At 52.3% G+C, this 107,874-nt stretch carries 79 protein-coding genes (1 of these 79 only partly in view); 58 read left to right on the top strand and 21 right to left on the bottom strand.

What is annotated here, in order from left to right; genetic code table 11:
- The 19 genes from F7231_RS18265 to F7231_RS18175 form a co-directional block, all read left to right on the top strand.
- A partial coding sequence (locus F7231_RS18265) for a response regulator (RefSeq protein ID WP_166692972.1) occupies positions 1–645 on the top strand: 645 nt, incomplete at its 5' end.
- Positions 646–845: 200 nt separating this feature from the next.
- A complete protein-coding gene (locus F7231_RS18260; protein WP_166692971.1) occupies positions 846–1,805 on the top strand; it encodes a hypothetical protein in 960 nt (319 codons plus the stop codon).
- A 396-nt stretch (positions 1,806–2,201) separates the two neighbouring features.
- Positions 2,202–2,657 (top strand): hypothetical protein, encoded by a 456-nt coding sequence (locus F7231_RS18255; protein ID WP_166692970.1) that lies wholly within the window; start codon positions 2,202–2,204, stop codon positions 2,655–2,657.
- Between the two features lie 41 nt (positions 2,658–2,698).
- Positions 2,699–4,069, top strand: a complete 1,371-nt coding sequence (locus tag F7231_RS18250) for a type VI secretion system contractile sheath protein TssC (RefSeq protein WP_166692969.1) — start codon at positions 2,699–2,701, stop codon at positions 4,067–4,069.
- A 45-nt stretch (positions 4,070–4,114) separates the two neighbouring features.
- Complete coding sequence (gene tssD / locus F7231_RS18245; RefSeq protein ID WP_166692968.1) at positions 4,115–4,528, top strand: type VI secretion system tube protein TssD; 414 nt, start codon at positions 4,115–4,117, stop codon at positions 4,526–4,528.
- A 78-nt stretch (positions 4,529–4,606) separates the two neighbouring features.
- The gene (locus F7231_RS18240) at positions 4,607–6,466 is read left to right on the top strand and encodes a type VI secretion system Vgr family protein (protein ID WP_166692967.1); all 1,860 of its coding nucleotides are present in this window, start codon (positions 4,607–4,609) and stop codon (positions 6,464–6,466) included.
- A 6-nt stretch (positions 6,467–6,472) separates the two neighbouring features.
- Positions 6,473–6,889, top strand: coding sequence for a GPW/gp25 family protein (locus F7231_RS18235; protein WP_166692966.1), 417 nt, complete (start codon positions 6,473–6,475; stop codon positions 6,887–6,889).
- A gap of 172 nt (positions 6,890–7,061) precedes the next feature.
- Complete coding sequence (locus F7231_RS18230) at positions 7,062–8,864, top strand: type VI secretion system baseplate subunit TssF (protein ID WP_166692965.1); 1,803 nt, start codon at positions 7,062–7,064, stop codon at positions 8,862–8,864.
- A gap of 7 nt (positions 8,865–8,871) precedes the next feature.
- On the top strand, positions 8,872–9,849 hold the full coding sequence (locus tag F7231_RS18225) for a type VI secretion system baseplate subunit TssG (RefSeq protein WP_166692964.1): 978 nt from the start codon (positions 8,872–8,874) through the stop codon (positions 9,847–9,849).
- A gap of 45 nt (positions 9,850–9,894) precedes the next feature.
- On the top strand, positions 9,895–10,740 hold the full coding sequence (locus tag F7231_RS18220; protein WP_166692963.1) for a TssN family type VI secretion system protein: 846 nt from the start codon (positions 9,895–9,897) through the stop codon (positions 10,738–10,740).
- A gap of 29 nt (positions 10,741–10,769) precedes the next feature.
- Positions 10,770–11,933, top strand: coding sequence for a hypothetical protein (locus tag F7231_RS18215; protein ID WP_166692962.1), 1,164 nt, complete (start codon positions 10,770–10,772; stop codon positions 11,931–11,933).
- Between the two features lie 39 nt (positions 11,934–11,972).
- Complete coding sequence (locus F7231_RS18210; RefSeq protein WP_166692961.1) at positions 11,973–12,275, top strand: PAAR domain-containing contractile injection system baseplate protein; 303 nt, start codon at positions 11,973–11,975, stop codon at positions 12,273–12,275.
- 52 nt (positions 12,276–12,327) lie between these two features.
- A complete protein-coding gene (locus tag F7231_RS18205; RefSeq protein ID WP_166692960.1) occupies positions 12,328–12,828 on the top strand; it encodes a hypothetical protein in 501 nt (166 codons plus the stop codon).
- Positions 12,829–12,842: 14 nt separating this feature from the next.
- Positions 12,843–13,805: a hypothetical protein gene (locus F7231_RS18200; protein ID WP_166692959.1), complete on the top strand. Its 963-nt coding sequence runs from the start codon at positions 12,843–12,845 to the stop codon at positions 13,803–13,805.
- 70 nt (positions 13,806–13,875) lie between these two features.
- On the top strand, positions 13,876–15,369 hold the full coding sequence (locus F7231_RS18195; RefSeq protein ID WP_166692958.1) for a C1 family peptidase: 1,494 nt from the start codon (positions 13,876–13,878) through the stop codon (positions 15,367–15,369).
- Positions 15,370–16,486: 1,117 nt separating this feature from the next.
- Positions 16,487–17,083, top strand: a complete 597-nt coding sequence (locus tag F7231_RS18190) for an RNA polymerase sigma factor (RefSeq protein WP_166692957.1) — start codon at positions 16,487–16,489, stop codon at positions 17,081–17,083.
- Between the two features lie 59 nt (positions 17,084–17,142).
- Entirely contained in the window at positions 17,143–18,219 is a 1,077-nt protein-coding gene (locus F7231_RS18185) for a FecR family protein (RefSeq protein WP_166692956.1), read from the top strand.
- Positions 18,220–18,445: 226 nt separating this feature from the next.
- Positions 18,446–21,847, top strand: coding sequence for a TonB-dependent receptor (locus F7231_RS18180; protein ID WP_166692955.1), 3,402 nt, complete (start codon positions 18,446–18,448; stop codon positions 21,845–21,847).
- Between the two features lie 6 nt (positions 21,848–21,853).
- On the top strand, positions 21,854–23,665 hold the full coding sequence (locus F7231_RS18175) for a RagB/SusD family nutrient uptake outer membrane protein (protein WP_166692954.1): 1,812 nt from the start codon (positions 21,854–21,856) through the stop codon (positions 23,663–23,665).
- A gap of 152 nt (positions 23,666–23,817) precedes the next feature.
- Here F7231_RS18175 and F7231_RS18170 read toward each other — a convergent pair whose 3' ends face one another.
- The 5 genes from F7231_RS18170 to F7231_RS18150 all read right to left on the bottom strand — a co-directional run bounded on the left by F7231_RS18170 (position 23,818) and on the right by F7231_RS18150 (position 34,446).
- Positions 23,818–27,348, bottom strand: coding sequence for a VCBS repeat-containing protein (locus F7231_RS18170; RefSeq protein ID WP_166692953.1), 3,531 nt, complete (start codon positions 27,346–27,348; stop codon positions 23,818–23,820).
- Positions 27,349–27,436: 88 nt separating this feature from the next.
- Positions 27,437–28,960, bottom strand: coding sequence for a RagB/SusD family nutrient uptake outer membrane protein (locus F7231_RS18165; RefSeq protein ID WP_166692952.1), 1,524 nt, complete (start codon positions 28,958–28,960; stop codon positions 27,437–27,439).
- A 42-nt stretch (positions 28,961–29,002) separates the two neighbouring features.
- Positions 29,003–32,467, bottom strand: a complete 3,465-nt coding sequence (locus tag F7231_RS18160; RefSeq protein ID WP_166692951.1) for a TonB-dependent receptor — start codon at positions 32,465–32,467, stop codon at positions 29,003–29,005.
- A 226-nt stretch (positions 32,468–32,693) separates the two neighbouring features.
- Positions 32,694–33,746 (bottom strand): FecR family protein, encoded by a 1,053-nt coding sequence (locus tag F7231_RS18155; protein ID WP_166692950.1) that lies wholly within the window; start codon positions 33,744–33,746, stop codon positions 32,694–32,696.
- A 79-nt stretch (positions 33,747–33,825) separates the two neighbouring features.
- Entirely contained in the window at positions 33,826–34,446 is a 621-nt protein-coding gene (locus tag F7231_RS18150) for an RNA polymerase sigma factor (RefSeq protein ID WP_166692949.1), read from the bottom strand.
- A 946-nt stretch (positions 34,447–35,392) separates the two neighbouring features.
- Here F7231_RS18150 and F7231_RS18145 point away from each other — a divergent pair.
- The 25 genes from F7231_RS18145 to F7231_RS18025 all read left to right on the top strand — a co-directional run bounded on the left by F7231_RS18145 (position 35,393) and on the right by F7231_RS18025 (position 77,079).
- A complete protein-coding gene (locus tag F7231_RS18145; protein ID WP_208295637.1) occupies positions 35,393–38,554 on the top strand; it encodes a SusC/RagA family TonB-linked outer membrane protein in 3,162 nt (1,053 codons plus the stop codon).
- 14 nt (positions 38,555–38,568) lie between these two features.
- Positions 38,569–40,422, top strand: a complete 1,854-nt coding sequence (locus F7231_RS18140) for a RagB/SusD family nutrient uptake outer membrane protein (protein ID WP_166692948.1) — start codon at positions 38,569–38,571, stop codon at positions 40,420–40,422.
- Positions 40,423–40,594: 172 nt separating this feature from the next.
- Positions 40,595–43,624, top strand: coding sequence for a SusC/RagA family TonB-linked outer membrane protein (locus tag F7231_RS18135; RefSeq protein ID WP_166692947.1), 3,030 nt, complete (start codon positions 40,595–40,597; stop codon positions 43,622–43,624).
- A gap of 33 nt (positions 43,625–43,657) precedes the next feature.
- Positions 43,658–45,403 (top strand): RagB/SusD family nutrient uptake outer membrane protein, encoded by a 1,746-nt coding sequence (locus F7231_RS18130; protein WP_166692946.1) that lies wholly within the window; start codon positions 43,658–43,660, stop codon positions 45,401–45,403.
- Between the two features lie 24 nt (positions 45,404–45,427).
- Complete coding sequence (locus F7231_RS18125; protein ID WP_229370066.1) at positions 45,428–46,465, top strand: DUF5627 domain-containing protein; 1,038 nt, start codon at positions 45,428–45,430, stop codon at positions 46,463–46,465.
- Between the two features lie 25 nt (positions 46,466–46,490).
- Positions 46,491–48,170, top strand: coding sequence for an endo-1,4-beta-xylanase (locus F7231_RS18120; protein WP_166692945.1), 1,680 nt, complete (start codon positions 46,491–46,493; stop codon positions 48,168–48,170).
- Positions 48,171–48,368: 198 nt separating this feature from the next.
- Positions 48,369–52,418 carry a two-component regulator propeller domain-containing protein gene (locus tag F7231_RS18115; RefSeq protein ID WP_166692944.1) on the top strand — a complete coding sequence of 1,350 codons (4,050 nt, stop codon included), beginning with the start codon at positions 48,369–48,371 and terminating at the stop codon, positions 52,416–52,418.
- Positions 52,419–52,568: 150 nt separating this feature from the next.
- On the top strand, positions 52,569–55,064 hold the full coding sequence (locus tag F7231_RS18110) for a glycoside hydrolase family 95 protein (protein WP_166692943.1): 2,496 nt from the start codon (positions 52,569–52,571) through the stop codon (positions 55,062–55,064).
- A gap of 47 nt (positions 55,065–55,111) precedes the next feature.
- Positions 55,112–56,785 carry a glycoside hydrolase family 43 protein gene (locus F7231_RS18105; RefSeq protein ID WP_166692942.1) on the top strand — a complete coding sequence of 558 codons (1,674 nt, stop codon included), beginning with the start codon at positions 55,112–55,114 and terminating at the stop codon, positions 56,783–56,785.
- Positions 56,786–56,896: 111 nt separating this feature from the next.
- Positions 56,897–57,418 (top strand): VOC family protein, encoded by a 522-nt coding sequence (locus F7231_RS18100; RefSeq protein ID WP_166692941.1) that lies wholly within the window; start codon positions 56,897–56,899, stop codon positions 57,416–57,418.
- A gap of 24 nt (positions 57,419–57,442) precedes the next feature.
- Complete coding sequence (locus F7231_RS18095; protein WP_166692940.1) at positions 57,443–59,014, top strand: glycoside hydrolase family 43 protein; 1,572 nt, start codon at positions 57,443–57,445, stop codon at positions 59,012–59,014.
- 13 nt (positions 59,015–59,027) lie between these two features.
- The gene (locus tag F7231_RS18090) at positions 59,028–60,986 is read left to right on the top strand and encodes a glycoside hydrolase family 97 protein (protein ID WP_229370063.1); all 1,959 of its coding nucleotides are present in this window, start codon (positions 59,028–59,030) and stop codon (positions 60,984–60,986) included.
- 105 nt (positions 60,987–61,091) lie between these two features.
- Positions 61,092–62,366 (top strand): glycoside hydrolase, encoded by a 1,275-nt coding sequence (locus tag F7231_RS18085; RefSeq protein WP_166692939.1) that lies wholly within the window; start codon positions 61,092–61,094, stop codon positions 62,364–62,366.
- A gap of 37 nt (positions 62,367–62,403) precedes the next feature.
- Positions 62,404–64,371, top strand: a complete 1,968-nt coding sequence (locus F7231_RS18080) for a family 43 glycosylhydrolase (protein ID WP_166692938.1) — start codon at positions 62,404–62,406, stop codon at positions 64,369–64,371.
- Between the two features lie 56 nt (positions 64,372–64,427).
- Positions 64,428–65,282, top strand: a complete 855-nt coding sequence (locus F7231_RS18075) for a sialate O-acetylesterase (RefSeq protein ID WP_166692937.1) — start codon at positions 64,428–64,430, stop codon at positions 65,280–65,282.
- Positions 65,283–65,404: 122 nt separating this feature from the next.
- Positions 65,405–66,295, top strand: coding sequence for an alpha/beta hydrolase (locus tag F7231_RS18070; RefSeq protein WP_166692936.1), 891 nt, complete (start codon positions 65,405–65,407; stop codon positions 66,293–66,295).
- 44 nt (positions 66,296–66,339) lie between these two features.
- Positions 66,340–67,467 carry an esterase gene (locus tag F7231_RS18065; protein ID WP_166692935.1) on the top strand — a complete coding sequence of 376 codons (1,128 nt, stop codon included), beginning with the start codon at positions 66,340–66,342 and terminating at the stop codon, positions 67,465–67,467.
- 66 nt (positions 67,468–67,533) lie between these two features.
- Complete coding sequence (locus tag F7231_RS18060) at positions 67,534–68,697, top strand: alpha/beta hydrolase (RefSeq protein ID WP_166692934.1); 1,164 nt, start codon at positions 67,534–67,536, stop codon at positions 68,695–68,697.
- A gap of 13 nt (positions 68,698–68,710) precedes the next feature.
- Positions 68,711–69,787 carry an esterase gene (locus F7231_RS18055; protein WP_166692933.1) on the top strand — a complete coding sequence of 359 codons (1,077 nt, stop codon included), beginning with the start codon at positions 68,711–68,713 and terminating at the stop codon, positions 69,785–69,787.
- Between the two features lie 31 nt (positions 69,788–69,818).
- Positions 69,819–70,937 carry an alpha/beta hydrolase-fold protein gene (locus tag F7231_RS18050; RefSeq protein WP_166692932.1) on the top strand — a complete coding sequence of 373 codons (1,119 nt, stop codon included), beginning with the start codon at positions 69,819–69,821 and terminating at the stop codon, positions 70,935–70,937.
- A gap of 117 nt (positions 70,938–71,054) precedes the next feature.
- Complete coding sequence (locus tag F7231_RS18045) at positions 71,055–72,314, top strand: family 8 glycosyl hydrolase (protein ID WP_166692931.1); 1,260 nt, start codon at positions 71,055–71,057, stop codon at positions 72,312–72,314.
- A 30-nt stretch (positions 72,315–72,344) separates the two neighbouring features.
- On the top strand, positions 72,345–73,484 hold the full coding sequence (locus F7231_RS18040) for an alpha/beta hydrolase-fold protein (RefSeq protein ID WP_166692930.1): 1,140 nt from the start codon (positions 72,345–72,347) through the stop codon (positions 73,482–73,484).
- A 46-nt stretch (positions 73,485–73,530) separates the two neighbouring features.
- Positions 73,531–75,453, top strand: coding sequence for an alpha/beta hydrolase-fold protein (locus F7231_RS18035; RefSeq protein ID WP_166692929.1), 1,923 nt, complete (start codon positions 73,531–73,533; stop codon positions 75,451–75,453).
- Positions 75,454–75,481: 28 nt separating this feature from the next.
- Positions 75,482–75,817, top strand: coding sequence for a hypothetical protein (locus tag F7231_RS18030; RefSeq protein WP_085411915.1), 336 nt, complete (start codon positions 75,482–75,484; stop codon positions 75,815–75,817).
- Positions 75,818–75,978: 161 nt separating this feature from the next.
- The gene (locus tag F7231_RS18025; protein WP_166692928.1) at positions 75,979–77,079 is read left to right on the top strand and encodes an endo-1,4-beta-xylanase; all 1,101 of its coding nucleotides are present in this window, start codon (positions 75,979–75,981) and stop codon (positions 77,077–77,079) included.
- A gap of 155 nt (positions 77,080–77,234) precedes the next feature.
- On the opposite strand, the gene F7231_RS18020 is transcribed toward F7231_RS18025, so the two are convergent.
- The 5 genes from F7231_RS18020 to F7231_RS18000 form a co-directional block, all read right to left on the bottom strand.
- Entirely contained in the window at positions 77,235–78,560 is a 1,326-nt protein-coding gene (locus F7231_RS18020) for a putative porin (RefSeq protein WP_229370061.1), read from the bottom strand.
- 101 nt (positions 78,561–78,661) lie between these two features.
- Positions 78,662–80,092 (bottom strand): inorganic phosphate transporter, encoded by a 1,431-nt coding sequence (locus F7231_RS18015; protein ID WP_166692927.1) that lies wholly within the window; start codon positions 80,090–80,092, stop codon positions 78,662–78,664.
- Positions 80,093–80,289: 197 nt separating this feature from the next.
- Positions 80,290–81,720, bottom strand: a complete 1,431-nt coding sequence (locus F7231_RS18010) for an inorganic phosphate transporter (RefSeq protein ID WP_166692926.1) — start codon at positions 81,718–81,720, stop codon at positions 80,290–80,292.
- A 344-nt stretch (positions 81,721–82,064) separates the two neighbouring features.
- Complete coding sequence (locus F7231_RS18005) at positions 82,065–82,400, bottom strand: hypothetical protein (protein WP_085411911.1); 336 nt, start codon at positions 82,398–82,400, stop codon at positions 82,065–82,067.
- A 13-nt stretch (positions 82,401–82,413) separates the two neighbouring features.
- Positions 82,414–84,633, bottom strand: coding sequence for an FG-GAP-like repeat-containing protein (locus tag F7231_RS18000; RefSeq protein WP_166692925.1), 2,220 nt, complete (start codon positions 84,631–84,633; stop codon positions 82,414–82,416).
- Positions 84,634–84,663: 30 nt separating this feature from the next.
- On the opposite strand from F7231_RS18000, the gene F7231_RS17995 reads away from it, so the two are divergent.
- The 6 genes from F7231_RS17995 to F7231_RS17970 all read left to right on the top strand — a co-directional run bounded on the left by F7231_RS17995 (position 84,664) and on the right by F7231_RS17970 (position 89,089).
- Positions 84,664–85,968, top strand: coding sequence for a UDP-N-acetylmuramoyl-tripeptide--D-alanyl-D-alanine ligase (locus F7231_RS17995; RefSeq protein ID WP_166692924.1), 1,305 nt, complete (start codon positions 84,664–84,666; stop codon positions 85,966–85,968).
- 91 nt (positions 85,969–86,059) lie between these two features.
- Complete coding sequence (locus F7231_RS17990) at positions 86,060–86,713, top strand: SGNH/GDSL hydrolase family protein (protein ID WP_085411908.1); 654 nt, start codon at positions 86,060–86,062, stop codon at positions 86,711–86,713.
- A gap of 92 nt (positions 86,714–86,805) precedes the next feature.
- Entirely contained in the window at positions 86,806–87,249 is a 444-nt protein-coding gene (locus F7231_RS17985) for a 3-oxoacyl-ACP synthase (protein ID WP_085411907.1), read from the top strand.
- Between the two features lie 71 nt (positions 87,250–87,320).
- Entirely contained in the window at positions 87,321–87,680 is a 360-nt protein-coding gene (locus F7231_RS17980) for a PadR family transcriptional regulator (RefSeq protein WP_085411906.1), read from the top strand.
- Between the two features lie 2 nt (positions 87,681–87,682).
- On the top strand, positions 87,683–88,369 hold the full coding sequence (locus F7231_RS17975; RefSeq protein WP_166692923.1) for a hypothetical protein: 687 nt from the start codon (positions 87,683–87,685) through the stop codon (positions 88,367–88,369).
- A 45-nt stretch (positions 88,370–88,414) separates the two neighbouring features.
- A complete protein-coding gene (locus F7231_RS17970) occupies positions 88,415–89,089 on the top strand; it encodes a hypothetical protein (protein WP_166692922.1) in 675 nt (224 codons plus the stop codon).
- A gap of 67 nt (positions 89,090–89,156) precedes the next feature.
- Here F7231_RS17970 and aspS read toward each other — a convergent pair whose 3' ends face one another.
- From aspS to F7231_RS17930, 8 genes are all read right to left on the bottom strand, one after another.
- On the bottom strand, positions 89,157–90,908 hold the full coding sequence (gene aspS, locus F7231_RS17965; protein WP_166692921.1) for an aspartate--tRNA ligase: 1,752 nt from the start codon (positions 90,906–90,908) through the stop codon (positions 89,157–89,159).
- Positions 90,909–91,014: 106 nt separating this feature from the next.
- Entirely contained in the window at positions 91,015–92,463 is a 1,449-nt protein-coding gene (locus F7231_RS17960; protein WP_208295636.1) for a DUF5723 family protein, read from the bottom strand.
- Between the two features lie 218 nt (positions 92,464–92,681).
- Positions 92,682–93,284, bottom strand: a complete 603-nt coding sequence (locus F7231_RS17955; RefSeq protein WP_085411901.1) for a NifU family protein — start codon at positions 93,282–93,284, stop codon at positions 92,682–92,684.
- A 120-nt stretch (positions 93,285–93,404) separates the two neighbouring features.
- Positions 93,405–93,908, bottom strand: a complete 504-nt coding sequence (locus tag F7231_RS17950) for a peptide deformylase (RefSeq protein ID WP_166692920.1) — start codon at positions 93,906–93,908, stop codon at positions 93,405–93,407.
- 13 nt (positions 93,909–93,921) lie between these two features.
- Positions 93,922–94,344, bottom strand: a complete 423-nt coding sequence (locus tag F7231_RS17945; RefSeq protein ID WP_166692919.1) for an arsenate reductase ArsC — start codon at positions 94,342–94,344, stop codon at positions 93,922–93,924.
- Positions 94,345–94,389: 45 nt separating this feature from the next.
- Complete coding sequence (gene arsN2 / locus F7231_RS17940; protein ID WP_166692918.1) at positions 94,390–94,839, bottom strand: arsenic resistance N-acetyltransferase ArsN2; 450 nt, start codon at positions 94,837–94,839, stop codon at positions 94,390–94,392.
- Positions 94,840–94,850: 11 nt separating this feature from the next.
- On the bottom strand, positions 94,851–95,762 hold the full coding sequence (locus tag F7231_RS17935) for an arsenite methyltransferase (RefSeq protein ID WP_166692917.1): 912 nt from the start codon (positions 95,760–95,762) through the stop codon (positions 94,851–94,853).
- A gap of 44 nt (positions 95,763–95,806) precedes the next feature.
- On the bottom strand, positions 95,807–96,133 hold the full coding sequence (locus F7231_RS17930; protein ID WP_085411897.1) for an ArsR/SmtB family transcription factor: 327 nt from the start codon (positions 96,131–96,133) through the stop codon (positions 95,807–95,809).
- Between the two features lie 155 nt (positions 96,134–96,288).
- On the opposite strand from F7231_RS17930, the gene F7231_RS17925 reads away from it, so the two are divergent.
- Positions 96,289–97,281 (top strand): glycoside hydrolase family 16 protein, encoded by a 993-nt coding sequence (locus F7231_RS17925; RefSeq protein WP_085411896.1) that lies wholly within the window; start codon positions 96,289–96,291, stop codon positions 97,279–97,281.
- 151 nt (positions 97,282–97,432) lie between these two features.
- Here the strand turns inward: F7231_RS17925 and secA are convergent, their stop codons facing one another.
- Both secA and F7231_RS17915 read right to left on the bottom strand, forming a co-directional pair.
- A complete protein-coding gene (secA, locus tag F7231_RS17920; protein WP_085411895.1) occupies positions 97,433–100,840 on the bottom strand; it encodes a preprotein translocase subunit SecA in 3,408 nt (1,135 codons plus the stop codon).
- Between the two features lie 299 nt (positions 100,841–101,139).
- Entirely contained in the window at positions 101,140–101,358 is a 219-nt protein-coding gene (locus F7231_RS17915) for a hypothetical protein (protein ID WP_085411894.1), read from the bottom strand.
- 114 nt (positions 101,359–101,472) lie between these two features.
- Here F7231_RS17915 and F7231_RS17910 point away from each other — a divergent pair, with 114 nt between their 5' ends.
- From F7231_RS17910 to F7231_RS17890, 5 genes are all read left to right on the top strand, one after another.
- Positions 101,473–102,966: a BatD family protein gene (locus F7231_RS17910; RefSeq protein ID WP_166692916.1), complete on the top strand. Its 1,494-nt coding sequence runs from the start codon at positions 101,473–101,475 to the stop codon at positions 102,964–102,966.
- Between the two features lie 98 nt (positions 102,967–103,064).
- Positions 103,065–104,144 carry a chorismate synthase gene (aroC, locus tag F7231_RS17905; RefSeq protein ID WP_166692915.1) on the top strand — a complete coding sequence of 360 codons (1,080 nt, stop codon included), beginning with the start codon at positions 103,065–103,067 and terminating at the stop codon, positions 104,142–104,144.
- Positions 104,145–104,302: 158 nt separating this feature from the next.
- Positions 104,303–104,923: a bacteriocin fulvocin C-related protein gene (locus F7231_RS17900; protein WP_166692914.1), complete on the top strand. Its 621-nt coding sequence runs from the start codon at positions 104,303–104,305 to the stop codon at positions 104,921–104,923.
- A gap of 31 nt (positions 104,924–104,954) precedes the next feature.
- Complete coding sequence (locus F7231_RS17895; RefSeq protein WP_166692913.1) at positions 104,955–105,350, top strand: DUF1573 domain-containing protein; 396 nt, start codon at positions 104,955–104,957, stop codon at positions 105,348–105,350.
- Positions 105,351–105,372: 22 nt separating this feature from the next.
- Positions 105,373–106,224 carry a TlpA family protein disulfide reductase gene (locus F7231_RS17890; RefSeq protein ID WP_085411889.1) on the top strand — a complete coding sequence of 284 codons (852 nt, stop codon included), beginning with the start codon at positions 105,373–105,375 and terminating at the stop codon, positions 106,222–106,224.
- A 93-nt stretch (positions 106,225–106,317) separates the two neighbouring features.
- Here the strand turns inward: F7231_RS17890 and F7231_RS17885 are convergent, their stop codons facing one another.
- On the bottom strand, positions 106,318–107,022 hold the full coding sequence (locus tag F7231_RS17885) for a 3-keto-disaccharide hydrolase (RefSeq protein ID WP_166692912.1): 705 nt from the start codon (positions 107,020–107,022) through the stop codon (positions 106,318–106,320).
- Between the two features lie 143 nt (positions 107,023–107,165).
- Between F7231_RS17885 and F7231_RS17880 the strand changes: the two genes are divergently transcribed.
- Positions 107,166–107,693, top strand: coding sequence for a hypothetical protein (locus F7231_RS17880; protein WP_166692911.1), 528 nt, complete (start codon positions 107,166–107,168; stop codon positions 107,691–107,693).
- Positions 107,690–107,874, top strand: the 5' portion of a protein-coding gene (locus tag F7231_RS17875; RefSeq protein WP_166692910.1) for a hypothetical protein. It continues 502 nt past the right edge of the window; only the first 185 of its 687 coding nucleotides appear in the window; its start codon is at positions 107,690–107,692; the stop codon falls past the right edge of the window. The genes F7231_RS17880 and F7231_RS17875 overlap by 4 nt, the downstream gene beginning before the upstream one ends.

Genomic DNA, 107,874 nt, shown 5'->3' with positions numbered 1-107,874 from the left:
TTGCTCATCGAGGGGGCACCGGGTTTCTCCGTAGCGGGATCGTACCCCGACGGGCAGACCATCGTGAAGCAGATTGTTCTGGACCGGCCCGACGTGGTACTAATGGACGTGGACATGCCCGGTGCCGATGGCATCGAGTGTGTACGCCGGGTGAAGGAAGTGAATACGAACGTGCGGGTGCTGATGCACACGATGTTTGACGATGACGAGCGGCTGTTTGCCTGCCTGAGCAACGGGGCCGACGGCTACCTGCTCAAGCGCGACTCGGCAACGTACCTGCTGCAATCCTTAAAGGAGATCAGCGAAGGGGGCGGGCCCATGTCGCCCAGCATTGCCCAGCGGGTGCTAACCACCTTCCGGGCACCACCTAACCCAAAGCGGGAAGAGTACGGAATAACGCCCCGCGAGCGGGAGATTCTGGAGATGCTAACGCGGGGTTATCCCTACCGGCGCATTGGCATCGAGTGCGGCATCTCGATTGAGACCGTGCGGCGGCATCTGAAGAACATCTATCAAAAGCTCCACGTACAGTGCAGCGCCGAAGCGGTGGCTAAAGCAGTGCGCGAGCAGCTGGTAAAGGGTAAGTTAGGTTTTGAACTAAACGACAAACTCCAACCCTTTCAACGGGATCTTTTAGAGCCGTGATGTTGAATTATATGGTATTAACACAATTGTTAACTTTTTTAATATAATCACTGTAGCCCAACGCAAGCAAAGGTAATTTTAAAGTGCTTACATAAGGGCTCCGTAAAACGGAGCCCTTACGTAAGAAGGGAATATGTATGCAAAATTTTCAGTATAGCGATTTAACTACAGCAATTCAGAAACCCAAACCAAACAAACACATGCCGAAAGTTACAAAGCCAAGAACGCACACTAACCGCAACCTAGTAGCATCCCGAGTACAGCAAAAAAGAGAAGCAAAATCTAAGTATACTGACGGTACAGCTTCGTACTACGAAGAGGGCGACTCGAGAGGCTTTGCGGCAACAATACACAAAAATGTACAAATCGCGTCCCATCCATACAGCGCTGGTACGAAGCATTGGGGAACAATCTCCCGAAAAATTCTCAAATTATACAAAAGAAAAGGCATGCCTGAAGCAGTAACAATTGCCTCAATAGCTAACCCAAGAACTTTAGGCGCCTCACCGACTTTTTACAATGATATAGCGGATTCGTTGATGAACGACGGAGAGAGTATATTTGACAACGGAATTACAAGGAATCATATTCTATCCGACAGCAACATCTCATATATAATGGTATCTATTTATAATACAGTATATGAGCGTAATAAAGAAACTTTTCAAGGAATGATGAATAATGGCCAAAGAATGGCACTAGAAGAATTCTTTTCCGCGTTGGTGGACAACAAAACAAAGACGCAACTTTTAGTCTATTTAGACCGACTAACCTATCCTGCTCAAATAGAACATGCCCCAACTATTCTAGCAGTAATTAGTGATCTATCAATAGGACAACATAATGTGCGTTTAGGCTCACGTACAATTAACGGCCATGTGCTTACATCTTTCGACCCAAACTTTTGGACACGAGCGTCAGCTGCCAGTGCACTAGCCCCTGCACTGGCAGCAATTGCTCCTTCACGGCCCCAGTTAAAACGTCAAATGACGGGTGGGTCCAACAACATATATTTAAGTGTATTGACACTCGCTAGTGTGGGCCTCATAGACGACCAAGTAGCCAAGAACGCAACACAAATTGCGATTGTAAAAAGTACAGGAGCAGAGCTTACGTCGACAGATCAAAGCATGGAAGGTAATTATGAATTAGATTCATAATTCTATGTTTACTTGGATTTGTTACACGGCTTCAAACAAATCGACTTTATCCAATCTCCACTATCGATTACGACATGCATATCTACTTCAAAGGAGTGATCAATAATATGCTTGAACAGCACTAGATATGCTGGCATGAATAACCCTTTTGCCACATAAAGAGCGTCTACACCTGACAATCACGAATATAGAAGAGGCTTTCCACTTCAGCATTAAAACTGGTATAACCGTAATTATTGTATTACAGTGCACAGAAGTCAGTAAAGCCACATCAATTGAGTTTAGGTTAATGTTTGGTTAACTCTGACCTGCTTAAGTTACTGACGCTAATCTGCTTTTAAGATTGCTTTGTATAGTTCAACGCTTACTTCATTTTTCAACTTTATCTTTTAGCTGATGGCAGTCAATAAACCTCAGATCGGGGGTGTCATAATCCCCGAAGAAACCAGCGAGGCCATTTCGTTCCTCCAGGAAAACAAGACGGCCATGGTCGGTAAATTCACCGCCGATTCCATGAGTCAGGCCCCCATCGAGGGTGTGCAGAAATTGCAGGAAGCCTTCGATACGTTTCAGCCGCAGGTTGATGTGACCCACGAAACCGAAGATGGCGAAGAGGTGAACGAAACGCTGTTTTTTCAGAACCTGACGGCCTTCAGCAAGCAGGGCATCATTGACCAGAGCGCGTTTTTGCAGGCCCTTCAGGTCGACGAAAACAACTACCAGAGCCTGATAAAACGGCTGATGTCGAACAAGGCCTTCCAGAAACTTCTGGCCGATCCGCAGGCGAAGCAGGCCTTCATCGACGCCCTAAACGTGATGGCCACCGAACTGGACGAGGCCGACGCCAAGTAAGCAACTCGTTCCACACCCACAATCCCAACCCCAGCATACGAATGGCACAGGAAGAACAGAATTTGGCGGGCGCCCCGCTCGTGAAAGAGCGCGTGCTGGAGCAGAAACAGCCCACCCGCACGCTGGCCGAGAGCGTCCAGCAACTGACGAAATTTGGTGGCTTTGAGTTTATCAAAACCATCGTAGACGGCACCGAAAACATGGACCCGTCCAAGAAGGCCCGCAAGAGCATTTTCCTGACCGAAGAAGACAACAAAGCGGACCGGAAAAAACTCAAAAAGCGGTTACAGGATTTTGCGGCGCTATTGGCCGCCCATGCCAACGTACCTGATATGGTTGCCGATGCCGAAGAGAAAGTAGCCGTCGCTAGTCAGTCGCTCAAAAAGAACCTGGCCGCTGCCATTTCGCAAACCCAGGAACTGGAATCGTCGTACCGCTCGCTGTCTCTGTTCTTTGAGAACACCGAAGCCGACAAGGTCAAAAACCTGGTGTTGTTCGATGCCGACAACGATATGACCACCGATGCGGACGGGTTCAGCAACCCGACCGGCATTTTTGAGCGCGTCGCCAATGAGTTGCGGGATGGATACGACAAAATGGACCTCTCGAAAAACTACTCGCTGCTGGTGTTGCCGGGCTGGCTCAAGAAAAACACCATTGTCGACAAATGGGCCACGTTGGCGCATCAGAACAAAGTCATGCTGATCACCGACTACCGGCACCTCGATGATCCCGACAGCGTGGAAGCCATGTTCGAGCGCGACAATCTCACCAGCGCCGACCCGCAAAAGGCCAACGTGATGATGCCCTGCAACTGGATTGTCGGTCGCGAAGCCTACACCGAACTGGGGCAGGAAGAACACCTCTACATATCGCCTGCCATGGCGCTGGCCGGCATGCTCTGGGGTGGTCACATTGCGCAACCATCGGCCGGGGTGAAGCACGGTAAGCTGAAAATGGCGAGTGGTGTCCGGTTCAGCATGCGCAAGGGCGAGATCGCCCAGCTCGAAGACAAGGGCCTGATTCCGATGGTATACGAATACGGCCGGGTAATTCCCTTCTCGGCCAAAACGCTCTTCAACGGTGATAACGTGGGCTTGCAAACCTACAGCGTAGTGCGGGTATTCGACTGGATCGGCAAGGTGTTCCAGGACTTCCTGAACCGCCGGACTTTCGAGAACATCGACACCTTCATGCTGGAGGAGATCAAAGGTCAGATCTATGGCTTTTTGGACAAGATTCGTGGTTCAGGTCTGATTATAGAGGATTATAGCGGCCTGGTCGTTGAACGGCATCCTACCAATCCTACCCACGTGGTTGTGAACGTCAAGCTAAAGCCTTTCTTCCCGGCGAAAGTATTTGAAATCAACTTGACGGGAACAAAAGGCAACTGGGACTCAGACCTTAAATAAAAATTAAACAAACCAAATTTTTCAATATTTAAATCAACTAAAACAATGGCAGATATTGATATTACCAAAGACATGGGATCATGGATTAAAGTTGATAAGGGCGAATATACTGTCTTGTCGCTTTCGTACGGCTTTAGTAAGCAGATTGGCATGGACGGGAAAACAGCATCTCGTGTGATGGGTGGTGACATTAACGTCTCCATTCAAACCCTGAAAGCCGATAAAGTTCTCCTTGAACTGGTATTAGCGCAAAACAAAAATGATATTAAAGGAGAGATCTACATAAACGGTTCAGAAGGACAGGTCCGTAAAATCGAATTCTCGCATGCTTCCATTAGTAGCTTCAACGAGTCATTTAGCGGAGGGCAGGGCATGCAAAACTTCACCATTACCGCTGGCATTCTAAAAGCGCAGGAAGTAGAGTTCAACCTTGTACCAAAGCAAGGTCAGCGTGCCTAAGTTGTGAATAGTCAGGTTGTATCCTGCGCAGGCCATTTCTGTGCAGGATACAATTAATTTAGTTTAACGCTCTCCGCTATGTCTGCATCAACCCACGAACTTATTGCCTTTCCTGAGATAAAAGTCAACGGCATGACGTTTACGCAGGTCAGCACGCTTACCATCAGGCAACCGTTCGATGCGCATCAACCGTTCGAGTTCAGCCTGTTGCCGGGCATGTTACCCGACAAGCCCAGTACGGTCAGCATCAGAACGTATGCAGACAAGCTGGTCGGTGAAGAAATTAACATCAAGCTGAAGCTGACCGACAATGGCGTAGAAAGTCAATCGCTCTTATTTAAGGGCATTGTCACCGGCGTTAAACTGGCGAAAAGCCCTACGGCGGCCAATGTCATTCATGTGTCGGGAGTTAGCCCTACGCTGTTGCTCGGGGCCAACCGCACCACCCGCTCTTTTACGCAGCAATCGCTACGCGACATTGTCAGCAGGATTACCTCGTCGGTAAACCTGAGCAGCAAGGTTTCGCCGAGCAATAACCCGACGATTCCGTACGTCACCCAATACGAAGAAACGAATTACCACTTCCTGCAACGGCTGGCCAAAAGCTATGGCGAGTGGATGTACTACGATGGGCAGTCGTTCATTTTTGGCAAAGGGGGGCGTTCATCGGCAGAGGCCATCGCGCTGCAATACGGCATCAACGTCTTCGATCTGGACTACAGCCTGCGCGTTGGGCCGGTCAACCAGAAAGCCCAGTATTACGATTACCAGACGCACAAGCCCCTTGAAGCGCCCTCGTCCGGCGCATCGGTAGATGGCCTGCAGGAGTTCGCCCAGCTCATGCACAAAAAGTCAGAGAAGCTGTTCAAAGACGAGTTGGTGGAACTGGGGTACCAGAATCACCAGTCTGACGGCAGTTTGAAAAGCGCCGTCAAATTGGGGAAAAGCGAGCGGTCGAACAGCTTCGCCATTCTTCAGGGCACAACCCCCGAAATGAAACTCAAGATCGGCGGCCTTATCAAGGTGAAGGATGATCATTACACAGACGGCCAGACCATTGACTACGGCTCGTTTCTGATCACGCAACTCACCCACTACCTCGACGGCAACGGGGATTATCAGGCCAGTTTCGAGGCCATTCCGCAGGACGTGGCGTTTCCACCGGTTGCCTACGCGGTTACGTCGCCCATTGCGCAATCGCAGCCCGCCGTGGTGAAGAAAGTGGATGACGAAAAGGGCCTGGGCCGGGTAAAAGTGCAGTTTGCCTGGCAGAAGGCTACGAACGAAATGACCCCCTGGATACGTGTCTCCAGCCTGATGGGCAGCAAGGAACAGGGCGTTTATTTCATTCCTGAGAAGGAAGAAGTCGTCTTCGTCGATTTTGAGTTTGGCAACCCCGACCTGCCGTTTGTGCGGGGGAGCATGTACCATACCGACGCCAAACCGGGGCCGCTGTTCAACAAGGAAAACAACATTAAGGGCATCATTACCCGTGGTGGCAACCACATCCTGATCAACGATGAATCGGGCAAGGAGACCATCAAGATCTATAACAAAGACACGAAGAACCAGATTGTGCTGTCGCTGGATGGCGATGCCAGTATTACCATCAAAAGCGAGGGCAGCATCAAGCTGGAGGCCAAGGACAAAATCAGTATGAAGGCCAAAACCATTGAGTTTGCTGCCGATCAGGAATGGAAAGTAAAGGCCGGCAAAACCGAGATCAGCAACGATCAGGGCATGAAGATCAGTGCCGGGTCTGATGTTGGCCTTGAAGGCGCGAACGTCAAGTTGGCGGGTAAAGCAGGCGTGAAGATCGAAGGGGCCACCGTCGCTATAGAGGCACAGGCGCAGGCCACGATCAAAGCCAATGCCCAACTGGCCCTCGAAAGCAGCGGCCCCGCTTCGCTGAAAGGCGCTATTGTCATGATCAACTAACGGCTGATGGACTACTACGCCCTACCGCCCTCGTTTGGTGCCTTGATGAAACGGCAGTCGCTGGATAAACTGCCCCTTGCCGAGTCGGTGGTGCAGAACATTGCGCTCTACCTAGCCACGCGGCCCAACGAGTACCAGTATGACCCGCAGTATGGCTGTATTCTGCATAACTACCAGTTTCACGAACTGAACGACACACCCACTAAAGACCAGATCAAACGCTCCATCGAAACGTACCTGCGCAAATTCGATCAGCGCATCGAGCCGGAGCAGGTGGATGTTGACGTAACTGATATTGAAGAAAAGGTGGATGGCCGCAACCCGCGTATCTGCCGTTACGTGCAGATCGTCATTCAATGCCGATTGACCCAGACCCGCGAATTACTACCCGACATGAAATTCCGGGTTGTCCGCTATTCTTAAACCCATGACTACTCTTAAGCAATGAACAGCATGCAATTTGCTTCGCGCTCTAAGCCCTTCGACAGGCTCAGGGTGACAATCCTACTCAAGTTAGTCATTCACATCTTTTAGTGTCCTGTCACCCTGAGCTTGTCGAAGGGCCTAGAGCGCGAAGCAACTTTAATAAGAAACCATGACACCGCAACGCCAACGATCCCGCGAAGCTATTCGCAGCGAGATGATCCGGGAAGTAGCCCGGCTCTGGAACTACGACGAGGCCGACATGGCCGTCGAAGGGTTCGATCCGCTCGTTGGGCTGTTACTGGGCGCATTCGCCACCGGCCTGGAAGGGCTGCACCATGAACTGGAAAATTCGCGCACCCGCGTCGTACAGCGGCTGGCGCAATTACTCGCGCCCGACGTGATGACCGGCCCGCAACCGGCCCACGCGGTCATGCGGACGCACATCATCGACCCCTCATTTACCGTGCTGCCTACCCACCCGTTTACGTGCAGCATGGGCGGGCAGGAGGTGCATTTCTCGGCGGCGGGTTCGTTCCCGCTAATCAATGCGCGGATCAAAACGGTTATCATTCAGAACAAAATCAGAGTCTACAGCCCGGCCCTGAACGAGTCATTCATGAACCAGATGCTTCCGGGCAACCAATGCTGGCTGGGGCTGGCTATCGACCCGGAGCTGGATGCATTCGAGAACCTGCTGCTGTTCTTCGACTGGCGCAATGATCCGCTGCGGTCAGCCCATCTGGAGCAGATCGCCGACACGCGCCTGTATATGAACGATACAGAGATCGAGTCGGCCCCGGGCCTGCCGGAACAGTACGAGTTCGGCGATGATTCGCTGGCGAACCGACTGCACGATCAGGTACGTCGGTACTACGGTCGGCATTTTCTGTCGGTCAGCAGCCTGGCAAAAAAAACCGGCCAATCCATTTCATTAACTGCCTGCCGCCAGAAATGCCCGGCCGAACTGCGCCAGGGCCTGTCGACCGAAGAAGCTGACAAGTTTTTCACGACCGACTTAGTGTGGATCAAGATCCAGTTTCCCGAAAGCCTGTCGGCCGATGTGGCCCACCGTACCCAGATCGACATCAACGCGTTTCCGGTGCTGAACCGCAAACTGTGTGTTGATTCGCACGAGTTGAAGCCGCTGTTCAATGTTTTTCCGGTCAAGGTCGAGCCGCAGGAGTCGTTTATGGCGATGGTAGCCGTGGAAACGGGCACAGGCCTAACCCTCAACGGAGCCCAGCAAATTACCCGCGACGGGCAGAATCAGTACGTGCTGCAGCAGGGAGGTATTGCCCGCTTCGATGAGCGTGATGCCCACGACATGGTGACGTACCTGATCACGCTACTACGCGATGAAAGCGCCCAGTTTATGGCGCTGGGGCGTAGTGAGCTGGAAAGTGAGATCGAAGAGATCAGAAAGCGGCTCGAAAAAATCAACACCGCCATTGGCGACGGCAACGAGCAAAGCGCGTACCTGACGGTGAAAACAACCGCCAAAACCGGACGCCTGACGGTAGCATTCTGGAGCACGAAAGCCGATCTGGCCAACAAGATTCCGTTTGGCACCAAACTGAGCAAAGACCGCAGCCAGGTTGTTTTTTCGGATGACGAACTGCTTCTGCTCACCACCACGACCGGTGGCAAACAACGGCTCAGACCCGACGAAAACCTGCCCGCGTTCCGGCAAGCCCTGCTCACCCGAGGGCGCGTGGTTACGGCCGAGGACATCAAAGCCGTTTGCTTTGCCGAACTGGGCGATAAGCTTAAGGGCGTCAGCATTGGCAAAGGGCTATCGGCGGGCGCGATGAAAACCCAAGGACTGGTACGGACCATCGACGTGCTGCTCACGCCCGATCCAACCAAACTCGTCCCCGCCGATCAATGGGAGGAGCATTGCCACCGGATTAAACACCTGATCGAACAACAGTCATTTGCCGCCATGCCATACCGGGTGATGCTAAAAAACTAACCCGGATATGCTACAACCCACCGACATAGAATTACTGCTCAATCAGGCCCCTACCCGGCGGCTCCGGTTCGAGCACATAGTCAACGAACTGGTAGATGTCGGCCTGTTGACCTACGATCAACTAGTGATCAGTCCCGAACGAACGACGGCCTACAATTTCGAGCGTGATGTTCGGGAGATTCGGGAACGGACGAATGATCAGCACCAATCGTACTGGCAGTTTGGCATTCCACGCGACAGTTTCTACGACACCTTGCCGGAGCGACTGTTTCATAAAGCCAAAAAACGGACAAAAGGCGACGATGAGTGGGCCGAGATACGGCGGCAGGAAGAAACGCAGGAAAAGGAGTCCCGGCTTTTTTTTCTACCGTTCGATAACCAGTTCAACCGGCAGCGAGCGGCCATTGCCCGGTTTGAAAGCCAAACGCTGGCGGGCAATGACGAACAGTTGGTAGCCGAACTGCTCAGGCTCGTAGCACCAGAGGCCGAAACTAGCTCGCTGACGCCGATGCAACGGGCAACCCTATTTCTGCTGATTACGCAGGCACACAGCCTGGTGGGTAACTGGCCGCAGACGGCGCTCTACATGAGCCACTTCCTGGGCGTGCCGGTTCACATTCGGTACGGTCAACAGGCTGCTGGTCAATCACCCAAACAGGTTGATGAGGCTACTCCCTGGCAACCGAACCGCCTGGGCGACGGAAAGCTAGGCCTGGACTGGGTATTACCCCAACCAGCCATAGTCGACGACGGCGGATTGATTCAACTGACCATCAGACCTTTAACCGCTGATCAATTGCCCGGTTTTTTGCCAGATGGTCCCGGTCAGCGGCAGCTTCAGTTATTGGCGGGCTACCTATTTCCGGTCGATGCTGACTGGCAATTGGACCTGCAGACCGATACCAGAACTCTTGACGACGGTTTTCAACTGTCGGACCTACATACAGCCGGGCGGCTGGGACTAACCACCACCTTAGCTGCCTGACGATTTTCCCTCTATCCCTTACCAGTTTAACCATACCCCTTGCCTATGAAAACCGACGTTCTTCTCACTGTTTTGCTATACGTCGTGCTGGCTATTGTATGCCTGATCGGACTCAGCTTCCGGTACTCGGCAAAAGCCGTTTTCACCAAAAAGCTGTTGCTCTACGCACTCATTGCGGTGGTTATCGGTGCTGTTATGGGCGCTGCTTTCGCCCGTGTAGAGTCGCTTGTACTCGTATTCTGGTGTCTTGAAGGGCTCGCACTACTGCTGGGGATAGTGCATGTTCTGATATCGCGCCGACAATTTACGTACCTGACCGAGGTGACTTTCTGGTTCGAGTGTCTGCTGGCGGGGGCCGTACTTTTCCTGCTGGCGGGGGCTTTCACAGGCCTGTTCCAGTGGTTACAACGGTCTGACCGGTTCCTGATCGCGCTTATTCTGGGGTTGCTACCGTTCATGCTACCGCTGGTGTTTATGTATGCCTATACCGCCTGGCAGGCTATTCCTTCGAAAGTATATCGCAAGTGGTTCTATCCCGTCGACCGGGCTGTGCCGCTCATTGAACTGACGGATACCGTGCGGCTAAGCTTCCAGGTAGCAAAAACCCCCGACGCTACCGAACTGGCCACATACACCGTTAAAGCCCCCATCGACCGGACGCTGCAGGATCTATTTCACTACATGATCTATTCGCATAACGCGGAGGAAAACCCGGAGCAACCGATCCAGTACCATGAGCATAACCAGGAAGGTAGTCTGCTGGGCTGGATATTCTACAAACAATCGCTGGGCGGTCTGTCGAAACAATTCATAGACCCTGCTCTCACGCTGACCCGGAGCGGTATAAAATCCAATGACGTCATCATCGCCCGAAGTTTCGCCAATGACTGATCGTATTCGTCCAGGTACGTTCCGATTAGATGAATTATCATCCCTTTTACAAGATGCTCCCCGACTTGACATACTGGCCCGTTAACTGGGCCGACGGCATGAAAATTACCCGGTCACATTTGCTGGGAAACGACAACGCCTTCCGCGATGCCACGCGTGACGTAGGGGGAATGCTGCTCAGTCCGCTAAACTACGGCTTGCTTCCCCCCGCCCCTGGCAAAGACAGTCCGCTCGCGCTCACCTGCGACGGACAGGAGCTGATTCTGAGCCTGTGCCGGGCCGTTACGCCCGGTGGTGTGCGCATCGAACTCGATGCGGCCCACTCGCCGCTTCGGCTGGCCCTGAGCACAGCCCGCGATGAGTGGATGCGTCTGGGCCAGTCAGTAGGCTACGCGGTAGTTGACGTGAACCCGTTTGAGCCGCAACCCTGGGGCCAGCCTAATCCTGATGAAGTACCGCTGCGCTATCCTTTCACCACGCCTAGCTACCGGCTGGGGGCCGTGCCGCAATCTGTGCTGAGTAGTTCCGTGTCAGCGGCCTTTCACCTGCCGGTAGGTCGGCTGACGCTGGCCAATGGTCTTTTCAGTCTGGCTCCCGATTATCTGCCCCCCTGCCGGATGGTAGGCGTTTTCCCAACCATGCAGCAGCAATACCTGACCATTGGCAGCCGCATGGGTGAGATTGCGGGTCTGGCTACGGCCATTATTGTGCGCGTACGAACCAACGCCCGTTCCGGTCAGGCCAATTTACTGGCCAACACCATCGGTTACCTGGCCGAAGCAACGGTGCGCACCCTTGCCGACAATTTGGATGCGTATCAGCTACGCGGTGGCTGCGAGTCGCCGGTGTTCATTGCCGAGTTCGGTATGCGCTTCGCCCGTGCGCTGACGCTTATGATACGCAGCACCCCCGACCGCGAGAAGGAAGCCATGTTCAACTACGTCAAAAACTGGTGTGGTGTTAGCCCGGTACAGTTCGAGTCGGCCCTACAGGAAGTGCTCGATGCCGATTACGCCCATGCCGATTGTCAGCCCATGTTCGCCTCCATTATCAGGCTGAGCGACGTTGTCATTGCGCTCTATGGCAAGCTGAGTCAACTGAATTATGTCGAGAAAGATAAGGATGAATTCTTCGTCGATCGGCAGGAAGCACCGGCAGCTAAAACGGGCAGCAAGGGACGATTCTGGGGGTAATAACACGTTTTATTGACTTGCTGATAAACAACTGAAACAATGGGAAAACCAGCTGCACGGGTAGGCGATATGCACGTATGCCCAATGGTTACGCCGGGCCTTGTCCCGATACCGCACGTGGGCGGACCAATTATGCCGCCCGGTGGCATAGCCGTGTTGATTGGGGGGGTACCCGCCGCCTGTGTGGGCGATATGTGCACCTGCGTAGGCCCACCCGACAGCATCATACTCGGGTCAATGACAGTACTGATTGGCGGAAAGCCCGCCGCCCGAATGGGCGACACAACGGCCCATGGCGGCAGTATTATCCTTGGCCTGCCAACGGTCCTGATCGGGGGCTGATGACCGTAACGAAAAAAGTCGTACCACTTACCCTATTTACCTCTCTTCCGAAATGAGTGTACCCTTTATAAAATTTCTGGTCATTACACTTGCTGTTAGCGGCGGTATCGGCGCGTTGATTTATACCTTCTGCAGCGGGAATACGTCGGCGGGGACAGGTACGTCGGCAGAGCAGGAACTGCTGTTTTTGAGTGATGTACAGCAGGCCGACAGCCTGCATATCAAGTTCAAAAAAACAGACCCTATTGATCAGGCCAGTGCGTTTTCAGATCTCCGATTTAAACAGGAAGCCGCCATTGGCCGAATGGAAACCGGCTACAAAGCTGATACCGTATTCAAAGCGCTGGCTCAAACTACCGGACGTAATTACAGCAAACTACTTGGGACCATTTCGCTCCAGGCCAGCGATCGGGAAACCAAAGCCGAAACCAAGGTGCAGCTTATCGACCAGATCAGCACCCTCAAAACCGAAGTGCAAAGCCTGGAAACGCAACTGATGCTCAAACAGTCGAGCCTGGAAAGTATGCGGGCAATCAAAGCCGCCCAGCAATAGTAATCCTACCTGCCATGAAACCTATTAATCAAACCGAACGAACCAGTCGATGGAGCCAGTTTCTGGGTCTGTATGCTGCCTTTTTTGCGCTAACGGCGCTCTGCTGGTGGCTCTCACTGGCCCTGATTCCCCGGCTTACCAATGTGCAACAGAATCAGACGCTACAGGAAATGATCGCCTACAAACGGCTGTTGAGCGAACCCGACGCGATGCTGGCGACCGTAGAACAGGGCGCTCCTCTGACCGATGACTGGCTACGAAATTTCTACGCATCGACGAGTGCGCTGGATCAGCAATTTCCGAAACCACTCTTCATGGCTACGACCAATAGCTACCGGCAGTTAGCAGGTGAGTATGAAAATGCCCGCCGGGCCGGTGATACGGGTCTACAACTAATGAACTCACAGAAAATTCAACTCGACGCCAGAAAAGCACAGCTAATAGCAGCACTGGCTTCGGCTGGTACCGAGCTGAAAACCGTAGCCGCTGCCCCAGCACCTAAACCAGCCGGTGGTGACAAGCCTGCTGAAGCCGCTAAGCCAGGCATTAAAACGGCCTTGTTTGGCCCTTTCAAGCCCTTACTAATCTCAGGTAACGGTGAGTTTGGGGCTAACAATCCTGAGGCTACCATATCGGCGCAGTTCATCATCCTTCGAGAGCGGCAGGTGGTACTAGGTGTATACTTCGAAACTGGCGGAACTGACACGGGTACCCTGGCTAAAGTAAGCGAGCGACGAGAGTTGTACACGGCGCCACCCGGTTATAAAATTGTGGGCTTATCGGTTCCGGAGCGTACACCTTGGCGTATCAATTACATCGACAAGACGATGCGGCTGGATAAGTTCGACGTGGGTGATGGACTACTAACGTACCTCATACAAAGCAACACGGCTGGCCTCGATATTGGCGCTACGGGTGGTAGCACGCTGTCCATTCAGTTGAATAAGCAGATTACCGTAGAGCTGGAGAAGGAGTGAACGAATCAATAGCATCCTCATAAGACGGGCGGATTAACCGTATCGTACGCTTCTAAGCACACCTTTTTATATGAAACCGAGCACACTCACTACTCGCTTGTTAGCTATAGCCATACTAACGACCAGGCTCCCGCTTGTTCAAGCGCAGGAAAAACCCATCGTTCGCAAATACGCCGGTGGTCTTAACATGACCCAGACGCGTTCGCTGACAGTTATGACCAAGGCCCGGTTAACAACCCGAAGCCTTAACAACTTACCCGAACAGGTTTCGTACGAGCAGTTTTGTCCCAGTGTTGGTGATCAGGGAAAGCAGGAAACATCAGTAGCCTTTGCGACGGCCTATTACCTCCGCACCATCATGGAAGGAAAAGAGCTGAACGTAACGCAACAGGCAAAGCTCGATCAGGCGCGTTTTTCGCCAACCTTCATCTATGATAAAATTCGAGACCCGAAAGACAAGAATTGCCAGGGGGGCGGCACCATCGAAGAAGCGTTGGATGTGCTCAAAACGGCTGGCGTACCCCGTTTGAAAACCCTTGCCTATCCCTTGTGTAGCCCCTCAATTCCAGCTGCCGCAGCAAAAGAAGCCAGTCAGTTCCGCATTGGCGACTACCAGCAGTTGTTTGCTGAACCGACCGATCCCGACCAGAAAGTACTGGCCGTAAAAAAAGCGCTGGCTGAAGGAAATCCGGTAGTAGTGGGCATTGGTGCTCCGTTGTCATTTGAAGAAGCCCGTGCTGTGTGGGAGCCGGCACCCAATGAACAAGTAGACGACATTCTCTATAACCAGGCGATCTGCGTAGTGGGCTACAATGACAAACTACATGGTGGGGCCTTTCGTATTGTTAATAGCTGGACCAGCAAGTGGGGCGAGAAAGGTTTCTGCTGGATTCCGTATGCACATTTTGGCCGGTTTACGCACAATGCCTTTCAGGTTTACGGAGGAGTAAAAACTAGCGTAGCTGTAACGGGAGGCAAGGCTATTCAGGATGGCAACCGGCGTGGTTCAGCAGAACTCAAGCTGAACGATGGCACGACGATGCCAATAATCAAGCAGCAAGCAACGCGTAAACTCAAGGTGGTTTCAGACGAGTCTGCGCCGAACGACATAACCCTGTATCAGTTGGCACAAAATTACCCGACCAACACACGGTTTAAATTTTACCTGAACAACTCCGAGAATGCGTACGTCTATGCCTTGACTACCGATGAGGCGGGCGATTTTATCAAGCTATTTCCCTTCGACGAGTTAACCAGTCCATTGTTAGGACCCAACACGACCGTTGCCTACCCAGATGAAACCCATTCGATCGTTATGGAAAAACGTAAAAGCAATGACTATCTGCTTATTCTTTTCTCGAAACGGCCGTTGATTATAGATGCCCTGATTAAAAGCTTAGAACGTAAACGTGGTTCGCTGGATAAACGTCTGGCAGATATACTGGGCGATCAACTTGTACGACAGGATCAGGTTAAGTACCAAACTGATCAGGCAGCATTTGAAGTGAAGTCTGGTGCTCCAGGAAATATTGTGCCTCTGCTTATCGAATTTCAGTACAAATAATGATGGAGTAATCCGCGATTAGCTTCAACCCTACCTTAACAACTGATAGCTACACCAATGACCGCCCACAAAACATAGCGGTTCCAGCTTGATAAAATCATTACGATCATTTGGAATGCCGGTAGCCTTCAAATTAATAGACCTTCCGTAATCTGTCCCCTATTCCGTCCCCTGGCCTATTAACCCAATATAACTGACTGACTATCAATTGTAATTCAAGTCCCTTCGGGAGCACATTTTCCGCATCAACGGAACATACAAACGCTAACTTTCAACGAGTTAGCGTTTTTTGTTATCAGGCTTTTAGTCAATTGCTGACCACACCGGTGGCAAATACTCACTCCTCTTGCCAGCAAATACTATTGTCTCTGGCCGAAGAGGGCGGGCTGATTAATTGAGATAAATCAGTGCAGAATAAATCTATTAGTAGCCCGTACACTGACTAAATAGATGGGTTTGGGTTAATATCCCACACTATCTTGGTAATTTCATAGTTAATAATGATTTATAAATAGTTGTACTTTGTATTCCGCTACAGCGTGTGTATCTGCCTAGGTATATAAGAAATCTTGCTACTTGAAAGTGGATAGGGTGAGCCGACAGACAAAAAGCTAAATCTTACTGATCAGCTTGTCTGTGTTTTGCTCTTCTTACCGCTATTCGCAACTCGTGTTACAGACCTATGGCGTATGCACTTTCGCCATTAAGCGAAGTGATTCCAAGGCTAGCTCACTAAGCCTGACCAAGCCGTTTTCGCGTTCGTGTTAAGCTTGTTATGTCTTATGACAGCTATGCTTCACTCACTTAAGTATTTAAGTGATCACCGTCTCGAATTTAATTTATTAGTGCAATTTAAAGAATCAACCTAAACTCTTATATAACCGAAAATTCACTTTCAAATTATGATCAATAATAAGCACAAGCGAGCTGCTATTTAGCTAATGACTTGCTTAAGCAGGTGATCGTAATTTTAATTAATAAATGCATTCATCCGTTCACTGCTATTTTTTATTCATAACTGAAATTTGGTTTCAGTTATTCAGTAACTAAGCAGACTAGTGCTACAATCTGACGATCTGTTTTTGCTTATTGTTCTTCCCCATTTGCTCTTTAAGATATGGCTGCTCAACTAACTGATCACACTTTATGGATATCCTATCGTCAGGGAGATAAACAAGCCTTGGGCAAACTAGCCGAACGCTACTATCGTGTACTGAGACACTACGGGCTAAAGTTTATGGTAGATGGAGCAATAGTCGAAGATTGTATTCAAGAATTATTCTTACAACTGTGGCAAAACCGGTCTCGCATCAATGATACAGATTCGGTCAAGCATTATCTTTTAAAATCACTTAGACATCACATTTTACAAAACCTACGCGCCCAAAAAAAGCAGCCGGTTCAGGACATAGATTGGACTGGATTTTTGGCTGAAGATATCAGTGCAGAAACATTACTGATCCAGCAGGAATCATTGAATAGTTTGACTGCGACAATTAAGGCCCAACTGGCTACGCTACCGGCTCGCGAACGGGAAGCGCTCTATCTGCGCTACTATGAGAACTTATCTATTCCTGAGATCGCCGAAGTCATGAACGTGAACCGCCAGTCAGTTTCTAACTCACTGCAGAAAGCACTAAACAAGTTACGTACCAAGTGGCTATCACCAGTCTTTGTGTCTGCCTATGTTTTTTTCGGTATTATTTTAGCGTAAGAAGGGTATAACCAGCTTAGGACTTCATACTATCACTAAAAATAGTAGAAAAGTACTAAATGGACTATGTGCCCGACACCTTCTCCACTGTGGAGGATTTCCTGGAAAGCGCCGCTTTTCGGACCTGGGTCCGGGAAAGACGCCGGGAAGATCAAGTGTACTGGCAACAATGGTTAGCTCAGTATCCAGAAAAAAGAGAGCTTTATGAGCAGGCGGTATCTACACTTTTAGCCATTCAAGGTACAGAGCAGACCCTATCAGACCAGCAGGTACGTGATAAAGTCGCTCTGATGCTGAGCGAGATTCCCCAGCCATTTTCTATCCAAAACACGGTTTCAGACTGGCCCTGGGTACGTTGGGCCGTGGCTGCTACCCTACTGGTTAGCCTATTCTTTCTAAAGCAACTGCAGCAGCCTATCATCGACGTCTTCAGGCAATTGGGCGGAAAGCGTGAACAACTGGCGGATAAAGCCAACTGGAAGACAGTCAAGAATAGCACAGGCCAGCCGTTGGTTATTCTCTTGCCCGACAATTCGTCTGTACTATTGTCGACGGGTAGCCAGCTTCGATTTCATACAACTACCAAGTATCCGCTTCGCGAGGTATTTCTTAAGGGTGAGGGCTTCTTTGAAGTAGCCAAAGATCCTACCAAGCCATTCATTGTTTACACGGCAGACCTGACAGCAAAAGTAGTAGGCACGAGCTTTAAGATACGTGCTTTTGAAGCCGACTCGTCAACGCAGGTACGTGTAAAAACAGGCAAGGTTACAGTCGCTTCTGCTCAGGTCCCTGCTAAAACAATTTTACTCACTGTTAACGAAGAACTTCGGCTCGGCTCGAAAAAGACCGAACTCGTAAAGGCTACACGTTTTTCAACGAAAGACGATCCATCCATACTTATTGCTCAGCAATTTACATTCAGCTACACACCCGTTTCAGCCATTTTAGATAAACTGGAAGACTGCTATTTTATGCCAATACAGTACGATCGCGATGTCCTAAGCCAGTGTACGTTCACGGGTGAACTTAACGATATGCCTTTCCTGGAAAAAATACGACTTATCTGTTTAACCATTGAGTCGTCCTTTGAGATCGTTGACAATCAGATCATCATCCACAGTAAAGGGTGTAAATAACCATAAACTTAACGCTGACTCAAGTATGATGTACTAGCTGCCTCTCCCAATTAGTAAGCAGGCAAAAGACTGCAGAAAGTAAGCCTACAAGACAATTAATCTGTGCTTATTCAATAGATTAATTGTCAAAAAAACACCCAATTAATTACAACTACAATTCAAAAACAACTACGCACACTAACATATGCACTGCATTTTATTTAACCGAAATGTTTGGGCCAGGATTATGAAAATTTCAAGCGTGCAAATTTTGCTTGCGCTTATCCTGACCAATATTAACTTCGCCTTCGATGGCAGAGCCCAGGAGATACTAGATCGGCGTATCAGTATCTCAGTACAAGGTCAAGATGTTGAGACGATTATGAAACGAATCGAGAAACAGTCTGACGTACGCTTTCTATTCAGCCGCGAGATTACTCAGTCGCAGCGCAAGATCAGTTACGAGGCCAAGAACGAACCGCTTTCTTCGGTGCTGAGTCAGATTCTGACCCCGCTTAACCTAAGCTACGAGATCGTTGGAAAGCAGGTGGTGATCAAGCGTATTTTGGCGCCATCAACTTCATCTCAGCAAAGCAACATCACGGAAGTAAAAGACACACAAGTGACTGGTCGCGTTGTGGGCGACAATGGCGAAGGGCTACCCGGCGTAAACGTTCAGATCAAATCAACGACGCGTGGTACAAGCACGGACGTGAATGGCAATTTCAAATTGACTGTGCCTGACAATGCCGTTCTGGTTTTCTCTTACATTGGGTACGTCTCTCAGGAGATTACCGTAGGGGGTAAGTCGGTGATCAATATTACTCTTGCCGCCGATGACAAAACGCTCAACGAAGTGATTGTTGTGGGTTACGGCACCCAGCGCAAGCGGGACGTAACGGGGGCGGTGACGACCGTGACTGAGGCTACTTTGAAAGAAGTACCGGCCCCTAACCTGCTCAACCAACTCAAAGGCCGTGCAGCCGGGGTATCGATCGTCAGTAATGGCTCTACACCCGGCAGCCAGGCGTCTATTCGTATCCGGGGTAACCGTTCGTTGACAACGGGCAATGGTGATGGTCTCGACGGCCCGCTTGTGGTGGTTGATGGTATTCCGTTTGGGGGGTTGAATGATATCAACCCAGACGACATTGCGAACCTCGAAATCTTGAAAGACGCTTCGGCAACGGCCATCTATGGGTCAAGAGGGGCAGGTGGTGTCATTCTGATTACAACGAAGCGTGGTAAAGTTGGCAAGCCGATTCTGTCGTATGACGGCTACCATGGTGTGACAAGCATCATGGGCAAGTACAACGTTATGAACGGCGCGCAGTACGCCAAGTTTAAAGAGCAATCGGCCGCTTTGAATACGCAGGGCGCTGGCACAACGGCTTACCCCCTGACAGAAGAAGAACGGGCAAACCTCGCCGCAGGTGTCTCTACGGACTGGCAGGACTTACTGTATAAGCAAGGCTTCAACACGAGCCATCAGTTAGGCTTGCAGGGTGGTGTAGAGAATACGCAGTATGGTCTAGGCCTTGGCTACTTCAACGAAACGGGTATCATGCCCAATCAGAATTTTCAGCGTATGAACGTACGCGCTACGATAGACCAAAAACTTGGTAAGCGCGTTAAAGTAGGCTTAAACACCATCAACACCCTTACGTTCAGAAATGACCCTGCGGGTGGGGGTGTTCCAACAGAACTGGTTCGTTTGTCGCCACTGATCAAGCCATACAACGATGATGGCACGGTACTGCTGAACCCTAAGCGGGGAACCATTGAAGCGCAGGCGGTGACGCCCCTCACGCTTATTACACGCGGTAACGATATTCTGTCGAATGAGCGGGCAATCAGAACATTCAACAGCCTGTATGCAGAAGTTGGCATTGTAGACGGCCTGCGGTACCGGTTCAACGCCGGTCTGAACTACAGCCAGACTGGTTTCAACGGGTATGGCCCACCAAATACGTTCGTTAACACAGGTGTTGACCAAAGCGTATCTAACGCCGACATCCGGAATACAGAGTATTGGGATGTTAACATGCAGCACCTGCTTTATTACGATAAAACAATTGCTGCTAAACATCGTCTTGGCGTAACTGCCCTTTACGAGATTACCAAAAATCATAACCTGGGCAGTAGCTTCAACGTAAAAGGCGTACCTGCTGATTACATCAAAACGGCCAACTTCGCCCTGGCTTCAGGTCAGCCTACTGGTAGTGGCAGCTTCGGCGAGACTGGTCTGGTTTCTTACATGGCTCGCGTGAACTACACATTCAATGATAAGTATGTCCTGACGGCCACGTTCCGTCGGGATGGTTCATCTACCCTGTCGCCGGCCAATCGGTTCTTTAATTATCCGGCCATTGGCTTGAGCTGGAACGTCATCGAAGAGCCATTTATGAAAGGACTACCAGCCTTCTCAAATTTGAAAGTGAGGGGTGGCTGGGGTATCTCGGGTAACCGTAACGTAGGCGCTTACGCCACCTTGGGTGCACTCTCAACAGGGTATTACAACTTCGGTACTACGGCTGCAGGGCAGGCGCTGGCCTACACCGTTACACAGCTACCTGCCAGTAACTTAGGCTGGCAGTCCACGGCTCAGTCGGATATCGGTCTGGAAATCGGTTTGTTCAACAACCGGATTACCGGCACATTTGATGCGTATTTCCAGCAGACCAAAGACATCCTGCTCTCGGTGAACCTTCCGGAAAGTAACGGCGCCAACTCAACGCTGAAAAACCTGGGGCGAACAGAGGGCCGAGGCTTTGAGTCGTCGGTGACGGTCGACATCTTCAGAAACAAGAATGGTTTTAACTGGAGCACCGATCTGTTGTACTTCTTCAACCGGGAAAAAATTACGCAGTTGACCACACCAACTGAGCTCGATAACAAAGGCAATTTCTGGTTTGTTGGCCAACCACTGACTGTTATCTACGACTACAATAAAATCGGTATCTGGCAGCAATCGGACGTTGACAATGGCGCGTTGAAGAAGCAAACATCGCCTGTGCAGCTTCCAGGTGAGATCAGAGTGGAAGACGTCGACAACAACGGTGTCATCAACGCCGACGACCGTAAGATCATCGGTAACTTCCAGCCAGCCTGGGAAGGTGGTATAACCAACCGTATTAGCTACAAAGGCTTCGACCTGTCGATCGTAACCTTCGCTCGCATGGGCATGAAGGTGGTGGTGCCTTACTTGTCAGGTACGTCGGGTGGTGGTTCTGGTTTTGGCTTCCTGAACCAGGGACGTTCAAACCAGCTGGTGATGGACTACTGGACGCCAGAAAACCCAACCAACGCATTCCCACGGCCCGATGCGGGTGGTGGCGTGCGAAACTTCACCTCTACTACGTCGTATCAGGATGGTTCATTCATCAAAATGAGAAGTATCAACCTGGGTTACACAGTTAATGGTAAAGTGCTCAATAAAATTGGCGTTAACTCTGCCCGCATCTACCTGAATGCGACTAACCCGTTCATCCTTTATTCGCCATTGGTTCGCGACAAACTGGCTGTTGATCCGGAAGGAAACGGCTATGGCAACACCATTCAGGGCGGCAACTTCAACCGATTCGTTACGGTAAACTTGAACAACCCACCGGTTCGTCAATTCACACTGGGCGTAAATCTTAAATTTTAAGTCAAGATGAAAAAAATACATATTTCAGCCATTGCGTTCACATTACTGTCCTGCTTAGGCTGCGACAGTATACTTGAAGAAAAGCCGCAATCTCAAATTGTACCTTCTTATTTCAATAGCCCCGCCGGCGTATTAGGCGGTATTGCCGGGGTATATAACCTAACCCGAAACCAGTGGGGTACCGAAGGCTTCTCGATTGAGATGCAGGCAGGTACCGATGAGTTCATTCAGGGGGCGAGTAGTGGCGGAGGCCCCGTCCATACGTTTAACGGCCTGAATGGCAGCAACTTCGGCTCAGCCTGGGGTACGTCATTTACGGCAATCAACACCCTTAACGGTGTATTGAAGTTTGGGCAGAGCATTGACCTGCCTACAGCCACGAAAAACCAGTACCTGGCGCAGGCCAAGTTTTTGCGGGCGTTCTGGTACTTCTATCTGGTACAGACATGGGGGGATGTTCCACTAAGCACGGAGTTCATAACGGTGCCGTCGCAAAGCGCCAAACGGGATCCGGCGACGGAAGTGTATAAGTTGATCATTCAAGACTTAACCGAAGCAGCCGCGGCATTGCCCGACAGACCAACCGCGCCATTTCTCGGAAAAGCGGCTACCAAGCCGGTCGCCCTGTTCTTTCTGGCGAAAGCATACCTGACGCGTGGCTGGCTGACAAACTCACAGGCAGATTTTGCGCAGGCCGCCAAAATTTCGAGTGATATCATCGCCGCGAAAGGTACCTATGGTTTAGACTTGTGGCAGGATTTTGGCGACGCGTTTGTTCCCGCCAATGATTACGGGAAAGAGACGATGTTTGTGAGCGATCACGTACTAGATGCCAAATTTGGCTACTATACAGTAGGTGGCGGTGCCAGTGGCGGCGAAGCGCAGAACCTAACACCCTGGTTCGCCAACTGGAACTACCCCAACAACAGCGGTATCAACTCATTTGTCAATACAAATGGTGTGCTGGTCAATTCAGGTACGTCGGGTATGGTACGTGATGCGTTCTATGGCCGTCCATACGCACGTATCCGCCCAAACAGTGTGAAACAGTCGTCGGGAGAGAATGCCGGCAAGAACTACTTCCTTGATCAGGCTTTTGTGAAACGGGATGTAGACTCACGGTTTGCCAATACGTTCTACACGGTCTATATCTCGAATACGAGCGTGACGAACACGGCCACAGCAGCCAACAACAGACGTGGCATTGGTTACACGATGCAGGTTGGTGTTGACACAGCGGTATGGCTACCTGACTTCGAAGTAGTTGGTGCGCCACAGTTTGTAGGAACACGGCCTTTCAAAGGTATCGTGGCCCCACCGAGCACCTGGAATGCCAACCTGTATCCTGCTATCAAGAAGCACATGGACCCAAGCCGGGGTAGTAATATCAATGACCCGTCGACCCGGCCAGTGGTGCTTACCCGTTTCTCTGAAGTGTACCTTGTTGGTGCAGAGGCGTACCTGATGGCTGGCGATAAAGCGAAGGCCGCTGAACTCCTCAACGTAATTCGCCAGCGGGCTTCTTTCCGTAAAACAAACTCAGCTGCCCAAAATACGGCAGCCGCCACAGCGATGACAATTGCCGCCAATGATGTAACGGTTGATTTCATCCTGGATGAGCGCAGCCGCGAACTGTTCGGCGAGTGGATGCGCTACCATGACCTGGTTCGTACCCAATCACTGGTACGGCGTGTAAAGGCCTGGAATACAGAGGCGGCTCCTTACATCAAGGATTTCCACGTTCTTCGGCCAATTCCTCAGACACAGATTGACCGTACTGTTGAAGGACCCAAGTTTCCACAGAACACGGGCTACTAACAGAACACGGGCTACTGGTAGCAATCAATAGTCAACAGGCTGTATACACAAAGAGAGGACAAACTGGTGTCCTCTCTTTGTGTATACAGCCTGTTTTCGTTCACGCATTTTTGGGGTTCACAACATCAGTTAATCTATCCTGACGCGATAGATCATAAAGAGCGGCGCCGCCCCTGTCCATCTATGACATAGCCAGTCGAACTGGCTGCTACTGTCGTTACCCGCGATGACTGAGACAGGTACCCGCTCCCCCAATAAAATTCTGTCTTTCGGGTTTTACCGTTTGCCAGTTTGGTCATGGCAAACGCATCACCCTGGCGAAGCTTAATAAGCGCCCCGGGCTTTCGGGTAGCCATCGTCAGCAGACGGAGACTATCTTGATTCTGGGTAACAACGTACAGAGGCTGCCCGCTGGCGAGACGTACCTCGGCAAATGCCTTGGCATCCTTATCGACCAGAAAACCGCTTTGGGCCGACGGCAAGGCAGTAAACGTGCCGGTACCGGTGCCCAGCAGGCAAGTGCCGATGCCCGCATCGTACCAACCCGTGAGTGGCTCAGTACTGTACTCATTTCCGACGCCCAGCACGTCCAGGTTGCCGTCGCCGTTCACGTCAGTAATGTGCAGGCCAAATAAGGGCGAGAACTGAGCCTGAATAGGCAGTGGATGGAGTGTAAACTGGCCGTTTCCTTTGTTTTCGATGTAAGATGACGCCATGTTGGTCGCTTTGAAGACAAGGGCCCCTTTGAGGGCATCTGCATCGAACACGTCGGAAAAGGTGGCATTGCCGTAATCGCTATAGTGAATGAATCGCCGACGCATGCTCACCATCTGGGTGCTGAGGGTTTCGCGCGGGTGCGTCAGGTATTCTTTCCCCTGGATAAAGCGACAGAGAATGGGGTCGATACGCCCGTTGTTGTCAAAATCCTTGGCATACAGGCAAACGGGCTGCTCGGCCGATGCCCGGTAACGGGAATTGAGCCCCAGGTTTCCGGCGATGTAGTCAATATCGCCGTCATTGTCGAAGTCGCCACCAACAACCGAGTTCCACCAGCCCACTGAATTGGGCAATACGACAGACTGCTGGCCCAGCGTTTTACCCTGGTTGTTTTTGTGGAAGGTAACCGGCATAAACTCACCAACGACCAGCAGGTCAACCCAGCCGTCGTTATCGTAATCGGTCCATAAGGCGCTGGTGATCATGCCGGCCCGTCGCAGGGCTGGCGCAACCTGGTCGGTAACATCACTAAAATGCCCTTTACCGTCGTTTTTAAGTAAATAGCTGGCAGGCGCGGTTGGGTACTGGCCCGGTACAAGCCGGCCGCCGATGAACAAATCCAGATCGCCGTCCTTATCGAAGTCGCTGGCGACTACGCAGCTACCGCTAGCCGAGATCAGGGGCAAGGCGGTCGTATCGAGTTGGAAAACGCCCTTTCCGGCATTTCGGTAGAATCGACTCTGGTACGCTTTTTCGTCGGCCCCGAATTCACTGCTTCCGCTAACACAGTAAAGGTCCTGATCCCCGTCGTTGTCGGCATCGAACAAGAGCAGGCCCATATCCTCCGACTCTTTAGCTGGCAGGTGGTCGACTGAGAAGGTCTGGTCTGGCCGTTGCAAGAAAATCGTAGCCGGGTTACCCGCCGACCCGCTCACAACAAAGTCGTCGAGCCCATCGCCGTTCACGTCGCCAACCGCAATGCCCGGCCCCGATTGTGCATATTTCCTGGGCAGCAGGCTGGTCCATTTAAAATCGACAAAATCAAGTTCAGTCTGCTTGTAAGGAGGGGTCGTTTGTGACGGCGCCAGGCTAAATAACGGAGCTGGTTCTGGCCCGCCTGAAGACGTACCTGGCCTGGCTCGGTCTTCGTGCAACGTAAGGAGTTGATTGGCCGTCACGTTTGTCAGCTTCTGCACTTTTTGACCTGGCCAGGTAATCAGAAGTGAGTCGACCATTGCCTGGTCGCCGAGGCCAAAGTGCACGAAAGGCTCCACGGTCGACGTGTACCCGCGCTGAATTACCTGCTCGGCGTACTGTTGCTGGCCGCCTCTATACCAGATCGTCAGTTTTGCGCCCAGCCCCGTTGGGTTTCCCTTCGAACCAGCCAGTTTCAGCCGGAGGTAATTCGGCTTCGTTTTGGCGTCAGCATCCTGTATGTGATTTTCATACAGGAGCGCTTCACTGTCAATGGAGTTCATCACCAGGTCCAGGTCACCATCGTTATCCAGATCGGCATAGGCGGCGCCATTGCTGACAGCATGTTCTTTAAGCCCCCATTCGGAGGCAACGTTAGTGAAGGCCAAATTCCCTTTGTTCTGAAACAGAAAATCAGGCTTGTCGATCGCTTCCAGCTTGTTGGTGGCCTCCGTGATGTTGCGCAGTTTGGCTTCTTTCGTACCGAACATGGACGCATCTTTTGAATAGATGCTAAAGTCGAGGTTCGTTACATCTTTGGGGTACCCGTTTGTGATAAGAATGTCCCGATTGCCATCATTATCGAAATCGGCCAGCAGTGGGCTCCAACTCCAGTCGGTGGCCTCGATGCCGGCCAATTGCCCAACATCACTGAAGGTTGGCAACCCCTGGGCTGAGGCACCGTTATTAAGCTGTAGGGTATTTCGAACATACTGAGGCTGGTATTTTCGGTTCAGCACCGTCTGAAACTGGTCGTAATTGATGTCGGAAAACATCGATTTCTGCCGCAGGTTATCGTCGGGTAACATATCAACGGCCACAATATCGTTCAGGCCGTCATTGTTCAGATCGGCCATATCGACGCCCATTCCGTTCTGCTCCTGATGCTTTAAGGCCAGGTTGATTTTGTTGGTGAAGGTGCCATCCTGGTTATTGATGTACATCAGGTCGTTCGACAGGAAATCGTTGGTGATGTACAGATCGGGATACCCATCCCGGTTTATGTCATTAGTAACGACTCCAAGTCCCCAGCCTTCTGTATTGATGCCCGCTTGCCGGGAAACATCGGTGAACCGGGGAAGCCCATCGGGTTGCAGGCCATCGTTCCGAAAGAGCTTATCGAGGCTGCGGCCGGTGCCATCTGTTTTCTGACCTACCGCCACATTCCGGTTGTAGTCTTCCAGGCCGTTGTTGACCAAATACATATCCAGATCGCCATCCAGGTCGTAATCGAAAAAGGTGGCCTGCGTTGAGTAACTCGTATCGGCCAGTCCAACCTGGCGGGCTGACTCAACGAAGCGGGGAGTGCCCGCCTCATCGACGCCTTTGTTGATGAACAGCAGGTTCGGAGCCGATCTGGTCTTGTCGGGGTGAACGGTGCACAGGTATATGTCGAGCAGCCCATCCTGATTGATGTCGACCATCGCCACGCCCGTGCACCAGGCCGTTGTACTGACGTTGGCCGGTACAGTAATATCGCTGAACGTAAGCGCGCCTTTGTTCAGAAACAGCTTCGACGAGACCATGTTACCCGTGAAGAACACATCCTGAAGGCCGTCGCTATTCACATCGCCAATACCAACGCCGCCCCCGTTGTAGATGTACTCGAAGTTAAGCACATTGAAACTATCGGTTTCTGTGATCGTATTGGTGAAGGTAAGGTGTGAGTTAGCTGAGCTTACCAGCGAAAAAACCGGTTTTTTACCAAACTGGCAGGCGTCTAACGAAAGGGTTAGGCACAGTAAAAGGGCAGCTAAACGGGTAACGCTCATAGCAAATAGGGTAAAGGGCAATCGTCTAAAAAAATGTACCACCCCCAATTGACCGGGGGTGGTACGAATAACGAACGCGTAGGCAGTCCTAGTAACCAGGATTCTGATCGGTCTGACTAATTTTTGAGTTGTTGTTTATCTCCGTTTGTGGGATTGGCAGCAACTCATGTTTGTTTGGCGCGAAATACGAAATTGGCTCCTGGGCAAGCTTATTCTGTTTGCGCCAACGCAGGATATCCAGGTTACGAATTTGCTCGCCGCCTAGCTCAACCCGTTTTTCGTGTACAACAGCGGTAAAGACCTGCGCTTTAGTCGTTGTTGGAAATTTGGCTGTCGGGTAACCAGGCATCGCCACACTTGGCCGGGCACGTACCTGGTTCAGGTACGTCACAGCCGTTGCCGGCGACCCCACCTCGTTCTCGCACTCAGCCATCATCAGCAGCACCTCGGCATACCGAATCACCCGGAAATTGATACCCGACTGCGAGTTTTCCGACGCAGCCTTGTAGATCTTCTGGTACTTCTTCCAGCTGATCTTTGGCTCAGCCCCCTGTATATCCGTCAGCGTTTGGGTACCGTTGTTAAACGTGTCACCTACCTGATAGAATGAATCCCGGAAACGGGTATCATCTTTCGTGCTGCCATTGGTACGGGTTTCGAACTCGGCGAGCAGACCATTCGACGGAATCAGGTTCCGCCACGCATTGGGGCCGTACTCCTGGCCACGAATAGTCACTTCCCCGTTGACACCGTTGCCATCACCGCTCCAGTTCAGGCCACCAAAGGCTTCGGTGAAGGAGATTTCCCAGACCGATTCTGAGTTGAATTCGTTCTCCTCCCTGAAGTTGTCGATGTAGTTATCGGTCAGTTTATACTGGTTGGAGGCAATCACAGCCGCAAGTTGTTCTCTGGCGGCGGCATAATCGCCCCGTTGCATGTACACGCGAGCCAGCATCGACTGGGCTGCGCCTTTGGATACCCGACCGATGTCGTTGTCGGAATAGGCTGACTTTAGCGGTAAACCAGCAATAGCCTCTTTCAGGTCACTGATAACCAGTTCGTACACTTGCTCTTGCGTTGCTCTTGGCTGGCTTTCGTCGGGCGAAGTAGCGTATGTTTTGTACAGCGGAACGCCACCCCAGATCGATACCAATTCATAATAGGCCCAGGCCCGGTGAAACTTGGCTTCACCTACAACCCGATTCCGTAACTCCTCGGTAATGCTCTGCTGCACGCCCGGTGCAAAACTGATCACTACATTGGCCCGGTGAATGACCCGGTACAAGCCCAGCCAAACGTCATTGGCTACCGTGTTGGAGGCATCCTGCCCACCATTGATCAGCTGTGCCCGCTGAATTTCGAGTTGTGATCCACCAGGTTGCATATCATCGCCCCGCAGATCGTGAAGAAAGAAATATTCACGTCCGTAGAGGTTCAATCCCTGCCAACCGGCATACACCGCATTGACGCCGGTTACCAACTCGTTACCCGTCTTGAAATACGTCTCCGTTGATAACTGGGTGGGGTTCACTTTGTCCAGAATACTGTCGTTGCAGGAAAAAGTGAGGGCAAGCGAACTGAGCAGAACTACTTTAACTATGTTGCTTTTCATGTCGTTTCGAGAATTAGCTACTGTATATCGAGCTGTTAATGGCTAAAATCCTAGTTGCAGTCCAGCCATGATGGTTCTGGCCTGCGGGTATTGACCGTAGTCAATGCCATTCGTCAGAGACGATCCACCAAATGAACCAATCTCCGGATCGTAGCCACTTTTATACCCTGTTATGGTAAACAGGTTGGTCGTAGATACATAAACACGAGCTTTCGAGATAAACGAGCTACCAAACGGGGTAAGCCAGGTCGACGGCAGCGCGTAGCCTATGGTTAGGTTCTTTAACCGCACGTATGAGCCGCTTTCAACGAACCGGTTCGAAGCCCGGGCGTTTAGGTTTGGATCACCGGCCACCGCTCTGGGTACGTCCGTAACCTGTCCGGGTGTAGTCCAGCGGTTGAGCACGGCTGTACCTGCGTTGAAGAGCCGGGTCATGCCTTCCAAGTTGTATTTCACCGTGCTGTAAATCTGGTTACCCTGTACCCCCTGAACAAACAGGCTCAGATCCAAGCCTTTCCACCGGGCCGAGAAGTTTGTACCGTAGGTGAACTTAGGCAGGAAGTGGCCAAGGTTGACCTTATCGCTCGGATTGATTACACCGTCACCGTTTACGTCGACAAAGCGGAGATCGCCCGGATTAGGTGAGTTCACGTTTGCAACCGCATCGGTAGTCTTTGCCTTCCAGGCATCTATCTCGCCCTGATTCTGGAAAATACCGTCGGTGAGGTAGCCATAGAAATAACCGATAGGCTGTCCAACCTCCGTTCTTGACAGGTTATCGCCGTACCAGTCGCCTCCAAAAATGGTATTACCCTCGTCGCCCAGCGAAATGACTTTGTTCCGAACGGCACTCAGGTTGCCGCTCAGCGACCAGGTCAGTGCACCAGAAGTAGCCTGGTAGCCAGCCTGTATTTCGATACCCCGGTTCCGAACCGACCCTACGTTTGCCAGCGGAGCCTCATCATAGCCCATCGACGGTGGAATAGGGCGGTTGAGTACCATGTCGCGCGTCAGGTTGTTGAAATAATCGAACGAGAACGAGACCTTCCCATTCAGCAGGCTGGCGTCCAGACCGATGTTCGACATTTCTACGCTTTCCCATTTCAGGTCCTGGTTGGCCAGTTTCCGAACGGTGTAGCCCTGACTCTGAATCGACGTCGTTCTGTCGAATTCGTAGTATGGATCGCTCGACAACGTGGCCTGATAGCCGTAATCGCCGATGTTGTTGTTACCTACTAAGCCGTAACTACCCCGTATTTTAAGTTCGCTAAAGACCGGCAGGCTTTTCATAAACGACTCTTCACTAACGCGCCATCCGGCAGAGAGCGCCGGGAAGTTACCCCATTTCTTACCGGGTGCATACTTCGACGAACCATCACGACGGAACGATACCCCTAGCAGGTACTTGCCGGCATATTCGTAGTTGAGGCGACCTACATACGAGATAATTGCCGATTCGAAACGACCGGCACCAATACGAGGACTGGCCAGGTTGGTTGGCTCAACAATCACGTTGGTGATCGAGTTGGTCCCCCCTACGTTGATATTCGAGAATACCGAGGTTTGCTGTTCAGCCACGGCCGTTGCATTGATCGTGTGCTTACCAAACACCTTGTTGTAGCTCAGCTGGTTGGTCAGAATTGGCGCAATCGACTGCCCCCTATCCTGCGTAATGTTGGCGTAGCTAAGCGAGGCAAATCCACCGGGTCCGCTATCGAAACTCGGGTTGACCGTCCGGCCAATCGAATTATAAATATTGATACCACCCTGAAAACGGTACTTCAAACCCGGAACGAGTTCAACATCCAGATACAAAGTGCTGAAGACGGTGGTGGATTCCAGCGTATTGCTGTTCAGAAGCGAATTCCTGACCGGATTCGAAGGATCCGTACCATCCACATTTCGGGCACCCTCGAAGCCACCCAGGTTGTTCGGGTTGTAAACCGGCAGGTACGGAATGGTATTGATGATATTCCGAATCTGCGTGCCGATCGATCCGCCATTTTGCTCGATACGCCGTGTATCGTACGACAAATACAGTGTTTGACCCAGGCTAACCCGCTTACCCAGTTTGTGGTCTGAGTTGAGGCGAAGGTTTCCACGTTTGTAGTTCGTACCGATCATGATGCCGTCCTGACTGAAAAAGCCGCCCGACAGAAAGAATTTCGATACATCATTACCGCCCGTCAACTCAAGCCGGTGCTGCTGAATTGCCGCGTTTCTGAACATCTCATCCTGCCAGTCGGTATCGGTCTGCCGAAACGTCTGGGTTGCTCCAGGATAGATGGGCTGATCCAGACCAGTCAGCCAGCGAGGGGGTAAGCTTGAACCGGCAGGCCGGCCAAAATACGCGTCTCCGTTGTTCAGCAAATCGGTGCCATAAGCAATGTACTGATCCCGATTCAGGAGGGGAAGCTTACGCCAGGCACTCTGCACGCCGACGTAAGAATCGAGGTTCACGCTCAGCTTTTTCGAGTTCGAACGCTTTGTGGTAATCAGAATTACCCCGTTTGCCGCGCGTGACCCATAAATGGCAGCGGCACTCGCATCCTTCAATACCTCGACGGACTGTACGTCTTTCGGATCGATGTTTGATCCGTCGCCCACCGGCACACCATCAACTACATACAGCGGATTGGCATTGTTGATCGTGCCGACGCCCCGGATCCGGATGATTGGTGCTTCGCCGGGTGCGCCGTTATTCGTTACGGTCACCCCAGCCGCTCGACCCTGCAGGGCCTGCGAAATGTTAGGTACAGGCAGCGTGCTGATCTCTTTTTCAGAAACAGACGCAATGGCTCCCGTCAGCGATGATTTACGCTGCGTACCATAACCAACCACCACTACTTCATTCAGCGAGTTGGTGTCTGACTCCAACACAATATCAATCGTTGACCGGCTACCTACTGTAACCTCCTGCTTAACGTACCCAACAAAGCTATAGGTCAATACCGCGTTCTGATCGGGAACTGTGATCTGGTATCGGCCTTCGGCATCTGTCACGGCGCCGCGTTGGGTGCCTTTCACCACTATATTGACGCCGGGAATGCCTTCACCGGTCTGGTCCGTGATTCTGCCGGTAATAACCTCTTCCAGCGCAACCTGACCCGAACCCGTTGGTGTCGACAGCATAGTCGTACCTTCTGTCAGCTGACTCAGTACGATATCGTTGCCCACCAGCCGGTAATTGATCTGTAAGGGTTTCAGAACCGTGGCCAGCACCTCACTAAGCGGTTGATTCTGAGCATTGATAGAAATGAGCCGTTCTGCCTGAATGAGCTTAGGACTATAAATAAACCGAATATCGGCTCTCGATTCGATCGCCGACAGAACTGTTTTTACCGCTTTCCCACCCATCCGGAGCGAAATGCGCTTATTAAGCACCTCTTGACCGTACCCATCTACAGCATACGTTACACCTAGAGTGAGAAATAAGAGGAGTAATTGCATAAAAGTCATTCTCATAATTCGATACGAGAAGCTACGCGCCTTAGAAACTTTTTTCATACGTTTGTTTTGTTTTTGAATGATTGCAAAAGGTTAATCAAAAACGTCCCTGACCAACCGATTTTTCGGATGGTGACCAACTGGGTTTTTGTCAGTCGGATGTGCTCCACCACATCCGACTTTTTACTTTATGTACTTGGTAATCAACTTGTTTTTTTACAATAAAGACAATGAATTAGTGGTTGATGAATTGATTAAGAACTAAGAAAATAGTGAAAGATACCGGTCAATTACACCCCCGCCCAGACAATTTTATCTGGCCATCTGTAACCTGATAAGTGGCGTGGATCGCTTCACAAATCAGGTCAAGTTTTTGGTACAGATCCTGCTTGTTTAATGAGGCCGTCAGGTTGCAGCTCGCCAACGCTTCAGCATCGTAGCTGATCGATACACCGTAAGCCGCTGATAAGGTTGTCAACACCTGCGGAATCGGAGTCTCACTAAACTCGAAGGGGTTGTACTGAACAGGCGAGCTAACAATTACTGGCTTCTCGACCAGGGTCTTTATAAACTGTTCGTCGGTTATGACAAACACAGCCCGTTGGTTCGGCGTCAGCAGGACTTCATCAGCCGGGGTATCTCCCCGTTGTTCACCCCGCTTTTTAAATACACGCACTTTGCCGGTTCTGACCGATACAGATATATTACTGTCGGTATCGTACGCCTTTATGGTGAAGCTGGTACCTACTACTCGGGTGACTATTTTCCCCGTGTTGACCAGGAAGGGCTGGGTGGGGTTTTTGGCTACTTCGAAAAATCCCTCGCCAATCAGCGTTACTTCCCGATTTTTCTGCCCGAAGCTAGTACTAACCAGTAACTGACTACCTGGTTCTAGGGTAACGATGCTCCCGTCGGGCAGGTTAATTACCTTCCGTTTGTCAGTAGTAGCAATTTCCTGTCGAAAGCCAGTCTTATCCCCTACTAATATCCCAGAAGCAAACCGCTGCCACCCCCCTACAGCGACACCCAGCACGAGCACCACCGAAGCGGCGACCTGAAACCAGGTACGTCGGTACACCGGCAGGGATCGAATTGGCTGTCGAGTCTCCAGAATACGGGCAATCGACTCCTGAACACCCAGGTGATCGATCGGAATGTCGATGACGCGTAGACTACGTACAATCAGTCTGGCTTGTTCAACCGTTTCCTGTTGTTCAGGATGAGCCACTAGCCAATCTGGCCAGAAATTGTCCTGTTCCGGATGCGCACAAAGCACCCACTCCCGGAAGTGGAGATCCTGAACGAAATCGTCTGTTGTATATGACTGGTAGTCTTTCATCAGCTAGACACAGAGTTACAGCCTCTTACAGGTAAGAGCGGCCTGGGTGGGAATAGTCCTAAAAAAAATTGAAAAAAAATTACAGGCAGGTGAAGTGGATGACCATGAATAAGCTCACCCAGTATTTACGAAGCAGCTTCAGGGCCTCGTAGATCAGGTTCACAGCTGAATGCTGGTTGATAGCCATAATCTGCGCGATATCCTCATAGTCCAGAGCCTGATAAAACCGCAGGTATATAGCTTCCCGCTGACGTTTCGACAATTGCGCCAGATTGGCCTTCAACTTAGACAAATTTTCGTCGTTCCGCTCTTTATCGATTATATCGGTTTCGATTGCGAATTGAACCTGAAAATCGTATTCATCAAAAGAAGTATCAACTGAAAATATTCGCTGGGATCGCTGTATTTCTTTGTAAAGCTGCCTACGTAAGGATGTTAACAAGTATGCTTTTATAGAACGCACTTCGTTTAGCCGCTCACGGCGATTCCATATATCAATAAAAAGATTGTGCAAACAATCTTTCACAACGTCAGCATCGTTAGAAAGGCGTAAACCATATTTTAATAATATAGGATAATATATATTAACTAAATCAGCATAGGCAAGTGCATCTCCCCGCTTAAACGCCTGCCATACTTGTTCGTCCTGACCACTCTCACAGGGCTGCGTTTTAGAGTTGAATAGGGTGAACTTCTTCATAACTCAAATATAACGCAGATTATAACCAGTAGGGTACGCTAATTCTTTCTAAAAACAGTAACGGTTAGCCAAAAAGGAAGGCATATTACTACCACGGATAAAGCGATAAAATAGGTACGTAATCCAGATGAGCTAACAGGCAGCAAATTGGCGAAGTCCATATGTAACATAATGCCCCCCCTGACACTAGAACAGGAAGCAAATCAAGGCCTATCATACGTCGTAGTAAAGTTAATCAAACAGCACAAAACAGGCCCCAGCGGCTTATCAGGGCGTTTTTTGTAATTATTTTACGAGCATGTAACATAGGCAATTGTGTTTGTAACATGCCCTTGAAGCTTATTGCATTATGCTAATATACTTTTGACCTCAGTTGGTAAGCGTCCAATTGGCTCTGCTCATGGAATAAGCCGATAGAATGAATTTATTGAATAATATCATTTCAGGCTTCCCAACGATAGTCACTCTACGAAGTACTCTACCTCGTAATCGTTCTGTCTCCCAGCGTTACAGAGAATGCCCCACTTCACAACATACCGTATTGCGAAAACAAACTGAATAAAGGCAAGCGACTTAACAGATACTGTGGTCGATTCTTTTTACAGATAGTAGCTGAAATTACTTCTAATCAGCTAGCATTAATTATTGACTTATATACTCATCTCTCGCCCGCTTTGGCGCAGAGACGGGAACAGGAAAGAATTATAACGAAATGGGATGAGCAAAATTAAGTCGAGACTAGCTACCGAGTAAACACGCTATTTTTCTAATTGTTTTACGAAAATTCAATCGTTCAGTACTCCTTCAACCCTTAACTCTTTTTCTTATATGACAGAAATTAATCGTCGTACTGCCTACACTATGCAATTTATGCGCCAATCAGAAGGGCAATTAGACTCACTAAATTTTTGAGTTTTTAACGCAAATCTCACTCAACGAAAGTGAAATGATTAAAACTATACAGTGCTTAGACCAATTTTCCAGAAAAGGAATAAATAGTACCCGCCTGATTGGGTGCTGGATTGCGATGGTGTGCTTTTTAATGAGCAGCCAGTTGGTACTAGCCCAGGAGAGTCAAACCGTAAAAGGGGTAGTCCTGGATGAACAGCAGAAGCCGTTGTTCGGGGCTTATGTGATTCTGAAGAATACGACAACCGGTACCACATCGGATGTTAACGGCGAATTCACCCTGAAAATCCCTGCTGGCAAACAAACACTGACGGTTTCGTATCTCGGTTCGAAGCCGCAGGAGGTCACCGTTGAAAAGAGCGGAACCATCAAAGTGGTGCTCTCCGGGGGAGACATTACCCTCGCCGAAACGGTGGTAGTCGGATACGCCCAGCAAAAGAAGCAAAGTGTGGTGGGGGCCATCTCGCAAACGACCGGAAAGGTGCTCGAACGCGCCGGGGGCGTATATAGCGTAGGGTCAGCGCTGACCGGCAACGTACCTGGGGTGATCACCACGTCGAGTACCGGCATGCCCGGCGAAGAAGATCCGCGCATTCTGATTCGGGGTCTGAGCTCGTGGAATAACAGCTCGCCGCTCATTCTGGTCGACGGTATCGAACGACCTATGAACAGCGTCGACATCTCGTCGATCGAAACTATTTCGGTTCTGAAAGATGCATCGGCAACGGCCGTTTTCGGGGTAAAAGGTGCCAACGGGGTTATCCTGATTACAACCAAACGGGGTAAAGAAGGCAAAGCAAACATCAACGTCCGCGCCGACTACACCCTGAAATCGCCCTCGGCGCTGCCCAACAAATTCGATTCCTACGATGCCCGGCGCATTCGTAATCAGGTAATTGAAAGCGAATTAGGCCTCGAATCGGCGGGATGGGCTACCTACACGCCCTACGAAATCCTGAACAGGTACCGGAACCCGGCAAACCTGGCCGAAGCGGAGCGCTACCCTAACGTAGACTGGGCCAAAGAGATGTTCAAGCCCGTTACGCAGTCGTATAGCGCCAACCTCAATGTATCGGGAGGTACGTCATTTGTGAAGTACTTCGCCTCGGCTGACTTCCTGATGGATGGCGACATCTTCAAAGAGTGGGATAACAACCGGGGGTATCAGGCAGGTTACGGCTTCAACCGGATCAACGTCCGGACAAACCTCGATTTCCAGCTAACACCGACTACCTTGCTGGTAACGAACCTGTCCAGCTCAAACGGCGTAAAAAAGAGCCCCTGGGGCGCTACGGGCGGCGAATACGACATGTGGCAGGGTGCCTACAGTGTAGCCCCCGACGTAATGATGCCGCGCTATTCTGACGGCACCTGGGGGTACTACGCGGCAGACCCCGTAGCGGCAACCAACTCCATTCTGAATCTGGCCCGCAGCGGGATCATGAAGCGGACCACCAGCCGAATCACTACCGATTTTACGCTGAATCAGGATTTGAAATCCATCCTGAACGGCCTGAGTACCTCAGGTACTGTTTCGTGGGATAATAGCTTCGTAGAAAGTCAGCGGGGTATCAACGACCTCTACAACGACCCACAAACCAAGTGGATCGACCCCGTCACGGGCGAATCGCGCTACCGGTTTACCTACGATGCCGCCAATATGTTCGACTTTCAGGAAGCCATCCGGTGGGCACCACAGGCGGGCGCGATGGACAATGGCGCCACATACCGCCGGTTGTTTTACCAGCTTAAGCTGAACTACAACAAAACCTGGAACAAGCACACGGGTAGTGCCATGGGGCTGTTCAGCCGCGAAGACCGGGCCTCGGGCAGCGAGATTCCCAACTACCGCGAAGACTGGGTATTCCGGACCACCTACGACTATGCGGGCAAGTACTTTGCCGAAGTAAACGGTGCCTACAACGGTTCTGAGAAGTTCGGGGCCGACAATCGCTTCCACTTCTTCTCGTCGGGTGCAGTAGGCTGGCTCCTGTCGGAGGAGCCATTTCTGAAACCAGTGAAATTCCTGGACCTGCTCAAGCTGCGCCTATCGTATGGTAAAATCGGTGATGACAACATCAACCAGCGGTGGCTCTATATGACCCAGTGGGCGTATAACGGGCAGGCCAAAATTGGCGAAAACAACTCGGATGTCAGCCCATATGTCTGGTACCGGGAGTCATCAGTTGGTAACCCTTCGGTACACTGGGAATCGGTAACGAAGACCAACCTGGGTGCCGACTTCTCACTGTTCAACGGTATGGTATCCGGTAGTCTGGACTTCTTCAACGATTACCGCACCGACATTCTCATTGCCGGTGGGGCTCGGGCTATTCCGTCGTATTACGGTACCAGCGCACCAGTAGCCAACCTGGGTAAAGTACGGGTGAAAGGCTACGAATTTGAGGTCAAAGTAAACCACCAGCTACCCAGCGGGCTGAGGTTGTGGGGTAATGCCAACATGACCCACGCGAAAGACCAGATCCTCGAAGCCGATAACCCAAGCCTGCTGCCCGATTACCGCAAAACAGAAGGCAAGCAGATTGGGCAGACTTACTCGTATGTCAGCCACGGCTACTACAACACCTGGGACGAACTGTATGGCAGCACCGAACAAAACACTAATGATCGGCAGAAGCTACCCGGCAACCTGCAAATCGTTGACTACAACGGTGACGGCAAAATTGACACGTACGACAACATCCCCTACGGCTACCCTAACCGGCCCCAGAATACCTACAACGCTACGGTTGGTTTCGAATGGAAAGGGTTCAGCGCCTTCGCTCAGTTCTACGGCGTCAACAACGTAACCCGCCAGGTGGTGTTCACCAGCTTCGGGTCGCGTCTGAACACGGTGTACGATCAGGGTACGTACTGGACAAAAGATAACCCGACGGCCAACTCGCCCCTGCCCCGCCTGATGACGGCGACCGACGGATCGACCTATGGCAACTTCTACATGTATGACGGCTCGTATGTACGCCTGAAAAACGCCGAGGTCGCCTACACCTTCAATCGGGGCTGGGTAGAACGGTTCGGTGTACGCACACTGCGGGTCTACGCCAACGGTAACAACCTCTGGCTCTGGACCAAAATGCCCGACGACCGCGAATCGAACTTTGCCGGTACTGGCTGGGCAGCGCAGGGTGCCTACCCTACCGTGAAACGCTTCAACTTCGGTATAAACATTACTCTGTAACGCACAGCTAACACATGAAACGCTTTACAAAATCAATTGGCTGGTTTGCACTGGCAGCGCTGCTGTTTGTGTTGCCTTCCTGCAAAGACTACCTCGACCGGCAAAACCAGTCGACGGTATCGCCGACAGATGCCTTCAAGAACTTTGTCAATTTTCAGGGCTACGTAGAAGAACTGTACTACTGCTTGCCCGAGTCGTCGAAGTTTTACTGGCAGGGTTCGTTTAACTGGGGCGAAGATGAGATCATCGTGGCCGGGTCAACCCATTTCTTCGGCTATAAGATCGACAATGGCGATTTCTGGGGCTGGCAGCGTGAAAACGACGGCTGGGGCTCTAACTGGATGGACGGCCCGGGCAATACCCTCGACCGGACCAACCGCTTCAATAAACGGTTTTGGCCCCTGGCTTGGTATGGTATCCGGAAAGCCAATATGGGCCTCGAAAACCTCGACCGGCTCACTGACGCAACGCCAGAAGAGAAAAACCTGGTAAAAGGCCAGTTGCTGTTCTTCCGGGCCTGGTTCCACTTCCAGCTCATGAGCTACTTTGGCGGCCTTCCATACATCGACAAGGTGTTACCCGCCGACCAGAAGCTCGACCTGCCCCGCCTGACCTACCAGCAAACGGCGCTGAAAGCAGCCGAAGATTTCAAGGCGGCGGCTGAACTGCTTCCCACCAACTGGGATGAGACCGACGCCGGCAAGCGCACTCTGGGCAAGAATCAGTTGCGGATCAACAAGGTGATGGCGCTGGGCTTTATGGGCAAAAACTACCTGTACGCCGCCAGCCCGCTAATGAATATGGCGTCGACCGGCAGCAAAACGTTTGATGCCGAGCTTTGCAAGAAGGCGGCGGAGGCCTTTGCTACCCTGCTCAAGATGAGCGAAAGCGGCCAGACCTGGCACAAGCTGGCCAACTTCTCGGAGATGTCGAGCGTGTACTACACCCTGAACCAGGGCTACAAAATCCCCGGTTTTCCGGAGGCCATCATGCAATCGCCCGCCTACGATGGCGGCGCTACCCGCTGGGGTCTCAACGAGCAATACGTAGCGGGTGTGCTGTTCAACGGGGGCAATGTCTGCTTTTCGCCCACGGCCAACTACGTCAACTATTACGGCATGGCCAACGGGATGCCCATCAAGAATGCCGAGCAGGCCGATGCGGAGTCAGGTTACGACCCAACAGACCCCTGGAAAGGACGTGACCCGCGTTTTTACAAAGACATCATTTATGACGGCGTAAAAATGATTCAGGGCATCACGGCCACCCGCGAAGCACACCGATACGCCAACCTGTTTACTAAAGGCAGCTACCGCGACGATAACAACGGTAGCCGGACGGGGTACCTGACTGGTAAATTCATCCCCCGCACGACGAACTATGACGACAACGGGCATAACCAGTCGCACTTCATTCACCTGAGCTACATGCGCTTGGCCGACGTGTACCTGATGTATGCCGAAGCTGCCCTGCACGGATACGGGTCGCCTACCGGAAGCTTCCCCGGCTATATTACTGCCGTAGAGGCCGTTAACAAGATCCGGCGGCGGGCTGGCGTGGCCGATGTCAATCAGAAGTTTCTGGGATCGAAAGATGCCTTCATGGGTGAGTTGATCCGTGAACGCGCCGTAGAACTGTCGTTCGAAGGGCACCGGTTCAATGACCTTCGCCGGTGGCTGCTGCTGACTGAGCGTCCGTATACGTTGAAGACGGCCCACGATTTCGATCGCGCGCCCGGTGGCAAGGTAGCCAACCTGAAAGAGCGGGTCATTCTGGAGCGACGCCTGAACAGCAAGCACTACTGGCTGCCCCTCAAGGTCGTCGACGTGAGCATGTACCTGGCATTTCCACAAAATCCAGGCTGGTAAACACAACGCTCAAACACCCAATTGACGAAAACTTTTCTAAGCCGCGCCTAACCGCCGACTATCCCCTGCGTGCCGCCCTTTGTCGTGTGCACCCTAGGCCATGCCATGTCTGAACGTCATCTCTATGACCAATTCAGAGGGGGATTTTCGGGGCGGTTAGCCAATCAGAACCATGAAACACTTAGTTGTCACCACATCGGTCTGTGCCTTGTTGACCCTATCTACGCTGGGGTTACAGGCGCAGACCAATCCGAAAGTCGAGGTCAGGTCGGTTGTTCGGAATGCAGAGGGGAAGCCCCTGCCCAACGCGCTCATCAGCGCTAATGCCGGCCAGGAACAAACCACGACGGATAGCCTGGGCGCCTTTTCGCTGGCCGTAGCCCCCAAATCGGTCGTACAGGTATCGGCCGAAGGGTATCAGGCTCACGTAGCCGTAGCCGACACCAACATGCGGGAGATCATTCTGGCGGGTATCGACGAAACGGCTAATCTGGTTAATGTAGCTTTTCGCAAGGTGAACCGGAAAGACCTGCTGGGTGGCGTGTCGGCGGTGAACGTACCTGCGTTGCTGCAAAAGAACTACACCACGGGTGCGCTGGATAACCTGAGCGCTTTCGTTGGCGGCTTCAACGGCAACATCTGGGGCATGGGCGAATACATGGTCCTGATCGATGGGGTACCTCGCAGCGCTACTGCCGACGTTCACGCAACCGAAATCGAGCAGATCACCGTCCTGAAAGGAGCCGCAGCGCTGGCCCTGTACGGAAGCCGGGCGGCTAAGGGGGTTATTCAGATCACGACCAAACGAGGCGTGGCCAACGAGAAGCGGATCAACGTTCGGGTCAACACGGGGCTACACGTACCCAAGGGCTACCCCGACTATGTAGGCTCGGCCGAGTACATGACCCTGTATAATGAGGCCCGCCGCAACGATGGACTAGCCCAGCTATACACGCCGGAAACGATCTGGAACCACTATTCGGGCGTCAATCCATACCGGTACCCCAATGTAGACTACTATTCGCCCGAGTACCTGCGGAAAGTATCGAACCGGACCGATGCGATCACCGAAATCTCCGGAGGCAACTCCCGGGCGCGGTTCTACACGAACATCGGCTTTGCACATTCGAACTCGCTGATCAATTTCGGTGAAGCGAAAAAAGACAACAACACCCGCCTGAACGTTCGGGGGAATGTCGATGTGCGTCTCAATGACAAGATCACCACGTCGGTCGATGCCTCGGCAATCTTCAGCAATAACCGCTCAGCGCATGGTAACTACTGGAGTAATGCTGCTACGTTGCGGCCTTACCGGTTCTCGCCGCTGATTCCAATCAGCATGATCGAAGAAAACGATCCGCAATCGCAGATTCAGGTTCAAAACAGCAATTACCTCATCGATGGCAAATACCTGTTGGGCGGTACGCAGCAGCACCTGACCAACCCTTTTGCCGACATCTACGCGGCGGGCTACAACCAGGGAACAACCCGTCAGTTTCAGTTTACCAACGCCATCAACATCGATCTGGGTAGTACGCTGCCCGGCCTGTCGTTCGGTACCCGAATTGGGGTCGACTACTCCTCGTCGTATAACCTGGCGTTCACCAACCAGTACGCGATATATTCGCCCACCTGGAATAACTACGCTGGCAACGATCTGATCAGCAGCATGCAGAAGTTCGGCGAAGACCGGAATAACGGCACGCAGAACGTGAGTAACAGCTGGCGGCAGCAGACGCTGTTCTTCTCCGGGCAGTTCAACTACGCCACCCGGATCAACAATGTCCACAACATCAACGCAATTCTGGTTGGCACGGGGCATCAGCGCACTGAAACGGCGGTATACCACGCTACGCAAAGCCACATGAACATGGGCCTGCAGGTGGCGTATAACTACCGGCAGAAGTACTACCTCGATTTTAGCGGTAACATGCTCTACTCGGCCAAACTGCCTCCGGGCAATCGGACAGCGTTCTCGCCCACCCTGTCGGCGGGCTGGCGCATCAGCGAAGAAGGCTTCCTGTCGGGCTCGTCGGTTGTGAATGACCTGAAGCTGACGGCATCGGCGGGCATCCTGCATACCGATCTGGACATTCCGGGCTACTACCTCTACAAAGGCATCTTTACCCACGCCGACGGTACGTGGTACAGCTGGCGCGACGGCAGCCTGACCCGAACAACGGATTCGCGTCGTGGCGAAAACAACGACCTGTTCTTTGCCAAGCGCAAAGACATCAACGTAGGCCTTGAGGGTTCGTTTTTCCAGCGGCTGATTTCGCTGAACGCAAACTACTTCTTCAGCCGCATGGACGGCATCATCACGCAGGCCGCCACGATTTACCCGAACTACTTCGTGACCGGGTTCCCGCAGAGTTCATTCCTGCCATACGTAAACTACAACAACGATCAGCGTAGTGGCGTCGATTTTAACCTGGCCTTGAACAAACAGCTCGGGCAGGTGGCCTGGACGGTGGGCGTAACGGGTACATTCTACAGTTCGAAAGTCATCCAGCGCGCCGAAAACTTCGAGAACGCCTATCAGAACCGGGTGGGCAAACCGCTCGACGCCATTTTCGGCCTGCAAAGCAATGGCCTCTTTGCCAACGAAAGCGACATTGCCGCCAGCGCCACCCAGTCGTACGGCCAGGTAAAGCCGGGCGACATTAAATACGTAGACCAGAACGGCGACAAGATTATCGATAGCCGTGATGAGGTGTATCTGGGTCGGGCTGGCTGGAACGGATCACCGGTTACGTTTGGCGTGCACCTGACGGCCAAATGGAAAAACTGGACCTTCTTCACCATCGCCACCGGTAACGAAGGAGCCTACTCACAGAAGAACAACTCGTATTTCTGGATTCGGGGCGATGACAAGTATTCAGCCGCTGTGCGTGATCGCTGGACACCCGAAACCGCAGCAACGGCAACGTACCCACGGCTCACCAGCCTGAACAACGATAACAACATCCGCACGTCTGACTTCTGGCTGTATCGCAACAACCGCATCAACTTGTCGCGTGTACAGATCACCTACGCCCTTCCGAGCCGGTTACTGGCAGGCAAATTTGTGCGTGATCTGAGCATCTACGCCAGTGGCGCCGACCTGCTGACCGTTGCCAAAGAACGGCAGATCATGGAAACAACCATTGGCGGGGCTCCCCAAACCCGATTCTTCAACCTGGGCTTAAACGCAGCGTTCTAACCAGCTTTTAGCTTTCTGGCTAGCTCAATATTTATGAAAAGATACTTACCTGCCCTGTTCGCCGCGAGCCTGTCATTGATGGGCTGCGCCGATCTGCTGGAACCTGAGGTTGAAAACCTGCCCGGTAAGGAGGCCATGTATAAAGAGGTGACCTTTGCCCAGGGCTTCCTGCTCAACGGCTACACCCGTCTGCCCGGTCTGTCGTTCAACGACGTGGCCACCGACGACGCGGTCAGCAACGACAAAAACAACGCCTATCAGAAAGTGGCTACCGGCCAATGGACGGCCAACTTTAACCCGGCCGATCAGTGGGTGAACAGTACGGCGGCTATTCAGTACCTGAACACCATGCTGTCGGAGGTCGACAAGGTGACCTGGGCAACTGACCCAAAAGCCGCTCAGATGTTCAGAGACCGCATCAAGGGTGAGGCCTACGGGCTGCGCGCTTTCTACATGTTCCAGCTGCTGCGGGCCCACGGCGGTTGGTCGAACAGCGGCGAATTGCTGGGCGTTCCGATCCTGACTCAACCTCAGGATACGAAGTCGGACTTCAACCAGCCCCGGGCTACGTTTGAAGCCTGCATGCAACAGTTTTACAGTGACATCAAGCAAGCCGAAGAGCTGTTGCCACTCGACTACGAAGACGTTTCTACGCAGGCGCAGGTACCCACCAAGTACGTTGGCGTTACGCCGGAAGAGTATACCCGTGTGTTTGGGCAGTACTCACGCCTGCGGATGACGGCCCGTATTGCCAAAGCCATTCGCGCACAGGCCGCCCTGTTTGCCGCCAGCCCAGCTTACAAAAGCGGCACAACCACTACCTGGGCGGATGCCGCCAACTACGCGGGCGAGGTGCTGAAGCTGATTGGCGGGCCAGCCCGATTAGCCGCTAACGGCGTTACGTGGTACGACAACCGGGCCGAGATCAACAGCCTCGGAGCGGGCATTAACCCACCGGAGATTCTCTGGCGGAGCGACGCATCGAACAGCCGGAATCTGGAGGAAGACAATTACCCGCCTTCACTTTTTGGCCGGGGCCGCATCAACCCCACGCAGAATCTGGTCGACGCCTTCCCGATGGCCAACGGTTACCCCATCGGCTCACCAGCCAGTGGCTACAACGCGCAGGCCCCTTATGCCGGGCGTGACCCTCGTTTGCAGCGCTATATCGTGACCAACGGCAGCACCCTCGGGCCATCAAACACGGTGGTCAGAACCGAGACAGGCAGTGGCAACGATGCCGTCAACCAGATCGAAACGTCGACGCGCACAGGCTACTACATGCGGAAGCTGCTGCGGGCCGACGTGAACCTGAACCCCATCGGGATCAACGACCAGCGGCATTACACAACCCGTATCCGGTACACCGAGATTTTCCTGGCGTATGCTGAAGCAGCCAACGAAGCCTGGGGACCGGATGCAGCGGGCACAGTTGGTTTCTCGGCACGTGACGTAATCAGGGCCATTCGCCAGCGGGCCGGTATTGGCACCACCAACGGCGACGCGTACCTGAACACCGTGCAGACCCAGGCCGATATGCGCCAGCTTATCCGAAACGAACGCCGCCTGGAGCTGTGCTTCGAAGGATTCCGGTTCTGGGACCTGCGCCGCTGGAGCGAAAAGCTCACCGAAACGGCCAACGGGATTCAGATCACAGCCGGAAACTATGTCGTGATTCCGGTGGAAAACAGAGCTTACGCGGCACACATGAACCACGGCCCGATTCCATACGGCGAACTACTGAAGTGGAAGTCACTCGTTCAAAACAAAGGCTGGTAACGTACCCAACAACACGAATCAATCATGAAGGTGAAGAAATTACATACGCTCATCGTATTGGCAGGAATGGCGCTGTTCAGTTCCTGCAAGAACGAGGAATGGGTATTCCCTGACTTCGAGTACACGACGGTCTATTTCGCGTATCAATCGCCCGTGCGCACCATTACGCTCGGAGAAGACCTCTACGATACCTCGCTCGACAACGCCTACAAGTGCAAAATCATGGCGACAAAAGGCGGCGCATACACCAATAAGTCAGACATCACCGTCGATATCAAAGTCGACAATTCCCTCTGCGACAGGCTGGTGTTTAACAACAGCAGCCAGAAAGTGCTGCCCATGCCGGCCAACTACTACAGCCTGGCCGCTAACCAGATTATTATTCCGAAAGGCAGCATCTCGGGTGGCGTAGAAGTGCAACTGACCGACGCGTTTTTTGCCGATCCGGCCGCTATCCGGAACACCTACGTGATACCAGTGGTGATGAACAAAGTTCAGAATGCCGACTCGCTGTTGCGGGGTAAAACCGCGCTGGCATCGCCCCGCCGGACGGTTGGCAGCGACTGGGATATCACGCCTAAAGATTACATTCTCTACGCCGTGAAGTACATAAATCCCTGGCATGCTACGTACCTGCGGCGCGGCAAGGATGTGATTACCGGCAAAGCGGGCAACACGGCCATCAACAAGACCCAGGTGCGCCGGGGTGTTTACATCGAAAATAGTGAAGTGTGCAACGTAACAACCCGCTCCCTGAAACAGGTGGTGTTCAGCAACGCGATCAAAAGCGTCACCGGTACCGATATGCCCTATCGGCTGATCCTGACATTCGACGAGGCCAACAACTGCACCATTACGACCGATGCCACGGACTACACGGTTAAAGGCACGGGCCGGTTTGTGAAGCGGGGCGACGTGAAAAGCTGGGGCAACCAGGACCGCGACGTGCTTCATCTCAACTACGAAGTCGATTTCAACAATGCTCACCTGACCACGACCGACACCCTGGTTGTGCGCAACCGGGGCGTTGTGGCCGAAACGTTTATTCCGGTCTACCAGTAAGCCACCCTAAACCGCGTAGCGCATCATGACATCCTCATTGAAAACGATAACCCTGCTGACGCTCCTGGCTGCGTGGTCGGCAGCCTGTCGGCCCGATAAAGGCGATTTCGTGCTGGCCAAGCCCGAAAGCATTGCCATGCTGGAGCCAGTCAACAAATACGCCACCTTAAAGACGTACCTGAACCCGGCCAGCACCCCCAATTTCAAGTTGGGCGCGGGCGTAGCCCTGGCCGACTACATGGCGCGGGGCGTGGCCTACCGCATGATCAACAGCAACTTCAACGACATTACGCCCGGCTACGACATGAAGCACGGGGCCGTGGTAAAGTCGGATGGCAAGCTGGATCTGACCAACGTCACTAACCTGCTCAAGGCAGCGCAGGCGGCTGGCGTTAGTGTGCACGGACATACCCTCGCCTGGCACGCCAACCAGAACGCTTCTTACCTCAACAGCCTGCTGCTTGCCGGTGTCGACTTCGACCCGACCGACAAACGGGTGAACTACATCAACGGCTCGTTCGAACAGAACCAGACCGGATGGAACTCGTTGGGAGCGGCCAGCACACGCGACATCGTTAGCAGCGGGCTGGTAGGCGCGAAAAGTCTGCGCTACACACATGCCGCCAAAGCAAACCCCTGGGATGCCCAGCTAGCCGCCGACTTCACGACCGCCCCTGTTCCGGTGGGTGAGTACACGCTCTCGTTCTTCGTCAAGTCTGACGCGCCGGGCAAATTCCGGTGTTCAACCGTGGGAACGGGTGCCGACGTACAGTACCAGCCCGACGTGATTACCACACCAAACTGGCAGTACGTGGAGTGGAATATCAAATCGGCGGGTGCATTGCAGGCCTTGCGTTTTGACATGGGGACCACCCCAGGTACATATTACCTCGACGAGGTTCGGCTGAACCCCCGATCGACCCAGTACCGGAAGCCCGTTATTCTTCAGTTGAGCGCCGACGAGAAAACGCGCATCATCGGGGGAGCCATGGACAAATGGATTACGGAGATGGTGAGCCAGACTAAATCGTATGTGAAAGCCTGGAACGTGGTCAACGAGCCAATGGACGACGCCAAACCGACGACCCTGAAAACCGCCGCAGGCCGGACCACGCTAGCTACAGATGAGTTCTACTGGCAGGATTACCTGGGCAAAGATTACGCGGTCAGAGCGTTTAAACTGGCCCGTTTGAACGGCAACGCAGATGATGTACTGTTTATCAATGACAATAATCTGGAAGCTAACCTGGACAAATGCAGAGGGCTGATCGAGTATGTCAATTACATCGAGGCCAACGGTGCTAAGGTGGACGGTATCGGTACCCAGATGCACATGACGCTGGACACGAAGCGCGAGAACATCGACCAGATGTTTCAACTGCTGGCGGCTACGGGCAAGCTGATCAAAATTTCCGAACTGGACATAGCCATTGGAAACGGCATCAAAACGGCCGCTGCAACTACCGCCCAGTATAAGGCGCAGGCCGATCTGTACGAGTACGTGATCAAAAAATACATGGAGCTTGTACCGGCCAAACAACGCTACGGCATTACGATGTGGAGCCCGATGGATAGTGCCGATGCAGCAACATGGCGGGCTGGAGAGCCGATTGGTCTCTGGAAACGCGATTACAACCGAAAACTGTCATACGGTGGTTTTGCCAACGGATTGGCCGGCCGCGATATAAGTGCAGAATTTAAATAAGGAGTAACGCACCCGACATATTGATTGACCCCGTTGTTTTTCGTCATTCCGCCTGCCCGGTGGGGTGACGAAAAATGTCGTTTTAGCCCGTCACAGTCTGGCTGTTTGGTTTTTTGAAGTATAAAGCTGGATAAAAACCATATAGCAACGTAGCCCCGCTGGCGGCACTATCAACTAAGCAACTCATCGTTACCCTATATGGCTTGTAAACGTTTGCTCTTACTGCTTTGGCTGTGGTGGCCGTGTATCGCTTTGGCCCAGTCGGGCAAGCTGTTCACGGTTGAAACGGGGCTGTCGGGTAGTCTGGTAACAGACATCCATCAGGACCGGAATGGGTTTGTCTGGATTGCGACCGAAGACGGCCTCAATCGATTCGATGGTATCAAATTCACCGTGTATCGACACGATAAAACGGATTCGTCGAGCCTGTTGAACAATCAGGTTCATGCGCTCCTTGGCGATAAAAACGGCCGTATGTACGTCGGTTCCATTCAGGGACTACAGTACTACGACCCGGCAACCGAGGCTTTTCATCGGATCCCACTGATCCTCCCTTCAGGCATATCGATCAGCGCTAATGTCTCTACAATCTGCCAGCGAAAAAACGGCGAGGTGCTGGTAGGTACGTCTGGGCACGGCACCTTCAGATTAGGGCGAAAAGGCGGCACGCTAGTAGGACAAAAAATCCAGACTAACGCACCCAGTGAACTGATTATTAAGCTACTGGAAGACAACGAGCAAAATTTATGGGTATCAACGGAAGATAAAGGTCTGTATCGATTCAGCAGCCAGTCAGTAAACGCCTACTTCGTCTCAAAGAAATCACAAAACAACGTCATTAGCAGCATCTGCCAGGACAGCTACGGCCGGCTGTTTGTGGGCAACATGAGCAGTGGGTTATACCGTTTCGACCCAGCCGGTAAAACGTTTATTCCGATTCCCTATAACGGACGCACCGACTTACCGGTCGCCGACTTGCTTGTAAATCGGAACAACCAGATCGTGGTGGCCACCAGCGGGAAGGGTATGAAGTATTTCGACCCGGTATCTAACAACATTCTTGATCTGGAGCCCAGCGTAACAAGTTTCGATTTTTCGCGGTCGAAGGTGAACACCATGCTGGAAGATAAAGCGGGTAATATCTGGATCGGCATCTATCAGAAAGGCCTGCTACTTCTGGCAGGCAACACCAATCGGTTCGGCTACATTGGCTACAAATCAGTCAGCCGGAGATCAATTGGGTCGAGTGCCGTGATGGCGCTGGCACACGATAGTCAGGGAACGCTCTGGGTAGGCACCGATAGCGACGGTCTGTATGCGTTGCCGGCCGGCGGCAACGCGAGCGTACACTACCAGACCGATAAAGAAGGCGGTACGGCTCCGTCAAACATTCTGGCGATCCACGAAGATTCGCAAAAAAATCTCTGGTTGGGTTCTTATCTGAATGGCTTGTCCCGATTCGACCGAAATACCGGCAAAAGCACATACATAACCAAACTGATTGATAAGCGGGGCGACAACGTACAGCGGGTGTTCAGCATCAGAGAAGATGCCCGGCAACGGCTCTGGATTGCCACCATGGGTTCGGGTATGTTCCGGATGGATCTGAATACAGGGACCGTCAAAAATTTCGACGCTCTTCCGGGAAAGCTATACCGACCCGAATTGAATTACCTGCCCAATAGCTGGATCAACTGCCTGCTGGTAACAAAAGACAACAAACTGTTTATCGGCACTTTTGACGGACTCGGCTGCCTGGATCTGGACACCGAAAATTTTGTCTCTACGCTGGGCACCAATCGGCTGCTTCCCGGCACAGTAGTGTATTCTCTCTTCGAAGACGACAAGGGCAATTTATGGATAGGTACGTCGCAGGGCTTAAAAAAAATGAACCGCTCATCGAAAAAAATCACCTCTTTCGATGCGGATAATGGCTTGCCAAGTAACCTGATCTGGGCCATACGGGGAGATAGACTGGGAGACCTATGGCTCAGCACCAACCGTGGCCTATCGAAGATGAATGTAGAAGGCAGCACATTCACCAACTTCTATTCGTCGGATGGCTTGCAGGGCAATGAATTCAGCCGGGGGGCCTCACTGATCAGCAGTACCGGCGAATTGTATTTCGGCGGTGTAAACGGCGTGACCTACTTTAAGCCCGCCGAAATTCGTGTGGCCAACAAGCGCCTGGCGGTACAAATCGTTGACCTGTACATTCGGGATAAACCCGTCAAAAAAGGTACCCAATCGGGCAGCTTTCAGGTTGTTGATACGACCGTGACAAACGCCAGAGAATTTAACCTGGCACATCACGACAATTCGTTCACGCTAGAATTTTCCACAATGGATTTTGTGGATGCGGAACGCGTTTCATATCAATATTCTATCAACAATAATGCGTGGGAAGAATTAAGGCCGGGAAGCAACCGGTTAACATTCGACAATTTGGCTCCTGGCAGTTACGAATTTCGGTTACGCGCAAAATTCAATGACGATCTTTCTCCCATCCGTCAGGTGGCGGTCATTATTCACCCGGTTTGGTATTTATCAGTTTGGGCAAAATTTATTTATGCTGGGGTAGCCTTGCTGCTTGCAGTAGTGATTGCCCGAACGATCAGGAATCGTCAACGCATAAAAAAAGAAGTACTGGCTCACCAGCGGCAGGAAGAGATTAACGAGGCCAAGCTTCAGTTTTTTATCAATATAGCCCACGAAATTCGTACGCCGCTGACCCTTGTTGTTAGTCCATTACAAAAACTCATTAACAACGACCAGGATGAAGAACGTAGCCACTTGTATACGATCATGGGGCGTAACACGAAACGAATACTCGATCTGGTGAATCAGTTGATGGATATTCGTAAAATAGAGAAGGGTCAAATGGCCCTGCAGCTTACCAATGTAGAGATGACACAGTTCACGAAGGAGATCTGTCAACTTTTCGAAGAACAAATTCAGGCAAAACAAATCCAATTCATTACTGATTTCCCAGCCGATCACGTTTTTTCCCGCATTGATCCCCATAATTTTGATAAAGTTCTGATCAATGTCCTGGCCAATGCGTTCAAATTTACCCCAGCCGGGGGCCATATCCGGGTCGCATTGAGTATAACCAGGGGCCAGACAGTCAATGAGCTGCCTGCTCTGGCGATAGCTATCGAAGACTCGGGGCATTGTATCAGTGAACAGGAGACCGAACAAATATTTGAGTGCTTCTATCAATCAGAAGACCACCGGGGCTATAATCAGCAGGGAACGGGCATTGGCCTGCATTTAGTAAAGCAATTGGTTGAACTGCATGGCGGCACGATCAGAGCTGAAAACATGGACCCCGTCGGTTGCCGTTTTCTACTGCTAATTCCCGTTGAATCTACTGTCGATGAAACACTTGCTCCCGCGATCGAACTTCCACCTGGTCAGCTGCCTGCATTGCTATCAGCGGAAACTGACCAGCCCGAAGCCAGACTCAGGAAGAAGGCGCGGCGCATAGTTATTGCAGACGACGACAGCGAAATATGCACGTATCTTGCCGAGGAATTATCAAACGAATACACCGTTTTTGCCTACCCTAATGGAGAAGATGCGTATAAAGGTATCCTGAAAGAAAAACCTGACCTTGTGGTTAGCGATGTAATGATGCCCGTGATGGACGGAATGACTCTATGCCGAAAGCTGAGGGCCAACCCCCTGATCAACCACATCCCAATTATTTTACTAACAGCTAAAACAGAGGAATCAAGCAATGCACTGGGTCTTGAGTTGGGGGCCGACGCCTACATCACAAAACCGTTTAATATCGATATTCTCTTAAAGACAATTAAGAGCTTGATAAAAAACCGGCAGCTTATTCGAAATAACGAAAGTGAACAACAATATCAGGCAGAATTTATTTCGAAAATAACGATCAAATCAGCCGATGTCAAGTTGCTAGAAAAAGTACACTTACTGATCAATAAAAATATAGCCAATCCGGAACTGAGTGTTGAAATGATTGCCAGCGAGATTGGTATAAGTCGCGTTCATTTACATCGAAAATTAAAAGAACTCACTAATTCAACGACGCGGGATTTGATACGTACTATTCGTCTGAAACAAGCGGCTACTTTACTGGCGACGAAAGGACTGACCGTATCGGAAGTAGCCTTTGCAACCGGCTTTGCCAACGTCAATAATTTTTCGGTGTCGTTCAAGGAGTTACACGGCGTATCGCCCGCCAGGTACGCTGAGCAACATCTTGTGAAACAGTGAGCTTGTACAGATAAATTATTGGCAAGAGGATTATAATTGATGAGTAAATGGCTTATCTACCTCGTAGCGCATATTTCGCAGTCACAGAGACACAGAAAATGTCGTGCTTGCTGCTTTTTATCTACAAATGATACCATTTCCTACACGCAAATGACCTTTTTTAATTCCATTTTCATAATAACGGCAAGGAGACAATGCGTCGTTTTTTTCCTGCTGATCATCACGACGGCTAGTTTCGCGCAAACGAAGTCTCCGCTGAAACTTTGGTACAATAAACCTTCGGGGCAAACCTGGGAAAATGCCCTGCCCGTTGGCAATGGCCGACTGGGTGCGATGGTATACGGCAACGTACCCAGAGAGACTATCCAGCTCAACGAGCACACCGTCTGGAGCGGCAGCCCGAACCGCAACGATAACCCCGATGCGCTGGCGGCCCTGCCCGAAGTGCGGCGACTGATTTTCGACGGCAAGCAGAAAGAAGCAGAGCAGTTGGCCAACAAAGCCATGCTGTCTAAAAAGTCGCAGGGGCAGATGTTTCAGCCGGTAGGGAGCCTTCACCTGACGTTCGACGGGCATGAAAAGTACACCAGCTATTACCGCGACCTGGACATTGAGCGGGCCGTTGCCAAAACAACGTACACGGTGAATGGGGTCACCTACACCCGCGAAGTACTGGCCTCGATGCCCGACCAGGTGCTGGTAGTGCGGCTTACGGCCAGCCAGCCGGGCAAGCTATCGTTTAAGGCTTCTTACTCGACTCCACAGGCTAATTCGGTGCTAAAAACAACGCCCGATAAAGACCTGACCATTGCTGGCACCACATCAGATCACGAAGGCGTGAAAGGGATGGTCCGGTTCAAAGGCATCGCCCGTATAAAAGCAGAAGGCGGCTCGCTGACGGCCAACGACACCTCACTGACGGTACAAGGCGCAAACGCCGCGACGATTTACGTGTCGATCGCCACTAATTTCGTTACCTACAAAGACATCAGCGCCAATGAAAACGCGCGCGCAGCAACGTACCTAAGTAAGGCGTATGCCAAGTCGTATGCCAGCCTGGCACAGGCCCATACAGCGGCCCACCAACGCTATTTCAACCGGGTCAGGCTAGACCTGGGCACTACCGACGTGGCGGCGCGGCCGACCGATGAACGACTGGCCAATTTCCGCTCGGTCAATGACCCGCATCTGGTCACGCTCTACTATCAATACGGCCGCTATCTGCTGATCTCATCGTCGCAGCCCGGCGGTCAGCCCGCCAACTTACAGGGGATCTGGAATAACAGGATGCGGCCACCCTGGGACAGCAAGTACACGATCAACATCAACGCCCAGATGAACTACTGGCCGGCCGAAAAAACCAATCTGGCCGAGCTGCACGAGCCATTTTTGCAGATGGTACGCGACATGTCAGAAACCGGCCAGGAAACAGCGCGGATCATGTACGGCGCACGCGGCTGGATGGCCCATCACAACACTGATATCTGGCGGGCAACGGGTGCCGTCGACGGCGCCCTCTGGGGCATGTGGGTAGCCGGTGGCGGCTGGACCAGCCAGCACCTGTGGGAACACTACCTGTATAGTGGCGACAAGAAGTTTCTGGCCTCAGCCTACCCCATTCTGAAAGGAGCAGCCCGGTTCTATGCCGATTATCTGGTCGATCACCCCAGGTACCACTGGCTGGTGGTCAACCCAGGTACGTCGCCCGAAAACGCACCCAAAGCCCACGGCGGTTCGTCGCTGGATGCAGGCACCACCATGGATAACCAGATTGCGTTCGATGTATTCACCACGACGATTCGGGCGGCTGAACTGCTGAGACAGGATGCCGCTTTTGTGGATACGCTGAAGCAAATGCGCAGTAAACTGCCCCCGATGCACATTGGTCAGCACGGGCAGTTGCAGGAATGGCTGGAAGACATTGACGATCCAAACGACAAGCACCGCCACATTTCGCATCTGTACGGCCTGTTTCCGTCGAACCAGCTGTCGCCTTACCGAACGCCCGAGCTATACAGTGCGGCCCGCACCTCCCTCGTTCACCGGGGCGATGTATCGACGGGCTGGAGCATGGGCTGGAAAGTGAACTGGTGGGCGCGCCTGCAGGACGGGAACCATGCCTACACGCTCATTCAGAATCAGCTTACGCCGCTGGGCGTCACGAAAGAAGGGGGCGGCACCTACAACAACCTGTTCGATGCCCACCCGCCGTTTCAGATCGACGGTAACTTCGGCTGCACCTCGGGCATCACCGAGATGCTGATGCAAAGCGCCGACGGCGCGATTCATCTGCTGCCCGCTCTGCCCGACGTTTGGCCAACCGGCAGCATCAGGGGCCTGCGGGCCATTGGTGGGTTCGAAGTGGTAAACATGGAGTGGAACGGAGGCAAGCTAACAAAAGTCGACATCAAATCGAACCTGGGCGGCAACCTCCGTGTACGTACCCCCAACGCGCTGAAAGCGAGTAAAGGCGTTGCGCTGAAGCAGGCTTCCGGCCCGAACCCCAATCCGTTTTACGTCACCGAAAATACGCCGACACCGATCGTATCCGCTAAAGCCAGCCTTGCGCCTCCCGTGCTGAAAGGTGCCAACCTATACGATCTGGCAACCCAGCCCGGCAAGGTATATTCGCTGGTGATGTACTAACGCCCCTATTTACCAGTACCAGTCAGATTTTTTAGCTTATCAACTACATGCGTAAATACTTGATTTCGGCCGTTTGTACGGCACTTTGCGTTATACTGAGCCACTCCCTGTGGGCTCAAACCACGCTGACAAACCCCATCCTGACCGGCTTTTACCCTGATCCAAGCATCGTGCGGGTGGGGTCTGACTATTATTCGGTACATTCCACGTTTTCGTATTTCCCGGGTTTACCGATCATGCACAGCCGCGACCTGAAAAACTGGAAGCAAATCGGCAATGTGATCAACCGTCCATCGCAAATGGAGTTCATGGGTGAGCGTATGACGCGCGGTCTGTTTGCCCCGGCCATTAGTTATTACAAAGGGACGTTCTACGTCACCTGCACCGACATTGACCACGATGGCAATTTTGTCGTAACGTCCAAAAATCCGGGGGGGCCTTATAGCAACCCGGTAAAAATTCCGCAGGTAAAAGGAATTGACCCCTCCATTTATTTCGATGAAGAAACCGACAAAGCCTACATCATTTACAACAGTGATGCACCCGATCGCAAACCGCTGTATTCGGGCCACCGCACCATCCGGATGTACGAGTTCGACTACAAGAATCTAACGGTACTGGGCGAAGAAAAGCAACTGGTAAATGGTGGCGTAGACCTCTCAAAAAAGCCAGTTTGGATCGAAGGACCCCATATTTTGAAGCATAACGGTTGGTACATCCTGTATGCGGCCGAAGGTGGAACCTCTGTCAATCACTCGCAGGTGGCATTGCGCAGCCAAGATATTTGGGGACCTTACGTACCGTTTGACGGCAATCCGGTGCTGACGCAACGAGGTTTACCAGCCGACCGACCCAACCCGATTACGTCGGCCGGGCACGCTCAATTTATCGAAGGTCCCGATGGCAATTGGTATTCGATTTTCCTGGCGGTACGTCCCTACGAAGGCGATTTTTATAACACCGGTCGTGAAATGTTCATCGCTCCGCTAACGTGGGTAAACGATTGGCCGATGATCGAACACGGCGAGAAAGCCATTGCGTATCAATACAAGACCAACATCAAAGAAGTAAAACAGAAAGGGGCGTTGCCACAAAGTGGTAACTTCGAGTATACGATGACGTTTGACAAAGGGCTTGATCTATCAATGCTTTTTTTGAGAACCGTAGATAGCAGTTCGTTTAAAACGTCAAAGGCCAATGGATTGACGCTTAAGCTCAAACCGGAAACAATTTCAGAAGCCGGCAATCCTTCATTTGTGGGTAAGCGTCAGCAGCATTTGACAAGCACCGCCGAAACTGAACTACGCTTTTCGCCAAAAACGGATAATGAAAAAGCGGGTTTGGTGATTTTCCAGGATGAACGCCATTTCTACTTCGCGGCCAAATCAAAAAAGGATGGTAAAGACGTGGTTCAGTTGTTCAAGAGCAAAGACAAAGCGCTGGAATTAATCACCGAAGTGCCTTTACCTGCTTCGACTGCGAAGGTGAATTTCAAACTACAGTCGGACGGGGCCTTATACAGTTTCTACTACTCGACCGATGGAAAGAACTGGACCTTGTTGAAAGATCAGGTTGATGGCAAATTTTTGAGCACCAAAGTGGCCAACAGCTTCATTGGTTGCGTGTATGGCCTGTATGCCACATCATCGGGCGAAAAATCTGAGAATTCGGCTTCGTTCAAGTTCCTGAAATACAAAGGCGACGATCCCATGTATAAGTAGTAAATAAAGTGGTCGGGCTTGTTTTGCCCATTCAAACGCCCGGCCGCTGCGCTTTAGTCAAATCGGGGTACTACTCGCCCATTAACCCACCTTCACAAACCAAGCAAAGGGATGAATACTATAGTTAAATGTGTCAAAATAACACTATTGGTAATTAGCTGTATAGTAACCGCCTATTGTCAGTCTAACTTCTCAAGTAAAACCATCGGCGTGGGGGTCGTGGTCGCCGACATCGACCGCTCGATCGACTTCTACGTAAATGGCATCGGCATGGTTAAGACTGGCAGCTTCACTATCAACGAAGAGTTCGGCAAACGCTCCGGCCTGAGCAACGGCGTAGCTACGAACGTGACCATGCTGAAGCTCGAGAACAGCCCCGAAGCTACTGACTGGAAACTAATGAGCTTCGGGAAAAAGTCGCCACATCCGAAGGCCAATTACATTCAGGACGATACGGGTGTGCAGTACATCACCATTCAGGTAAAAGCCCTGCAACCGATCATCGACCGGCTGACCCAGATGAAAGTACCCTTCCGGGGCAGTACCCCCACACCCCTGAATGCCAAAGCTCACTTTGTGCTTGTACAGGACCCCGACGGAACATTCATCGAACTAATCGGTCCCCTTCAATAGAGTTCGATCATCTGTATACATCCCATGAAAAACAAGTTGTTTCAATACAGCCTGCTAACACTGCTGCTGTTCAGGTACGTTGCCCTGATGGCGCAAACGGCCCAGAACCCGGTGGTTTTCGCCGACGTACCCGATCTGGCCATGATTCGGGTGGGTAACACCTACTACATGAGTAGCACCACCATGCATATGAGCCCGGGGCTGCCGATCATGAAGTCGAACGACCTGATCAACTGGCAGTTGGTGGGTTACGCCTATGATACGCTGACAACGGTAGACGCCATGAGCCTGAACAACGGCAAAAGCACTTACGGTCGCGGATCGTGGGCCAGCAGCCTGCGCTACCACAAGGGCACGTACTACGCGACAACCTTTGCGCAGACCAGCGGCCGGACCCACGTGTACACTACCAAAAACATCGAGAAAGGCCCCTGGAAAGAGCTATCCTTCAAACCGTCGTACCACGACCACAGCCTATTTTTCGACGACGATGGCCGAACGTACCTGATTTACGGCGCGGGTAAGCTCCGACTGGTCGAGCTAAATGCTGATGCGTCAGGCGTGAAGCCCGGCACCACCGAGCAGGTCATCATCGAGAACGCCAGCACGCCATCGGGTACGGGCGGAGGTCTACCCGCTGAAGGATCACAACTCTTCAAGGTCAACGGCAAATACTACCTCTTCAACATCTCGTGGCCACGTGGCGGCATGCGGACGGTCATCATCCACCGGGCCGACAAAATCACCGGCCCGTGGGAAGGGCGTGTGGCCTTACAGGATATGGGCGTGGCGCAAGGCGGGCTGATCGACACGCCCGATGGAAAATGGTATTCGTACCTGTTCCGCGACTTTGGTGGAGTAGGCCGCATTCCGTACCTGGTGCCCGTCGAGTGGAAAGACGGCTGGCCGGTATTGGGCGAAAACGGCAAAGTGCCCCAAACGCTTAACCTGCCCGCCAGCAAAGGGCTGATTCCCGGTATCGTGAACTCCGATGAATTCACCCGCAAAAAAGGCGACCCTGCTCTCCCGCTGGTTTGGCAGTGGAATCACAACCCCGACAATAGGCTCTGGTCGGTGTCGGATCGGAAAGGCTTTCTTCGCCTGAAAACTGGCCGAACGGATACCTCGTTCGTGATGGCTCGCAACACGCTGACCCAGCGTACTATCGGCCCAGAGAGTTCAGGAGTCACGATGCTGGATGTGTCGAACCTGAAGGACGGTGATTTTGCCGGGCTGAGCCTGCTGCAAAAGAATTATGGGCTGGTGGGTGTGAAAATGGAGAACGGCGCAAAATCGATTGTGATGGTCAACGCCAGTCCGGGCAAGCCGGTGGAAGTGCAGCGCGTTCCGCTGAACCAGAAAACGGTTTACCTGAAAGCCGAATGCGATTTCCGCGACCGCAAAGACACCGCCCATTTCTTCTACAGCCTCGATGGTACCACCTGGACAGCCATTGGCGAAGCGCTGAAAATGCCGTATACCATTCCGCACTTTATGGGCTATCGCTTTGGTCTGTTCAACTACGCTACTACGCAAACAGGCGGCTTCGCCGACTTCGATTTCTTCCGAATTGAGCCTAAAATTTCTGGACAATAGCGTCCACTCGTTTATGAAAAATAAACTGAACTATACATTTCTTCTTTTTCTAATAATTCCATTTTGGGCTAGCGCGCAGCCTGCCAATTCGGTAGTAAGTAGCCCGAATGGGAAATTGCTGGTCACCTTGTCGCTCGACAATGGGAAGCCAGCCTACAGCGTGTCGCTGAATGGCAAATCGTTTGTCGTGAAGTCCCCACTCGGTTTAAAAACGAATGTGGGCGATTTCACGGAAGGACTATCCGTGGGGAAAGCGCTGGCGATCAGCAAGCTTGACAACACCTACGAGTTGCCGAACATCAAGCAGAGCAGGGTGCATTACGTGGCTAATGAAGGCGTCATTTCGTACTCGAAAGACAATGCTTCGGCCATCGACATTACGTTCCGGGTGAGCAACAACGATGTGGCGTTCCGATACAAAGTGTATCCGCAAAAGGCGTCCCGTTCCTGCGTGATCAATGAAGAAAAAACGGGCTTTACGTTTCCAGCCGGTACCACCACGTTTCTGTCGGCGCAAAGCAAAGCGATGGTGGGTTTTGCCCGGACCATGCCCAGCTACGAGATCCCATATACGGTCGACGATACGTTGGGCAAAAACGGACGGGGTAATGGCTACACATTCCCCTGCTTATTCAAGGTCAATACCAACGGCTGGGTCTTGGTTTCAGAAACGGGCGTTGACAGCCGCTACTGTGGCAGCCGCCTGATTGGCCATACTGACGGCCTGTATACGATTGGCTTTCCGATGCCCGATGAAAACAACGGCATCGGCACGTCGGCGCCGGGTATTCCCCTGCCCGGCGAAACGCCCTGGCGTACCATTACTGTCGGCGAGACGCTGTCTCCCATCGTTGAAACCACCGTCCCCTTCGATGTGGTTGAACCGCGCTACGAGGGGTCTCAGACATACGAGTACACCAAGGGAAGCTGGAGCTGGATCATTGGCATGGACGGCCGAACAGTGTATAATGAACAAGTTCGGTACATCGATTTCAGTGCGGCGATGGGCTACAAAACCATTCTGGTTGATGCCTTGTGGGACACGCAAATTGGAAAGGATAAAATAGCTGAACTGGCCAAATATGGGGCCAGCAAAGGGGTTAGCCTGTATTTGTGGTACAATTCAAACGGCTACTGGAACGACGCTCCCCAGGGGCCACGTGGCATCATGGACAACACAATCGCCCGTAGGAAGGAAATGGCCTGGATGAAGAAGATCGGCGTGAAGGGAATCAAAGTCGATTTCTTTGGTGGGGATAAGCAGGAGACCATGAAGCTGTACGAAGACATTTTGTACGACGCCAACGACTTCGGCATCCTGTGCATTTTTCACGGCTCTACACTTCCCCGGGGCTGGGAGCGGATGTACCCCAACTATGCTGCCAGCGAAGCCGTTCTGGCCAGCGAAAATCTGGCTTTTTCGCAGGGAAGTAATGACAGAGAAGCGTTCAATGCCACCCTGCACCCATTCATCCGCAACACCGTGGGCAGCATGGATTTTGGCGGCAGTGCGCTCAATAAATTCTACAACGCCAACAACACGCCCAACCGTGGCTCAAAACGCGTGACATCCGACGTGTACGCACTGGCAACGGCGGTGTTGTTTCAGAGCGCCGTGCAGCATTTTGCGCTGGCGCCCAACAACCTCACCGACGCGCCGGACTGGGCCATCAACTTTATGAAAACGGTGCCCACCACCTGGGACGAAGTTCGCTTCATTGACGGCTATCCAGGCAGGTACGTTGTGTTGGCTCGTCGGCAGGGTAGAAAATGGTACGTAGCCGGGGTGAATGCTCAGAAAGAACCCATTAAACTGAAACTGAAATTACCTATGCTTACTGCTGGTGCTGAGTACAAGCTCTACAGCGACGATGCGCAATTGACGGGCAAGGTGACCACGGCCAAACTGCCCAAAAATCAGGAAGTGGAGTGGGTGATTCCGACAAACGGAGCCGCTCTTTTAGTGAATTAACAGGTATTTGCTCAAGGTGGCTTTCGACAGAACTGATACTCATAGCGCGTGTGCCAGACAACAGATACCCCGCTCTTAACAAGATATTCCCCCTTCCTAAACCTCATGAAAACTATTGTCAAAAGCGTCCTTCTGCTCGGTGTGCTGATCGGTTGTAGTAAACCCGCCGAAGAGCCGGCCGCAGTGTCTGTAGTTAAAGTAGACGTGCTGCCGCAAACCACCTTCCAGACAATTACAGGATTCGGAGGGGCCAACCGAATGTGGGGCACTGCGTCGCTAAAGCCGTCCGAAGCGCAAAAAGCCTTTGGCGTCGGCGATAACGAGTTAGGCCTGAGCATGTTCCGGGTGCGGTTATCGTCGAATAAAAGTGAGTGGCCAATCATTGTCGAAGCCGTCAAGGAAGCCAATAAGCGGAACGTGAAAGTGCTGGCCAGTCCGTGGTCGCCACCACCGGCGCTGAAAGACAACAAAAGCGATGTCCGGGGTATGTTGCTGCCCGAAAACTACAAGGCCTTCAAAGATTACATCAACGAATACCTGGCCTACATGACCAGCAACGGGGCTAAAATCGACGTAGTCTCGATTCAGAACGAACCTGACTGGAAGCCCACCTACGAATCGTGCGACTGGACGGCTACCGACATGATCAACTTCCTGAGGGCCCCCGGTCAGATCGTTGGTGCCAAAGTGGCGGCTCCCGAGTCGCTCAACTTCAATCAGCAGATGACCAACGCGCTGTTGTCAGATGCAGAGGCATCCAAGAAGTTCGACATCATCGCGGGGCATTTGTATGGCGGGGGGATTGGTAAATTCCCGCTGGCCGAGCAGCAGAACAAGGAAATCTGGATGACCGAGTTTTTGCTGAACCTCGACACGGGTAACGCCGGAGCCGCGAAGTGGAGCACCTATTCGGAGAGTGCCAAATGGACCGAAACGCTGAAAATGCTGGGGACGATTCACGACGCCATGTCCAACAACTGGAACGCCTATATCTGGTGGTACTTACAGCGTTACTATTCATTCATTGGCGACGGCGAAGAAGGGACAGTGAATGGCGAGGTACTGAAACGGGGTTATGCGTTTTCGCATTTCTCAAAGTTTGTACGGCCGGGTTCTGTCCGCATCGACACGCAGGCGAGCGGGAATTATTACCTCAAAATGACCGCCTATAAGAACGGCACGCAGACCGTTGTCGTGGTGATTAACCCGACCACGTTTGCGGTAAAGAATGTACAGTTCAACGGGCTCACGCCAACATCGGCCACCACCTATACCACCACAGAAACAGCGAATCTGGCGAAGCAAACGCTGACGGTCAGCAACAAAGCTGTGACGCTCGATATTCCGGCAAGTAGCGTTACCACCTTGATCGTCAATTAGTAAATCAACTACGCAGTGTGGGAAATTCTGAACACGAATGAAAAGCAATAAGCTCTCTACTCTGCTGTTAACCGCAGCGTTCCTCTTACCTGGTGTTACCCTGTTGGCGCAGAGCAACACGGGGGATAGATCTGTTTACAACGAGGTAAAGACATATGTCAACCCCGTTTTGCCCGGCGATCACCCCGACCCGACCATGCTACGTGTGGGCGACGATTTTTACCATTGTGGGTCGAGCTTTCATTTCACGCCTTACCTGCCCATTTACCATTCTAAAGACATGGTGCATTGGGAGGTTATCAGCCGCGTGGTGCCGCCCACGGCCAGTTTTGTCACTGACCGACAATCGGCGGGTATCTGGCAGGGAGCGATCACCTATTTCTACGGCTCCTACTGGATCTACTTCTCGGCCAACGGACAGTGGTTCTCCAAAGCCAGCGACCCAAAAGGGCCGTGGTCGGAACCGGTGCGGGTGAAGGGCGACCCGAAAACAGGGCCGCTGGGCTATGACAATTCCATTTTTGTTGATGACGACGGTAAGCCGTACATGATCATCAAGAACGGCCAGAAAACAAACCGGATTCAGGAGTTGGGGCGCGACGGGCAACTGACGTCTTCGGTCATTGATCTAGACTGGGTCAACGCCAAACTCCAGTACAGCTGGGCCGAGGGGCCGGTGATGTGCAAGCGAAACGGCTACTACTATTATTTCCCGGCGGGCGACGTATCGGGCGGGCAGTACGCCATGCGTGGCAAAGCCCTCACCGCCGACTCGACCCAATGGGAACGTTTGGGTAATTTCTTCAAACCCATCACCGATCCCAAAACAGGCTTCCGGCGTCCGAACCATATTTCAGCCCCCATTCAGCTGGCTGATGGGACCTGGTGGACAATTGGTCAAAGCTACGAAAAGCCGCTCCAGGGAGCTGATTGGTCGGGCATGGGCAGGCAGACGAGCCTATATCAGGTGATTTGGGAAGATGAGCGTCCTTGGGGAGCGGCACCTACCACGAAGCCTGTACCAAAGCCCAACCTGCCCCAATCGAACATTCTGTGGCGCAGTGCCCAGTCTGACCAGTTCGATCGCGAAACGTTGTCGATGAACTGGCATTTTTTGAACAAACGGGCCGCCAACCGCTATTCTCTGTCGGAACGCAAAGGCTGGGTACGTCTCTCGCCCGACACCGCCCGCGTCCACCTGCTGCAGAAGGAAACAGACCACTATTATTCCGCCGTAACCCGCGTTGACCTCAATGCCGGGGATGCAGCCACAAAGGCTGGTTTGTACCTGACCAACGGGAATCAGAAAGTGTTTATCCAACTCTACAGCGGCTTCGACAACGGCAAGAAACTCGTTTTCAAACTCGATACGGCCATGCGCTCGGTTCCCAATTCAGTCGGTAACGTGGTTTGGCTGAAAGTGGAGCGGAACGAACACCAATTGACCGGCTACTACAGCGGTGACGGAAAGAAATGGACAGCCATAGGCGCGCCCATCAGCGCGGTGAGTCTCGATAAGGTGCAGCCCAACTACAATTCATGGGTGGGTACCAGTGTAGGCTTGTTCGCCGAGGGTAAACCCGCCGACTTTGACTTTTTCGTCTGCAAAGACGGCTTCTCTCCTCTCCCGGCCGTGGGCTACAGCAATTACTACGGCATTGAAAAAGTAGGCGAGGCGACTGAGGCTGGCGTCACCAATGATTCCGATCAGGGCGGCTGGTTCATGCTGTCGGGGGTTGATCTGGGTAGCGAAAAAGACGCGGCTAAACAGATTCAGGTCCAGCTATCGGCCGCCACATCAGGTACGTTGGAGCTATGGCTCGACGATCTGACCACGGGGAAAAAGATGGCCAGTCTGTCGTTCAAATCAACCAGGGGGAAGGCCAACTGGAAAACGGTAAGCCAATCCATCAAGGGTATCTCAGGCCATCACGATGTGTTTGTAAAATTTCCGGCCGGACAGGTCAACGTGGCCACAATCAAAGCCCTTCAATTCCAAAAGTAGGCACTCGTAATCAGCGTCTTTGTGCAAATTCTAAACGTCCTAAACCAAATAAATCCATGAAAAAGCGAATTGGTAGCTTCCTGATGATCGGGCTCTTTCTACTGAGTCTGAACGCCGTTGCGCAGGATAAAAACTTTTACATTTTCCTCTGTTTCGGGCAATCGAATATGGAAGGTAACGCCCGAATTGAAGCGCAGGACACCGTCAATGTGAATCCCCGTTTTCAGGTGATGGAAGCAGTGGATTGCCCGGCCATCAACCGGACGAAAGGCAACTGGTACACCGCCAAACCGCCCCTCTGCCGCTGCCGCACGGGGCTTACTCCCGCCGATTATTTTGGCCGCGAGCTGGTAGCTAATCTACCCGAAAAAGTCCGCATTGGCATAATCAACGTCGCGGTGGGCGGCTGTAAGATCGAGTTGTTCGACAAGGATCAGTATACCTCATATACCACCAACGTACCTGGCTGGATGAAAAACTTCATCGGGGAGTACGGCGGAAACCCTTACGGTCGACTGGTCGAAATGGCGAAGCTGGCGCAGAAAGACGGAGTCATTAAAGGCATTCTGCTGCATCAGGGCGAGTCGAACACGGGCGATACGCTCTGGACCAAAAAGGTAAAAGTGGTGTACGATAACCTGATGAATGACCTGGACCTGAAACCCAAAAAAGTGCCGCTGCTGGCCGGTGAAACGGTCAACGCTGATCAGAATGGCAAATGCGCGAGCATGAACAAGATCATTGCCACGCTCCCGCAAACGATCAAAAATTCGCACGTGATCTCGTCTGCGGGTTGTACCGACTCGTCCGACGACCTGCATTTCAATGCCGCCGGTTATCGGGAGTTGGGTAAACGCTACGCTACCCAAATGCTGTCGTTACTGGGGTACAAACCGACCGCGACGAATTAGTAAAGGCCGGTCCGCCGTCCTCCACACAGATGAACACCTTGCGTGTAATGTCATCGGGCAAATTCAGCTAAACACCTACCAATATGAAACCCATTAGCTTATCCACAGTACGCAGAAGAACAATGACAGTCACCGCGTTGGTTAGCTGTCTAGTCGCTTTTGCTGCTAACGCCCAGGAAATCATTCCGCTGTATAGTGCTGCGGTGCCGAATTCGAAACCGTCTGATGTGCAGGAATCGGGAGCAGAATCGGGCGTTTATAAGGGCATTACCAAGCCCACGCTGGAATACTTCAAACCAGCCCCAGGCAAAGCGTCTGGCGCAGCCGTAATCATCATTCCTGGTGGCGGCTACGGCGTTGTGGTGTATAAGGGTGAGGGCGTCGGCACGGCGAAAGCGCTGGCCGAAAAAGGGATCGCGGCTTTTGTACTCAAGTACCGCTTGCCCAGCGACGCCATCATGCCCGACAAAAAAATAGGGCCGTTGCAGGATGCGCAACAGGCCATTAAACTGGTCAGGGAGAGTGCCGCCAAATGGGGGATCGATCCCGGCAAGGTAGGTATCATGGGCTTTTCGGCGGGCGGTCATCTGGCTTCGACGGCTGCCACGCATTTCGAGAAAGCGTATGTCGAGAATGGCAACGGGACCAGTTTACGCCCCGATTTCCAGATACTGGTTTATCCCGTCATCAGCATGCGCGATAGCCTGACGCACGGCGGCTCGCACGACGCGCTGTTAGGCAAAAACCCGTCACGGCAGGATGTTGATCTGTTTTCCAACGAGCTACAGGTACGTGCCAATACGCCCCCAACCTACCTGACCCACGCAGCCGATGATAAGCTGGTCGACGTAGACAACAGCATCATGTATTTCGAAACCCTACGACGCCAGAAAGTGCCTGTCGAAATGCACGTGTACCCCAAAGGTGATCACGGTTTCATCTTCCGGCACCCCGGCTGGATGGAGCCGCTGTTCGCGTGGATGAAATTGAACAACTGGCTTACTGCCAACTAATTTTTTGCCCCCCTACCTGAGAACTTCCTAAACCTTAGTAAACCATGAACCAACAATTAATTCGTCAAATCTGGCTCGTCTGGGCCGTATTCGGCCTGTCCGTCGGGGCTTTAGCTCAGCCACCCGGAGGACCAGTCGTGGTATCGCCCCAGGTGAACGCCGACAATACGGTCACGTTTCGGTTGCAGGCTCCCGCTGCCAAAGAAGTGAAGCTAAATGCTCAGTTCGAGAAGGCACCCGTCGCCATGACCAAAGATGCGCAGGGTGTCTGGAGCGTGACGGTCGGCCCCGTAAAGCCGGATATGTATCCGTATTCGTTTGTGGTCGACGGTATTCCGGTAGCCGATCCCAAAAACTCCGCCATCTTCCCGAACGAAGGATTTCAGAACAGCGTGGTCGAAATAACCGGTTCGACGCCCTTAGTTCATACCCTTCAAAATGTACCTCACGGCACGTTGTCGTACCGGTACTACACCTCGCCCGAACTAGGTCAAAGGCCCGTGGTGGTCTATACCCCACCCGGCTACGAAACCGATACGAAAACAACGTACCCAGTGCTGTACCTTCTCCACGGCACCACGGACCTGGAAGAAACCTGGACGAAAGTGGGCCGCGCCAACATCATTCTGGATAACCTGATTGCACAGCGCAAGGCTAAACCCATGATTATCGTGATGCCTTACGGTAGGGCGTATCCGGTGATTAGCAAGTCGTCGGGAAGCCTTCGCAATTGGGACAATCTACAGGAATTCAAGAAAGACTTTCTAGGCAATCTGTTCCCGTTTGTCGAGACCAATTACCGGGTAAAAAAGAATAAGGACAGCCGGGCTATTGCTGGTTTTTCGGGTGGCGGTGGCGAAACGCTGTACCTCGGCCTAAACAACCCTGACCTGTTTAGCTGGGTTTGCGGCTTTGCGCCCGGCATGCTGAAAGAAGAGTTTGACCGCAACAACGCCACGGCGTTTGCCAACCCCGCCCAAATCAATCAGCGGCTAAAGCTATTCTGGATCGGCGTCGGAAAAGACGATGGCCTGTACCCGGTCATCAACGAGTACCTGAAGGTGCTCGACGAGAAGAAGATCAAACATGAAACGCTGATTTCTGACGGTGGCCATACCTGGATGAACTGCAAGCTTTACCTGTCGACCATCGCCCAGAAATTATTCCAGTAAACCATTAACGAGTACCCATTCCCTAAAACCCTACACTGGCTTCAGTGTCATTCTCTGAACGTAGCTATGCACACAAAAACACGTAGACGCCTGCTGCTCGGCTGGTCAGCAGGGCTGCTGGCAACCGGGCTGGCTGTAGCCCAACCGCCCCGCGGTCCGTTGGTGGTGTCGCCCCAGGTGAACGCCGACAAGACCGTTACCTTCCGCTATCAGGCTCCGCAGGCTAAAGCGGTGGAACTGAGCGCGCAATTTGAAAAAGCGCCGGTTGCCATGACCAGAGATGCGCAGGGTATCTGGAGTGCGACGGTCGGGCCTGTCAAGCCTGACATTTACCCGTACAACTTTCGGGTGGATGGCGTATCCGTGATGGACCCTGCCAACGTTGCGTTTTTTCCGAACGAACGCTTCAAAGCCAGCCTGGTCGACGTACCCGGCGATCAACCGCTGGTTCACGCCATGAAGGACGTACCCCACGGCTCGATCAACTACGAGTATTACCCGTCGATGGAGGGCACAACGGGCTCGGTCGTCGTCTATACGCCACCGGGTTACGACCAGAATCCGTCGAAGAAGTATCCGGTCTACTACCTCATCAGCGGCACGACCGATACGGAAGAGACCTTCTTCAAAGTCGGCAAAACCAACCTGATTCTGGATAATCTGCTGGCCGAAGGAAAGGTGAAACCGATGATCATTGTGATGCCGTACGGCAACATAGCGGCTCGTGTAGCCGAGCAAAAAGGGGGCTCAAAACCTACCGACCCGACCGTTCGCGATGGGGCCGATGCGGTGAAACGGGCCAACGATTTCACGACTGATCTGGTGAGCAACGTCATTCCGTACGTCGAGAAGAACTACCGGGCCATCGCCAACCGCGAGAATCGGGCTATTGGCGGCTTCTCGCGCGGGGGCGGCCAAACGCTTCGGGCGGCCTTCAGCAACATGGACAAGTTTGCGTATGTGTGCGCCTACAGTTCGTACCTGTCGCCCGAAGAAATGGAGCGGAACTACAAACCGCTGGTTACCAACCCGACCGACACCAACAAGAAATTAAAATTAATGTGGGTCAGCGTGGGTAAAGAGGACTTTTTGTACAAAGACACGGCTGCATTCATGGACTACCTGAAGGCGAAGCAACTGAATTACAAAAGCCTGATCACCGACGGAGGCCATACCTGGATGAACGTGAAAACGTACGTTGCCGCCACCACGCCACTGCTATTCCGCTAAACCCTACCGAACCATGAACTGTATTTTATCTATTCTGCTGGTTGCTGTTTTGGGAGTTTCGGCCGTAGCCCAGCAACGCCCGCCCGCCATCAGTTCGCCTGATGTGCATAAAGACCACAGCATCACGTTCCGGTTCTTTTCCCGAAGTGCGAAAAAGGTGACGGTTTCGGGTGAGTTTCTATCGGCACCCGTCGCCATGACCAAAGACTCGTCGGGTATCTGGAGCGTGACGGTGCCGCCGGTAAAGCCCGACATTTACCCGTACAGCTTCATGGTCGACAGTGTGTCAATTGCCGACCCGAGCAACACGTACATCTTTGCCAACGAGCGCTTCAAACGCAGCATTGTCGACATACCCGGCGATCAGCCGCTGGTGCATTCGTTGCAGAACGTACCCCACGGCAAGATAAGCTACCGCTACTACAAGTCAGGTACGTTGGGTGTCACCCGACAGTTGCTGGTCTACACCCCGCCGGGTTTCAACCCCAACGGCAAAACGAAATACCCGGTGCTGTACCTGATTCACGGCGGCTCTGATACCGAAGAAACCTGGACCAAGGTGGGTCAGGCCAACCTGATTGCCGATAACCTGATCGCGCAGGGGAAAGCCAAGCCCATGCTGATCGTAATGCCCTACGGCAACGTGCGTCCAGCCCCAATGCCTGATTTTACCAAAGACATGGTGAACGACATCGTGCCGTTTGTGGAAGCCAATTACCCAGTCATCAAGGAAAGCACAGGCCGCGCGGTGGCAGGCTTTTCGGTCGGTGGCGGACAGACGCTCAACATCGGCCTGACCAATCCCTCTACATTCGCCTACGTGTGCTCGTATGCGCCCTACACGGCCACCGACGAGTTCAAAGCAAACTTTACGAACTGGTCGCCGGACGCCAACAAGCTCAACAGCCAGTTGAAACTGTTCACCATCAGCGTTGGCACGGAAGACTTTCTGTACGAGCCGGTGAAGCAGAACATCGCCATGTTTACCGAGAAGAAGATCAATGTCAAACCGCTGATCGTGCCGGGTGGACATACCTGGATGAACTGCAAGCTGTACCTCGCCAATACATTACCACAACTATTCAATTGATTTAATTTTCCTAACATAAACCAATAACCAAATGATCCTCAAATCAATAGCTGTATTCGTGGTAGCCACGATGATCAGCATCAGCAGTTTTTCGCAGACCAGCCCAACAGCGGTAGCGGAGGATTTCAAGCCATCTACATTGAATCAGCCGGGGCAGGAGTACCCGCAGGTAAACTCGCAGGGCTACGCCCGATTCCGTATTTATGCCCCCAAAGCCGATAGCGTCAAAGTGAGCCTGGGCCTCGGCGGTCGGGGTGGTACCATCCTCAAAAAAGAGGCCGATGGTTTCTGGACGGGCACCACAGAAGGCCCGATGGATGAAGGCTTTCACTACTACAACGTGACTATCGACGGCGGAAAATTCAACGACCCCGGTGCCAAGAACTATTACGGCTCCGTTCGCTGGGAGAGTGGCATTGAAATCCCGGCCCACGATCAGGATTTCTACGCCCTGAAGGACGTACCCCACGGCAACGTACAGCAGATTCTCTTCCCCTCGAAAAGCACGGGTACCTCACGGCGCGCGTTTGTCTATACGCCACCGGGATACGAGAAAGACAAGTCGAAAAAGTATCCGGTGCTGTACCTGCAACACGGTTGGGGCGAAGACGAAACGGCCTGGAGTAATCAGGGACACGCAAACCTGATCATGGATAACCTGATTGCCGAGAACAAAATCAAGTCGTTCATCATCGTGATGACCTACGGCATGACCAACGAAGTGAAGTGGGGCAAAATGCGCGATTTCAAGATCGACGGTTTCCAGACGGTACTCGTCGACGAATTGGTCCCCTATGTTGATGCCAACTTCCGTACGATGAATAACCGCGATAACCGGGCGATGGCTGGTCTGTCGATGGGCGGCATGGAGACTAAAACGATCACCCTCAACAAGCCCGAGGTATTTGGCTACTACGGTCTGCTGAGCGGTGGCGTTTACGCCCCAGACGATCTCAAGGATAAAGTAAAACCAAAGCTCGTGTTTATTAGCTGTGGCGGTAAAGAGCGTCCCGATGGGGTGAATAAATCAGCCGCCGACCTGAAAGCCGCCGGTTACAATGCTGTTTCGTACGTGTCGGACAAGACAGGTCACGAATTCCAGACATGGCGTCGGAGCCTGCATGAGATGGCCCCGCTGCTGTTTAGGTAATCTTGGACCGCCAAACCTATAAGGACTAGGCGCCCCCGTCTAAGACCTTATAGGTTTAATTCAACAGACTCACCCCTAGTACGATACTCAACCTACTCTGTATTACAGACAATACAAATGAAAGGAATTTACAAGGTCAGTTTGTGGCTCATACTGGCGATGCTGTGCTGTGGCCAGCGTATCGTCTTGGGGCAAAGCAATAAGACAAGTAAGCCCACCTACCGGAACCTGTTTCGAGAAGCGGGCTACAAACAGGCTGACATCGACGCGAAACTAGCGAAGGCGTATTACGACGTATTCGAAGGGCCAAATAAGGTCTATTTTGAAGTCGGGGATACGATGGCGTATGTATCGGACGTGAAGAACAAGGATGCCCGAACTGAAGGCCTGTCGTATGGCATGATGGTGGCCGTTCAGTTGGGTAAAAAAGAGGTGTTCGACCGGATCTGGCGGTGGTCTAAAAAGTACCTCCAACACCAGAGCGGGCCACGGGAAGCCTATTTCGCCTGGAGTATCAATCCGCAGTCAATGAAGAAAAACTCGGAAGGGTCGGCGTCTGACGGTGAGTTATACTACATCACCAGTCTGCTGTTTGCGGCTAATAAATGGGGCAATAACACGGGCATCAACTACTACGGCGAGGCCCGGCGGATTCTGGATGCGATGTGGAAGAAAGACGGGACGGGCAACATCTACAACCTGATCAACACCGACGCCAAACAAATCTCGTTCGTTCCCGAAGGCGGCAACTACAAATGGACCGACCCGTCGTATCACCTGCCCGCCTTTTACGACGCATGGGTGCTGTACGCCAAAGACGGTCACGAAGCATTTTATAAAGAGTGCGCCGATACATCGCGGGTATTTCTGCATCATGCCTGTCACCCGGTGACGGGGCTCAACGCCGATTATACGGAGTTCAGCGGCAAACCGCACGACACCCGTTGGTCAGTTTCGGCCTTCCGGTACGATTCGTGGCGGGTGCCGATGAACATTGCGATGGACTACACCTGGTCGGGTAAAGACAAGGCCTGGCAGGAGGATTATGCCAAACGCTTCCAGAATTTTCTGCGCTCAAAGGGCATGGACACGTATGAAGATCAGTTTAACCTCGATGGTTCAAGACCCGAGACTATTCTTCAGGCCGGACCCGTGAAAAAGCTCCGGCACTCGCTTGGGCTGGTGTCCACGGCCGCCACGCTGTCGCTGATCAATAAAGAGCCTGATAGTCGGGACTTTGTAAAAGCCCTTTGGAACGCCAAACTGGAACCGTTCGAGGATGGCTATTTCGACCCGTATTATGATGGGCTGCTCTACGTGTTCAGCCTCATGCACCTAAGCGGTAAGTACCAGATGATCACGCCACAGGGGAAGTAACGTACCTGAATCAATTTCTAAACCTTTACTATGAAACGATTAATTGCATTACTCATCGGGGCAATGACCCTGACGGTACCGGCTCTGGCCCAGACTGCGGGCGTACCGGCTTCGACCAATATTCCGGGGCAGAAGTACCCGCAAATACTGCCCGACAATCGGGTGGTGTTTCGCGTGAAAGCGCCTGATGCCCGCAAGCTGCAAATCGACCTGATGAAGAAGTACGACATGGTGAAAGACACCAGCGGCTTCTGGACGGTCACCACGGAGCCGGTCGGTGAGGGCTTCCACTATTATTCGCTCATTGCCGACGGTATCGCCATCTGTGACCCGGCGAGCCAGACGTTCTATGGCATGGGTCGCATGGCCAGTGGCATCGATATTCCGGACAAGGACATGGACTATTACCAGCCCAAAAATGTGCCGCACGGTCAGGTACGTTCGGTCAATTACTACTCCGACATGACCAAGGCCTGGCGCCGGGCCAACGTGTACACCCCGGCCGGATACGACGAAAATCCGAAGAAACGCTACCCGGTACTATACCTGCAACACGGCTCGGGCGAAGACGAAACCGGCTGGCCAACGCAGGGTAAAATGGACATGATTCTCGACAACCTGATTGCCGAAGGGAAAGCCACGCCGATGATCGTGGTGATGGAGCGCGGCTACGCTACCGACCCGAGCAAGCCCGTCAGCACAACCGGTGGGATGACCGCCAATGTGTTTCCTGAGTTACTGGTAAAAGAAGTGATCCCGATGATCGACAAGTCGTTTCGGACGTTGACCGACCGGGATAACCGGGCCATGGCAGGCCTGTCGATGGGCGGTTTCCAGACGTTCCAGACGACCATGACCAACCTCGACAAGTTTGCCTACATCGGCGGCTTCAGCGGAGCGGGTCGTTTGCAGCCGGGTGCCGACGTAAAACAGTTGTATGATGGTGCCTTGACGGATGCCGATGCGTTCAACAAGAAGATGAAAGTGGTGTATGTAAGCATCGGCACGAAGGAGCCGGAGCGCATGTATGCAGGCGTGAAAGGCTTCCATGAAGCCCTCGACAAAGCGGGCATCAAGCACGTGTATTATGAGTCGCCGGGTACGTTGCACGAGTGGCAAACCTGGCGCCGTTCGCTACGGCAGTATGCCAGCCTAATTTTCAAGAAGTAAACTCACCGCCGACGACCCGTTCGGGTCGTCGGCCATTCCTATAATTATGAAACGACTCCTCTTACTAGCGACAGCAATCTGCCTGCTTGGTGGTACCAGTTACGCCCAACCCGCCGACAAGGAAATGCCGAAAGGCTTTGACCAGGTACGTTCAGGCATCGCCACGGGTAAACTGGACTCGATCAGTTACCCGTCAGCAACCGTAGGCACTACTCGTAAAGCGCTGGTGTACACCCCGCCGGGCTATACTAAAAAGACGAAATACCCGGTGCTGTATCTGTTGCACGGCATTGGTGGGGATGAAAAAGAATGGCTGAAAGGTGGTAATCCGCAGGTGATTCTCGACAATCTGTATGCCGAGAACAAACTCCAGCCCATGATCGTGGTGATGCCCAACGGCCGGGCCATGAAAGACGACAGGGCGGTGGGGAACATCTTCGACAAAGACAAAGTGGAAGCCTTCGCCACCTTCGAGAAAGACCTGCTGAACGACCTGATTCCGTTTGTTGAGAAGAAATACCCGACCCTAACCGACCGGGAGCATCGCGCCATTGCCGGCCTGTCGATGGGGGGCGGGCAATCGCTGAATTTTGGGCTCGGTAACCTGGACAAGTTTGCTTGGGTGGGCGGCTTTTCGTCGGCACCCAACACCAAACGACCTGAAGAACTGGTACCGAATCCAGCCGAGGCCAAACAGAAACTGAAACTGCTCTGGATTTCGTGCGGAGACGCAGACGGGCTGATCTCATTCAGCAAACGTACCCACGACTATCTCTACCAGAATGGGGTGCCGCATATCTATTACGTCGAGGCGGGTGGACACGATTTTAAGGTTTGGAAAAACGGCCTGTATATGTTCTCGCAGTTTCTGTTCAAGCCGGTCGACAATTCATCGCTGACGAAATATAGCGTCTTGGGTACGCCCGCGTCAACGAACATCCGCAATGCCAAATACCCACAGATTTTGCCAGACAACCGTGTTGTCTTTCGGGTAAAAGCGCCCGACGCTCAGAAAGTACAGGTCGATCTGGGTAAGAAGTATGACATGGTGAAAGACAGCGACGGCTTCTGGACCGCCACTACGGATTCTATCAGCCGGGGCTTCCACTACTACTCGCTGCTGATCGACGGCGTAGCCATTGCCGACCCGGCCAGTGAAAGTTTCTATGGTATGAGCCGCATGGCCAGTGGCATTGAGATACCCGACAAAGACGGGGCTTTTTACGCCATGAAAGACGTACCCCACGGCGACATTCGCATCAAGCGCTATCTCTCGAAGGCCACTAACAGCTGGCGCGAAATGTACGTGTACACCCCGCCGGGCTACGACAAATCGACCGACAAATACCCGGTGCTGTACCTGCTGCACGGCGGTGGCGAAGATCAGCGCGGCTGGTCGACGCAGGGCAAAACGGACATGATCATGGACAACCTGATCGCTGAAGGCAAAGCCAAACCGATGATCATCGCCATGGTCGACGGCAACGTTGGCGGCGGTGGCATGGGCGGTTTTAACGAGAACGCACTGAAAGCGTTTGAAAACGAACTGAAGCTCGGTGCTATCCCCTTCGTAGAAAGCAATTTCCGGGTCGAGGCTGACGCCAAGAGCCGGGCGCTCGCGGGCCTATCGATGGGTGGTTTGCAGACGTTGTATGCAGGCATTAAGAACACCCCGATGTTCTCGAACCTGGGCGTATTCAGTTCAGGCTGGTTTGCCAACAATCCCGCGCTGACCGACCCGCAATACGCGTTCATGAAAACCAATGCCAGCACCATTAACAACAACCTGAAAAACCTGTGGATTTCGATGGGTGGTAAGGAAGACATCGCCTATCAGAACTGCCAACTCATGATGAAGAAGTTTGACGAGATGGGCATCAAATACAGCTACAGCGAATACGCCGGTGGCCATACCTGGCCTGTTTGGCGGCACGACCTATTTCAATTTTCACAAGTACTTTTTAAATAACAGTTTCACTAAACCCCCAATTTTTACCATGAAAAAGTTGTTTTTTTCTCTATTCTTATCGCTTGCCACTCTAGTAGCGTTTGCTCAGAACCCAATTGATGGCAACTGGAAAGGCAGCCGCGAAACGCCAAACGGTACGTTCGAAGTGAACTATACCTTTAAGGTAGAAGGTAACAAATTAACAGGAACCTGGAAAACTCAATTCGGAGAGTCTCCACTACAAGAAGGTACTGTTGATGGAAAAAAGATTTCGTTCAGTATCTCATTCAACGACCGTAAAATGAGTTATACTGGCGAACTAGTCTCTGATAAAGAGATCGTTGTAAAGAGTGAGCGTGGTGAGATGAAGCTCGCCAAACAGTAGAAAATCGTGTCGTTTAATCGGGCAATGTAAGTCCGATTAAACGACACGATTTTTATTTTCCAGATAGTTTTTAGCAGGCGCACGTAGCTTGGCTGGCGCCACGACTTGTTTGAGGCTTCGCAGTTATAATTTAAGTAATCCATCAAAAAAAGTACACCTCAATGATTTCAAAAAGAAACTTAGTGGCTGCCAGTACGGCCATGTTTATGATGGGGACGGTGACTGGATTTTCTCAATCCATTCCATCATTAAAAGACGCTTTTAAGCGAGACTTCGGCATCGGTACCTGCCTGAACAACGCGCAGATCGAAGAGCGTGACCCGGCAACGACAGCCTTCATTGCGCGTCAGTTCAACATGGCCACGCCTGAGAACATTATGAAATCGGCGTTGCTGCATCCGAAGTGGGACACGTATGATTTCACAATGGGCGATAAGCTGATCGACTTTGGCAAAAAGCACAACATCAAGATCAACGGGCATACGCTGATCTGGCATAGTCAGTTACCATCGTTCATTCGGGGCATTAAAAGTGCCGATTCTATTCGGACATTCTTTACCGATCACATCAAAACGGTGGCTGGTCATTATAGCGGTAAGTTGTATTCGTGGGATGTTGTCAATGAAGCGCTGAATGAAGACGGCACAATGCGGAAATCCGTGTTCCTACAATACCTCGGCGAAGACTTCGTGACAGACGCATTCCGGCTGGCGCAGCAGGCTTCTCCTAAAACGGAGCTGTACTACAACGATTACAATAACGAACAACCCAAAAAACGGGCGGGCTGTCTTGAACTCGTGAAAAAGATCAAGGCCGCCGGTGTACGTATCGACGGAATAGGTATTCAGGGCCACTGGCACGTGGGGAAAGTGCCCTTCAAAGACATTGAAGAAAGCATCCTGCAATACGCCGCTTTAGGTGTGAAAGTGATGTTCACTGAACTGGACATTGAGGTACTACCCCGCAACTTTCAGGGAGCCGATGTAGGTCAGCGCATGACAAGCAACGCCCAATCAAACCCTTATCCTGATGCGCTGCCCGACAGCGTACAGCAACAACTGGCTTCCGATTACGAGAACCTGTTCAAGCTGTTCCTGAAGCACAAAGACAAGGTAACCCGCGTCACGTTCTGGGGCGTCAACGATGGCGACAGTTGGTTAAACGGCTGGCCCATTCGTGGTCGGACCAATTACCCGTTACTTTTTGACCGGAAGAACCAGCCAAAGCCAGCTTTCGACAAGGTAATTGCCCTGAAGAAATAAGGTAGCTGACAGCGTTGAGCTGTACGTCCACCCTGACATAGAAAAAGCGCCAACTATTGATGAGTTGGCGCTTTTTCTATGTCAGGGTGGACGTACAGCTTGTTCAATCTGAACCAAAGTTGGCTAGGCATAGCTGAGAATCAAGCATGATCCAGCTAAAAGCGGTATTGGGTACGCACTGTCAGCAGGTTGTCTGGGGCATCAGTTTCGTAACCGGGGAGACTGGTATCCTCATTGATGGGCATGTCATACCAGAGTACCAGCTTCAGATTACTGTTGATGTAGTACAGATAACCCAGTCCAATTGTGCTGTATCGGATATCAGCCCAGGTGAATTTACTATCAAGTTGCTTGCCAGCGACCTGCGTGTTGGGGTCATACCAGTCATACTTAGCTACAAACTGGTGCTTTTCGCTGCCCAGGTGTTGGAGGTAGTAAAAATAGGCTCCGTTGAAATTCCGTACGTACAGTGGGCTAGCTGTTGGCGCTGAAACAGGGTTTGGTATGATCCCCGGTGTTTCGGTGGTTGCCTTGTTCGCTGTTTGTATGCCCTGAATGTATTCGGCCCGAAACTCGGTACGGCCCTTCCGGTTCGGAATACGGAGTTGCATATCGGCTCCGTAGTAACGGCGGGGCGCTGTGGTTCCGGTGGGCACCACGGTGGCATCCGCTACAAATGCAGGCGCGTCGGCCGTGCCGTTCATCCGGTAAATTTCGTTGGTGAATCGACCAACCCCTCCCCAATAACCAGACAAACTACCGGTTAGCTGAACGTCTGTTTTGGTGATTCGTTGCGGCTTGATCGTCAGGCGACCAATAAAATCTTTGTGGCTATCGTAATCGCTGAGACTAGCCAAACCTGGCCCGTTGAACAAACCGGCATCGATTTTCAGAAAATGAAGTGGGTGCGCCGGGTTGCGTGGCTCAAAGGTCAGCATGGCTCCTAAATCACGCTCAACACGCATCAACAGCTGCGACATACGGCCCCGCTCGGGTGATTCCCTGTCGCCAGAACCATAGTTTACCTCGAATCCAAAAGGTCGGGCAAACAGACCAGCTGTAAAGTGAAATACATCGAGCTTGTTTTCGTAATAACGGCCCCAGAAATCGCGGGTTTGCATGCCTCGCTCCGACCCGTCGAACTGAAACACGAAGAGCACCGTTGGCCGTCTCTGTTGATCAAACCGGGCGTAGTCGAACCGGAGCCGCCCCCGACGAACACTAAAGCGACTATCTACGCCCGGCACGAAATCTCCTGCGTTGAAACTCCGCTGTCCCGGCGTCTGGCCCAGTTGATACTGCGGCTGAATATAGCCGCTGATGTTTACGTACTCGTACTTATTGACAATCGATTGAAGGGCTTTCTGCCGTGCCGTATCGATGCTACTTTCCGAGAGGTTTCCCTGCTGCTGGGCCAGGGTTTGCACACCGCTAAGTAGCAGCAGCACCAGCCAGTACAGACGCGTCTTTTTCGTTTCCATGTGCATCGTAAGCAAGGAGGAGTTGTCCACAACTAAATTAGTTGTGGACGGGTAGTCAAACACGGCCACAGGAGTAGCACTGACCTAATACTGTTGGTTGATTAGCCGAGAATCCAGCGAAAAAGCATGAACAAGGTAGCCGAGATAAGAATCGCCATTGGCAAAGTCAGCACCCAGGCCAACACGATACTTTGGATGGTTTTAGCCTGTAGGTTTTTGATGCCTTTGCTGGCTACCATCGATCCGGCGATACCCGATGATAGGGCGTGCGTGGTGCTTACCGGTGCCTTAAAATCGGGAATCAAACCTGAGGCCAGGCCAATGGTAGCTGCGGCCACCAGTTCGGCCGAGGCGCCCTGTGCATACGTCAGGTGCGATTTACCGATCTTCTCTCCCACCGTCACCACGATACGTTTCCAGCCAATCATGGTGCCAAAACCCAGTGAAAGTGAGATCATCAGAATTACCCAGAAAGGCGCATGGTCAGTGAACTTGCGAATGCCTTTCTCTTCAACCACGGCCGCCGCCTTTAACGTCGCTTTGTCCGCATCGCTCAGCTTCACGTCTTCACTGACGATCAGCTTCTTACTATTGCTGCTGATGGTTAGCAGCGCTTTCCGCATCAGAATGGCATCTTTCTGCTCATACGCATTGGCAGCCACAACAGGGGCCAGGTTGGCAATGCTGGTGTTGATTCCCTGTAAGCGTTGCAGGTCGCTTTTCGAGAGATGTGTTGTGTCGATACGCGCCGTTATCTGCTGAATTTTAGCTAGATCAGGCTTTAGCTGAGCAATATCGAGGTTCGTATCAAGCGCGAAGAACGTTGGCAGAATGCCGATCAGGATAAGCATCACCAAGCCAATGCCCTTCTGGCCGTCGTTGCGACCATGGAAAAAGCTGACCAGCGTACAGGTGATGATCAGTAGAATACGGATCCACCCCGGAGGCGTCTGACCGGGTGTTGGCTCGTCAAAAATTTGCTTGCGAATCTGCTTGCTCAACGTCCGCCGCAGGGTGAACATGAGAATGATGGCCAGGCTGAAGCCAATCAGCGGTGAGAGCAGCAGGGCCAGAAACACCTCCTTGGCCTTGTCCCAGTTCACCGCCGCCACCCCCATGGTGTTTTCCGGTAGCAGGGCATAACCCAGACCAACCCCGATGATGGCCCCGATCAGCGTGTGCGAGCTGGAGGCAGGCAGACCAAAATACCAGGTGCCGAAGTTCCAGATGATGGCCGAGAACAGCAGGGCCAGCACCATGGCGATGCTGTGGTAGACGTTCTGGTCGATGAGCAGCTCAACGGGCAGCAGGTTGACGATGCTCATGCCCACACCCACTCCGCCGGTGATGACGCCGATGAAGTTGACGATGCCCGACCAGACCACAGCCTGGGTGGGTTGCAGCGAGTTGGTGTAGATGACGGTAGCTACGGCGTTGGCCGTGTCGTGAAATCCGTTGATGAATTCAAAGGCACAAGCAGCCAGTAAACAAAAGACAAGAAGGACAAAAACGCCGGTCTCTAAGCCGAACATATAACAGGAAGTTACGAATTATACCTATGATTCAATGGTACAAAATTCCGCACATTACAGTCGTTAATGGCCGTATCGACGTTAATAAATTGTTATGTTGTTAACATTACGGTAACAATCGGGTAACATAAGCAAAAATCCTGCTCTTCTCATAGACTACTGAGCGAGGCAGGATTTTGGTGCTGAGTGATTCCAGTCTAGCCCAGGATCCAGCGGAAAAGCATAAATAGAGTAGCCGAGAGCAGAATAGCAACGGGGAGTGTCAGCACCCAGGCTAAGGCGATACTCTGCACCGTTTTGGCCTGTAGGTTTTTGATGCCTTTGCTGGCTACCATCGCCCCGGCAATACCCGATGACAGGGCGTGCGTGGTGCTTACCGGTGCTTTGAAATTTGGGATAAGGCCCGATGCCAGACCAATGGTAGCTGCGGCCACCAGTTCGGCCGAGGCGCCCTGTGCATACGTCAGGTGCGATTTGCCGATCTTCTCCCCCACCGTCACCACAATGCGTTTCCAGCCAATCATGGTACCCAGCCCCAGCGAGAGCGAGATCATCAGAATCACCCAGAAAGGTGCATGATCCGTAAAGCGACGTAGGCCTTTCTCTTCCACAGTAGCAGCCAGCGATAGGTCGGCTTTGTCTTCTACGCTCAATTTCACCGCGTCGCTATCAATCAATTTGCGCACGTTGCCGCTAATAGTTAACAAGTCTTTTCTGATGTTGATCGCTTGCTTTTGTTCATACGTGCCTGCTGCTACAAAGGGCTGTAACCGGGCAAGGCTGGCATTCACATTGGCTATTCGATCAAGATCAGTCGTCGACAATTGAGTTTTGTCGATCATCGCTATTTTTTGCTGTACGACAACCAAATCCTGTTGTAGCTCTTTGATGTTCAACCTTGTGTCTATAGCAAAAAACGTTGGCAAAATGCCGATCAGGATAAGCATCACCAGGCCAATGCCCTTTTGGCCGTCGTTGCGCCCGTGGAAAAAGCTGACCAGCGTGCAGGTGATAATCAGCAGGATACGTACCCAGGCGGGTGGCAACTGACCAGGATGCGGCTCATCGAAGAGTTGTTTGCGCAGATCTTTGCTCAGCGTCCGGCGCAGGGTGAACATGAGAATGATGGCCAGGCTGAAGCCAATCAGCGGTGAGAGCAGCAGGGCCAGAAACACCTCCTTGGCCTTGTCCCAGTTCACCGCCGCTACCCCCATGGTGTTTTCCGGTAGCAGGGCATAACCCAGACCAACCCCGATGATGGCCCCGATCAGCGTGTGCGAGCTGGAGGCAGGCAGACCAAAATACCAGGTGCCGAAGTTCCAGATGATGGCCGAGAACAGCAGGGCCAGCACCATGGCGATGCTGTGGTAGACGTTCTGGTCGATGAGCAGCTCAACGGGCAGCAGGTTGACGATGCTCATGCCCACACCCACCCCGCCGGTGATGACGCCGATGAAGTTGACGATGCCCGACCAGACCACGGCCTGGGTGGGTTGCAGCGAGTTGGTGTAGATGACGGTAGCTACGGCGTTGGCCGTGTCGTGAAATCCGTTGATGAATTCAAAGGCACATGCAGCTAACAGGCACAGGGCCAGAAGTATGAAAATGCCGGTCTCTAGGCCGAACATACAGACAATGAGTTTATTACAACTTCATCCAACGTGGATAAGCGGGTGCAAAGTTGCCCATACTTTAAGCGAGTTCGCTGTTGACGCCGTTAAAAAATTGTTACCAACAAGGCCTGTAAAATGTCAATACGAGCATCCTTTAGGTCACAGCTAGATACTATGTATACCTAAAAACCGCAGCGCTGTCAAGTACAATTACTCAGCAACTTGAAACTGAATTTCCAGGAAAAAAGGGACCGCTGGTGCTGAATTTCGTTGCCCTTTTCCCACTGTTTCATGACCTAACTGACGTGTCTATTTGTCGTCAATAAAAAAGGCCTCCCTGTAGTAGGGAGGCCTTCTTACTAGGCTTCGTTACCTTCTTCGTCGGAAAGCTGATCTACCTCAGCCTGCATTTTTGCCTCATCTACGTTATCGAGGTCATTGTATAGATCGGCGGGCAAATCGCTGTCGTAGCTGGCCTTCTCCGATACCATGTCGGTCATGTCAGAAGCTACGGCGTTGTCGGTATATAAGATCGTGTCAGAAGCTTCTTCGTTACCGGGATTCATGTTGTCAGGCTGCCCATCCAAACCCAGATCGGCGTAAATAGCCGACTCACTGTTCACGTCATCACCTGGCATATCGCCTCGTTGCTGATCCGGGATGTTCAGATCCAGATCGTCATCTTGGTTGTTCATAGTCGTTAAGTGTTTAGCGAACTAACACGACCCGACTAACTTTTGTTGGTTTATCTTCGGCGGTGAGCCGCAGCAGATAAACCCCGCCCGGCAACGTACCCAAATCGAGCGGCACGTCAGTGTTACCGGCTACCAACTGCGGCGCAATCACCCGCCGCCCGTCCAGACCGAGCACCTCCACCCGCCCGGCGTGCGGCAACCGAAGTGTAACGTACCTGTCGGTCGGGTTCGGGAATGCCCAGACAGCCTCAGGTGCTTCGGTCGACAAAACCGTGGCCTTTTCCGACGTGTTCCGAATATAGCGCAACCCGCCCGACGCTGTACCAACTACCAGATCGGGCAGGCCGTCGGCGTCCAGGTCGCCCGTTGTAATGGCCAAGCCAATACCGGGAAAGCCCAACGACGCCAGCGAATCGAGCAACGTACCCCGCTGCGTAGGCTGCGCCGCCGGTCGATACACCTTTAGCTGACCCGCCCGCGTGGCAACCAGTAATTTGGGCTGCTTGTCGGCGTTTATGTCAATCATCGTCAACGACGGGTTTCGCGCGAGCAGATCAATACCAAAGCCCGCGTAGGAATCGGTCTGGAGCTGAAAAGCCGGTGCCGCCAACGTACCCGTATTACGCAGGTAGCTGATATTGCCCGCTGAGCCACCAACCAGCAAATCGAGCTTACCGTCGGCGTCGATATCGGTAAACGTAATGGCTTCACTGCTCGAATACCCCACCGTAACGGGCAACGTCAACACCTTTACCGACGCCCGGCTATACTGTACCGCTGCGTTTCGGGCCGCCGCGTTGGGCCACCACTGAATGACCGAACCGCTCGCCGACCCCGCCGTTAACACCAGATCGACCGACCCGTTTCCGTCCAGATCAGCAAATGTTGGCCGCAGGTTCGTGAGCGAATCACTTTGTGTCAGGCCCAGGTAATCGGTGGTCACCAGCGTGAAGGCCGGGCTGGTCGGTGTACCCCGGTTCTCAAATTGCCAGAGCCCGGCCCGAAAGCCCTTAGCCCCCGCTAAGCCACTATGCCCGACCAGGAGATCGAGATCGCCGTCGCCATCGAGGTCAGCTAGCGCGGGCACCGCATTTTCGCCTAGGTCAATCATGTCTCCTTGCAGAAAATCAGCCTGCACGTACTGAAAATCGGGCTTGGTCGCCGTGCCGGTGTTGCGGTAGAACAGGTTCGACGCGCGAAAATCGAATACATTTCCTTCGTTGCCATACACACTGGTCGAAGCCAGCAAATCGGTTCGTCCATCGCCATCCACATCCTCAAAAAACGTGGCGGCAAAGGCGGGCAGCTGAATGGGTTTTTTGGCCGGAAAATCGGGGGCAAATTTAAAGAAGTCAGCTTTAGCCGAGTTGGTAGTTCGGTTGTAGAGCACCGCCACGTTGGAACAGGTAACGTACCCGAATAGCAGTTCTTTCAGCCCATCACCATCGGTATCGAACAGCGAAATGGCATTACCCGTGTGCAGTGGACGAGCATTTGGCAGGCCCTGCCGGCCGCCATCGGCGCTGCAATTGACGCCAAACTGAAAATCGTTGCAAAACTCTTTCTGGAAACCGCCCCAGCAGAAGCCAATTCGTTTGAAATCGAGCCCGGCGGGGGCAACGGTACTGCTGCGCTCCTTGCTCATGTTCTGATAATACACCGCCAGGTTGCCACCCACATCAAACGCCACTATATCGACATCCCCGTCGCCATCGTAATCCTGAATGACAGGCGTATCGAGGCCGGCCACGTAGAGATTAGTACGCCCTGAAAGGCCCTCCTGATAAATAGGTGAGGCAATTAGCTGCCAGTTTAACATACCTGGCGCTGTGGACGCGTTACGCCAGACCTGCACACCAGACGGAGCCGAGGCAAACAGGTCTTTTTGCCCGTCGCCGTCGTAATCCACCAGCACCATCCAGTTAATCAGCGTCGGAAACTGGCGTTCATACTGCGGTGCGTATTGCCACACAAACGCGCCCGCCGCATCAGTGGCGGCCAGGAACGTACTGACTTTATCAGTCGTCCGGTCGAATACTACCAAGTCCAGGCGGGCGTCTCCGTTGAGCGAAATCGTGTTGAACTGGCAGCTGTTGAGGCCACCGGCCCAGGCATTGGGCAACGCCCGACCAGACACCGTCACCACGGGCCGCTGATCGTATTCGAACGAGATGCGTTGGGCTTTTACCCCCAGTGCCAACAGGCACAGAACCGCCGTAAACCAGTTTTTCATCTTACATTTGAACGAACACAGGGGCTACTTATGACATCAACAACCCTCCTCTACGATAAATTTCTGACGTGTAGCGGTGTATCGACCGATACGCGGCAAATTACGCCTAATTGCCTGTTTGTTGCCCTGCGCGGCGACACCTTCAACGCCAATGAATTCGCGCTGCAGGCGCTGGCCACGGGCGCCAACTACGCACTCGTCGACGACCCTGCCGTGGCGTCCGCCGACCCGCGCTGCCTGCTCGTTGACAACACGCTGACGGCCCTGCAGGATCTGGCCCGTCACCATCGTCGCCAGTTTACCTGCCCGGTTATTGGCCTGACGGGTAGCAACGGTAAAACCACGACCAAAGAGTTAATTGCCGCCGTGTTAAGCCGCAGGTACGTTACCGAGGCCACCAAGGGCAACCTCAACAACCACATCGGTGTGCCGTTAACATTGCTACGTATTAACCCGGCTACCTGCCAGATGGCCGTAGTTGAAATGGGAGCGAACCACCAGCAGGAAATTGCTATGCTCAGCCGAATCTGCGAACCTACCCACGGCCTGATCACCAACATTGGCAAGGCGCACCTCGAAGGCTTTGGCGGTCTGGAGGGCGTTCGGAAGGGCAAAGGCGAACTGCTTGATTACCTGGCCGAAACGGGCGGGACCGTCTTTGTCAACGCGCAGAACGACACGCTAATGGCCATGCACGCTGAGCGCACGTTTGCCAACACTGTGTTTTACCTAACCAACAACCGTCCCGAACTGCTGCTCGACGCACCTGTAGCCGTGTACCGCACCGCCAGCGGCGAGACCGTTCAAACCCATCTGCCGGGCCGGTATAATTTCGAGAATGTGGCAGCAGCCCTGGCGATTGGTGCCTATTTCGACGTACCCGAAGTCGACGCCAACGCCGCCGTGGCCGAGTATAACCCCACCAATAACCGGTCGCAGGTGATTGTGAAGGGCACCAACACCATTTTGCTCGATGCCTACAATGCCAATCCCAGTTCAATGGCGGCGGCGATTCAGCAGTTTGGCCAGCAACATAGCAATGATACTCCCAGCCTGCGCAAAGTTGTACTACTGGGCGATATGTATGAACTGGGCGACGAGAGTCCGGCCGAGCATGCTGCGCTGGGTACGTTGGTAGCCAAACAGAAGTTCGACCTGGTTATTCTGGCCGGAAAAGACATGAAATACGCGCTGCCTGCTCTGCCCAAAGCCTATTATTTCCCCGATAAGTTTTCGCTTCACAACTGGATCGCTGATAACCCCATGACCAACACCCGGATTCTCATTAAGGGCTCGCGCGGGATGGGGCTGGAAAGCGTCGTACAGTTTATTTAAACGTTTTGGTGTGTAATCAGTCATAGTAGGGAGTATTTGATACATACAACCGCAACATCACTACGAATAAATTAAACCAGTTGATTCACTTATGAAAAACGCCTTCCTGTCGCTGGCTATTCTGCTAACGACGCTGTCCTTACCAACGCTGGCCCAAACCAGTTTCGAGAGTGAGATTGTTGCCTTCGAAACCCAGGATAAAGCCACGCCCCCACCAGCCAACGGCATTTTATTCGTTGGCAGCTCGTCAATCCGCCTTTGGGAAGGCCTTAAGGAAGCCTTTCCCGGTAAGCCGATCATCCAGCGCGGCTTTGGCGGATCTACCCTCAGCGATGTCATTCGCTATATACCACGCGTCGTTCTGCCATACAACCCAAAGCAAGTTGTGCTTTACGCGGGCGATAATGACATTGGTCAGAACAACCGGACGGCGCGCGATGTATACAGCCAGTTTCTGACTTTCTTCGCGTTGGTCCGCAAGCAATTGCCGAATGCCACGATCACCTACATCTCCGTGAAACCCAGCCCGGCACGTAAGCAATTTATGCCGATACAGGCTGAGACTAACCGAATGATTAAACAGTATCTGAGCGGTCAGCGGAACACGTCTTTCGCGGATGTGTACACGCCGATGCTTGGTGCCAACGGGCAGCCCCGCCCCGAGTTATTCAAAGCCGATAGCCTGCACATGACACCCCAGGGGTACGAAATCTGGAAGGGTGTAATCGCCCCCGTGTTGAAATAAGCAGTACCCGTTTGGCAACGTACCCGGTTACGGAAAGTCACTTTTCCGCAATTAGGTACGTTGCTTTTTTGCTTACTGACCTATGAAAAGTCATGCTTAAACAATCTATTTACAACCAGTGCCTTGCTTACGTACAGCAGCGCATCGACACGGCAACGGAAGCGATGCGGGCGGCGCAGGAATCGGCCAATTCGGAGTCGAAAAGCTCGGCAGGCGACAAGTACGAAACGGGCCGCGCCATGGCGCAACTGGAACGCGACCGCCACGCCCAACTCCTGGCCGATGCCCAGCGAATGAAGCAGGAACTCGAGCATATCGATCTGGCCCCGGCAACGCTGGTACGGGCGGGCAGCCTCGTAAAAACCGGTCGGGGTACGTTCTTTATCAGCATCAGCGCCGGGCGGATTTCGGTAGCAGGCGACGACTACATGGCGGTGTCGGCGGCCTCCCCCATCGGTGCGGCATTGCGCGGCAAACACGTTGGTGACACGGCTGTTTTCAACAACATACAGTACGTTATCGAGGCACTGGACTGATAATCTTTCATACCCATAAAAAAAGCATACCTATAACTTGTAGGTATGCTTTTTTTATGCACTTTTGGGTCATGAATGACAAAGTGAATCAACCGTTATTGAAGGGAAGCCTGTCGGTGATTATCCTGAAACTGCTCGAAACCCGCGAGCGGATGTACGGCTATGAGATCACGCAGCAGGTAAAAGCCCTCACGGCGGGCGGCGTGGCTATTACCGAGGGCGCGCTGTATCCGGCACTGCATAAACTCGAAGCCGAGGGCTTGCTCACAACCGAAACCGAAGTAGTCGACGGCCGGGCGCGAAAATATTACTCGCTGACCAAAAGCGGAAAAAATGAAGCCGTTAGCCGGGTCGATGAGTTGATGGCGTTTATGCAGAATCTGCAAACCATTCTTTCGCCTGTATCGTCAACGCCTACACCTGCTTTCTGACCATGCTCGCGCCTGTCCAACTCACGCTTATTGATCAGCACCTGCGCAGGGAAAACTGGCTGCGTAACGACGACCTCATCGCCGAGCTAACTGATCATTATGCCGATGCCCTTTCAGATAAGTTGGCTGAAGGTGTACCGTTTGAGTTGGCGCTTGAGGAGGTATGCCATTCGTTCGGTGGCCGCATTGGATTGCTGACAATGGAGGAAAACTACCTGAAAATGCGGCCCCATGCGCGGTTTCATCTATACAGGAATGCTTTCCTGAACGCCTTTCGCAGGCCAGTTGTTGGCTACACTTTACTTATTCTCGCCGGATGTTCGCTAGTTGTCCAACTCCTCAATATCGACTGGATCTATCAGCCAATTGACGCTCTCAGGCTCAATGGCTGGGGATGGTTATTCACGGGCGGTCTAAGCGGGCTTTTTACAGCCTCCAGGATGCAAATTCAGTTTAAACTTCAGAAAGGTACGCTCAGGTTGAGCCCGGCATCGCCCCCGCCCGCCTGGTCGCTCCTACAATCGATTACATTGATACTTATTTTTCTGGTGCTGCCGCCAATACATGAATTCGCAGAAGGCAATGCGGGTATTGTTGCCTTGCTCATGACGCTGCTTTTCGTTCATAACTGGGCTTGGATTCGCATGCTCAAGATTCATCGATTGAAACGGCCAACCGCCGTAGCTTAGGCTCTTCGCATCTGTTTTTCCAACGCCTACACCTGCTTTCCAATCATGCTCACGCCTGCCCAACTCACGCTTATTGACAAGCACCTGCGCAGTGATAACTGGCTGCTCAACAACGACCTCATTGCCGAGTTGACGGATCACTACGTCGATGCGATTTCAGATAAACTGATTCAAGGCATACCGTTCAACCTGGCTTTGCTGGATGTCCACCGCTCATTCGGCGGGCGCAAAGGATTGTTGAACATGGAGGAAAATTACCAGCAAACGCAGGCGCAGACCAATTCCCGCGTCTACCGCAATTCGGTCAAAAAAGCGTTCCAGCTACCGGGTTTGGGTTACACGCTGCTGGTTTGGGCGGTTTGCTACGGCCTCGTCCGCACGTTCCCGTTCAAGTGGGTCAGTGAACACATTTACCATCTTAGCGACGTAGTGTTCCTCGGTATGATGTGCGTCTTTGTTGGGATTTTCATTTATGCCTTTGTGCTGCATTTTCGACAGCTTCGCGCAGGCACGTTATCGCTGCATTCGTGGGCAGCACCCACGTACACGATGGTGCAGTCAACTGCTTTTGTCGGCTACCTCTGCGTTTTTCTACCCGTTCGTCACTTCGCCGAAACTCACCCCGCTTCATGTGCGCTGGTAATGACGCTGGTTGTCATTCACGAATGGGCGGGTATGAACATGCTCGCGTTTGTGTACCGCAAACGGCTAGCGGTATAGATAATGAAAATTGCTGACGCGAAGCCCTTCTAAGAGACTCACGTCAGCAATTTCAATAACTAATTAATCACGCTACCGTTGTCTTGATCTTCAGCTCATCAAGTTGCTTGTCGGAAATGACTGATGGCGAATCGATCATGACGTCGCGACCAGAGTTGTTTTTCGGGAAGGCGATGAAGTCGCGGATGCTATCGACGCCGCCGAAGAGCGAGCAAAGCCGGTCGAAACCGAAAGCGATACCACCGTGTGGCGGCGCACCAAACTCAAACGCATCCATCAGGAAGCCGAACTGGTTTTTCGCCTCCTCGTCCGAGAAACCAAGCAGGCTGAACATCCGCGCCTGTAACTCCCGGTTAAAAATACGGATCGAGCCCCCGCCTACTTCGGTACCGTTGATCACCAAATCATAAGCATTTGCCCGCACGGCACCCGGATCGGTGTCGAGCAGCGGAATGTCTTCGGGCTTGGGCGAGGTGAAGGGGTGGTGCATGGCAAACCAGCGGGCTTCTTCTTCGCCGTATTCGAGCAGCGGGAAATCGAGTACCCACAGCACCTTATAATCATCGGGGTTACGCAGGCCGAGGCGCGTGCCCATCTCAAGCCGTAGCTCGTTCAATTGCTTACGCGCCTTGTTGGCTTCGCCCGCCACAACCAGCAGCAGGTCGCCCGGTTTGGCATCAAAGGCGGTTGCCCAGGCTTTCCGCTCGTCGTCTGAATAGAATTTATCGACCGATGATTTCACGCTGCCGTCTTCGCCGACGCGGGCGTAGATCAGGCCTTTAGCGCCAATCTGTGGTCGTTTTACCCATTCGGTCAGTTCATCGAGCTGCTTGCGCGTGAACGTAGCCGCACCCGTGGCGCAGATGCCCACAACCAGTTCGGCGCTGTCGAACACGGGGAAGCCTTTTCCCTGTACCTGCTCGGTCAGCTCCACGAACTGCATGCCGAACCGAATATCCGGCTTGTCAGAACCATACAGACGCATCGCATCAGCGTAGGTCATCCGGGGGACTTCGGCGAGGTCAATGTTCTTCACCGTTTTGAATAGGTGACGGGTCAGCCCCTCGAACATATTCAGGATGTCTTCCTGCTCGACAAACGACATTTCGCAGTCGATCTGCGTGAACTCAGGCTGCCGGTCGGCGCGCAGGTCTTCGTCACGAAAACACTTCACGATCTGGTAGTACCGGTCGAAACCCGAGACCATCAGCAGCTGCTTGAACGTCTGTGGCGATTGGGGCAAGGCGTAGAACTCACCGGGGTTCATGCGGCTTGGCACCACGAAATCACGGGCACCCTCAGGCGTTGACTTGATCAGTACCGGCGTTTCTACCTCAATGAAGTTCTGACCGTCCATGTATTCGCGGGTACGGCGGGCCACCTGATGGCGCAGTTCGAGGTTACGACGCACCGGATTACGGCGCAGATCGAGATACCGATAACGCAGGCGCAGGTCGTCGCCCCCATCGGTATCGTCTTCGATCAGGAAGGGGGGCAGCTTGGCGGGGTTCAGCACCGTCAACGTGGTGGGACGTACCTCGATGTCGCCGGTTGGAATATTCGGGTTTTTCGACTGCCGCTCGCTAACCGTTCCGGTAGCCTGCACCACAAATTCGCGCCCCAGCGTACGGGCGATTTTAAACAGATCGGCGGCTGTAACACCTTCCTCCAGAATGATCTGCGTAATACCATACCGATCCCGAAGGTCGATCCAGAGAACGCCGCCTTTGTCGCGAATGGTTTGTACCCAGCCGCTTAGGGTCACCGTTTTATTGATATCCGACGAACGCAGTTCGCCACAGGTATGTGTTCTTAACATAGAAAGAGTTAAGAAGTAAGCATTGGTAAATAAGTCTTACCTCCTAACGCTTGCTTCTCTATTTGGGCGCAAAAATAGGCAGATTGCCACTGACCTACAACCAAACTCAGTAGTCGTTGCCGTTATCTGACCCTGTTCGCGAGCCAAAGCCCATCGCCATGCCGAAATACACATCGACGCCACGCGGAGAGATTCCGTTATTGCTCGTCCCTAACAGACCAAATACGTTGTCGGAACCAGCCCAGAAGGGGCCAGCCCGTAGTGAAAGTCCCACCTGGGCGGCACCATTGACGTATGAGATCGGAAGCGAAGCACCCGCCCAGCGGCTATCAAAACGCGGTACCACCGCCACCACTGACGGCTGATGCATCGCAACAGCATCATTCCCACGCATATCCTGCCAGTACGCAACCTGTAGCCCTAAGCCACCCGGCCGCTCGTAGTCGACGTTGAGATTCAGTGAGGTTGGCAATCCGCTGGCGAACGATCTCAAGTTGCTGGCAGGGTTTACTTTCAGCTTCTGCCGAATGACGTTGATCACCTGTTCACTGTTACGAACTTCGTCGAAGTCTTCGCTGACAAACCGCAGGTTCGTTTGATTGATGTTGTAGGCATCGCCGGTGTACCGAATGGAGCCAATGTCTGTCAGGGCTATTCCTGCTTTCAGCGTAGCTCCCTCAGGGTCGGGCTGCATGCGATAGGCCAGGCCAAGATCGAAGCCAACGCCTCGGCCCGGCGGATTGCCATTGACGAGCGAACGCAACGACAGGTTCTGATTTTGCAGGTACGACGTGTAGCCGAACTCCCCGACGATCTCTTTTACGTTCATGTACCCCCGGCTTTTGATAAGCGGATCGGGCAAAATTTCGTAGCTAAGGCCCTGATTGACAAAGTACCCCGACGTAAAACCAACCAGATACTTTGCCGTCACACCCACCATCAGGCTCATACCATCTTCATCAAACAGAGTATGGCCCAGCGTAGCCGCCACTTCGGCATAAGTGTTGGTATTCGTACTAAACGCGTTGTTACGAGTTGGAATGCTGTACAAGACATCGCTGCTCAGGCTGGCCCGCAATGCCGACAGTAACTGCTCCGATGCGCCCCACACCTGCCCGCTGGCGCGCAGCCGCGACGACAGCCCGATTACCGTACGCTCACCTACAGCCACCTGCAGGGCCGGCCCCCGAAACTCACCCCAAACGGTGCCGTTCTTGGGCTTCCCGTCCTGAATCTCTTCTGTGTACTCTGTCTTGAACTGAACGCCGCCATTTGGCTGACGGTACTGATTTGGCACCTGGCCCGTTACCAGCCGGAGCAATGAGAACGGGGCCTTATAACGAACAAAATTATTATTGGCGTGGATATTCACAGCCCCCAGACTCACATAGAACCGGTGCGGTGAGTCGGCTAACCAGGCCGGATTTTGGTATGCCCGGTGAATTCCCCCATTCGAACTGGTTGTCAGACCCAGTAAGTTTTGGGCCGACGCGGCAACAGGAAGCAGGCCAAGAAAACCGAGCCATAAACGAGGTAATGCAGTGTGAATAGTCAATGGTGCTGAGATATTAAGTCAATTTCCGACGTTGCGTGTCGTGTTGATGTCACGATAGTGACTACAAATAAAAACGCCAATGCTTCTTAAAGGCATTGGCGAGGGGGGTAATTCTGATTCAATGGAGGCTAATTGAGTTTGGGGCCTGCCGGGCGTTGCTACACAGTAAACCGGGCTGTCAACACTGGAACGGCAAACCCCAAACGGAAAATTTACTCTTATACGCCTTCGGCTTCTACGGTTTTTACGCCGGGAACCAGGCGGGTCAGCAGGTTTTCGATGCCTGCTTTCAGGGTCAATGTCGATGAGGGGCAACCGCTGCACGATCCTTGCAGGAGCACTTTCACCGTACCAGTCTCTTCATCGAAAGCGTGGAAGTTGATCGCTCCGCCATCTGATTCCACCGCCGGACGGACGTATTGATCCAGGGCAGCTTTAATCTGCTGAACGGTTTCGGAGTCAGCCTCCAGACGGGTGCTGTTCAGATCGATCGTCCGCTTCACGAACACGGGCTTATCGGCTTCAAAGTAATCTTTCAGGAAGACCTTCACTTCGAACATGATTTCGCCCCAGTCAATATCTTCATCTTTGGTCAGCGTGACAAAATTGCCCGCGATGAAGACCCGACGTACCCCGTCGATACCGAAAAGGGCTACAGCCAGGGGTGAGTTTTTACCTTCCTTCAGGGCTTCCGAGGGTTCGGCATAATCGAACGAAAGGCCATCGGGAACGAGTTCGCGATTCAACACGAACTTCATTGAGTTGGGGTTCGGGCTTTGCTCCGTATATATAGACACCGGCGGACGCAGGGCAGCTTGCATATCAGGTACGTTTTAACGTTTTGAGGTTAACGTCATATACTAGTTTCGAGTTTCAGGTATCAGGTGCTTCGCCCATCCCCTATTGCTGCTCAGCGAAGCACCTGACACTTGAAATTCTTTTTAAAGCACCCGATACTGAAATGCTTTATCGTCTAGTGCACGCATGGTGCAAAGCACCCCATCGAGGTGGTCATATTCGTGTTGCAGCAGTTCAGACAGGTCGTCTGTCAGGTGCCACTGCCGCGGTACGAAATGTTCATCGAGGTAGTTGATCGTCAGCGATTTGTGGCGACTGACGCGCACCAGCAAATTAGGGAAACTCATGCAGTCGTCCCACAGTTCAAACTGCTCATCGCTCAAGTTGGTCAGCGTGGGATTCACGAATACGACCGGGCCACGTCCGGCAGGAGGCGCTATATTCATGTAAATCAGCCGCTTCATAATGCCGAGTTGCGGTGCTGCAATGGCTCGGCCAAACCCGTAGCGGGTACGTACCTCCTGCATCACATTATGTAAATCGGCTACCCATCCGGCTATCAGCGGCTGCTCGTCGGGACGAACAGGTTCACAGATTTCATACAGACGCGGGTCGCCCAGCAGCAACAGATCGGATAGTGTTTTCATCAGGCAGCAGGTTTCAGACAGCAATATTCGCCTGAATAAAGTCCTGCGCAAATGCCTTGATCTGGTCCCGGATACGAGCGTAGTTGGCCATCACGCTTTCCTCATCTGGGCCAGTCACTTTCGATGGGTCTTCAAAATTGTGATGCAGCCGGTTGGTTTTGCCGATCCAGACCGGGCAACGCTCAGCCGCACTGTCACAGACCGTAATGACATAGTCAATAGGCAGGTGGGCGTATTCATCCACGTGGTTCGAGGTGTGGTGGCTAATGTCGACGCCATCGTCGGCCATTGTTTTCACCGCACGCGGATTTAGGCCGTGCGTTTCAACGCCAGCGCTGAGAACCTCCGCTTTATTGCCAGCGAACAATTGCAGATAGCCGTGCGCCATCTGGCTGCGGGTTGAGTTACCTGTGCAAAGTACTACGATTCGTTTCATACTAATAGTGCTAAATCCGGCGCTTTGGGAGCTTGGTTAGCTCAACTACCGAAACTCCAGTTTCGGTGCTACCTCTTTTTTCATCACCACCGACGAGGCCGGGCAGAGGTCGCTGAACTGGCGGGTGCTGGCAATGGCATCAGGTACGTTGCTTCGCTCGACACGCCCGAAACCCAACCGCTTGAAATAGCCGTCGGCGGTGGTGGTAATCAGGTACAAGTCCACAACGTCGCTGTCCTGAGCCAGCGTATAAATCGCATCAACGACTTGACGACCAATTTGCCGGGATTGATAAGCAGGCGAAACAGCCACGGAACGTAACAGACCAGTTGAGCCAAACACCTCTACGCCCGCCGCTCCGGCCAATGTATCAGCATCAAAAGCCAGCACAAACGTACCCAGGTCGTCGGGTAGGTCATCCGTCAGTAAATCTGCCTGGGTCAACAGTTCAATTAGCGCGGGGCGGTCGGTGGGAGTGGCCAGTCGGAAGGTCATCTGTTTATGAGTTAGCAGCAGCCTCCACCCGGCGTGCAGGCTTGCGCTGATGAGTTGGTCAAATCGGTCAGGTTGATTCTTGGTTTCGCCATTGGCTCTACAGATCCGGTTGTCTCTGGTTTTTCGGCGTAGACCGTCACGCTGACGATTCCCACGCCCCCCTGCCGATAGGTAGCTATGTCGTCGGCCGACAGGTAATTGGCCAGGATGGAGTCGGGCAGGGTAATGGCTTTGCTTTTCTGAACCGTAATCTGCGTAAAGCCCGCTTCCTGAATCAACTGCAGGTAATCGTCGTGCTGGATGGCGCCCGATACACAACCCGCGTAGAGTTCGGCAGCCTGACGAAGCCCTGCCGGTAAATCGCCCTGCAACACAATGTCGGAGATGCTGAAATGGCCGCCGGGTTTCAGCACGCGGGCTATTTCGGCCAGCACGTTGGCTTTGTTGGGCACCAGATTCAGCACGCAGTTGCTCACTACCACATCGGCCACATTATCCGCTACAGGCATCTGCTCAATGTCGCCAGCCCGGAACTCCACGTTGTTAAAGCCCAGCGTATCGGCGTTGCGGCGGGCACGGTCAATCATGGCGGGGGTAAAATCAATACCGATTACTTTGCCCGTTGGGCCGGTTTCGTGACGTGCCACAAAGCAGTCGTTACCAGCACCCGAACCCAGATCAATCACCGTATCGCCGGGCTTGATCTGTGCAAATTGCGTGGGCAGGCCACAGCCAAGCCCCAGATCAGCAGCGGCAACGTACCCAGCCAGGTGCGTGTAGTCGTCGGCCATGATTGCCGCATCATCAAGGGGTGAGCAACCGCCCACACCACAGCAGGAGGCTGCGTTCATTTCGCGCGACTGATCGGCCACGGTGGTATAGGTTTCCCGTACCAGTTCTTTTAGTTGACTCTCCGTTTGCATAGTTTTATTTATTGTATTATTACGATAAAGGCGGTCAAAAAAATTTAGCAGCAACTGCTCACTTCAACCTGAGTTAACAGGTTACCAAAAGCAGCCTTGGCTTCAGCCCAGACAACCTCATTGATACAGTAACAGACACGTGGCGGATCAACGCTTCCTTTAATAATGCCAATGCGGCTTAATTCCTTCAAATGCTGCGACACTGTAGCCTGCGACAACGGGAGCACATCGACCAGATCACCGCATATACATGACTGCGTTTTCACCAGATGTTGAAGAATAGCCACCCGTGCCGGATGCGAAAATGCCTTTGCCAGATCGGCCATTCGGTTCTGCTGTTCCGTAAATACTTCTGTCTTCGTAGCCCCCATAGCGCAAAACTAACTCAATTATGTATAATCGTAATATTACGATACAAAAAATTAACCTTATCCATCGCTTAAAACAATTTATTATTGGTATAATCTTATTTAGTACATTAGAGGCCCTGTTTTCCTACCCATAGTTAACCAATCAATCCATCAACATGCGTCCTATAGCTTTCACTGTCAGCGTTGTTACAGCTTTAGTTACAGGCACGTTGCTTGTCAATGGCTGCAAAAGTTCCAGCGAGCCTTGCGTAGAAAAGACCTGGTATCTCGACGCAGACAAAGACGGCAAGGGAAATCCGGCCAAGACCTTCCAGTCGTGCGACCAACCCATTGGGTACGTTACCAATGCCAGTGATGATAATGACGACCCAGCTCCCGTCTCGATTGTTCCAACGAAAGGCTACACAACACCAACTACGTACCCGGCGCTGAAACTAGTCTGGGCCGACGAGTTCAGCGGCACGGCATTGGACGAGAAAAACTGGAATTACGAACTAGGCGATGGGTGCCCAGGCAACTGTGGATGGGGCAACAACGAGCTTCAGTTTTACAAGAAAGAAAACACGTCGGTTAAAGACGGCTACCTGATTATACAGGCCAAACCAGAGGCGGCCGGGAGTAAGGCATATACATCGTCGCGGCTAACGACGCAGGGAAAAATCAACCTGAAATATGGCCGGGTCGATATTCGGGCGGCTCTTCCCAAGGGGCAGGGCATATGGCCTGCCCTCTGGATGCTGGGCAAGAATATAAATACTGTTGGTTGGCCCAAATGCGGCGAGATCGACATGATGGAACTGATCGGAGGCGGCGCAACGGGGCGTGATGATACGGTTCATGGTACCGCACACTGGGATAATAACGGCAGTCACGCTCAATATAGCGGCAACACCAAGCTAACCTCTGGCGTGTTCAACGACGAATTTCACGTCTTCTCCATTATCTGGGATAGTAAGAAAATTACCTGGTACCTGGACGATAAGCCGTTTCATGTAATCGACACGACTCCTGTTGGCCTCAGTGAATTTCAGGAAGATTATTTCTTCATCATCAACCTGGCTGTTGGGGGTAACTGGCCCGGCAATCCGGATGGCACGACGGTACTGCCCCAGCACTTGATCGTCGACTACATTCGTGTGTTTCAGTAACAGCGTAACTCGGCGACTATATATCTAACCGGATTTGCTCATTCCAACAGAACGTACCTACTTCGGCAACGCAAAACGCCCCAATTCGCAGGAATTGGGGCGTTTTGCTGTATCATGAACTTCGTTTTGCTCTTGTCAACGCTGTGTCAACTTACTCGATGATCACGGCTTTGCCTGACATGACGTCGTTTTCAACGCTCTTAAACTTCACGTCTTTCTTCACCGTACCGTCGCCGTACTGCACGTTCACCCGGGCGTTGCGGTCAATCTTCATGTTCCGAATTGGCTGCTGCTTGGGCATTGGCGGCGCACCAGCTCCCATAGCGTTGTTTTGCGCCATCCGACGGGCATACTCTTCGGGACCGCTCGCCAGGTGCTCATCGTCAAAGTCTTCCATGTTAGTATGCAGTTCGGGCATCGGCTCGGGACGACGTTGCGCCGGAGCCGACTGGATTTCCTGCTGCACTTCCTGCTCATCCTGCGCCGGGATGTCCGCCTTTGTCAGGAAGCTAATGGTATCGAAGTTCACCTTATTCAGGAACCGCTTGAACAGTTCGATCGACTCGAATTTGTAGACCAGTAACGGGTCTTTCTGTTCGAATACGGCATTCTGTACCGATTGCTTCAAGTCGTCCATTTCGCGGAGGTGTTCTTTCCACTCCTGGTCGATCAGCGACAGTACCACCGATTTTTCCATTTCGGTGATCACCTCACGGCCACCCGTATCAACGGCTTTGGCCAGTTCAGCTACCACCTGCATTTCGTGCAGACCGTCGGTAAACGGCACCACAATGTTGCGGATAAACTGGCCTTGCTGTTCCTGAACCTGCGTTAGCACCGGCGTCACTTTGTCGGCAATGGCGTGGTTCTTGGCCTGATAGCTGGCTTCGGCCTCGGTGTAGAGACTTTGTATGCGCTCAGGATTCCGCAACTTGCCAAAATCAGCTGGCGTCATCTTTGTATCGAGGCTCAGGGCAGTGAGCAACTGTAGCTTCACTACTTCAAAGTCACCTTCAGCGTTATTCACAATTTCCTCAACCACGTCGTACATCGTATTGGCGATGTCGAGCGGTAAGCGTTCGCCGAACAGCGCGTTGCGACGACGGTCGTAGATGGCAGTACGCTGGTAGTTCATCACGTCATCATACTCGAGCAGCCGCTTCCGAACACCGAAGTTGTTTTCTTCAACTTTCTTCTGCGCCCGTTCAATCGAGTTGGTGATCATTGAATGCTGAATAACTTCGCCTTCTTCCAGACCCATCCGGTCCATCAGCTTGGCGATCCGCTCTGATCCGAATAAACGCATCAGACTATCTTCCAGCGACACAAAGAACTGCGACGTACCCGGATCACCCTGACGACCAGCCCGACCACGCAACTGACGGTCGACCCGCCGTGATTCGTGACGCTCGGTACCAATGATGGCCAGACCGCCAGCAGCTTTTGCTTCAGCAGTCAGCTTAATATCGGTACCACGACCAGCCATGTTAGTGGCGATTGTTACCGTACCGGGCTGACCGGCCACCGACACGATTTCGGCTTCACGCTGGTGGTATTTGGCGTTCAATACCTGGTGCGGAATCTTGCGCAGTGTCAGCAGGCGACTAAGCAGTTCCGAGTTTTCAACTGAGGTTGTACCCACCAGCACCGGACGACCTTTGGCGACCAGCTCTACGATCTCGTCAACGACGGCGTTGTATTTCTCGCGTACCGAGCGGTACACTTTATCTTCTTCATCTTTCCGGCTTATGGCGCGGTTGGTCGGAATAGCCACCACGTCGAGCTTGTAGATCTGCCAGAATTCCGACGCTTCCGTTTCGGCCGTACCGGTCATACCACACAGTTTGTGATACATCCGAAAGTAGTTCTGGAGCGTTACGGTCGCGTAGGTCTGCGTGGCGTCTTCTACTTTCACGCCTTCCTTCGCTTCCACCGCCTGGTGCAATCCATCTGACCAGCGGCGACCTTCCATGATCCGGCCCGTCTGCTCATCCACGATTTTCACCTTGCCTTCCTGGATGATGTATTCTACATCTTTCTCGAAGAGGCAATACGCTTTCAGCAACTGGTTGACCGTGTTGATGCGCTGTGTCTTGACCGAGTAGTCACGGATCAGCCCTTCTTTGTGCAGAATTTTCTCCTGCTCGCTAAAGTCGCTGTGCTTGTCAATGGCATTCAGGTCAACCGACAGGTCGGGCAGGATGAAGAAGCTTGGGTCTTCGCCTGAGCCAGTGATAAAGTCGATGCCTTTTTCGGTCAGGTCGATGCTGTTGTTGCGCTCATCGATGGTAAAATACAACGGCGAATCAGCTTCGGGCATCAGCTTCTGGTTTTCGGCCAGATAGATCGACTCCGTTTTTTGCAGGGTCTGGCGAACGCCATTTTCGCTGAGGTATTTAATCAGCGGTTTCAGCTTGGGCAGGCCTCGGAACGCACGGAACAGGGCCAGACCACCTTCTTTATCGTCGGGGTTGGCGGCCAGTTTTTTCTTCGCTTCAATCAGCAGATCGCTCACCAGACGACGCTGGGCTTCAACCACACGGGCTACACGGGGCTTCAGTTCGGCATAATCCTGCTCGTCGCCACGGGGCACAGGGCCAGAAATGATCAGGGGCGTCCGGGCGTCATCAATCAGCACGGAGTCAACCTCATCGACCATAGCGTAGTGGTGTTTCCGCTGCACGAGCTCGTCAGGCGTGCGGGCCATGTTGTCGCGGAGGTAGTCGAACCCAAATTCGTTGTTGGTTCCGTAGGTAATGTCGGCGGCGTAGGCGGCTTTGCGCTGCTCGGAGTTCGGCTGGTGCCGGTCGATGCAATCAACGCGCAGGCCGTGAAACTGGAACAGCGGACCATTCCACTCGGAGTCACGTTTAGCCAGGTAGTCATTGACCGTTACGATATGTACACCCCGACCACTGAGGGCATTCAGGAAGGCAGGCAGCGTAGATACCAGCGTCTTCCCTTCACCCGTAGCCATCTCGGCAATTTTACCGGTATGCAGCACCACGCCACCAATCAACTGCACATCGTAGTGGACCATGTCCCACTTGATGGTGTTCCCAGCGGCATCCCAGGTGTTGGCCCAGTACGCTTTGTCACCTTCGATGCGTACGTTCTTGCGGAAACGGGCAATCTCAATGTCAAACTCCGTGAGCGACACTTCAAGCTCGTCATTCTGGGCAAACCGGCGGGCGGTTTCCTTCACAACGGCGAACGCCTGCGGCATAATCGCCAGCAGCACACGCTCCAGTTCTTTGTTGCGTTCTTTTTCAAGCTGATCGACCTGGGTAAAGATCGTCTGCTTCTGGTCAACGTCCATATCAAGGTCGCTGGCCACCTGCTGCCGAAGTGCTTCAATCTGTTGATCGATGCCCTGTAACTCGTCAGCAATCTGCGCCTTTAATTGAGCCGATACAGCACGCAGTTCGTCGTTACTGAGATCTTTCAACCGCGCAAACTCAGCGTTGATCTGCTCCACGTAAGGCAACAGATCTTTCAGGTCTCGCTGCGACTTGGTGCCAAACAGCTTGGCTATACTTTTTGTGATGAAATTACTCATTGGGTATGATAAGGCCGGTTCAACCACTGCTGCATAAACAGACAGCGCACCAACTCGTGTTTACGTTTTTTACAAAATTAACGGATAATGCCCGTAGTTCTAAGGGAATAGTTGCGCGGGGCGTGGGGCACAGGGCTTGGGGCAGGGGGTATTGCTTACGCAAAGCCGACCCATCCCCTACGCCCCACGCCCCCTGCCCGTTCAAAAACTATCCCAAATTCGGTCTACACGACAGATTGTCAGGCAAAAAAAAGCCCTCTCAACGCTGAGAAGGCTTCACTGATTACGAATCATGGGCGCTACGCCAAACCAGCGCGGCCAAATCGATAGCGCGAAAAGCAGCGATTCAGTACCACACGATACATACGACCAAACTGAGCGTAGCACCATGCTTTAAGCTGTTTCACTTCGTCACCCACCAGCGTATGGAGGGCCTTTTTCAATTCTTTTTCGAACAACTGACGGTCAAAGCTGACCTTTTGCAGAATCATTTTAACGTATTCAAGCATGGAAGCCATACTGCATTCGTCGTTTTTGGGTTAAACAGTAAGGTAGAGGAATATGGTGTTGAATCAGGTATACTCGTTATCATTGTAACGGGGTAGGTACTCAAATGTTGCCAGCAAAATTACATGAGACTTGTAGTATTTATAGTATTCCTTGTATTATATTTTCATGAATATACCCCTTCTTTTGCCCAAAATACTGATAACCAGCTAGCTATTGCTTTCAGCGCGACTGACTTTCCGATTGAACGGTCTTTTACTATTTCGTTACTGATTCATAACAGCGACTCGCGGCCTACCGTTGCTTTTCCAGACATTCCGGGCCTTGTTAAGCAGGGACTCAATCGCAGCACAACCCGCAGTGAGGCCGATGGGCGTGAAGTAGTAGATCAGTTAATTACGCAAACGTACCTGGCGACTCGTGCGGGCACAATTCGCGTTCCTCCGTTTAGCCTGTCAGTCGATGGGCTCACAGTTCGATCATCAGGGACTACACTAACCGTCCGGGCTGTCAGCTCACCTGCCGAGGTTGCCGCTGCGCTCACAGCAGCCAAGGCAAAGAATGACAAACAAGCCGCCTTTCTGCAAACATCGGTCAATCAGACAGTTCTTTACACAGGGCAAGGGTTGCAGGTCAGGCTGTCCTTTTTAGTCGCTGATAACTATCCATACGAGGTGAAGTTTGATCAGCTCGAGCAACAGGTAGCCACCATTGTCAGAAAACTCAAACCCGCCAACGCCTGGGAGGAAAATGATAATATCAGCGAATTGAAAGGCGTACCTGTAGTAGTAAACGGGCGTAAATACGTTGAATACCGACTATACCAGTCTACGTTCTTTTTTCTGGCTACCCAAACTGGCGCTGTTCGGCAGATTACACTCCCCGCCCTGCCGCTCACAGTATCCCGCCAATTGGTCAGTACTCCAGTAGCTGCCATTCCCGGTTCGCAAAGCAGCCCGGCTGCGCCTGCTGCAACGTCCAGGGCCGAACGGGTCACTTTCACCAGTCTTCCCGTTAACGTACAGGTACGTCCCCTTCCCCGCTTATCAGACGTGGCAATGCCCGGCCAAATGGCTGTAGGTACGTTCAGACTGGTTACCGATTTAGATCACAATCAGGTAGCGGTTGGGCAATCGGTACGGTACGATATCCGGTTAGAGGGGGAGGGAAATATTGCAGGTATACAGCCCCCCCAAATAGAAGCATCGAGCGAAGAGCTTGATGTATTTCCCCCTCAAGTTCAGAGTTATATTGGGCGTACTGGTGATCAGGTAAGCGGCTACAAGTCGTTCCGATATTTTCTGATCCCAAAGCAAAAAGGGACCTTAACGTTGGCCAAACGATTTTTCTGGGTTTACTTCGACCCCCAATCAGGCCGCTACGACACCTTACGCCCTCAAACAGTTTTGACAGTGGGGGAGGCATCCGACGGCCTGGCACGTGGCATTGTTCCTTCTGACACCCTCGATGGTACTGGTCGCCCATCGATTTATGCCGGATTGGAACAGATTGAGAGTACAGAGCAGTTCATCAACTGGCCTGTACTGATTCGAGCTATGGCCAACGTCCTAATCATCCTGATGATCCTAGGTACGTTGTTTGTTTTTGCACGCAAATAAGAAACCGTCTTCAGTCCTCTGTACTCGGTTGTCCCGCTACCGAAATACATCGGAGAGTAGCAACGCAACAGATAATCAGGAGCAGAAGAGCCCCTTCCATGAGCAGTACATACGGAACTCTCTTTAGAATTACCACATTTGGCGAATCGCACGGAGCAGCCATTGGCGTTACCATCGACGGCTGCCCGGCTGGCCTTTCTTTTGATACCACTTTTATTCAGGCTGAGCTAGACCGGCGCAAGCCCGGACAGTCACGCATTACAACGCAGCGCCGCGAAGCCGACGAATTCGAGGTCCTATCGGGGGTCTTTGACGGCCAAACTCAAGGTACTCCTATTGCGCTTCTTATTCGTAATACTGACCAGCGCAGTAAAGATTACGGACACATTGCCAAGCAATTTCGACCAAGCCACGCCGACTACACTTATCAGGCGAAGTACGGCACCCGCGATTACAGGGGCGGTGGGCGATCATCGGCGCGCGAAACAGCCGCGCGGGTAGCGGCGGGTGCCGTGGCGAAGTTGCTTTTGCAACGACAGGGTATCTCTGTGCAGGCCTATGTTTCGCAGGTTGGTAAGTTGAAATTGGAGAAAACGTACGCAGACATGAACCTGGCAGTGGCCGAAGAAAACGCTGTGCGCTGCCCCGACCCGGAAACCGCCGAACGCATGTTTACCCTTATCGACGAGACCCGCAAAAATGGTGATAGCATCGGGGGTGTAGTCGATTGCGTGATTACGGGTGTACCGGCCGGCTGGGGCGAACCTGTCTTTGACAAACTTCATGCCGAACTTGGCAAAGCGATGTTAAGCATTAATGCAGTCAAAGGGTTTGAGTATGGTAGCGGTTTTGCCGGAGCAGAGTTATACGGGTCACAGCATAACGATGAGTTTTATACGGACGAAGCGGGCCAGGTACGTACGCGCACAAACCAGTCAGGGGGTATTCAGGGCGGTATTTCAAATGGTGAAACAATTTATTTCCGCACTGCATTTAAGCCTGTAGCTACTATTATGCAGGATCAGGAGAGTGTTGACTCAGATGGCAACGCTGTTGTTGTCAGTGGAAAAGGCCGCCATGATCCCTGTGTTGTGCCCCGTGCTGTACCAATCGTTGAAGCAATGGCAGCTTTGGTGTTAGTCGACATGTGGCTCCGAAACCTCGGAAACAAACTGTAAGTAACCATTTTTTACTTTACATTAAATAATTTCTTTCACTAGTTTAGACGGAACTTATTTTTTGGACCGGAAATTGCTATATCTCTAGTAAGTCCATATTTTATAATATCTACCATCCGTTTTAGTCTAACCTATTTATTTACAAACCGTTTCCGGTCATGAAATTTTCTACTTCCAAGTTGACACTAGTTTCAATAGCCTTCTTTTTGATTGCGCTATTAGGTTGTAACGTTCAGGAGGCCACGCCGTCTATAGCAGTACCCGAGGGTGTAAATCTCGAGTTGGTTAAAGAAGTCGAGTCTATTTCTGAAAAACAGGTTCAGAAAATCGTCTTCACCGAGATGCTGTCCAAAGAAGAGAAAGTATTTATCTTCAAAAAGCGGATTACTGAACAAATGCAGCAATTGTCGCTGTCTAGCGAGCAAAGAGACCACCTTGAGCTATTGGTTGCCAACATGACACCGGAGCTGTATGTGAACTCACCGCTGGGCCGCAAGCGTGTCGACTTCCTGTCGACCTGGACGGCTAAGGGCAAAGCCCTATTTGGCGAAGAAGCGCTGCGCGACATCGTTGCGTCGTTAACGCCACTTGAGGCTGGGAAAAAACAGGTCACTCCGTTAAAAGCCTCCCCTTCTACAGGCACCAATTGTAACTGCGCTACCTCTTCGAGCTATTGCGGCGAAGGTTACGGCTGCACGTATATTCCTTCCTGCAACATTCAGGGCTGTGGCACTTTGTTCGTGTATACCTGCAACGGCAGCTGCGACCGGATCATCTAACCTGACACTTCTGCCAATCAACTCATTTGTAATGAGGTCAATAAGCACCAAAAAACACATCAGCTATGTGCTGATGTGTTTTGTTTTTCTTGGCTGCCAGTCGAAGCCGACATCGACCACTTTTTTTCCGAAAGACACCATCGATCTAGGTGCTGTCAGCAGTGGTGATTCTATCGATTTTGTAGTTGACGTTAAGAACCCGACTGATAACGAGGCAAAAGTTGCCGACATACGGGGTACGTGTGGTTGTATAAAAGTCAAAAATTATCCGGCGGTGTTGAAGCCGTCAGAAGCTGGCACAATAAATGCTACTTACTATAGCAAATTTGACAAAAAGTCAGCGGGGCCTTTATATAAAAGTATTGTACTCCGATCGGATAAGAAGCCATTTATTCACGCTATCCAAGTAAAAGTCAATGTAGAGTAGGCAACGTTAAACAGGCAGTTTTATGAAGAAATACTTGCTCATCAGTACTTCGTCCTTGGTGTTGTTGCTTCTCCTGATTCCGCTTGGCGGTTTTGGTGGGCACCATATTAAGTTTAGTATTGCCAGTTTTGCTTACTGCTTCCTCACGTATTATTTGCTGAGGAATACGGATACTACGCGCAGTAAGCTCAACGTGACAAGCCTGCTCTTGCTGCCTTTGCTGCTCATCTATGTGCCTTTACACATACTCGACTTTACCAACACGATGTACGCGCTACCAAGTTCGGTCGCTCATTTCATCGGTATTTTCGCAGGCCTACTCCTAAACGGCATCAACAGGCAATGGAAGGTCGTTTTCCTCCCCTTATTCAGCCTGTTAGTCATGTGGGGTAGTTTATCGGGCTATGATTGGTGGGCCAACAAAGTATACTACGGAAGTTACAGTGGGCTGGTCAACGAAGAAGTTGCGCCGTTTACCCTAATCGGTGCCGACGGCCAGTCGATTTCGTCAACATCGTTAAAAGGCCAATTTGTGGTGCTCGACTTCTGGAACACAAGCTGCGTTACCTGCTTTAAAAAATTCCCCAAGCTGCAGCGCTTTCACACGCAATACGAACACAACTCGAAAGTCAAGTTCTTCGCCGTTAATATTCCTTTGTCGCGCGATTTGCCTGGTCAGGCCGTCAGGGCCATTCGAAAAGATGGATACACCTTCCCGGTGTTGCTCGCCGAAAGCAAATCGCTTATTGACCTGTTCAAAGTGAATTCTTTCCCAACGGTGATCATCCTCGATCCGTCACAGCGAATCATTTACAGAGGCATGATCGATAACATTGATGGACCGCTTAGCCGTGAGTTAGCGCTTAACCGCTAGCCTTCTTCTGTTACCTGTATTACTCGTAAAAAGGGCGTTTAGCTGCCTATATTAGCAGCTAAACGCCCTTTTTACGAGTAATAGCTTTGGGGCTTATAACTCTTTGATCCGGACATTACGGTACCACACTTTCTCATCAGGACTGTGTGACTGAAACGCAATGCTGCCTTTTGCATGGGGGGTAGCGTACGGCCATTTGGCAAATTTGCTCTTCGCCAGCTTCTCTTTCCAGTCGGTACTACCGTATTCGTAGTCGACCACTTTTTTACCATTCAGGTAGTGCTCTACGTGGTTGTTGTTAACTACGATCCGGCCTTTGTTCCATTCGCCAATGGGTTTGATCTGATTCAGATCGGTAGGTTCATACATATCGTAGGCGGCCCCGGTCAACTGCGTCTTAGCCAACTGCATTCGCTTTCCGTTCTTGTCGAGCCACTCGTAGCCCCGGTCGTCGATTACCTGGTATTCAGGACCCGACATATAGGTACTAGCCAGATCGGGCGTATCGTGCAGCTTGTAGATCACGCCGCTATTGCTGCCTTTGGGCAGTTTGAATTCAAACTCGAAGTCGAAGTTTTCGTATTCTTTATCGGTTACCAGATCGCCGCCGGTACCGTCGGGCGTCAGGGCTCCATCTTCTACTGACCAGCCAACAACGCCGGTTTTGTGAAAGCTATGCCAGCCCGATGTCGTTTTACCGTCGAACAACGGAGTCCATTTAGGTTTAGGGGCCGTAAAGGCCGTGATTGCAGCGGTGCCCAGCAAGAACAGACCGGCAGAAAGCAGTGGCTTTTTCATCGTAGTGTATGTTTCAATACTAAAGTCAAAACAGGCCCAAAACTCCTATTCGGTAACAAGATCGGGGTTTTATCTAGATTACAACCCTTTTTAGTACCTTGGAATCTAGCTGATACGCCAACGTTTTCTGCTTCTCAACGACCATGAAACAACTGTACTTTTTGCTGTTTATGGGATTGGTTTACACCCTGACAGGCTGCCGCAAAAGCTGCGGGCCATCGGGCGAACCTAACCTAAGGCTACGCCTTGTCAGTCAGGGGCCCTTACCGATCACCGCTATCCGCGCCCTCGACGCCCTGCCCAACGCAGCGGCTATTAAATTACCCACCGTGATTGCGTCGCCTGTGAGCGGAACCGTGTACGAAGGAACATTACCCGTTAACCTGACTGCCGATAAATCGCGCTACGAGTTGATCAATGCCAGCGGGCGTGATACCATCACGGTGCAGTACCGCCGGGTATTTACGTACGAAGATGTTGACTGCGGCTACATTGTTAACCTGACCGCCCCCCAACTCAGCAACGGACAACCCGTTTCCAACACCGACATTGTGCAGACAACGCGCGGCTCGGTTCGATCGGTCCTCTTCCAACCTACGCTTGTTCGTACACTGACTATTCCGAGCAGCGCACAGGATACGGGCATCACCGCTGAATTAGTCTGGCCATGAGAAACAGCCTGCTCCTTTTTTTAGGTCTGTTCTATGCCCTCACGGGGCAGGCACAGGACTCGATTCCGCTCTACTCCGATGCCATTGCCCGGCAACGGGCGTCGCTCCGCCCCAGTATAGGGCTCGATCTGTATCAGGCAGTGTGGTTTGCGTATTCAGGAAACCAGCACGATACACCGGC

The organism is Fibrivirga algicola (assembly GCF_011742925.1).
In the GTDB taxonomy this organism is placed as follows: Bacteria; Bacteroidota; Bacteroidia; order Cytophagales; family Spirosomataceae; genus Fibrella; species Fibrella algicola.
This window is presented reverse-complemented; position numbering and strand designations above follow the sequence as displayed.

Excerpts from the sequence above, each read along its gene's own strand:
- F7231_RS18040 (WP_166692930.1), top strand. The coding sequence starts at position 72,345 with ATGAAACGATTAATTGCATTACTCATCGGGGCAATGACCCTGACGGTA.
- F7231_RS18085 (WP_166692939.1), top strand. The coding sequence starts at position 61,092 with ATGAAAACTATTGTCAAAAGCGTCCTTCTGCTCGGTGTGCTGATCGGT.
- F7231_RS18210 (WP_166692961.1), top strand. The coding sequence starts at position 11,973 with ATGGGAAAACCAGCTGCACGGGTAGGCGATATGCACGTATGCCCAATG.
- F7231_RS18060 (WP_166692934.1), top strand. The coding sequence starts at position 67,534 with ATGCACACAAAAACACGTAGACGCCTGCTGCTCGGCTGGTCAGCAGGG.
- aspS (WP_166692921.1), bottom strand. The coding sequence starts at position 90,908 with ATGTTAAGAACACATACCTGTGGCGAACTGCGTTCGTCGGATATCAAT.
- F7231_RS18125 (WP_229370066.1), top strand. The coding sequence starts at position 45,428 with ATGAAGGTGAAGAAATTACATACGCTCATCGTATTGGCAGGAATGGCG.
- F7231_RS18115 (WP_166692944.1), top strand. The coding sequence starts at position 48,369 with ATGGCTTGTAAACGTTTGCTCTTACTGCTTTGGCTGTGGTGGCCGTGT.
- F7231_RS18095 (WP_166692940.1), top strand. The coding sequence starts at position 57,443 with ATGAAAAACAAGTTGTTTCAATACAGCCTGCTAACACTGCTGCTGTTC.
- aroC (WP_166692915.1), top strand. The coding sequence starts at position 103,065 with ATGAGCAGTACATACGGAACTCTCTTTAGAATTACCACATTTGGCGAA.
- F7231_RS18015 (WP_166692927.1), bottom strand. The coding sequence starts at position 80,092 with ATGTTCGGCTTAGAGACCGGCGTTTTTGTCCTTCTTGTCTTTTGTTTA.
- F7231_RS18235 (WP_166692966.1), top strand. The coding sequence starts at position 6,473 with ATGGACTACTACGCCCTACCGCCCTCGTTTGGTGCCTTGATGAAACGG.
- F7231_RS18200 (WP_166692959.1), top strand. The coding sequence starts at position 12,843 with ATGAAACCTATTAATCAAACCGAACGAACCAGTCGATGGAGCCAGTTT.
- F7231_RS18220 (WP_166692963.1), top strand. The coding sequence starts at position 9,895 with ATGAAAACCGACGTTCTTCTCACTGTTTTGCTATACGTCGTGCTGGCT.
- F7231_RS18055 (WP_166692933.1), top strand. The coding sequence starts at position 68,711 with ATGAACTGTATTTTATCTATTCTGCTGGTTGCTGTTTTGGGAGTTTCG.
- F7231_RS18120 (WP_166692945.1), top strand. The coding sequence starts at position 46,491 with ATGACATCCTCATTGAAAACGATAACCCTGCTGACGCTCCTGGCTGCG.
- F7231_RS18180 (WP_166692955.1), top strand. The coding sequence starts at position 18,446 with ATGAAAATTTCAAGCGTGCAAATTTTGCTTGCGCTTATCCTGACCAAT.
- F7231_RS17930 (WP_085411897.1), bottom strand. The coding sequence starts at position 96,133 with ATGGGGGCTACGAAGACAGAAGTATTTACGGAACAGCAGAACCGAATG.
- F7231_RS18205 (WP_166692960.1), top strand. The coding sequence starts at position 12,328 with ATGAGTGTACCCTTTATAAAATTTCTGGTCATTACACTTGCTGTTAGC.
- F7231_RS17915 (WP_085411894.1), bottom strand. The coding sequence starts at position 101,358 with ATGGCTTCCATGCTTGAATACGTTAAAATGATTCTGCAAAAGGTCAGC.
- F7231_RS18185 (WP_166692956.1), top strand. The coding sequence starts at position 17,143 with ATGGACTATGTGCCCGACACCTTCTCCACTGTGGAGGATTTCCTGGAA.
- F7231_RS18155 (WP_166692950.1), bottom strand. The coding sequence starts at position 33,746 with ATGAAAGACTACCAGTCATATACAACAGACGATTTCGTTCAGGATCTC.
- F7231_RS17910 (WP_166692916.1), top strand. The coding sequence starts at position 101,473 with ATGAGACTTGTAGTATTTATAGTATTCCTTGTATTATATTTTCATGAA.
- F7231_RS18240 (WP_166692967.1), top strand. The coding sequence starts at position 4,607 with ATGTCTGCATCAACCCACGAACTTATTGCCTTTCCTGAGATAAAAGTC.
- F7231_RS18145 (WP_208295637.1), top strand. The coding sequence starts at position 35,393 with ATGATTAAAACTATACAGTGCTTAGACCAATTTTCCAGAAAAGGAATA.
- F7231_RS18160 (WP_166692951.1), bottom strand. The coding sequence starts at position 32,467 with ATGAAAAAAGTTTCTAAGGCGCGTAGCTTCTCGTATCGAATTATGAGA.
- F7231_RS17955 (WP_085411901.1), bottom strand. The coding sequence starts at position 93,284 with ATGCAAGCTGCCCTGCGTCCGCCGGTGTCTATATATACGGAGCAAAGC.
- tssD (WP_166692968.1), top strand. The coding sequence starts at position 4,115 with ATGGCAGATATTGATATTACCAAAGACATGGGATCATGGATTAAAGTT.
- F7231_RS18215 (WP_166692962.1), top strand. The coding sequence starts at position 10,770 with ATGAATTATCATCCCTTTTACAAGATGCTCCCCGACTTGACATACTGG.
- F7231_RS17900 (WP_166692914.1), top strand. The coding sequence starts at position 104,303 with ATGAAATTTTCTACTTCCAAGTTGACACTAGTTTCAATAGCCTTCTTT.
- F7231_RS18005 (WP_085411911.1), bottom strand. The coding sequence starts at position 82,400 with ATGAACAACCAAGATGACGATCTGGATCTGAACATCCCGGATCAGCAA.
- F7231_RS18230 (WP_166692965.1), top strand. The coding sequence starts at position 7,062 with ATGACACCGCAACGCCAACGATCCCGCGAAGCTATTCGCAGCGAGATG.
- F7231_RS17895 (WP_166692913.1), top strand. The coding sequence starts at position 104,955 with ATGAGGTCAATAAGCACCAAAAAACACATCAGCTATGTGCTGATGTGT.
- F7231_RS18195 (WP_166692958.1), top strand. The coding sequence starts at position 13,876 with ATGAAACCGAGCACACTCACTACTCGCTTGTTAGCTATAGCCATACTA.
- F7231_RS18255 (WP_166692970.1), top strand. The coding sequence starts at position 2,202 with ATGGCAGTCAATAAACCTCAGATCGGGGGTGTCATAATCCCCGAAGAA.
- F7231_RS17980 (WP_085411906.1), top strand. The coding sequence starts at position 87,321 with ATGAATGACAAAGTGAATCAACCGTTATTGAAGGGAAGCCTGTCGGTG.
- F7231_RS17945 (WP_166692919.1), bottom strand. The coding sequence starts at position 94,344 with ATGAAACGAATCGTAGTACTTTGCACAGGTAACTCAACCCGCAGCCAG.
- F7231_RS18225 (WP_166692964.1), top strand. The coding sequence starts at position 8,872 with ATGCTACAACCCACCGACATAGAATTACTGCTCAATCAGGCCCCTACC.
- F7231_RS18010 (WP_166692926.1), bottom strand. The coding sequence starts at position 81,720 with ATGTTCGGCCTAGAGACCGGCATTTTCATACTTCTGGCCCTGTGCCTG.
- F7231_RS17970 (WP_166692922.1), top strand. The coding sequence starts at position 88,415 with ATGCTCACGCCTGCCCAACTCACGCTTATTGACAAGCACCTGCGCAGT.
- F7231_RS18045 (WP_166692931.1), top strand. The coding sequence starts at position 71,055 with ATGAAAGGAATTTACAAGGTCAGTTTGTGGCTCATACTGGCGATGCTG.
- F7231_RS18135 (WP_166692947.1), top strand. The coding sequence starts at position 40,595 with ATGAAACACTTAGTTGTCACCACATCGGTCTGTGCCTTGTTGACCCTA.
- F7231_RS17990 (WP_085411908.1), top strand. The coding sequence starts at position 86,060 with ATGAAAAACGCCTTCCTGTCGCTGGCTATTCTGCTAACGACGCTGTCC.
- F7231_RS18100 (WP_166692941.1), top strand. The coding sequence starts at position 56,897 with ATGAATACTATAGTTAAATGTGTCAAAATAACACTATTGGTAATTAGC.
- F7231_RS18075 (WP_166692937.1), top strand. The coding sequence starts at position 64,428 with ATGAAAAAGCGAATTGGTAGCTTCCTGATGATCGGGCTCTTTCTACTG.
- F7231_RS17925 (WP_085411896.1), top strand. The coding sequence starts at position 96,289 with ATGCGTCCTATAGCTTTCACTGTCAGCGTTGTTACAGCTTTAGTTACA.
- F7231_RS18065 (WP_166692935.1), top strand. The coding sequence starts at position 66,340 with ATGAACCAACAATTAATTCGTCAAATCTGGCTCGTCTGGGCCGTATTC.
- F7231_RS18175 (WP_166692954.1), top strand. The coding sequence starts at position 21,854 with ATGAAAAAAATACATATTTCAGCCATTGCGTTCACATTACTGTCCTGC.
- F7231_RS18080 (WP_166692938.1), top strand. The coding sequence starts at position 62,404 with ATGAAAAGCAATAAGCTCTCTACTCTGCTGTTAACCGCAGCGTTCCTC.
- F7231_RS18030 (WP_085411915.1), top strand. The coding sequence starts at position 75,482 with ATGAAAAAGTTGTTTTTTTCTCTATTCTTATCGCTTGCCACTCTAGTA.
- F7231_RS18260 (WP_166692971.1), top strand. The coding sequence starts at position 846 with ATGCCGAAAGTTACAAAGCCAAGAACGCACACTAACCGCAACCTAGTA.
- F7231_RS18105 (WP_166692942.1), top strand. The coding sequence starts at position 55,112 with ATGCGTAAATACTTGATTTCGGCCGTTTGTACGGCACTTTGCGTTATA.
- F7231_RS17885 (WP_166692912.1), bottom strand. The coding sequence starts at position 107,022 with ATGAAAAAGCCACTGCTTTCTGCCGGTCTGTTCTTGCTGGGCACCGCT.
- F7231_RS18020 (WP_229370061.1), bottom strand. The coding sequence starts at position 78,560 with ATGGAAACGAAAAAGACGCGTCTGTACTGGCTGGTGCTGCTGCTACTT.
- F7231_RS18050 (WP_166692932.1), top strand. The coding sequence starts at position 69,819 with ATGATCCTCAAATCAATAGCTGTATTCGTGGTAGCCACGATGATCAGC.
- F7231_RS18000 (WP_166692925.1), bottom strand. The coding sequence starts at position 84,633 with ATGAAAAACTGGTTTACGGCGGTTCTGTGCCTGTTGGCACTGGGGGTA.
- F7231_RS17935 (WP_166692917.1), bottom strand. The coding sequence starts at position 95,762 with ATGCAAACGGAGAGTCAACTAAAAGAACTGGTACGGGAAACCTATACC.
- F7231_RS18140 (WP_166692948.1), top strand. The coding sequence starts at position 38,569 with ATGAAACGCTTTACAAAATCAATTGGCTGGTTTGCACTGGCAGCGCTG.
- F7231_RS17890 (WP_085411889.1), top strand. The coding sequence starts at position 105,373 with ATGAAGAAATACTTGCTCATCAGTACTTCGTCCTTGGTGTTGTTGCTT.
- F7231_RS17975 (WP_166692923.1), top strand. The coding sequence starts at position 87,683 with ATGCTCGCGCCTGTCCAACTCACGCTTATTGATCAGCACCTGCGCAGG.
- F7231_RS18165 (WP_166692952.1), bottom strand. The coding sequence starts at position 28,960 with ATGAAAAGCAACATAGTTAAAGTAGTTCTGCTCAGTTCGCTTGCCCTC.
- F7231_RS18190 (WP_166692957.1), top strand. The coding sequence starts at position 16,487 with ATGGCTGCTCAACTAACTGATCACACTTTATGGATATCCTATCGTCAG.
- F7231_RS18025 (WP_166692928.1), top strand. The coding sequence starts at position 75,979 with ATGATTTCAAAAAGAAACTTAGTGGCTGCCAGTACGGCCATGTTTATG.
- F7231_RS18170 (WP_166692953.1), bottom strand. The coding sequence starts at position 27,348 with ATGAGCGTTACCCGTTTAGCTGCCCTTTTACTGTGCCTAACCCTTTCG.
- F7231_RS18035 (WP_166692929.1), top strand. The coding sequence starts at position 73,531 with ATGAAACGACTCCTCTTACTAGCGACAGCAATCTGCCTGCTTGGTGGT.
- F7231_RS17985 (WP_085411907.1), top strand. The coding sequence starts at position 86,806 with ATGCTTAAACAATCTATTTACAACCAGTGCCTTGCTTACGTACAGCAG.
- F7231_RS18090 (WP_229370063.1), top strand. The coding sequence starts at position 59,028 with ATGAAAAATAAACTGAACTATACATTTCTTCTTTTTCTAATAATTCCA.
- F7231_RS17995 (WP_166692924.1), top strand. The coding sequence starts at position 84,664 with ATGACATCAACAACCCTCCTCTACGATAAATTTCTGACGTGTAGCGGT.
- F7231_RS18070 (WP_166692936.1), top strand. The coding sequence starts at position 65,405 with ATGACAGTCACCGCGTTGGTTAGCTGTCTAGTCGCTTTTGCTGCTAAC.
- F7231_RS18130 (WP_166692946.1), top strand. The coding sequence starts at position 43,658 with ATGAAAAGATACTTACCTGCCCTGTTCGCCGCGAGCCTGTCATTGATG.
- F7231_RS17950 (WP_166692920.1), bottom strand. The coding sequence starts at position 93,908 with ATGAAAACACTATCCGATCTGTTGCTGCTGGGCGACCCGCGTCTGTAT.
- arsN2 (WP_166692918.1), bottom strand. The coding sequence starts at position 94,839 with ATGACCTTCCGACTGGCCACTCCCACCGACCGCCCCGCGCTAATTGAA.
- F7231_RS18250 (WP_166692969.1), top strand. The coding sequence starts at position 2,699 with ATGGCACAGGAAGAACAGAATTTGGCGGGCGCCCCGCTCGTGAAAGAG.
- F7231_RS18150 (WP_166692949.1), bottom strand. The coding sequence starts at position 34,446 with ATGAAGAAGTTCACCCTATTCAACTCTAAAACGCAGCCCTGTGAGAGT.
- F7231_RS18110 (WP_166692943.1), top strand. The coding sequence starts at position 52,569 with ATGACCTTTTTTAATTCCATTTTCATAATAACGGCAAGGAGACAATGC.
- F7231_RS17880 (WP_166692911.1), top strand. The coding sequence starts at position 107,166 with ATGAAACAACTGTACTTTTTGCTGTTTATGGGATTGGTTTACACCCTG.
- secA (WP_085411895.1), bottom strand. The coding sequence starts at position 100,840 with ATGAGTAATTTCATCACAAAAAGTATAGCCAAGCTGTTTGGCACCAAG.